This is a genomic window from Methanoculleus oceani, from assembly GCF_023702065.1.
GTDB lineage: Archaea > Halobacteriota > Methanomicrobia > Methanomicrobiales > Methanoculleaceae > Methanoculleus > Methanoculleus oceani.
Genome location: NZ_QFDM01000003.1, coordinates 222,982 through 336,631, shown reverse-complemented (window position 1 = coordinate 336,631; position 113,650 = coordinate 222,982). Strand labels below are relative to the sequence as shown.

The window sequence follows — 113,650 nt, the reverse complement described above, 5'->3', positions numbered from 1 at the left end:
GGCTGGTGTCGAGCATGTAAAGTTCCATCTCGACGAGCACCGGCGTCTCTTCCGAGTACCTGTCGGAGTAGATGTGGGTTGGTTTTGGAAGTTCCGACTCGTTCTGCCCCGGCATGATCGGAATCGGCTCGATGCGGCTTTTATAGATGGGATCGATCCGGTCGGCCGAGATGTTTAACATGGGAACGCCGTCGACGTTCTCGATCCTTACCGATATATCGCTGTCGAAGTTGCTGAAACTTGCCCGGGAGAGATCGACGGGCGTAACGTTCGTTCCGGTCTCCGGGTCGTACCGGGAAGGAAGGGGGATCAGGAGGACCGCGTCTTCGATGGGGCCCGTCGTCGAGATCGTCAGCTCGTAGTGATATGTCGACATGAAACTCTCCGCTGAGGACTGGCCGAGAATTACTGCGGTCAGCGCTATAAATACGAAGAGGATTGCAGCGATGATGCCTGCGACGATGAGCAGGTTCCTGAGAACTTTTGCGTGTTTCGCCATAACTCAGTATACCAGGATCAGCCCGGGGTTCGTCCCGGTGATGCACCTGCCGCCCCCGGGGGCGACCACGAAGGTGTTCTCGATCCCGACCATCCCGACGCCCCGGACTCCCTTCTTGGGTTCGAGGGCGATCACCATCCCCTCCTCGAGCGGCTCGTCGAAACCGCGGGCGATCACCGGCATCTCGTCCACCTGCAGGCCGACGCCGTGGCCCAGGAACTGCACTCGCCGCTTCCCGTAGCCCATGAAGTTCTCGAGGAATGCGGGCTCCAGACCGTCGATTATCGTCGCGTAGATCTCCGAGGGTGCGATCCCGGGCCGCAGCATGGACGCCGTCTCGTCCTGGACCTCAACGCACCGGCGATGCGCCTCGATCGCTTCTTCGGGGAGGGATCCCCTGAAGATATACGTCACCGTCTTGTCGGTGTGGTAACCCCGCACCCCGCATGCGCAGTCGACGAAGACCAGATCCCCTATTCCGAGCGTCCTGTCATGGCTGCCGAGCACCGGTGCGCCGGGAGCCGCTCCGAGGCACCCGCCCGGCCCGTCGAAACCGGTCGGGTAGATGGAACTCTCTCCAAAGCCGAGCTGCCCGAGTATCATCTCCGTCCCGAACATCCCGAACCGTGCAATCCCATGATGCCCTTCCCGGACCAGGCGTGAGAAGACCTCGCCCCCGAGTTCCGCCTCGCTCATCCCCTCGCGGAGCATCCCGGGAACGCAGTCCTCGAGCACGTGGCGGTGAATCTTCCCGGCTCTCTCCATGATCGAGAGTTCGTAGGTGCTTTTGACCGACCGGACCTTCGCCGCCTGCGTATCGAGCGACGCCGTTTCCGTAAAGGAGAAGTACTTCCGGAACCGCTCGAGCAGCGCGAGGGGCACCGCCTCTTTCTCCACATGGACCGTCGCCGGACACGTCCCCATTGCGCCCGCCGCATCCCGGTAACTCTTCATCGGCCGGATGTCGGGGAAGTGCGACTCGTCCTCTGCTCGTTCGAGGCTCCGGCGCACCCAGAGCACGGCTTCGCCGTTGCGGGGGATGAGGAGGACCCCGTCCTGCATCGTCCCGGTGAAGTAGAACTGGTTTGTCCGCCCGAAGATCGCTGCAAGCTCCCACGACGGGTTCTCCGCGTCCATACGGAGCCGGAACCGCTCCATGCGGTCCCGGAGCTCTGAGGCGGGGGTCTTATGCTCCATACGGATCATTGGGCGGTGGTGGTATTTAGCTCTGACGGGATACGGGTTCTGGCAGTTGGGGGCGCCCCGATCCCCTCCCGGTCATGGGGATGGTGGCCCCGTAACCCTTCTGCATAACCCCGGGCTCGGCACGGACACAATCTCGCGACGATGGAAGCAATTCCGACCGTATGGGTTATAGAGCCGCACGACGCATTATCCTGTCATGGAAACCCCTTTCATTTTTACCATGCACGAGGGCCTGCCCCGCCAGGGGCCGGGGAGCAACGAGTGCACCCGGAAGGCCTTCTCGATGCTCGACGATCTTCCCACCCAACCTGAGATCCTGGATATCGGGTGCGGGGCAGGGATGCAGACGGTCGAACTTGCCCGGACCTGCTCCGGCTGCCGTATCACCGCCGTCGACGTCCACCAGCCGTTCCTCGACGACCTCGCCCGGAGCGCGGCATCGGCCGGGGTGGGCGAGCGGATAACCACCGTCCGCGCCTCCATGGACGACCTGCCGTTCCCCGACGCATCGTTCGACGCCCTCTGGGCGGAGGGCTCGATCTTCATCGTGGGATTTCGGGAGGGGCTCGTCTCGTGGAGGCGGCTGCTACGGCCAGGGGGCTATCTCTGCCTCACCGAGGCCGCCTGGTTCACCGAAAATCCCTCGCCGGAGGCGGCGGCGTTCTGGAACGACTGCTACCCGGCTATAACGACGGTCCCGGCAAACCGCGCGATCGCCGAGAGTGCCGGCTACGAGGTCATCGCGACCTTTCCGCTCCCGAAGTCCGTGTGGTGGGAGAATTACTATGTACCGGTCCTCAAGCGGATAGAAGACCTGCGGCCGAAAGTCGCCGGCAATCCCGAGGCGGAGGCTCAGATTGAGTTCGCCGAGCGGGAGACCGCCGTCTACCGGGAGCATGCCGACGAGTACGGCTACGAGTTCTTCATTCTGCAAAAGAAGGGGTGAGCCACCCCGCCCCGCGGATGGCTGTTTTCACCTCCCCTTTGTCTTCCCGATATCCCTCTGGAGCTTCCCGATCGGTTTCCAGCGCTTCTTCTCGAGCCGGACAAGCCCGATCTCCGCTTTGTCCTGTTCGAACGCGAGCTCCTGCACGAGCCTCTGAAAACTCTCCAGCCGTGCCGCAGAGAGGGTTCCGGCTGCGACGGCCGCCCGGACCGCGCAGCCCGGCTCCTCTTCGTGCCTGCAGTCCGAGAACCTGCAGTTCTCCGCCAGTTCGAGAATGTCGGGGAATGTACCGGCGATACCGGCGGATGCCGTACCGATGCCGACCTCCCGCAGGCCGGGGTTGTCGATCATGAGCGCCCCGCCGGCGAGGACGAAGAGCTGGCGGACGGTCGTGGTGTGCCGCCCTTTATCGTCGTAGTCCCGGGTATGCGAGGTATCCTGCACCGGACTGCCCATGAGCCGGTTGATCAGGGTGGATTTGCCGACACCCGACGAGCCGATGAGGGCGATCGTCGTTCCCGCCGACAGATACGGGTCGAGCCGGTCGACTCCCTCACCGCTCACGGCGCTGATCGGAATCACCGGTATGCCGGGGGAGACTGAAGCGATCTCGTCGGCGAGCGTTGCAGGGTCGTCCGCCAGATCGGACTTGTTGATGACGATGACCGGGCGGGCGCCGGACGCATGGGTGATCGCGAGAAAGCGTTCGATCCGGCGGGCGTTGAGGTCACGGCCGGCGGCGGTCACGATAAAGACCGTATCGATATTCGCCGCAATCACCTGGTCGGCGCCTTCGTGTCCCGGTGTTCCCCGCGCAAAGCGGGTCTTCTGTGGGAGGATATCAACGATCGTCGAGGCGCCGGCTTCCGGCTGGTCGAGTAATACGACGAAATCCCCCACAGCGGGAAAGCGGCCGAGTTTTCGCAGTGTTCCGGAGATCCCGGCCGTGACCGATCCGCCGCTGATGAGCACGTCCCATACGGTCTTCTGCCGGCAGGCCACGCGGCCGGGGAGATACGGGCCGGTGTACTTCGAGAATGCCGCATCGTGCTCTTCCGTCCACCCGAGGTCTTCGAGCGTACAGGGCTGCTGGTGTCCGCATCGGGAAGTGGACTGGCTCATATGATGATCAAACTCCGTAAAATGGGTGGCATGCGAAGCGCCAAGTGCTTTGCGGTCGCGGTTGCCGACCGCATGCCGCAAGCCCCGTTCAGCAGGGGAAGGGGCACGAGGAAGAGAAGTCAGTTCCGGCGGCACGGGGTCCGGGCAGATCTTTATATGGGCGGACGATCCCGTCTCCGGGCGGTGATGCGAATGACCGAGAGAGAAACTCCGGCGGAAACGACTGCCCGGTGGGAGCCCACGGTGCGCAAACCCGGACCCGAAACCGAGGCGCTTGCCCGGTTTCATCCGAACGGAACCTGGACGGGCACGGTGCAGGCGGACGGCATGGGTCCCGGGTCGCCCGAGATGGAGGCCAGAGGCAGGGCGGACTGCGAGTGGATCATAAACGGCCTCTGGCGTTCCTGCAGGTTCGAGCAGGACCAGTTCGTCGCAGGAGAGAAGGTGGTCACCTGGAAGGCTCACTGGATTGCGGGATGGGATGCGAGGACGAAGGAGTACCGGGGCATGGCCGTCGACAGCAACGGCATCTCCATGATGTTTCGAGGGAGGCTCGAGGGTGACCGGCTCATCATGGAGTCCATGGAGCCGGCGGTCTCCTTACGCTTCATCTGGGATGCGGCCGATCCGCGTGCAATCATCTGGATGAACGAGATCATGACGGAGGACGGGTCCTGGAGGCTCATCGAAGAGTATGTCATCCGGCCGCAGGAGCCGGTTCGTCTGTCTGGGCCCGGGGTATGACGGGGTGTGAGGACGGTGCCGCGTGCGGGAGATATGCCCTCGAGGATGGACAGCGGGAACGTCCCCGCACATGCCTGCGGTCAGCCTTCCTCGACGCTCTCCTGCCCCCGGCACGGATTATCCGTCGGGTCCGGGCCGGGCTCTCCCCCTGCAATCGGCCGCCACGCCCGGGGAGGAATAAGGATCTCGAACCGGGCCCCCTTGCCTGCTGTCCCGGTCTCGCGTATCCCGATATCGGTTACCGACAGGATATCCCGGGAGAACGTCAGCCCGAAACCGGTGTTCTTCCCGTAACCGTAGCCGAAGATCTTCCCCTTCTCCTCATCGCGGACTCCCGTGCCGTTGTCCTCGAATGCCAGAGCGAGCGTCCCATCAGCCTGCTCTGTGGTCGTTATACGGATCGCGGTGACTTCTCCCCCGTGTCGGAGTGCGTTCTCGAGCAGGTTGTACATGGCTTTCGGTGAAAGCGGGTCGGCATAGATCTCCGCCGGGATTACCCGGGTGGAGATCGCAACTCCAGAGTTGGGGATGGTGCTGGCGGCATGGGCGATCATCGCCTCGAGCGGCTGCCAGACCGGCTGATACACGCCGATCATCTGGTAATCGCGGGAGAACAGGAGATGCTTCTTGATCTTCTCTACGGCCTCGACCGACCGCGAGAGGTGCACGTCGGCATCGGGATGCATTCTGTCCTCCGAAAGGAGGTGCAGGTACCAGGAGAGGCCCGTGACATCGTTGCCGATATCGTGGCAGGTCAACTGGGATAAGAGGGATAACTTCTGGTTGGCCGTCCGGAGTGCCGTTTCCGCCGCTTTCCGGGCGGTGATGTCCCTGATGATCAGGACGATGCCGGCAGGCTCCCTATCCGGGTCCCTTACAAGTGCTCCGGCGATACTGACGACACTGCCTTCCCTGCCGTCGGGTGCCGCCTCCATGTCCGAAAACGTTCCCTGCTCCATGACGGCGGTCCTGATCGAGGCATATGCCGCTTCGGGGATGAACCTCCCGACTGACTGCCCGGGAAGATCCGTTTCGGTCACGCCGAAGACCTCCGCGGCCGATGCATTCGCCGCGATGATCCTGCCGTCCATGTCGGCAAGGACCAGACCGTCGGGCATCGTCCTGATGATATCCGGGACCGCTGTCTGGGGGCTCAGGGTAAACAGCCCGTGCCGGTGGACGGCGTAGGCGATGAGGAGACAGAAAACGACGATCCCGATGAAGACGAAGTTGACGGTGTAGATTCCGAGTGCCGGGAGAACCAGTCCGGAGAGAGTTCCGAAACCGACGACAGTCACGATGCCGATACAGAAGAGCCGGTTCTGGTGCCGGACTCTTCCCGGAGGCGCTCTCTGCCAGGACGAGATGCCGGCGTATACCGCCCAGACTATTACCAGGACGCAGTAAGCCCTCTCAGCCAGGTAGACGGGGTTTACGGATGCCGGCAGGTAGACATACCCCATTCCGGACCGGAACGTAACTACGTAGATCAGGTCGGTGAAGAGCCCGATCAGGGCAAAGAGGAGGGCCGGCAGGTATAGGGCGGCGAAGATGATGCCGTGCTTTTTCTCCTGTGCGAGGGGGTGATCGGTGAAGGCAAGCGTGAAATGGACCGTGAGCGCGAAGACAAGGGGCCAGAACGAACTGGCCTTCAGCCAGAACAGGCAGCCGTCGTAACCGGCCGAATACCAGATGAAGAATTCGCCCAGGGCCCAGTAGGTTGCCGAGAGCGTTACCGCGAGGAAGAGGCGGTTGACTGCCGATGAGGGGTTCTGTGCAAAAACATATGTCCCGAGACCGTAGGTGATGAGTGCCGAGATGACGCAGGAACCGACCAGTATTGGAAAGAGATTCGTGAAGATATCAGACACGGTCGCTCACACCATTGCATCGTCCGGTTTTTCCTGGCCTGCCCGCTCTGTTCCCTGTTCCCGCGAGACCTCGTTACAGGGCTGTTGCGTCTATATTTACATTATCCTCATTAAGGAGTTTTGCATTCCGTCTTGTCCGGAAGACTTCATATGGACGGAATCGGAGCAGATTACGCTCGTCTTGAAGATATGGGTCCGCTCAAGGGCCCTGCCCCGACCTGCGGCCTGCGCTGCCGGGAAGGGCTCGGTGGCCCGGGCTCAGGGCTACCCGGTCATCGCAGGTGTCCTTAATACCGGACTCATGCTATAGATCTGCGGGAACCAGATGAGCGGCAAGTATGTCCACGGCTACACAGAGCGGGAAGCGGAGCGGTTGAGCGACCAGGCACAGACCCTGACCGGGCTCCTCCACGACGACACCCGGTATCCGGCGGGCTCAAGGGTGCTCGAGGCCGGTTGCGGCACCGGCGCCCAGACGGTCATCCTGGCACGCAACAGTCCGGAGGCGCTGATCACGTCGGTCGACATCTCCGAAGTCTCGCTTGAGGAGGCAAAAGTGCGCGTGCGGGACGAAGGCATCACGAACGTCACGTTCGAGGCCGGCGATATCTTCGATCTCTGCTACGAGCCGGGGAGCTTCGACCACATCTTCCTCTGTTTCGTCCTCGAACACCTCTCAGAGCCCCGCCGTGCGCTCGAACGCCTTCGCCCGCTGCTTCGGGAGGGGGGGACGATCACGGTGATCGAGGGGGACCACGGCTCGGCCTACTTCCACCCGGACAGCGCCCATGCCCGCCGTGCGATCGGGTGCCTCGTCGACCTCCAGCGGGAGATGGGCGGCAATGCCCTGATCGGGAGAGAACTCTACCCGCTCGTCGCCGGTGCCGGGTACCGCGACGTCCGCGTCTCTCCGCGGATGGTCTACGTGGATGCGACCCGGCCGGACCTTGTTCGAGGGTTCACGAGACTGACCTTCACCGCCATGGTCGAGGGCGTCGGGGAAGACGCGGTGAGCCGGGGCATGATGAGCCGGGAGGACTGGGAGCAGGGGATACGCGACCTCTACCGCACTTCCCGGCCGGACGGGGTCTTCTGCTACACGTTTTTCAAGGCGACGGGAAGGAAGTGACCGGGCGGGGACCCCGCTCACCGCTTCTTCGTAAACGGCGCCATGAGGTATCCCCCGAATGCCGTGAGCCAGAGCAGTGCGGGGTACACGATCATTCTCTCCGACCCGCCGTGGCCGATAGGGCCGTAAAGGCTCATGATGCCGAAATCGCTCGCGGCATGGGTCACGAGAAAGACGAGGCCGATAGCACCGGCGATGATCGAGATCGCCTTTAAGGGCCCCCGGACCAGGGCGGCACCTGCGATGGCCTGGATATTGAAGAAGATAAAAGCCAGAAGCGCAAAGAGACCGTGGATTCCGGGGATGTCCAGCGTAAAGGTTGCGGCACCCAGTGCTCCGATACCCGCGAGGACGAAGACGGGGAGAATCCAGCCTTTGCCGTAGGTACGGTAGAGGAAGTAGCCGCCGATGCTGTTTAAGAGGCCTGCGATGAACAGGGAGGAGTTGAAGAGCCATGCCGTCGCGTCGATCACGCCGAGATCGCTGATCGCGTTTGCGCTGATGCTGTACCCGGGTGCTATGGCCGCGCCGACCATGAGGGCGGTCATGAACTGAACCGGGAGCAGGAAGAGCAGCACTCCTGCAATCGTCCGGCTGCTGATCGTGAGATCTATTCTGCGCATGCTGGATAGATGGAGTCTCCTCCTTCATAGTTCCCACACACGCCCGATCATGCCGGTCGTCGGGGAGTGTCCGGATCCCTGTTAACGGGCGCAGGACGGAAGAGCAGTCCGGGCACCTATTTTGTCGCCATCGCCTGCAGGATCGACATGATCCCGGGTTTTGCCTTCCTCCGGGACCGCGAACCGAACCCGCCCATCTCCATATCCGGAGAACCGTACATCTCGTTATTCAGCCGGTCGGTGATCTCGTCGAATATCCGCTTGTACGCGATACAATGGGGATCGACGCCCCGGATCTCGCCGTTCGTGGGCGCTATCGCGTTGTAGGGGCATCCGCCACGGCAGTACTTGATATGGGGGCATTCTCCGCACTCGCGATCGACGTAATCCTTGAACGCGTGCATGAGTTTCCAGGCGTCCGACCGGGCGAGGTCTTCCGCTGTGGGACGGTCGTAGACGTTGCCCATAATGTACTCCGGCATCCCGACAAAGCGGTAGCAGGGGTAGATGCTCCCGTCCGGCCCGATGGCAAGGGTGTTTCCCATGCAGTCCACGAACGTGCAGACGGTGCCGTGTCGGGTAAAGATGCACTTGCAGAGGTCGTTGATGTTCATGATCTCGACCTTCCCCAGGTTCTCGAGGTACTTGTCGAGGAGATACACCAGCAGCTCCCCGTACGCCTCCGGTTCAAGCGCCCATTCTTTCGGGTCCTCGCTCCGGAGAGACGGCAGCGCCGGGTGGAGTTTGAGAGGGAACCCGCTCTGCAGGAAGAAGTTGAAGATCTCCTCCTTATGCTCGACCGACCGGCAGGTGAACGTGCAGATGAACCTGACCTCAAGCCCGTTCTCCGTCGCGATCTCATAGCCCCGCATGGTCTTTTCAAAGTAGCCCTTCCCTCTCTGCAGGTCGTTGATCTCCTCGGGGCCGTCGATGCTGGAACCGATGGGAATATGGTATTCTGCAAATATCCGGGCCATCTCCGGGGTGAGCCTCCAGAGGTTGCTCTGCAGGGCGAACGTCGGTGCAAGATGGGCGAGCCCCTCGGAGAGGATCGGCAGGGCCTGCCGGTAAAAATTCGCGCCTGCAAGGAGCGGCTCTCCTCCGTGGAAGGTGATGGTGACCTGGTCGGACCGGTAGTCTTTGAGCCAGTCCGTTACCGCCCGGACCGTTTCGATACTCATCTTCGGAGACCCTTCATCAGAACTCCAGCAGTAATGGCATTTTGACGGACAACCGAGCGTGGGTATGATCATGATATGGAAAGGGCTCTTCATTCGTACCGAGCTTCTCTTCGAAGATGTTAAAACCTATTCATACCGGCCCGGACCCGGGGCTCTGGCGGGGGTCCGTCTGGATAAGCAAAGCCTTCCTGCAAAGTTAGGGGATCGACGTGGCCTATCCGGAAAAGAATCGATCGCGCTGTCGACCGCGAGACCTCTTCGGGCGGCGGCGATCTCCCGGGTGATCCCCGCCGCGAGAAGGGTGAATGAACCTCCCGGCAACGGGGAAGGCGACGATGGGATTTTACCGGTCGATCACTCTGAGTGCCCCAGATCGATGCCCACCATCCCGACGATGGTGCCGGTCGAATCCTTCACGGGAGCATACCCGGAGATGATGGTCGCTGTGGCGTTGCCCCACTGTTCGGTGTAATACTCAGGTTCGGCCGAGGGTTCAACAAACCCGGCGAGGAAATCGGTGTCCAGGTCCGTAGGATAGTAGACCTCGCCTATCGCGACTCCGTCGTCGATACCGTAGTCTGCATCCACGATGTACTCGGTGGCATTCCCTACTTTGCGCATCGTATAGATGTAGAGGATCTCGGGGTTGGAGGCCCGGAAGGCATTGAGCTGGTCGCGAATGGCGATGAACTCCGGGGTAGCTTCATCTCCCGGCTGGAGTTCTGCGAGGGCGTCACCGTCGATCCGGGCCGCAATACTCGCTGCAAGGGCCTTCAACTCGTCCTGCGTGGTCCCTTCCGTGACAAATCCGTTTCCTCCGGACGAATATACAAAAACAAGGCCTGCTATTACGAGGATCAGGGCGATGGTACTGGCCGCTAGTTTGATCAGAACGTATTGCTCCGTCAAAAAACACAACTCCGTTCGAGACTATAATTGAAAGAAAATTTAAATGTTTCTAAATGTGTGGAAACTTTTTACACTCTAATTGGTGTTTTACTGCATAATTTTTTACTCGTTGCGAAAATCCGTTTCTTTTCTGGCTTTTCCAGCACCCCGAAAACTGCCTTCGGAAGAGTTCTCCTATCTTTTGCAGTACCGGAACCAACTCCGGCGGCCCGTCAATCCTGTCGCGGATAAAGCCCGCTACCCCACAACCCCGGGTCCCTGGAAGGAGAGCGGGCTTGTCCGGGGCAGCGCGGAGGTGCACGGCGAGGAGTTCATCGGGTGCGTCTCGATGATGGCGCAGTACGTCTACGACCGGTTCGGCAAGTTCCCGGGCACCGCACCCTCGGTCGTCCTGCTCACGCACCTGCAGGCCCATCACCTCGATCTCGAGTTCTACGACCGGTTCTTCACGGAGGGGGCCTACCTGCGCACCCACGCGGAGCATATGGCGCGCTGGCATGGGGAGAACGCAAAAACCGGGACCTGACGTCAACCGTGCTGTATTTAAGGCAACGGGGAGAACGTGGTCAGAAAGGAGGCTTCAAGTGCTCATATCCGTCGTACTCGCACACCCCCACCGGGGAAGTTTCAACCATGCGATAACGGAGACGATCATCGCCGCCCTCGAGGAATGCGGGCATGTCGTTGCATTCCATGACCTCTATGCCGAGAATTTCGACCCCCTGCTGCCGTACGACGAGATACCCCGTGACGCACCGCTCCCCCCCTCCGTTGCCGCGCACTGCGTAGAGATTGCTGCCGCCGACGGTCTTGTGGTGATTCACCCGGACTGGTGGGGGATGCCCCCCGCGATCCTGAAAGGCTGGATCGACCGGGTCCTGCGCCCGGGCGTCGCATACCGGTTTTTGGAAGGAGACGCCGGGGAAGGCGTTCCGGTGGGCCTGCTCAGGGCGAAAGCGGCGCTCGTCTTCAATACCTCGAACACGCCCCAAGAGAGGGAACTCGAGGTCTTCGGCGATCCCCTCGAACGGCTCTGGAAGGACTGTATCTGCGCGTTCTGCGGGATCCCGGTCGTTCACCGCCGGATGTTCTCTGTTGTGGTCACGAGCACCGACGGGCAGCGCAGGGCCTGGCTCGACGAGGCGCGGAGGCTGGCCCGTGAGGTATTCCCGTCCGATTCCGCCTGAGGCGGCCCGGAAACATTTTTTACTTCCTCTCCGTATTGATGGATGAGGAAGGAAAATGGACTTTTCCGGCTGCGTGAAATTCGCAAACGAAAACCCCGTGACCTACATCGCGACAATGGACGGCGACCAGCCCCGGGTCCGGGCGTTTGCCATGTGGTTTGCCGATTCGACCGGGTTCTACTACCATACCGGAACCCCGAAGGCCGTCTGGCAGCAGCTCGTAAAGAACCCGAAGGTCGAGCTCTGCTTCTACAATCCCGGGGGTAAAGGCATGATGATGCGGGTCGCGGGAGCGGTCGAGTTCGTCGAGGATGCGGCCTTGAAAGAGCGGCTCGTCAAAGAGCGGCCGTGGCTTCTCCAGATCGGGGTCTCCGGGCCGAACGACCCGCATCTCGCCGTATTCCGCGTGGCCCACGGCGAGGCGTACTTCTGGACGCTGGAACAGAACATGCGGGAAGCCGAAGCGCCGCGGGTCAGGTTCTAGGTACCCTGGACCAGGAGGAACACTCCCGTCCTTTATGGGATGCCGGGAGCGCGAAGATCAGTCCATCGTTCTCCCGCAGGCGGAACACGTCCGCCGGTAGGGGTCGATGCACCCCCCGCACGACGGGCACGTGTAATCGGCCTGCACCTGCCGTCCCCACTCTTCGGGCCCGAGAGCGGTGAGTCTCCTGATATTCTCCGTAAGGTCGATCCGGTATCGGCCACGATAGAGTTTATCGAGAGACCCCCGGGTCGGGCAGGGGAACTCCGGGCATTCGCCGCAGTGGTTGAGTTGCCGCTCCAGGACGCATCTCCGGATCCGGCACTTCCACTTTGAGGTGCGCTTCTGGCGAGGGTCTTCGGAACGGCAGCCGCGGCACCTCCCGTTCCGGAGACAGGGGGTGAGAGCGCAGTTCACGCCGCACATCCCGACTGAGTCCGGGTAGACTGTCTGGACCATCTTCATCACCCGGGATGACTTACCAGTCCTTCTTCATCGCCTCGGCCTTCAGGCCCTTCGGCATCAACTCGATGGCATACCGCAAAGCCGTCCGGGGCATGACTCTCTTGTTCGCCATGACGTAGGAGAAGACCTCGTCCGTGTGCTTCCGGCTCGCCTCTTTTAAGAGCCACCCGTAGCCTTTCTGGACCATGTCGTCCGTATCGGTCAGGAGGAGATCGGCGATCTCAAGCGCCTCGTCGAGGAACTCCCCGCGTTTCGCCGGCACGACCAGCGAGACCGCCGCCGCACGCCGCATCCAGCGGTTCTCCGACTGCGTCCAGCGTTTCAGCTCCGCAACCTGCTCCGGGAACCGGAGAATATAGTCCCCGACGGCGTGGTTGCAGAGGCCGTCGCAGGTGGCCCAGTTGGTGATATAGGTCCCGATCCAGTGCCGGAAGACAATGATGTCGCCGGGTTCGTAGCGGTCGGCGAGTTGCTGGGCCCACTGGGAGACCACGAACGCCTCCTCCATCATCCCCGACGAATAGAGTTCCTCGCAGAGAGCGAAGATCTCCTTTTTCTCACGGGTTTTGACCTCCTTCCAGTATTTCTTTGCGATCGAGACTGCGGTTGCCGTCTTCATCCCGTAGCACCGGACCTCCTCCTTGAAGAACCGCTGGCCTTTCTCGCAGATCTCGGGGTCTGCGTGCGCCGCGAACTCCTGCCGTATCGCTTCGACGACTGGATCCATGGGGAGATCTAGGAAGGGGTGACGGATAAACGATCAGGATCGGGGGCGTCCCGGCGCGGGTCAGAGGCCTACCTCTCTGCTCCTCCGCTCGAGAAGCAGCACGTCCCGCCATCTGCCGTCCTTCATCCGGCCCGGACGTTCGCGGCGGCCGATGACGCAAAAACCGTGCTTCGCATGGAGGGCGAGGCTCGCTTCGTTCTCCGGAAAGATGCCCGCCTGGAGCGTCCAGAACCCTTCCTGCTCCGATGCGGCGATGAGTGCGGCAAGGAGCGCGCTCCCGACCCCCAGCCCCCGGACGTCGTTCTCGACGTAGATGCTGACCTCGGCGACACCGGCGTAGGCCGGGCGCCCGGAAGAGGGACTGAGCGCCGCCCAGCCGAAGATCCTCTCGCCGTTGGCCGCAACGAGGCGGCAGGACCTGACGTGGCCCGTGTCCCAGCGCTCCCATGAAGGTGCCTCCGACTCAAACGTCGCGTTGCCGGTGGCGATCCCCTCGAGGTAGATCCGGCGGACGTCTTCCCGGTCGGCGGCGGTCATCTCCCGTATGATAAACTCCATTCCTATGAGCCTCGCCTATCGTATCCATACCTCCGCGGGGGTGAGCGATAAGCGATCCGCTACCGTGCCCGGCGGCCCGGCAACCCCTGTCTCCCGAGATACCGTTCGACATGTGTCTTTTTTATCCCCATCCCGAGCAGGCGCTCAAGGACCTCCTCCCGCTCTTCGATCGCGATCTCCTGTTTCGCCCTCCGCAGCGCCTCGACTTCGTCAGGATACGGGAGCGGGCCGCGCCCTTCCATCAGATTCCGGAGGAGGGCCGGGTCGCACCCGGCCGCAACGATCCCCTCCTCCGGGCGCATGGTGATCCGGCATGCCCCGGCAACGAATTCGATCCGCCGCCATCCCTTCTCCCAGTCGATAACCGCCCAGGAGGCCGGGGAGCAGTCGAGGGCGACATACGCCTTCCCGGCGACCACGGCCGTCATCATGCCGTAGTGGCCGGTGACGATGCACGCCGCCGGGAGGTCAAAGAGCCAGACCCGGTTCGCGAGAGGTGCGTGGGCCACCACGATATCGACCGGCCCTTCGGCCGACCGGGCCATCCTCTTCTCCTTCCCGGTGGGAACACCGAGGAAGCGTATGCCGCAGACCTCCCGCGCCTCCCCAGAGATCTCGTGGATGTAAGGGTTCGCCTCTGCCGCGTCCCGGACCCGGCCGTAGGTGCCCATCGTGTCGTCGTTGTTCCCCTCGACGACGATGCAGCGCCTTCCCGCCGATGCAATCCCTCCGAGGAGGCCGAGGAAGAGTTCCGTCTCGTCGAGCCCTGAGCGCGAGCACCGGTCGTAGGCGGCGTCGCCGGCGAAGACGACGATATCCGGGTCGGTTTCCTCGACCGGTCGGAGGAATGAGGTTTTGTCGACCTTCCGGCCGCCGGTTGAGTCCCGCTCCCTCGTCCCCCAGGAGAGATCGCTGAATGCGAGTACCCTCGTCGCGGGCATGGGACCGGCGTTGGGCGCCGGGGATGATAGGCCTCGCGGTCGGACAGGGTGCGGCGCCGTCAGGCCTCGCCCGATACCCGCAGCACGACGACCGTGATATCGTCGAATTGCGGGGCTTCGCCGGCAAACGCGGCGAATCATGGAATTGTTGCACGAACCACCGGTCTCCTGCACGAGTTCTTTGCGTCTCTCGACGCCGCCCCTGTACAGAAGATCTTACGGAAGATACCCGTCCACGTACTCGAGGAACCGCTCCACGACAGCCGTCGAGTAGGGTCCTTCCTCGTAGGCCGTGGCGATGGTCAGGCAGTCGCGGAACGTGGAGACGATCACCAGAAACCCGTACGGCCAGCAGACGCAGGGGAGGTACCGGACGTCCAGGAGGCCGAGCTCGGTGCCGTCCTTTCCGGGGACCGGAAGGTAATCGCCGGGGTCGAAGACCCCGAGGTTCGAGAAGACCGGGTTTTTCATGCCGGATGTCCGGTACCGCTCGATCATGTCGTCGAAGAACGCCCGCACCGCCGGCATCCCGCCCGTCATGATCTCTTCGTAGAAGAGGATGGCCGCGAGGCCGAGGCTCCCTGCCTTTTTGCGGGCTGTTATTGCCGTCACCCGGGCGATGATATCCTCTAACTGCGCCCCCTCCCCGGCGAAGAGGGTGACCTCGTAGGCGATGGAGAGGTTCGTGAGCGGGCAGTCCTCGTAGAGGCCGGGATACCTCCTCCGCAGATCGGCCGAGGTCAGGAACGAGCGGGGCTCCTCCCGGTCGGAGGGGTCGTTCCGGATCTTCTGGAACGCAAGGAAGAACGCACCGATGAGGACGTCGTTCACCGTGGCCCCGTGCTCTCTCCCGAACGCCTTTATGCGCCCGAGCCTCCCGGGAGAGAGCGTCCGGGAGGCCGCCCGGGGCGTGCCCCTCCCGGTCCGCTTGATGGGGAAGCGCCACCGGTCGACGAAGGGCTCCTCCTCCGCGAGCGCCTGCTGCCGCTCTTCTTCGGAGTGGAGCGCGAGGACCCTGTCCGTGCTCCGGTCGTAAGGGGCGCGGGGGACCGGCCGGAAGTCCGGGTCGTCCACGATCCCCCGGTAGGCCGCAAAGAGGTCCCGGGCAAGGGTGAGGGCGCCGGTGGCGTCGCAGAAGCCGTGGTGGCAGTTGACGGTCACGATATCCCCCTCCCTCCTCCGGTAGAGGCTGACCCGCACCTGCGGCCCGGAGCGGACGTCGAGCGGCGGCGGGAGCAGGTTCTCAGCCTCCCCGGCCGGGGCGAGGACGAACGCTCCCTCCCACAGTTCCTCCGGGATCTCCTCCCAGACGGGCCGGCCGTCAACCTCCGCGTACTTCGACCGGAGGTAGGGGTCGGACTCGATCAGCCTCTTCGTCGCCTCCCTCATGGCCCCTACGTCGACTTCGCCGTCGAGTGTAAAGACGACGTGCATCGTCGGATCGTAGATGCGCTCAAAATAGACGTTGAAGACGTCGAAGGCGGGTGCGGGATGGCGGATTGGGGAGGGGCGCATTACACTAACTGTCTCTCTGTTCCGGGATAACTGCTTTCGTCCCGGATACCCGGGGCCGTCAACGGAACGGAAGACGTCAGGCGAAGTTCCCGGAATGGGACCTCTCCAGTATCGGGCTCCTGAAAGAGGTCTGATTGGCCTGATAACCGATCTGTATGCTTATAAGTGGTGATCTCGGGTGATATGCTCAATAGCCTGTGTTGCTGCTGCCGCGCCCTCTTATCCGGATGAAGGGTGCGGCGGGCTGCCGCTCACCCCCGGGCTGCAAACGTTTTTGGGCGGTAAGCGGTTAGAAGATAGATGCGGGAGGTCCCGGATGAAGCGAAAGATCATCGAGATCGACGAGGAAAAATGCACCGGGTGCGGGCTCTGCATACCGGACTGCCCGGAAGGAGCGCTCCAGATCATCGACGGGAAGGCAAGGCTCGTGAGCGATCTCTTCTGCGACGGGCTCGGCGCCTGCATCGGGACGTGCCCGGAGGGGGCGATCTGCGTCGTCGAGCGGGAGGCCGGGCCGTATGACGAGAAGGCCGTGATGGCGAAGATCGCACCGCAAGGAGAAGCGGTCGTCAGGGCGCACCTCGAGCACCTCCTCGGCCATGGGGAGGAGGACCTGTACCGCGAGGCAATCGAGTACCTGACCGCGAACGGCATTCCGGTCCCCCAACACGACACCGCGGCAGATCGTGCTGCGTGCCCGGGTTCCGCCGCGGTGAGCCTTCCGCGAGGGGAGACTGCGGCGAGAGAGCGTGCCGGCCGGATAGAGTCGGAACTGAGGCAGTGGCCGATCCAGTTGAAGCTCCTGAACCCCGCAGCCTCATACTTCGACGACGCAGATCTTCTCATCTCCGGGGACTGTGTTCCTTTTGCATACGCGGATTTCCACCGTGACTTTCTGCGCGATAAGATCGTGATCCTGTTCTGCCCGAAACTGGATGCGGATGTCGAGGGGTACGTCACGAAGCTTGCGGAGATATTCTCGCAGCACGCGATCCGGTCGATCACGGTCCTGCATATGGAAGTGCCCTGCTGCAGCGGGGTGCGATATGTCGTGGACGAGGCCCTGAAACGCTCGGAAAAGGAGATCCCGGTGAAGGAGCACACCATACTGATCAGCGGGCGGGTTGCGGAGGAGGGGGAGAGGACGATCGGGCGACGGGGGTCCGGGATGGGTCACGGGTCCGACCTCACCGCCGCGAGACGTACCGGCTCCCCTTCAGGTAAAACCGGAGGGGGAGGTCCGCCGCCTTCGTGATCCCGATCCGGGTCGTCTGCACGATCTCCCCGGGGAATCCTTCAGGGCGGCGGCCGGGCAGGCTGTCTGGCGATCCGACCTGGAGAGGACCGTTGTACAGGGAGGTCCCGTTCAGGTCCATGGTGATGTCGAGCGCCTGCGTCAGCTTGCCCGGGCCGCTCGCGAGCGAGACCGGGTCGTTCATCCCCCGCCTCTCCTGTATCAGGTCGAGCCCAATGGCCGGCTCGAGAGCCCGGATCAGGACCGCCTCCCCCGCGCCCTCCGATCCGGTCACGATGTTGACGCAGGTGTGCAGACCGTAGATCAGGTAGACGTAAGCATGGCCCGGCGGGCCGAACATGACGCTGTTCCTCTTCGTCTCTCCCCGGTACGAGTGGGCCGCCGGGTCCCCCCTGAGGTAGGCCTCGACCTCGACGATCCATCCCATCGTCGTTGTCTCCTCCCGGTGCACGAGCAGGCACCCCAGCAGGTCCTTTGCAACGGTCACGGTATCGCGTTCGTAGAACGAGGGTGGAAGGATCATGGCGACTCCTGTCTTCTCTTCCCTGCAAGGTCTCTTCCGCCTGCCCATCAAGGTTCCGGACGGGAGAGGCCGCTCCCTGAATGGGTGCCTCCGGGCCGGTATCCCTGCGGCCTCCACAACCCTGATGCACACGCGCGCAAGTCCGCGTCGGGCTCCCTGTCCGTGAGATCGTGCCGCCGGTCACAGCGGCCGGGGTCGGATATCCTTTATCCTCACGCCGTATGCCAGAACCGACTTGCATATATCTCCTCTGAGCAAACAAGTCATTGCCGGCCTTGCTACAGCGGCCGGAACGACTCTCGTGAGGTAACTACATGCCTGAATTTGCACAACCGTTTGCCGGAAACAATATCGACCGGATGATGAGCCACAACGAACTCATCCGCGCCGTGCGCTACACGATCGCCGCCGAGTTCGAAGCCATTCAGCTCTACAACCAGATGGCCGACGCAACCGACAATGAACTGGCCCGCGAGGTTCTGCGGGATATCGCCGATGAGGAGAAGGTGCACGTCGGCGAGTTCTATCGCCTGCTTATCGAACTGGACCCCCGTGAGAAGGAGTTCTACCAGAGGGGTGCGGAAGAGGTCGAAGAGGAGATCGAGAAACTCCGGGCAAAGGCATAGATACCCAGCGGGCACCGTGATCGTCGGGTGATCCGCGTATCCCTTCAACCTTTTTCCTGCGTATTCTGTTGCCGTATCCTATGATCCGGGTCAACGGGATCTCCGATGTGCGGATGAAATTATGATGCCCGCCCGTCGTCCCGGTTCCCGGGTTCATCGAGGTCTTCATCCGGATCATCGCCGTCGGCGTCGCATAGGGAGGAGCCTGCGTTGCCCGCCGGGAATCGCCCTCGGGGCAATTCATCCCCGGCTTCCCTGCAGTGACCTAAAGGATAAATACTTGCGGCGCTTCACATTGAAACGTTAACACTACCCGGTAATCAGCCCCAATCACAGGTAGGTTTTGGATATGAAGAAAGGATTTGTAGCAGATATCGAGACTGAGACGGTAAAGAACACCGATTTCCGCAGAGTCCTCTATACGGGGAAGTTCAGCCAGCTCGTGCTGATGAGCCTGAAGCCCGGCGAGGAGATCGGCGAGGAGGTGCACGACGATGTCGACCAGTTCTTCCGGTTCGAGGAAGGAGAAGGAGCTGTCGTGATCGACGATGTGAAGCACGCCGTCAAGGACGGCAGCGCCGTGGTCGTGCCGAGCGGCGCGAAACACAACGTCCTGAACACGTCAAAGACCGCCAATCTCAAGCTCTATACGATCTACTCGCCGCCCGAGCACCAGGACAAGGTCGTGCGAAAGACCCGCGAGGAGGCCATGGCCCGGGAAGAGCACTACGACGGAAAGCCGACGGAGTAACTTTTCCTCGCACCGCTCAAAAACAATCTTTTTTTTCGGCCGCTGCTTTCGGGGTCGTGTCGCCCGGGTTCTCCTTCCGACCATCGGGCAGTCGCCGCAGGCATCTCCCCGAACGGTGAAACCTCCTCAGCTCCGTTCGATCTCGCCGCCCGCCTCGCGGATCGTCGTCTCGATATGCTCCAGCAGACCGGTGTCGTGGGTGGCAAAGTCCAGCATCGAAAATCCCCCCACGAGGGGAATGGGCTTGAAGATCACGAGCGGCGATTTTCCGCCTTTTTCCGGGTTCTCGCCCGGGGCGGTGACGGCGGTCGTTCCATCCCCCCAGACGGCGAGGTTCCCGTAGCCCTGTGCATCCCATAGTTTCTGGATGATCTCACGTGTATGCAGCATTTTCTGTTCCCGGAAGAAAAGGTGTGAAGAGGGGACATCAACCTTCCGGCACGGTAGTGCCGCAACGTATGCGCGGGCCGCTTTCTTACCTCACCGGCGGGGCCTCGGCTTCCCTGCCCTCCGCCGGGGGCGTTTGTTCTCCCGTAAAGAGGTGGTCGACGCCCAGAATTGTGTTCACCCAGGCCCAGTCGTCGCTGAACTGGAGGATCATCAGGACGATGAGGGTGAGCGGAACGGCGAAGATCATCCCGGCAACGCCGAGAGCCCATCCCCAGAAGATGACCGAAAGAATGACCACGAGGGCGGGGATATCGAAGCGCCTCGATGCGAAGTGTGCGAAGATAGGGTTCTCCACCAGCGCGTTCAGGACTGCGACGGCTGCAATCACCGCGATCGCGCCCCAGAGCCCGAACTGGAGCCAGGCAAAGAAGATCGCCGGGAGTGCCGCGACGATAAGGCCGATGTAGGGGATGTAAGCAAGCAGAAACGTCAGCACTCCCCAGAGTGCGGCTGCGTGCACCCCCGTGACCCAGAGGAACGCGCCGAAGAGGAAACCGTGGACGAGGTTTGCCTCGGTCCTGACGATGACGAAGTCGATCAGGAACCTGCTCATGCGGGAGAATCCCTCGACACTCTCCGGTCTGTTCGTCACCCTCCGTATGCGCTCGGGCATTCGCGGTGCCTCGATGAGCGTGAAGATTGTCGTTACCGCTATGAAGAAGAGGTAGAGGAGAAGGTCCGCGATACTTATGGCGGACGAAGAGAGAAATCCGGCAAATCCCTGCAGGTTAACCGAAGAAGGGGAGAACGAGCCCGTATCGATCCCGTACCTGTCCAGGAGTGTGAGGATCTCGGATAGCCTGGCGGTCAATTCCCGCTGGTAGAGAGGGAGGGCCGATATCAGGTTTTCAAATGAGAAGAAGACGAGATAGCAGATCAGCAGGACTGCAACGCAGGCGATGACGGTGACCGCACCGACGGCGGCGATCTCCGGCAGACCCCTCGACCGGAGCGCTTTCGTCGCGGGATAGACGATCATGGCGAGGATCAACGATACGACGATGATGGTGATGATATATGCGAGCGCCTGGATTCCGATGATGAGGAATACTGCTGCCGTCAGCAGGAGTATGGTGCCCGCGGACCGGGGGAGAATTGGAGTGTCTGCCATCCTGAGTGACGTGTTTTAGCGATAACTATATTAATGCCGCGAAATGCAACGGAGGTTGCCGGACCGACAGCTCCGGCAGTTGACGCATTTATCTGCGTCGTCGTCCCCGATGCCGGGACGACGTCCGTCGCCGGCGGACTTCGGCACCCGTCCTCTCGATTGCTCACGCCGGGTTCTGCCGGGACGCCGGCACGGATCGAGGGGACATCCCCGCCACCGTCGAAGGGCTGCGGGCGGTGCTGTTGCCGATGAGGTCTCGCAGGGCCGGCAGCGGAAAGTCTCCGCCCGAATGATTGGAGGATCAGTATTAAAGTGCCGCAAGCGTGATTCGTATTCATAGATGATACTCACCCTCGAACTCCTGCTTGTCGGCATAGCGTTGCTCTTCCTGATAAGTATCGTTGCAAACAAGTTCTCGGAGCGGCTCGGCGTTCCCGCACTCCTCATCTTTCTCATCGTCGGGATGCTGGCGGGCTCGGAAGGTCCGGGCGGCATCCCGTTCGACGATCCGGCGCTTGCGCAGATCATCGGGATCATTGCCCTTGCATACATCCTCTTCTCCGGCGGTCTTGATACCCGGTGGGAGCAGATCCAGCCCGTTCTCTGGCCGGGTATCGCCCTCTCCACGCTCGGCGTTGTCCTGACCTCAATTCTGCTCGGCGCATTTGCCGTCCTGGTCCTCGGGTTCCCCCCGCTTGCGGGCTTTCTCCTCGGCGCGGTCGTTTCGTCCACCGATGCGGCGGCGGTCTTCTCGGTCCTGAGAACGGCAAGAGCGCGCCTTCAGGGAAACCTGCGGCCGTTCCTCGAGCTTGAGTCGGGCAGCAACGACCCCATGGCGATCCTCCTCACCACCGGTATCATCGGCCTGATCCTCATCCCGGGCTCATCGTTCTTCACTCTCATCCCGATGTTCGTGCAGCAGATGGCAGTCGGCGGCCTTCTCGGCTACGGGATAGGACAGGCCATCGTCTGGCTCCTCAACCGTCTCAAACTGGAGTCCGAGGGACTCTACCCGGTGCTCACCCTCACGATGGTGTTGCTGACCTACGGGCTGACCGCCACCGTCGGAGGAAATGGGTTCATTGCGGTCTATATCGCCGGGCTTGTCATGGGCAACAGCATCGTCGTTCATAAAAAGAGCCTGATCCGGTTTCACGACGGGATCGCGTGGCTGATGCAGATCCTGATGTTCCTTGCGCTCGGCCTCCTTGTCTTCCCCTCGGAGCTCCTACCGGCGATCGTTCCCGGCCTTCTCGCCGCCATCTTCCTGATCCTGGTTGCACGGCCGGTTGCCGTCCTGATCACGCTGCTCCCCTGGAAGATGCCGATGAACGAGAAGGCCCTGGTCTCCTGGGTGGGGCTGCGGGGTGCCGTCCCGATCATCCTCGCGACCTATCCGCTTGTTGCGGGCGTGCCGAACGCGGAGACGATCTTCAATATCGTCTTCTTCATCGTCCTCGTCTCGGCGCTTGTTCACGGGACGTCGATCCCCTCCGTCGCCCGCTGGCTCGGTCTCGCCGCCCCGCTTGAGGAGACGCGGAGACTCTCCCGGGAATTCGAGGTGGACCCCGACACGCCGAGCGAGCTGCTCGAGCTGGTCATCCCTCCCGACGCCCCGGCGGTGGGAAAGCAGGTCGTCGACCTCGGGTTGCCGAAAGGCGCCCTCATCATCCTGATGCAGAAAGGGGACGAACGCTTTGTCCCGGGCGGCAGCACGATCATCGAAGCCGGGGACACGCTCCTCCTCCTGACGACGGACGACCTGGCGGAGATGGTCCGCGTCAGACTCATCAGCGGTGAGGGGCCGGCGGACGTCTCCGCCCCCGAAGCGTGATGCACGAACCTGGCGCCTTCCGGTGTCCGCACGAGACAAAACCCCTCTCCTGCGCCGCACCGTTTCCGCAGCGGAATCCCACTGAGGGCACGGTCGGGGCGCCCCTATCGCCGTAGCTCTACGAGGGTACCTCCGGAGCGATCCGGCCTGCCACCGGCGTTTTTCGACTTAGAGTTGCCCGGGATCTTCACCGGGATCCGCCCGGGTGCGACCGGGTATGCCTCACTTTTATAATAATGTTTATATATTATGTTGAGTTTACCCCCCTCGGGAATTGTATGAGAAAACCCCGATTACCTGTAACCTATCTGGTAGTTTTCATTGTAGCGGTCATCTCGATTGCCGTGATCGCCACTGCAGCTCCTCAGGCTGGAACCTTGACCAGCGGCGAGCCGGGCATGCCCGGTCTCACCAGAGCACTTGAAGTTTTCCCGAATAACCTTTCACATGCAGATATATCCGGCAATCGGATCGTCTATAGCGACTATAGGAACGGAAACTGGGACATCTTCCTGTTCAACCATACTTCGGGCAGGGAGTACCAGCTCACGAACGACTCCTACGACCAGATGAACCCCACGATATCCTGCGACCTGGTTGCCTGGTATGACAACTCCACCGGGTCGTGGGACCTCGTTCTCCTCAAACTCCACGGTGACGATGCAGCCTACCAGGTCTGCACGGGCCCCGACGAGGGGCGGCCGGGCTGTCCCGCGGGAGTGGTCTGTCCGCCGACCTCCACTCCGACCTCCACTCAGGCACCCACTCCGACGCCCGGGCCCGGCAACTGCTCCTGCAGGGCGAACTTCACCTGGAACCCGGAGAGCCCTGCCGTCAACAACACGGTTAATTTCACCGGCAATACCACGGTCTCGGGAGACTGCAATGTCCGGACATGGGCCTGGGACTTCGGCGACGGGGCAACCGGCGACGGTGAGACCGTCAGTCACGCTTACACCGCGGAAGGAGCCTACACGGTCAGACTGAACGTGACCCTCGACGACGGAACGAGATGCAGTGCGTCCGAAAACGTCAGTGTCTCACCGCTTCCCGTCGACAACTGCTCCTGCACGGCAGACTTCACCTGGAGCCCGCAGAGCCCCGGCGTCAACGACACGGTCGACTTCACCGACCAGACATCGGTCGACGGGGACTGCGCCATCCAGGCATGGGTGTGGAGTTTCGGCGATGGGGCGACCGGTGAGGGCGAGACCCCCGGTCACGCTTACACCGCGGAGGGAACCTACACGGTCAGGCTGAACGTGACCCTCGATGACGGCACAGCATGCAACACGTCTCGCGACGTCACCGTCTCGCCGCCACCGGAGGAGAACTGCTCCTGCACGGCAAGCATCGCGAAAGACCGCGAACAGGCCGACCCCGAGCAACCGGTTGCCTTTACGGGCTCGGCTACGGTCGACGGGGACTGCAACGTCCAGACGTGGGCCTGGGACTTCGGCGACGGAGCGACCGGTGAGGGCGAGACCGCCAGTCACGCCTACGCAGCGGAAGGAACCTACACGGTTACGCTGGTGGCGACGCTTGACGACGGCACCACCTGCCAGGCAACGACGGATGTCACGGTGGTTCCTCCTCCGGAGCCCTGCTCCTGCTCGGCAAGCATCACGACAGACGGGAATTCGTTCCGCGGCAACGTCGATATCCAGGGTGACTGCAACGTCCAGACGTGGGCCTGGGACTTCGGCGACGGAACGACCGGCAGCGGCCAGGACGTCACCCACGATTACACGTCGGAAGGGACCTATACGGTCACGCTGGTCGTGACGCTCGACGACGGGAACACGTGCCAGGCGACAAGCCAGGCCTTCGTGGTCTTCTAAATTCGTAAAAAAGCGGCGGGGAGAAGAACCTCCCCGCCCTCTTCTGAAGGCGCCCGGATTCGTCCCGGTTTCCGATATACACGGGGCGGGGGTCACGCCCCGACGGCCGCAGCCCCGAAGGTCTCCTCTTCGAGGTTGTCGGCGTGAACCTCGTCGCGGCTTAAGATGGCGAGGACGACGACGGCAAGCGAGACCGCAAAGACGGCGACGAAGACAAAATCGAACCCCGTCGAAAGCACTTCTATCCTGATCTCGGCCGGAGAGGACGCCGTGACGTGGCGATGCGACGCGACCGTGAGCATCGCCTGGACAAAAAGCATGCTGATGAAGGAGATGCCGAGGGTTATCGGGCCGGTGCGCTCCACGGAGATGAGGCTCGAGATCATGCCCTGCCGGTCGCGGGGAGCCATGTTCATCACCATGTTCGTGCCCGGCGAGAGCATGAGGCCGAGACCGAACCCCACGGCGGCGAGTGCGCCGCTGATGTAGTATATCGTGCTCTCTGCCGAGAAGAAGTGGAACATCAGGTACCCGGCGGAGACTGCGAGCGCGCCGGCAATACAGAGCCTCCTGTTCCCGATGCTGTTTATGAGCATGCCGGAGAGGAAGCCGCTTGCCATCATGGCGAACGAGAGCGCGGTGAGGACGAGCCCGGAGGTCGACGGGTCAAAGCCCTTTACCAGTTCGAGGAAGAACGGGAGGAGGTAGTTGACGCCGCCGAAGAGGAAGTAGGAGAGGGCGAGCATGAGGTTGACGTAGAGGAAGTTCCGGTTCCCAAAGAGCCGGAAGTCGAGCAGCGGGTCGGCCGTCTTCTGCTCGTGAAGGACGAGGTACCCGAGCGCGGCGCCTGCAGCCGCGAGTGCCGCAAGAATCGTCGGGTCGGTCCAGCCGAGCGCGGACCCTTCGCTGACGGCGTAGATGAGGGATCCGAGCCCGACGAAGATCAGGACCGCACCGAGCCGGTCGAACGGCGAGGGCGTGCCGGTTGCCGTCCGGCCTGCCGGTATCGCGTATGAGCCGAGCAGGATGGCCGCGATCCCGACCGGGACGTTGATGAAAAAGATCCAGTTCCAGGAGAGGTACTGCGTCAGGATTCCACCGAGGATCGGGCCGGCCGCGGTCCCGAACGCTGCAAACGTCGTCACGACTCCCATCGCCTTCCCTTTCATCTTCATCGGGAGAAACGCCGCGACCAGGGCCGGTGCGATGGCGGCGATCATCGCTCCACCGATTGCCTGGAGCACTCTTGCCCCGATCAGCACCCCAAACGAGTCGAAGGCCTCCGGGAAGAAACCGCAGAAGAACGAGCCTGCTGTGAAGACACCGAATCCGGCGAGAAATACGGTCTTGAAACCGATCCTGTCGGCAACCTTGCCAAAGACGAGGATTGAGCCCGTCAGCACCAGCAGGTACGTCGTTGCAACCCAGCTGACCGTTGTTGAAGGGAGGTCGAAGATCGTCGATATCGTTGGGAGGGCGATGTTCACGATCGTCCCGTCAAGCGACGTCATGAACATCGCAAGGGCGATCGAGACCATGAGCAGCGTGTACCGCTGCTGTGAGGCGTTGCCGTCCGTCTGATGCATACTGAATGTGTTTGCTGTTTGGATTAAGATATTTTGGAAAGGATCTCTCCCCCGATTCCCGAATGGGGTCGAGAAGATTGTGCACGCAGGGATTTCACGACCGCATGGGGCTAAAAATCCGTCGGTCTCTACGGATCACTCCTTCGGCCGCAACGGGCAGCAGGCGTTGTCGCATCCCGGGCAGACGCGGCGAAGGATCAGGAAGATGCCCGTGCCGGCAAGCACCCAGAAGAGTGCGAACAGTTGGATCTGCGAGAGCAGCCAGTACTGGGGAACTGCGGCGATAAGGAGGAGTGCAACCGAGACTGCGGCGATCTCGACGGCCGTATACTTCCCCCGCCGGGCCGGAAGGAGGGCTGCAACTCTGCCGGGAAAGAAGTGGATGCACCCCTCCCCCCGCATCGGGCATTTCGTGCAGAAGACTGCGATGACCGCCCCGGAGAGGAGGGCGGCGACGGCGAGGTACGCCGGAGCGTACAGCGGAGAGACGAAGCTTATTGCGACCGTTCCGATGATGACCGCCCCTGCAAGCAGCGTGAGGGCAAAGACGCCGACGGCGACGGTTTTCATGCACAGGGTATCAGCGGTGAAGGTGATTGGTTTTCCTCGCGGGCGACGGCACCCTTGCGCTCACGAACCTGAGTCCCGGTCCCGCTCCGCCCGCTTGAGCGTGAACCGGAACGCCGCCCCGTCCTCCGGACGGTCGGGCACGCAGTCCTCGATCCAGATCCTCCCTCCGTAGCGCTCGATGACCGTCCTGCATATGTAGAGCCCGAGCCCGTCGCCCTTCCCCCGGGCTTTCCCACGCTCGAACCGGTGGAAGAGTTTCTCCTTCACATCGTCGGGCACGCCGGGTCCGTCGTCTTCCACCGAGACCAGCACCTCGCCGTCCCGCTCCTCCGCCCGGACGACGATCTCCACGTCAGGGCCGCCGAACTTGACGCTGTTGCCGATGAGGTTCGTAAAGACTGTGGAGAGAAGGTTGTCCGCCAGGACCTCGAGCGTCGGGACCTCCTGCCGAATCGATGCTCCGCGGAAATTTCCGATCTCTCCATCGATGATCGCGTTGAGGCTTACAGGCGCAAATTCCGCCGATTCCGTGTGGATCCGCCGGAACGCCGCCACGTTCATGAGGATCTCTGTGCTCCGCGCGATGCCGTCGTGGAGTTTTTGAGCGTAGGCCCTCTCGGCCCCCTCGAGCAGGTCGAGCATGAGGTCGGCGTAGATGCCGGAGACGTTGTTTGCGTTCCGGATATCGTGCGTCATGATGTCGAGGTAGAGGTTTGCCTCCCGGTGCGCCTCCTCGAGGCTGGCGATCAGCCTGTTGCGCTCCTCCTCGGCCCGCTTTCGGTCGGTGATGTCGCGTGCGTTCACGATGAACCCCCGGGTGCTCCCCTCCCGGAGCAGGTTTGCACCCGTAACGTCGAGGAATATCCACCGCCCGGCAGAGTCCCTGACCCTGATCTCGAAGGTGAGTCTCGCCGAAGGCTGGGCCGTCCCGGTCCTCATCGCTTCCGCTACCTTCAGCGTGTCATCGGGATGTACGAGGTCGAGTACATTCATGCTGATGAGGCCATCGGGGTCGTAGCCCCCGAGCCGCTTCACGGAAGGACTCGCGTAGGTGATGCGCCCTTTTGTATCGAGGAGGAGGATGATGTCGGACGCGTTCTCGATGAGAGAACGGAAATGCACTTCGCTCTCCTGCAGGGCCCGGTTGAGACGGACCAGTTCGTCCCCTTTTTGCCGGAGCTGCTCGGTGGTGTACTGCAGTTCTTCGTTCTGGACCTCCAGTTCTTCGGCGGACTGCTGCAGCTGTTCCAGGAGTTCCTGCTTCTGTGCTTCCGCCCGCTTCAGCTCCGTAATCTCCGTTCCGACGGCGATGGCTCCGGTGACGTCGCCCCGTGCATCCCGCAGGGGGGTCTTTGTGGAGTAAAAGATCCGGTCGCCGCCCTCTTCTTCGAAGGTCCCGGTTATCCCGGTCTCCATCACGCGCTGTTCGTTGGCAACGAAAGGTCCGCCGACTTCCTCGCCGACGAGTTCGATTGCCGATCTGCCGAGCACTTCGCTGGCCGGCCGGCCCATCATCCGAAGCACGGCAGGGTTGCACATCACAAAACGGCTCTGTCGGTCTACAGCGTAGATAGGGGCTGGCGTGTTCTCGGTGATGGCGTTAAGGAGGGCGTTGGCTTTGCGCAGTTCGTCGGTGCGTTCGATCACGCGCTCCTCGAGCGTCTCGTTTAACTTCTGCAACGCTTCCTCGGCCCGTTTGCGCTTGGTGATGTCGATGCCCACCTCCAGAATGTGGAGTGAACCGTCCGCTTCGATGAAGGGGAAGTCGAAGATGTCGTAATCGCGGTTGTCCGGGCCGGTCCACTCCCAGTGGTGGGGCGCCTTCGTCTTCATGACGCGGTAGGACTCGCAGTTCTCGCAGGGCTCCGTGAGTCCAAAGAGGTACTCGAAGCAGCGCCGGCCGCCGGAATCGCCGAATCGCTCCCGGAAGAAGCGGTTCGCGAAAGGCACGTGATAGTCCGGCGAGTGCAGTATCACGTACGTCGGCAGCGTTTCCAGGACATCATAGAGACGTTGCCGCTCTGTCTGCACCGCCTCCTGCGCCCGGGCGCGCTCGGCGACCTCGGCCTCCAGGGCCTCGTTCGCCTCCCGGAGTTTGAGGGTGCGTTCCAGAACGCGCCTTTCCAGTTCGTCGTTCGCTCTCTGCAGCGCCTCTTCGGCCCGCTTGCGCTCGGTGATGTCCTGGCCCTGGGCGATGACCGATGAGACCGTTGCCAGATCGCTCCCGTATATGGCGGCGGAGTTCCACAGGACGGTCCTGATACTGCCGTCCGCCGTGAGTATGGGGATCTCGACGGTCTCCCACCGATCCCCGGCCGTCGTCTTCCTGATGAGGTCCATCAGTTCTTCCCGCCGGGCTTCGGGGAAGAGCATTGCCGGGGACCGACCGACGACTTCGCCCGCGGTTCGACCCGTCAGCCGCTTGAAGGCGTTGTTGAACCTGGTGATCCTGAGGCCTGCGTCCCAGACGATGATGGGGGCGTTCGCGTATGTGATCAGGTTCTCCAGGTACTGGGTCGTTTCGCGCAGCGAATGTTCGTTCCTTCCCAGTTGGTCCAGGTTCTGTCGCAGTTCCTCCTCTACCGTCGTCAGGTCCTCGTAGGCATCGTTGAGCTCCCTGTTCTTGCGGGTCAGCTCCTGTTCGATGCGGTTTCGCTCCTGCGCGTAGCGTATCGACCGCACGAGCGACGGACCCGTCAGCCGGCCCTTCACGAGATAGTCCTGCGCTCCTTTCTGGAGTGCAGCAAGGCCTGTCTCTTCGTCGTCAAGCCCGGTCAGGACCACGGTGGGGATGCCCGGCGCATTTCCCCTCACGGTCCCGACCGTTCCGATACCCTGGCTGTCCGGGAGATGGAGGTCGAGAAGGATGAGATCGATCCCTCCCTCGTGCAGGATGGAGAGCGCGGACGAGAGGTATTGTGCGGATTCGATCTCAAGATCAAGCCCGGGGGAATCCGCGAGCAGTTCCCGTATCAATTCCAGATCTGCGGGGCTATCCTCGACCACCAGGATCTTCATGCTCACTCTCCACACCGGGGCGGCAGCGTCACGATAGAGAACCAGAAATCTTCGATCGACTGGACGATCTTGATGAACTCTTCGAAGTTCAACGGTTTTCGGATGTAGCAGTTTGCATGGAGCCGGTACGATTCGCAGATATCTCGCTCGTCCTGCGAAATGGTCATGACCACGACCGGTATGGAACTCAATCTCTCGTTCGCTTTGATCTCCGCGAGGACCTCACGCCCGCTTTTCCTGGGCAGGTTCAGGTCGAGGAGGATGAGATCCGGTTTCGGTGCGGCCGCGTACCTGCCATGTTTCTGCAGGAACGCCATGGCCTCCTCCCCGTCCGTGACCACGTGCAGGTTGTTCGTGAGCTTGCTGTCCAGCAGCGCTTCCTGCGTGAGGGCGATGTCGGCGGGGCTGTCTTCAACGAGCAGTATCTCAATCACTTTTGGGGTTTCCTGGTTCTTGTCGGGCTTGTTCATGGTGTGACCTCCGAATGGGACGGGATGGAGAAGGAGAACGTCGATCCCGCCCCGGGCTCCGACCGGACGGTGATCTCGCCGCCGTGTCGTTCGACGATCCTCTTGCAGATGGTAAGGCCGATGCCCGTACCATCGTACTCGCCTTTTGCATGCAGGCGCTGGAAGAGCCTGAAGATACGGTCGATGTGCGCAGGATCGATGCCGATCCCGTTGTCCGTCACCGAGAATACCCAGGCATCTCCATCCCGGGAAGCGGAGATGTGGATCTCCGGGACCGTCTCCGGCTTATGGAACTTCAATGCGTTGCCTATGAGGTTCTGAAAGACCTGGGTGATCTGGATGTTGTCGGCGAGGATCTCCGGGAGCGGGTCCTTCGTGATGACGGCGTGCGTATCCCTGATCGACGCGTGCAGATTCAGGAGCGCCTGGTCGAGCGATCGGTTCGTGTCGATGAGGTCGAATTCATGGGCTCTGGTCTGTACCCGGGAATACGAGAGAAGATCCTGGATGATCTGCTGCATCTGTCTGGTGCCGTCGACGATGAAATGGATGTATTTATCCGCTCGTTCATCGATCTGACCTTTATACCGTCTCTCGAGCAGCTCCGCAAAGCCGGAGATTGCCCTGAGCGGCTCCTGGAGGTCGTGAGAGGAGATATAGGCGAACCACTCCAGGTCCTGGTTGCTCCGTTTGAGGTCTTCGGCATACTTTTTCAGTTCTCCTTCGGCGAGCTTTCTATCGGTGATGTCCTGCCCCTGGGCGATGGTGGCAATGACGGTGATCCCGTCCTCGTCGTGAATATTGGCCGAGTTCCACAGCACCGTGCGCACCGACCCGCTCTTTCTCCGGATAGGGATCTCCACGGCGTTCCAGTACTCCCCCGACGAGGTCCGGTTGATATGTGCGAGGGATCTCTGCTTGCCTTCCTCGGGGAAGAGAAGTTCGAGGGGTCTCCCCAGCACATCGCGTGCCGCATAGCCCGTCAACCGTTCGAAGGCGTGGTTGAACCGGGTGATCCTCCTCGACGTGTCCCAGACGACGATGGGTGCGTTGGCATGGTCTATCAGGCTCTCCAGGTAATCGCTCGTCTCCCGGAAGGCCTCCTCGGCCCGCCTGCGCTCGGCAAAGAGCGTGGCGTTCTCAAGAGAGATGGCCGCCTGGGAGACCAGCAGTTCCACCATATCCGTCTTTCCGGGTGTGAATACCCCCTCCGACAGGCGATTCTCCAGGTACAGCACCCCGATCATCTTCGACTGCTTGATCACCGGAAGACAGAGCACCGAGCGGAGGTGCATCTCCTGGATTTCCGGGTTGTCGATGAACGGCCCTTCCTTCCCGGCGTTCCTCAGGATCAGCGTCTCCCCGGTCCGGTGCACGTAGCGGACGATCGCCTTGCAGATCCCGGACGACTCTTCCAGTCTTTTATTGGCAGTCTTCACAGCTTCCCTGTCGGTGACATGGCTCTCTGCGCGGATGAACAGGTTGCCGTTCTCTTCCATCAGGAGATACCCTGCCTCCGCCCCCGAACTCTCGATGACCACGTTCATGATCTTCTCAAGCAGGGCTTTCTGCTCGATCTCGGCGGAGATGGCGAGCGAGGACTTCATGAGGTATTCGACGTCGAGATCGGGAAGAGTGCGGGCAGAATGATCCGGATCGAGGTGCGGGTACGAAGCGACCCCGTCCTCAAAGTATTCAGGATAGCGTTCGACAAGATTGACCGCTTTTCGCTCTGCGCGGCATTTCCTGTACAGACGCCCTGCCTCGGTGATAAACGCCCTTCCGGAGCCCCCTCCGGCCTGCCCGAGAAGTTCCCCGAGGCATTCGTTGAGGTGCCCTGCGAGGAACGTGTAGTTCTCCCTGTGTGCGGCGTCTATCGCATCGAGGTAAAGGCTTCTCGCCTCCCGGTAATCGCCGGTGACTCTCGCGAGTTCGGCATGCACAAAGGCAAGATAGGGTCGCAGCAGAGGCCCGAGACTCGCCCACGTCTCAAGGTTCGCGATGATCGGCCGGATCTCCGCGAGCAGGTCCTCTTCACGCTCAAACCCTAGTCCCATCTCGTGCAGTTTCAGGGCATTCAAGACCCTGAAGACGTACCACTCCCTCTTCAGCACGTTGTCGGTCAGGCCCGAGAGATACTTCCGGACACCGGCGAGGTATCGCCCGGCCTCTTCGTGCTCTCCCAGGTAGTAATGCGCGAGAGCCCTGTGGACGAAATAACTCCCGGCAGAGGCGATGTGGTTCTCCTGCTCCCACTGCGCCAATTTTTGGTCCATGGGCGCCGGTTGGGAGCCCTTCTTCATGGGCTCGATCCAGCCCGCCTGCATCGCTTCGGCGAGTCCGACGGAGAAGGAGAGGTGGTACCGGTTGGAGAATTGAAGGCATTCGATGGCATACTCTTCGATAACGGAGAAGTCCGCTCCCTGGACCTGCAGGTTCCACATCAGGGGCCCGTAGGAGAGGCCTGCATTGTAGAGGTCGCCGCAGTTCTTCCCGCTCTGGATCGCTTTGAGACAGTAATCCACGATCTCCTGTGGATGACTTCTCGAATGCATGTTGCACCAGACGATCCCGTTCATGCCGCGCGTGGCGCCGAAGGTATTGGGATATTTTGCCGAGAGGTCGCGAGCAAGGTCCTCGTACCTGAACGCCGACGCAAAATCCTCCTGTTCCCCGAGCATGAGCCCCATGATGCTGAAGGAATAGATGACGGACTCGTCCATACCCCCCGAGAGGCAGTGCCGGGTCGACTGCGCAGCCGAGAGGTAGAGTTGCGGCACGAGCCCCGACATGTAGAGGTCGGGGATCAGTTCGCTGTAATAGGCGAGTTCTATCTTACTCTTCCTGTCCGTGGTAAACGGCATCTTCCGGATGGCATCCCATACGTCGACCTCCATCGAGGCGATCTCGCCCATCACAGCCTCTCGTCTCCTCTCCGCTTCGTCCGGATCGTCCGGGATGGATCTGCCGAAGTAGGCGAGGCCCCGGTTCGCGGTCTCGATAGCCTTGTTGAAGTTGCCTATGGACGAGAGCGACGTGGTCTGCTCCGCGAGACACTCCGCCCGGTCGAGATCCGTCCCGGCATGGTCGAGGAGGTGGTTGAGCAGCCTCTCGGAGTCCCCGTAATTCCCGCACATGAGCTCCGTCTTTGCCGCTCTCTGGAATATCCTGAACGTGCGCTCATAGTGGCTCTCCTCCCAGCAGTCGTCGGGCAGGAGTTCCCTGCTCCGGTTGAAGTAATCGTTGGCTGCCTGTGTGGCGAGGGAGTCGAGTGCCTTGTTGCCGGCATGGTAGTTGATATCCGAGAGGAAATACGCCTTCTTCGGGTCAGGTTCCTCTTCCAGACCCAGGTTGAGGTGGGAGGCGATGGTGAAGAGGTTTTCGAGCTTCTCCATCCCCATAAGCGCCTCCTCCGGGACGGCACGGAGGAGGTGGTTGCCCACCTGCCAGTGGATCTGCCGGCGCCTCTCTGCCGGTATGGCGGATAGCGCCGCTTCCTGGACTTTATCGTGGATGAACTGCAACTGGTTCTTGCTCTCGACGAGCAGTCCCTGCCCGAGAGCCGGTTTCAGCACCTCGAACGTCTCGAGCAGGGTCATCCCCCGGATCTGCGAGACCTCGGCAGGCGAGAAGGTGTTGCCCATGCAGGCACAGTATTCGAGCAGGGTGATCAGGTCCCGAGGGAGGTTCTGGATCTTCGAGGCGAAGAGGGCGACGATGGTGGTCGGCATGCGGGACCTCTGGATCCTCTCGAGGTCCCACCGCCATTGGCGGTCGTCGTCGAGATACAGCAGGTCTTCGTTGTGCAGGTAGGAAAGGCTCTCGCTGACAAAGAGCGGGTTTCCTTCGGTCAGCGCAAAAATAAACTCAGAAAGGGCCTCTGTCTGCACAAGGGGAGAGTCGAGTATGTACGAGACCATCTCGTGGCAGTGTTCGGGTTTCAAGGGCTCGAGCCGGATCTCCTTCAACGGTCGGCCGTTCTCCTTCGCATTGCGGATGAGCCTTGAGAGGGGATGGCTCTGGTCGACCTCGTTATGGCGGTAGGCCCCGATCAGGAAGAGGTAGGGGTGATCCCCGGAGCTTGCGAAGATGTTCTCCAGGAAGTCGAAGGAGGCCCCGTCGCACCACTGGAGGTCGTCGATGAAGAGGGTCAGCGGGTTCTCCTCGCTTGCGAGACAGCCCAGAAACCGGCCGAAGACGTCATGGAACCGGTTCAGTGACTCGACCGGAGGGAGAGGCCTGACCCCGGGCTGCGGACCGATCAGGATCTCCAGTTCCGGGATGACATCGGTCAGGACCTTCCCGTTCTGGCCCACGGCCTCCGTGATTCTCTCCCTCCAGAGAAGGACCCGCTCGTTGCTCTCGGTCAGGAAGGTCCGCAGCAGATTTCGTATCGCTTGAATCAGGGAACTGTAGGGTATGTTTCTCTGGTAGACATCGAACTTTCCCGATGTGAAGTAGCCCGCGTGCCGCACGATCGGCTTTTGCAGTTCCTGTATCAGGCGGGTCTTTCCTATGCCGGAGAGCCCGGAGATGAAGAGCGCACGGAACTCGCCCCGGGCAACCTCTTCGTATTCGCCGAGGATGGTCCCGGCCTCCCTGTCCCGGCCGACCATCTTCGATACGAATGTTGCCCTGTGAGTCTGAACGTACCGCTCCAGGGGGAATTCACGGACGGTCCGGATTGCCGCAAACTCGTCGCGGCACTGCGTGAGGTCGGCAAGGAGTCCGCTGCAGCTCCGGTAGCGCTTCTCGGGCTCTTTCTGCATCAACCTGGCGACGATCCTCGATACGACGACGGGGACTTCGGGGTTCACTTCGTGGGCCGCTACCGCTTCCCGTGCAAGGTGGGAATGTATCAATTCAAGGGGATCATCGGATATGAAGGGGAGACGGCCGGTCAGCATCTCGTAGAAGACGACCCCGAGCGAGTACAGATCTGAGGCGACGGTCACCTGGTGGCTGATGCGGCCGGTCTGTTCCGGGGAAGTATAGGCCAGCGTCCCCCTGACGAAAGAACGGTCGTAGATGAAATGGCTGACATCCCTCACATCGACGGCACTGACGAAGTCGATCAGCCGCACGGCGAGCGTCCCGTCGACGAGGATGTTGTTGGGTTTGATGCCCCCGTGGATGATCCCCGCTTCATGCACTTTCTCAAGCGTCGACGTGAGCGCACAGGCTACGGTGAGGAAGTCGGAGAGAGAAAGCGGCGAGCGCGCTTCCATCAGCGAACTGAGGGTGATTCCGCCGAAGTACTCCTGGGTGAGAAAGCAGGTTCCGTCGAGATCACTGAACGATAGGGGCGTAATCAACCGGGGGTCATCCAGGACCCTGAGGTGCTCGACCTTCTGCCTGAACCGGGTCAACTTGTATTCGGAGAGGCCGTTCTCCTTCAGGACCTTGAGGGTCAGCAGTTTATCCGGGTTTCTCTTGTTATACGCTTTGAAAACGGTAGCATGAGGTGTTTCGGCCAGTCTCTCGAGTAACTCATAATTGGATATCAGCATCCCGTTTCTCCTTTAGAAGATGCGTCGTCGAGCGGACGGGTGTCCCCGGGAGTCCGCACCAATCTCCCGGTACGTTTCGTCAGTTATCTTTCTCATCGATCCTGCCGGCGTAACCCCGGTCTTTGCCCCTTCACGGGGCGCCGTGAGGGTTCGCTCTCCCGACAGGCAGATCTTTCTGCCGGATAATGAGTATTCTCATGCAGGCCATCTTGATTCCCGACCACGATCCTAATATCTCACCCAGTTGACAAGTATGAATCTTCGGATAATTGCTAATAACATTTGGCCTTGGGGCTATCCCAAAACTCCTGCAGGGATAGATCCCGTTGCACCTGGATGTTCAAACGCCGGATGTTCCGACCGGCGTTCTCCTGTGCGAGTTGCGACCGGTCGGAAGTGCGAACGCAGGAGTCTGGAATTCCTTGAGCCTCCGAAGGCCCGAAAAAATCTTATTTGAGGTATTGGGTCAATGACGACTCGCATTATCGACACTGCGAATGAGGGCGAACCGATCGGTTGAATCTTCAACGTTCCGGATAAATTTGGGACGCGTGCCTGGTGCAGCCGGGTGGGGACTACCGGAAGCACGCACCCGAGCCGTTTTCGGCTCTCCCCCTCACGCTCCGGACGTGCCGCCCGGGCATACCCGCGGCTGCTCCACGAGGGCTATCCGCAGGATGGAAAATCCTCATTCCTGCTTCGGGGAACCGAACCGTTTGCGGACCAGCAGGTAATCGGCAGCGATCAGCACCGCGACCAGGGCCAGGGCAAGCGTTATCGCGCCGGGGTTCGGCCGGGCCAGCGCCGCCGGATCGATGTTCTGGAGCACCCCGAGCGTTCCCATGAGGTTCTGGAAGACGATCGTCGAGTAGACCTCCCTGACTGCAAAGTAAAAGATGCTCGTCGCAAGGCCCGGGAGCATCAGGAAGACGATCATCATCGGGGTATTAAACGGCGGGCTGTGGGCGATATGGTAGACCCCGAAGAAGACCGTTGCCGTCACGATCCCGGTGACGAGCGCGAGATATTTTCCCGCCGGCTGCGCCAGGGATTCGCTCACCATGCCGATGGCCGTCCAGCAGACGAAGACCTCGGCGACGGATGTCGGGAAGACCTGGGCGAACCCGTTGAGAAAGACGACCGGGTCCGATGTCGGGAACCCGGACAGGGCGTAGATGAGCGCCCCGACGATCCCCGCAAGGAGAACCGCACCGACCGCATACGGGACCGGGCGGAATCCAGTCCTGTCCGGGGAGAGTATGCCGGCCGAGAGGAAAGCGCGGATGGCGACGAGGGTGATCAGGGTCCCGATGACGATGTTCGCCACGACGGCGTAGATCAGCCTTCCCGTCGGGTCCGGGTTCTGCAGCAGGAGGATCCTGCCCTCGAGCAGCCATGTGGCGAAGACCCAGACCAGGTAGAGCGCGACCGCGATGCCGAAGGCCTTCCCCCTGGAGAGCCCGGTGCTGCCGGGGGCGGTTTCGACCGATGCCATGCGGATCAGGTATCCCGGAAATGGTAGATAACCCTTTTCGCTGCCGTCTTTCTTCCGGCAGGCCAGCCTGAAACAGGCGTGATACGCGATCCCCTTGAACCGCTCCAGATGGGGCTGCATCTGCAGACCCTGCGGGATTCGGCCTTCCGGCGGCGGACGTTCGAGGTCATGGTCACCAGAACGGATAGGCGGCGTAAGGCATGGCTTGACGAGGTGCGGATCCCGGCCCGCGAAGTATTCCTGCCGGATTCTGCCTGTTCTCTCCTGCAGACACTTTGATCATCGCTGCAACTGGCAGCGAAAGTGAATCCGTTCTGAAAAATCTTTCCGAAATCAGCGGCAGACAATTCGCCATCCTTTTAAACCCGTTTTGTCTCTTTTCTTTATGCGAAAGCGTGTCGGTATAACTGTTTTCTTACGCAGCGGCCTCTGCCTGTTCGTTGCATTCCTGCTCCTGTCGGCGAATGCAGCGGCATGCACCGTCTTTGCAGTGACGCCCGGTGCATCCGAAGACGGGTCGATGTATGTCGGGCATACGAACGACGGCGTCGGGAAAGACTGGAGAAACGTCGACGACATAAGCCTTCTTTACGTCCCCGCGGCCGACCATGCGCCCGGAGAGCAAAGACCGGTCTTTTTCGACCCGGACAGCGGTTCGGATGCGGCGGGAGGCGAGGACAGCGGTGATTCGCGCCTGGTTCTCGGGCATATCGACCAGGTGCCGCACACCTACGCCTACTACACCGGGTCGTACGGCATGATGAACGAACACCAGCTCCTCTCCGCCGAATGCACCGAATACGCGAAGGTCGAGCTCAATGCAGTTGAAGGAAAGCGGATCTTTTACTCCTCGGAGCTCTCGAACATAGCGCTTGAGCGGTGCACGAAAGCGCGGGAAGCGGTCGAACTGGTCGGCGGCCTGATCGACACCTACGGCTATTACGGAACCGGCGAGACGCTCATCTTCGCCGACCCGGAGGAGGCGTGGGTCATCGAGATCTGCTCGAGCCTCGATGAGGCGGACGGCGGAGGCCTCTGGGTCGCACAGAAAATCCCCGACGGGGAGGTCTTTGTAGCGGCAAACGAGTTCAGGATCCGCGAGGTCGTTCCCGGAAACCCCGACCAGATCTACTCGAACGATCTCTTCGGCAGGCTTGAAGAGGCCGGTGTGTGGTCCCCTGCCGACGGCCCCCTCGACTGGCTCAAGATCGTCAGCTACGGCGAGTACTCGCATCCCTACTACTCGTTGATGCGGGTCTGGCGCATCCAGGACCGCCTCGCCCCGTCGCTCAACCTGAGTCCGTACGTCGAGAACTCGTACACGAAGGCGTACCCGTTCACCGTTGCGCCCGACGAGAAGGTCAACCTCACCGGGGCGTTCTCGCTCTTCCGGGACCACTACGAGGGAACCGATTTCGACCTCTCTGCAGGCACGGCTGCCGGACCGTTCGGGAACCCGTACCGGTACTTAGGACCCGACGATGCCCACACGGACTTCCAGAACGAGTCGTACATGGAGGTCCGTCCCGGGGCGAACCCGCGGCCGGTCTCGGCGGTCTTCTGCAGTTACAGTTACGTCGCCCAGGCACGGTCGTCTCTCCCCGACCCGGTAGGAGGCGTGCTCTGGTTCGGTCCGGCGGTCACGTACGAGACGGTTTATGCGCCGATCTACGCGGGTTCAACGAACGTGTCCGTCGCGTACACGACCGGCGACCGGTCGGAGTACGACTACGACACCGCGTACTGGACGTTCGACCTCCTGACGAACTGGGCCATGCTCCGCTACGACGCGATGATCGACGTCATCACTGCAAAGCAGGGCGAGCTCGAGGCTGAGTCGATAGCGCTCGTGCAGGAGACCGACAGACAGGCGGTCGACCTCATCGCTGCCGGCGACGATGAAGGGGCGGCACGTCTCCTCACGAACTTCACCGTTGCACGGGGCGATGCGATCATCGATGAGTGGCACGATCTGTCGGGCACACTGATCGTCACGTACTCAAACGGCCTCATCACCGACCCCGTGACGGGGGCGGTCGAGGAGCCCGGGTATCCGTCACGGTGGCTGAACGAGACCGGGTACCAGTACGGGCCGCGGATCTACCCGCTTGAAGACCTCCGCGCTGCCGGCGGGCTGAACTACACCGGCAATACCGTCTGGGTCCCGAAGGATGCGACGTTTGCGGAGATCCGGGAACTCATCTGATCACCTCTTTTTTCTACCGGGCGTGCCGGCCGGGCGACACCGTTATATGATGTGAGCAGGATTGGGGTGCACCCTGGAACGGGGGGAAACCTATGAGAAGTGTGATCCTGCTTGCAGCGGTTGTATCCCTGCTCCTCCTCGTCGGCAGTGTGGGCGCTGCCGACGTGGGCACTGCCGGGATGCGGAACGGAACGACGGTGAACATCCAGAGCGGCGGCCAGAATTATCCGGCCTACATCACGACGCCCGAAGACACCGGGCCGTACCCGGCCGTGGTGCTGCTCCTCTCCTTCAACGGCCTGGAAGTCGGCTACCAGGATATGATCGACCGCCTGGCCACAGAGGGATTCGTCGTCATCGCCCCCGAGTGGCAGACCTTCGAAGAGTCGCCGGATGACAACGTCACGGAGGCGCTGGTCAGGGATACGGTCGCCTACCTCGGGACCCGTCCCGAGGTTAACTCAAGCAGCATCGGCCTGACGGGGTTCTGCGCGGGCGGGCGCTACACGATGCTCTTCCTGCCCCGGATAGAGGAGTTCAGTTCGGGTGTCGCCTGGTACGGCTTCCCCTACTCCGGCGGGCAGGCGAACGGGACTCCCCCGGCGGAGTTCATCGACAACATCACCGACCCGATGCTGATCATCCACGGCACGGCGGACGAGGCAAGTCCGGTGGCCGATATCTACCGGTATGCGACCGATCTCGATACCGCCGGGAAGTACTTCGAGCTCAAGGTCTACCAGGGCGAACCGCACGGGTTCATGATCGGCGAGGACGGGGAGCTGGTGGAGAGTCCTGTCGCAGAGAGCGCGTATCAGGAGATGGCAATCTTTTTCAACCGGACGCTCGGGTGATCTCCACTACCCGGTCATTTTTTAGGTGAATACAGTCTGTCGCTCCGCTCGATCTTCTTCATCACCTTCCCCCACGACTCCGTGATGAGGAAACTCTCCTCCATGAAACCGATCACCTTCTCAAACTTCTTCATGGGGAAGGCCATCGTCAGGACGTCCAGCGGGACGCAGGGCCGTGCCGAGGGGTCGAACATCCCGAGCACCGCTCTTGGATTCTCGTTCTGCTGCTCGAGCCAGGGGAAGTAAAAGACCGAGCTGCACCCGGCGCCGAACGGGCAGACAACCCCGTTCGGGTCGGCCCGGTCGAAATTTGCAAGCGTGAATAGGCCGGAGAGCACCTCCGGCCGGGCGAAGAAGACGACGGCGTCCGGCTTGTCCGCGTCCGTGAGGTTGTCCCAGCGCTTGAATACGATCTCTTTTCCCTTCGTCGGTATCCGGGTGGTTCCCCGGTCGAGTTCGTCCACGATCTCCGGCGTCTGCTTGTAGCGCTCCCCCTCCATCTCGCCGGGTTTTCCGTAGGAGAGGAAGTAGCGGAAGTCGGGGAACCGCTCGGCGTCGTAGCCGAGGTAGAACCTCCCTCCGCGGCACCCGATCGACTCTTCGGAAAAGACGAGGCTTTTGCCGTTTCTCACCTTTGTAAGGTCGCAGACGAAGCACCTCCAGCCCTTCGGGGCGGGGGCCTTCTCCACCCCATCCGTCGCGCCCCCGACCTCGAAGGCGATCGGGAGGTCCGTCCCGGGGAAGTACTTCTCGTGGAGCCTGATGTAAGCGTCGCGCAGTGCTGTGTCCATATGACCCTGTTTTAGGGCGGCGGGGATTAATATTCTGATCCGCTTGTTGGCGTGGCGCGTCCGGCCTCAGCAGGAACCCGGCGGAGTACCGAGCTGACGGACTATCACCGTCCTTACTGAAAAGGAAGATCTCGACGGGGGAGAGCCGGCTGCCGGGAACCGCACACGAGCCGGATCGGCAGGAAATATCGAAATGTATATATTGTCAACCTGTGATTGTTGACGCATGCCACTCCCCCTGAACGACAGGCAGTTTGCGTTCTGGAAGCTCCGCCGCACCGGTCTTGCGAACGTCCATATCGCGGACCGCTTCCGCATATCCCGCCAGGCGGTCTCGAAGGCGCTGCTTGCCATGGACCGGAAGGTCGAGGAGACGCTTCTAGAGATGGCGCAGGCGAACCAGATCGAGGTCGAGCGCCTGAACGCAGAGATTGGAGTCCTCTTCGGCCGCTCGGTCCCCTTCAATGCAGCGGCCATCGTCTTCGTCTCGGCCAACCACGGCGTGCAGGTCTGGTACGAGCACGAGGGCGACTGCGGCGCATGTCCCCGGTACGCCCGGTGCATCGAACTCCTCTGGGGCTACGCAGACGAACTGGGGATTGCGCTTGAAAAGACCGACGACCCGACCCGTCTGGCCGACGAACTCTTTGCGAAACTCCGGGAGATGGTATGATGCCTCTCATGGAGACAATCCGGGCGTACCTGGGCTGGTGCCCCCTGCAGGCGTCGATGCGGGCGGATCTCGCGGTGCGGCCGGTGACGGCCGCAGCGGCGGGGGGGAGGGACTGCGTCCCCCGGACCGAACCCGGGTGGTGGCACCGCTACCACAACCAGCTGCTGGTCGCAGCAATAGCCTTCTCCGCGGCGACAGCGGCGCTCTTTATCCTGGTCGAGGATGCTCCGGGGTACCTGACCATGTGGACAGGCCTCGCCATCGGGGCAGGAGCGGCCCTCGGCTTCCTGCTCAGTTACCAGAAACAGTATGCACGGGTTGCCGCCGGGGAGTTTACCCGGGCCAACATGACCCGGAGACAGCGTATCATCAGGTATCTGAGTCTGCCGGTGGCCGCTGTTCTTCTCGTCGCCTGTATGGTGTACCTTGTGCAGGACGGCACGTTCGACCGGATTCTCGGGCTCGTGCTGGGCCTGAGTCTCATCTTCTGGACGTGGTACGGCGTTACAATCGTCTGGGAGCGGCAGCACCAGGCGACCCTGATCGCAGAGATTGGGTCGACGTATGTTCTAGGTACGGTGGCGCAGGAGGAGACCATATGCCGATGAGATTCCCCCGGGCGATACAGAGGCTGATGGGCTGGTGCCCGAACGCAGCGGCGGCTGGCACCATCCGCCGGTATACTGCGCTGGACGGTGAGATCGGGACGGCGGCGGACGGCAGCCGGGATGTGGTGGAGGGTGCACTGGTTGACTACGGCCCGATCGGCACTCCGGCGATGTACCTCATTCTGATTGTTGCCGGCGCTCTGCTCATCGGCTGCCTCGCTGTGACAGCCCCTGCAGGGCGCTTTATCCTGCTGGCTATCCTGCTGGCTTTCTCCGGTGTGGAGTTATACGGGGTTCTGAGAAGAGCCCGCGTCGAGATCTCTTCGGAGACGATCACCATCAGACGGCCGCTTTTCCGGCCGATTGTCATCCCGAAGGATGCCATCGTGAAGGCGGAGGTGGGAGAGAACAGATTCCCTGTCCCTTTCTGGCTCCTTGCGACGACACTGGCGGCGCTTCTCGTATCGGCGGCCGGCGGTATATACTATGGATGGGATAATCCGACCTCCATGCGGTTTATCTTCGGGCTTGGCGGCGCGTTCTTCTTCCCCGTGATCTTCTACCGCGCCTGCGTGCGGACACGTTACCCGCGAACCCTGACGATAACGACGGAAAAGAGGATCGCCGCAATCTACACCGACGACCCTGAACGGATAGCCCGAACGCTGGGGGTGGCCTGATGACGGTGTTTCTGGAGTATATCAGGAAGAAGCTCGGCTGGTGCCCGAACGCCGACGCCGTCAGGCCCGTCCGGCGCACGAGCGCGGAAGCGGGCTACGGGGATGCGTGGCAGAGAGCGAAGCCGGAGCCAGACCCCGGCCCGGAACCGGCCGGCACCGCAGGCGGCGAACGGAGTGGCTACCAGGACAACATGCTGCTGATCCTCATTGCCCTGGCCTGGCTCCTCCCGGTCGTGTATGACCGTGAGTTCCTCCCGCTCCTCGTCGTCCTCTCCGCCGTCGCCGTGTATTATGACGCGCAGAGTATCCGTGCCGGGGACAACTTCGAGAAGGAGACGCTGCTAGGCGATGTCGTCACCTGGCAGCCGCTGACCTGGGGGGCGGCGACGCTTGTGGGCGGGATCATCATCATGATAATTTACCTCTTCCACCGGAAAGAGATCTACCGCGCAAACCTCGGCGGGGAGGCAGCCGCATGACGATGAAACTCTCCGAGACAATACGCCGGTGGATGGGGTGGTGCCCGAATGCGGCAGCTGCCGGCGCCTGCCGACGGCGGTACGCCGCGCCGGGCGATGAGATCGGGCTCGGGACGGCGGCGGACGGCAGCCGGGAGGTGGTGGAGGACGTGTTCGTGGAGTACACCAGTCCTCGCTTCTTTGTGCTGATGCCGTTTGCCGTCCTCGTTTTCCTCCTCCTCTTCGTGATATCCGTCCTGATCCCCTCCCTGTGGCCGGGGCTCATCTTTACTTTCATGGCTGTTTCCCTTCTGGCATGGACTGCATGGCGCATCTACTTCGATCCCTACCGAACCATGATAGAATTCTCCGGGAACTCCGTCATTGTCCGGAGATCGCATATCCGGCCCCTCGTCTTTGGAAAGGATACGGTAAGGTCGGTCGAGGTGAAACGACCCTACCTCTCCATACCCCGCTGGTTGTCCGCGCTCCTCCTGATAATCATGACTGCAGCGATATTCTTTGCCGGCGTAGGGAACTGGTTGATGCGCTATTTCGGCGACCAGGCCTTCAACCCCTATTTCGGCTTTCAGGTTCTCCTGGCGGTCGGCTGGATGGCATTTATGCTGGAGTTGCTCTATCGTGGCCTGGTCAGTCTGCGGTATCCCGGCCGCGTCTGGGTGAGGCTGGAACCCGCCGGGTTCCTCCACGTCTACGCGGACGACCCGGAGAGGGTTGCCGCGCTGCTCGGTTCCCCGCGATGACTGAGCGTACCTTTTGAGGAGAACCGTCTAACATACACAACGGCGACATCCGATGGAATCCCCGTACCGAATACACTCCCCTAAACCCTGCCCGACGGAGCGGCCGGCATGACTGACGGCACCGCCGCCGCTCACCCGTCCTCCCCGCTGGTCGAGTTTAAAAACGTCAGCGTGGTCCGGAACGGGAGAATTCTCCTCGACTCAGTATCGCTCACGATCCGGGAGGGAGAGCATATTGCCATCCTCGGGCCGAACGGTGCCGGAAAATCGTCGCTCATCAGGACGATCACCCGCGAGTACTACCCCTCCCGCCAGCGGCAGGACGTCACCTTCAGGTTCCGGGGGCGGGATACGTGGGATGCCTTCGACCTTCGGTCCCACCTCGGGCTTGTCTCCGGCGACCTCCAGCAGACCTTCACCCGGAGCATATCGGGCCGCGAGGTCGTGCTCTCGGGGTTCTTCTCGAGCATCGGGCTCTTCCTCTCCCACGAGGTGACGGACGCGATGGAGCGAAAGGCGGACAAGATCCTCGAGTTCCTCGAGGTCGCCCACCTCGCCGACCGCCCGATGACGGAGATATCCTCGGGCGAGGCACGCAGGCTCCTGATCGGGAGGGCGCTGGTACACGACCCGGGTACCCTCCTCCTCGACGAGCCCACGAACAGCCTCGATCTCCACGCGCTCCACACCTTCAGAAAGACGCTCCGAAAGATTGCCCGGTCGGGCACCGGCGTCATCCTCGTGACCCACAATCTCCACGACATCATCCCCGAGATCTCCCGTGTCGTCCTGATGCGGGACGGCGCCGTCCGGATGGACGGCCCAAAGGCGGAAGTCCTGACCGACGGGGCCGTCGGCGACCTCTTCCGCGTCCCGGTCCGCGTCCGGGAAGAGGACGGCTACTATTACGCGACGGGCTACTGAACGGGAGGTGCCCTTTTCCCGAAGTACCACCCGGCAACCGCACCGACTGCGGTGCCCGCAACCGCGCCGGGCAGCCCGGCGAGCATCAGTCCCGCGATCATCCCGAGCGCCGCTCCGACTCCGGCATATCCGCCTGCAAAATCTGCCATACCTATCCGGTGTGCCCCTCCGCCGTAAGTAGCCGCCGGGGCAACACTTAAGAACCCGATGCAGCATCCCGGGAAACGGGATGACAGGAGACGCAAATACCACAATCGTCCGGGACCTCATGGCGGAGTTCGCCGGCCTGACCGGGCTAGACCCCCCTCGCGCCCGCCCGCGGCGCTACCTCTGGACGGACGCCTACGCGGTCTGCAACTACCTCGAACTCTTCCGCCGGACGGGTGACGGGACCTACCGCGATCTCGCCCTCCGCCTCGTCGACCAGGTGCACCACACCCTCGGCCGGCACCGCGACGACGACTCTCGCACGGGCTGGATCAGCGGTTTACCCGAAGAGGAGGGTGAGGCGCACCCGACCCGGGGCGGTCTCCGGATAGGAAAACCGCTTCCCGAACGAAAGCCCGGGGAACCGTTCGACGAGCGGCTGGAGTGGGAGCGGGACGGGCAGTACTACCATTACCTGACAAAGTGGATGCACGCGCTCAGCCGGGTGAGCCGGGTCACCGGAGACCCGGTCTACGTGCAGTGGGCGGTGGAGCTTGCAAAGGCCGCCCATGCCGCGTTCACCCACGTCCCCTCCTCCGGCGGCAGAAAGAGGACGTACTGGAAGATGAGCATCGATCTCGCCCGGCCGCTCGTCCCCGCGATGGGCCAGCATGACCCGCTCGACGGGTTCGTCACCTACAGCGAGCTCCGGGCGGCGGGAGGAAGGATCGATCTCACGCCCGAGATCGCCGACATGGCCGGGATCTGCCGGGGAGGAAGCCTTGCCACCGATGACCCGCTCGGCATCGGCGGTCTCCTCTTTGATGCCGGAAGGATCGTGCAGATCCTGGAGGGTTCCGGAAGGATAGCGCAGCTTGCCGGCCGGGAAGGATTCGCACATGAAAATCTGCTGGCTTCCGTCCTCGATGCGGCCCTCTCCGGCCTCGCACGCTTTTCCGGGGGCGGGACCCTTCGCTACCCCGCGGACTACCGTCTCGCCTTCCGGGAGTTCGGGCTCTCGATCGGGATCCGGGGGGTCGGCCCCCTCGCGGAACGGGTGCGTGAGAACCCGCCCCTCTCACGGCAGGCGGACGCTCTCATGCGGTACGTGCCGCTTGCCGACGAGATCGAGCGCTTCTGGACGGATCCAAAGAACCGGGAAGCCGGCACCTGGATGCAAAACCGGGAGATCAACACGGTGATGCTCGCCACCAGCCTTGCTCCCCGGGAGTTTCTGACAGTCTGAGGCTGCGACTCCTGCAGCCCTCCTTCCCGGGGACACCGTCACCCATACTATTTTAAGGAGAGACGATAATGCCGGGTTTAATCGGAGGAAAGAATCATGGCATCCGGACTGATGGATTACTTCAACAAACAGCCGAGGATCGGCCTTCTCAGCACCGCAAGCAAGGAGGGAAAAGTCGATGCGGCAATCTTCGGCTCGCCGATGATGCTCGACGAGAAGACCGTCGTCATGGGGCTCGGGAAGAACCGTACGTTTGAGTACCTGCAGGAGAACCCGAACGCCGTCTACACGATCGTGGAACAGGGAGAGACGATCATGGACTGGAAAGGGCTCCGGGTCTACCTGAAGATGAAGGAGTACGCGACCTCCGGAGAGACGCTGGACAACTACCGGAAGCAGATCGCACAAGTCGCCGGCGAGGACGCGGCGGCGATGATCCACGCCTCGGTGACGTTCGAGGTCAGTGAAATACGGCCCCTCATCGATATGGGGCAGGGCTGGGAGAAGTCCATCTGATTTTTTGGGAGGACACGCGTGGACGGGCTTTCCCGCCCTCCCCCTACTCCGAGAGGAACGGGAATATCCGCCGTAATTTCTCGTCGAGCGGTTTCTTCTTCTGCCAGGTATCTTCGAACGGGGTGCACGCGAGGTCTCCGCCGACCTCTCCCACCATGCACCCGCTCCGCCCCTCCGTCAGTGCCTCGACGGCGGCGACACCGAGGAGGCTCCCGAGCACCCGGTCGCGCAGCGTCGGGGGCCCGCCCCGCTGGAGGTGCCCGAGGACGACGACGCGGGATTCGAAGTTGAGGCGCTCGCTGACCTCCCGGGCAATCTCAAAGGAGACTCCCGGCGTCTTCCCCTCCGCCACCACCACGATCGCGCTCTTCTTCCCGATGGTGAACCCTTCCCGTATGCGCTCGCTGATCCGGGCGATCGAGACCTCTTCTTCCGGGATGACCAGTTCCTCGGCGCCGCCGGCGATGCCGCTCTCGAGCGCCAGGAATCCGGCCGTCCGCCCCATCACCTCGATGAAGAAGAGGCGTTCGTGCGACCGGGCCGTGTCGCGGATGCGGTCGATCGCCTCGACCGCACAGTTCGCCGCCGTATCGAACCCGATGCAGTAGTCGGTCCCGTAGACGTCGTTGTCGATGCTCCCCGGCACCCCCACGAGCGCCGCCGTATCCGCATCGGCGGCAAGCAGGCTTGCGCCGTGGAACGTCCCCTCGCCCCCGATCAGGACGATGCCGTCGAGCCCCATCCGCTCGATGGACGCTGCCGCCCTGAGCCTCCCTTCCCTGGTGTAGAAGTCCGGGTTCCGGGAGGTCTCGAGGATGGTGCCGCCCAGGTGAATGGTGTTTCGGATCGCTCTTCGGTCGAGCGGCACCGCGTCGCCGGCGATCAGCCCGGTATACCCCCGGCGTATCCCGATGACGGCAAGGTCGTTTGCGAGCGCGGTCCGAACCGCCGCCCGGATGCAGGCGTTCATGCCCGGGGCGTCACCGCCGCTCGTCAGGATGCCGATGCGCCTCATGGAGTCCCTGCATCGTCGAGCGCCGTGACGCCGGGGAGCGGCTTTCCCGCAAGCATCGTCAGCGCGGCTCCGCCGCCCGTCGAGACGTGGGTCATCTGGTCGGCAAGCCCGAACCGCACCACCGCATCCGTGGTCGAACCGCCGCCGATGACCGTGGTGCCGCGGAGATTGGCGAGAGCCGCGGCGACCCGGCGCGTCCCTTCTGCAAACTCCGGGATCTCGAAGACCCCCATCGGCCCGTTCCAGACAACGGTTCGCGAACCGGCAAGCTCCCGGGAGAACTCGTCGGCAGCCCCGGGCCCGATATCGGCGATGATACGGCCGTCCGGGATCTCCGCGGCAGGCACTACCCGGGTCGGGACACCCGCCTCGAGCCTCTCCGCGACGACGACGTCCCCGGGCAGGAGGAGGCGGACGCCGCGTTCAGTCGCCCTTTCCTCAAGTCTTCTGACGGCATCCAGGCGGTCGGTCTCGACGTATGACGCGCCGGCCCCGTACCCACGGCTCGCAAGGAACGTCGCCGCCATGCCTCCCCCGATAATGAGCGTGTCCACCCGGGAGATGATGTTATCGAGGACCTCCAGTTTGTCGCTCACCTTGGCCCCGCCGATCACGGCGGCAAACGGCCTCTCAGGGTCCTCCAGGATGCGCGCAAACGTTCCGATCTCCTTCTCCAGCAGGAGACCGGCCACCGCCGGCAGGTGCTCCGGGACGCCAACGACCGACGCATGGGCCCGGTGGGAGGCTCCAAAGGCATCGTTGACGTAGATCTCAGCGAGGCGGGCGAGTCTCTCCGCAAAGGCGGGGTCGTCTTTCTTCTCCTCCGGGTGGAACCGGAGGTTCTCGAGGAGAACGACATCCCCGCCGTTCATCGCCGCGACCGCGCTCTCCACCTCCGGCCCGATGCAGTCCCGGAGCGCGACGACCGGTTGGTCGAGGAGCACGGAGAGCCGGTTTGCCACGAGGACCAGGCGTAACCGCTCTTCCACCACGCCTTTCGGCCGGCCCAGGTGGGAGCAGAGGATGACCCGTGCGTCCCGTTCGCAGAGGTAGCGTATCGTCGGCAGGCTGGCCCGGATGCGGGTATCGTCGGCAATGGCACCGTCTTCGTCGAGCGGCACGTTGAAGTCGGCACGGACGAGCACCCGCTTGCCCCTCACATCGATCTCCCGGACGGTCTTCTTCCGTCTTGATATCACATTCTGCATACCGGCATACCCCCGGAGCAGCGGAGAACGGCACAGAGTGCCGGGACCCGGGTACGTGAAGAAGCCCCCTCCCTATCCGGCTTCCTGCTCCCTTCCGACCGCTCCCCGCTGAATTACGGTGTCGCAGTGCATGCGTGCATTGACATATATAGTGTTCGTCGCAGCTGCCCGGGGCAACAGTTCTTCAAAAATTGTCACCGGGCACGGTTCCGCACGCGGTTCCGTGGCCGGTTCGATTCCTGCTCTTGCAGCGGGCTCACCGCTCCAGGCGGCGCTCCCAGTAGGGTGTGTAGCCGTAGTGGCTGTACATGCCGGTGAGCCACTCGCGCTGGGCGGTCGTCGGCCAGTTATCCTTGTCAAAGCCCGGCGCGTTCTCCAGCCGCTCTTTGGGCACGTCCAGAACGAAGGAGTCGTCGGTCGCGTTGTACTGAAGAGCCTCCCAGGGGATGGCGAAGAGTTTGTCGCCGAGTCCCATGATACCCCCGAACGAGAGGGCGGCGTAGGCGATGCAGCCTTCATTGGTATCGATCACGACGTCCTTGATGCTCCCGAGGTCCTCGCCCCGCGGGTTTCTGACCGCATAGTCCGCAAGATCCTTTCCCCTTATAATATTCCGTGTCCCCACCTGCGTGGTAGCTCCTCTCATCTGAATCACATCTCCAGGATTGTGGAACATGCTGTTCCACGGCAAGAGAGTCAATACAGGGCGAGCAGTATTTAATTCTTATGGCAATATAACAAATTCGGCATAAAAATGGGATCGCTCTCCGGGATAGCAGCCGGAGGCGGCGTTGCCCGGAGCAGAACCTACTGTTTCGCCTCTTGCTTCCTCCGCCACTCACCGCCCGGCCCCTTCTCGTAGACCCGCTCCACCGCCGCCCAGGCGACCTTGTGGGCAACCTCCTCACGAGACTCCCGGGGGTTTCGCTGCTCCGAGGGGTCGGCATACTGCTCCCAGGCACTGTTGAAAGCCTCACGGTAGATCTCCCGGCCGTGCTCGGGAAGGAGTTCCCTCACCGGTCGGGGCAGGTCTTCGTTACTTGCATAATACGGCATACTCTCACCCGTTTCCAGTGCGACCGGGTGTGCCCTGCCCGGTATAAAAATGTTTCAGGCGTCCGTGGACGAACCGGGCCGGCACGAAATACCCTCGGCCGAACCGGACCCGGAGGGCGCGACCTGCAACCGGGCGTCGTCTCCCAGGTCATAGTGCTTCCTCAGGAATTGCCTGACGCTCAGCGATGCGACGTACTCCCTGTCCAGTTCCATGACGACCCCTTCGATACTCCGTGCCTGTTCGGAGATCTTCCGGGCAGCCTCGCCGTCCTGCAGGTCGGCAAGACCGACGATGACGGCGAGCGGGTTCTTGATGCGATCGCCAAGGCATGCGAGTTGCTCAATGTTCCGGTCGAGCTGCGAAGCGACCTCCTGCCGAAGGTGATCGTCGATCTTCCGATGCGCAACCGCGATGATCCCGGTGGGACTCCCCTCACTGTCGCCGATCGGTGAAAACCCGAAGATCACGGCAACCGGTTGATCCTGCGCGTCTATGAGGGTCGTCTCCATCCAGCGCACTGATACGGCCGGATCGGAGCACCCTGTCGATCCTCTGGAGACGCGATCCAGGAAGCAGGCTTTCTGGAACTCTGCAATAGAATCCCGGGCCATTATGGAAGAGAGGTGTTTTCCTGCCAGATCTTCCGGGTTATGCCCGAGGAGCCCCTTCACCGAGGGGCTCACCAACGTTATCGTGAGGCCTGGATCGAGGGATATGATCAGGTCGGAAGAGAAGGCAGTCAGGAAGTCATATCGTTGCCGGTACTCTTTGAGGCCCGTCTCCGCCCGGCTGGAATCCTGGCTGACGTGGTAGGTGTCCAGGCGCGCGCCCCGGGCCGGGCCGCCGGGGATCACGATGCTTGAATATTCCACACAGACTCCTCCTGCCAGAGTACGGGATGTGCAGTATCTCCTTGCCGGAATATTTTCGCAGAAGAAACAGGAGCCGATGAAATCCGCTTTTAAATTCTCGCCGTCCAGGAGGTTTGGGGAGATGCAGAGGGAGATGAATTCCACGGCATTCATGCCGATCGTTTCGTACCTGCTCACTTTGAAGAGCCCCTCCATGGCTTCGTTCATCCAGGCGATGGTCTGATCCGGGGCGACCAGCACGATTCCATCCTCCCAGCGGTCAACCAGCAGTACCAGAAGATCCCGGGCGGATACCGCAGCGCGCGACGCGTCCTGTGCGGAGCAACTGCTACGGTAAAGCAGCATCTCGGCTATCTGCTCTCTTTCTGATTTCTGCTTTCCGGTTCTGTGACAGTTCGTACTCGCCGCCCCGGAGTAATGCATTCGATCCCCGGAATATACATTAAAAATAACCGGTATAAATGGCTTTCTTACGGTTTCGCCGAAAGAATACAAGCCCTTTGTGAAATTACAACATGATTGGAACTTTACAATGGTACTGTACAATTTCGGTCAGAATGTAATATTTTCCTCTCCTCAATTGTGTACATTATGGAAGCACAGCATCTTATCATCTCGATACTTGTGGTTACGCTTTCGGGAGCCCTCAAACTGCAATTCGCGTATGGTTTCCTCGGCAACCACGTACCGATCACCGAATTTGCCGCCGCGGCGCTCATCGCATATGCAGCCTATGCATTCGATCGGGGTGTGGAGAATAAGGAGGATGAGAAACGAGGTGACCGGTTCAGGCAAACACTCCTGGGAACGGCGCTCATCGCCACAATCGGCGCATTCGTCCTCTACCCGAACCCCGCCCTTCTCGTGCCGTTCCTTGTCGCATACCTGTATGCGAAGGGCATCCGGGGGTACAGGCTGAAGGGGAGCAGGGGAATGAAAAACTGCATCGTCGCTCTCACCTGGTCGCTTGGCATCCTTATATTCCTCGGCACCTTCAGCCTGCCGGTCATGCTGGTCTGTCTTTTCTTCTTCTGTAAAAGCTTTGTCAATACCGTCATCTATGACGTTCGCGATGTCGATAAGGACAGAACGGCAGGTATCCTGACGATCCCGACAGTCCTCTCCCGGATGCAGGTCACTACCCTGCTGCTCGGTCTCAGCCTGATCGCCCACGTGGCGGTCTTCGGCGCATATTTCTCGGGCGTTATCGCCGGTATCGACGTTCTGCTCATCAGTTCGGTTCACAGCACCTTCTACATCGTCGCCTACTGCAACCGGTTCGAGATGTTTCGGAACACACTCGTCGATGGAGAATGGATCCTCTATACGGGCTATACGATTCTCCGGGATTGTGTTCTATAATGGTGAATGAGGTCTTTTCCAAATTTTATCGCTTCGGGGGACGTTGCGATGAGGTCCCGCGTGAAGTCATAACTTCCCGATTTGTAGAAGAACCCGATCGAGAGGAAGGTGTTCGTGACGGTGGCAGCGATCCGGGGGGCTTCCGGAGCGAGGTAGATCTCAAGATTGCCGTAATCACCGATCGGGTAGCCCGAGATGATATCCAAGACCTCCTGCGTGACCACGAGAGAGATCGTATCGACGCTCTCCGCCAGGCCCTTGAAGAACTCGGGGTAATCGGGGAAGAGAATCGGGGAGACGCCGTAAATCTCCCGGGTATTTCTCAGATAGTCGGTAAATACGCGATGCGGTTTTAAGATGTCGGATGGCTCGGAGGCGATGACCCTGGCATCGCGGATCTCACAGAGACGGAGAGCGAACTCATCCGGGAACGTAATGACATGGTCCGGAAAGGCTTCATAGAGCATCCGGAGGGTCTCAATGCTCTCTTTGAACCGTTCGAAGATGATGAGGTTTGCATGTCCCCTATCGGTCAGCAGGACCTCGCCGTCAGCTTCCCTGACAAAACCCACTTTCTTGAGGTAATTGACAGTAAAAGCGTAGGTCGAAGAGGGGATATGTTGTTTAATCTCATCTTTGGACTCTTGTCGCAGGAGTGCGTCCAGAACCTCTATCCGGCGCTCACTCGAAAAGATCTTCATGAAATCGGTGATTTTCATGTACCTTCTAATAGTTCGTCGGCGGCGTCACATTAATCTTCTTCTTTGAAGAGACGGTATATCGAATGCTCCGGGGAGTCGAACGTTCCCCGGTTCCGCTGAACGGCCAATACAGGGACTGCTCCTGCCGGCCCTCCTCTCTCGACGGGACGGCAGACGAGGATCTTCGTTACACCCATGAACGTCAACTGGCGAGCCATATCCCAGGCGAACAACACTCTCGCCGCCCTCTACGCGGCCTGCGAGGGCTCCGGGTACCACCTTGAGATCACCGGCGAACCGCGCACCGACGTCACCATCTACAGCCTGAACTCCATCAACGAACGCTTCTATCGTGACGAGATCGCGGGGGCGGATTGTATAACGATCGCCGGGGGCCCCCATGCTTCCGCCTGCTACCGCGAGGTGGCGGAGTATGCCGACTACGTCGTCGTCGGGGAAGGCGAGTACACGCTCCCGGCGCTTCTATCCGCCATCGAAGAGGGCAGGGACCCGCCTCCCGGCGTCGCCACTGCCGCCGGCTACACGCCTGCCCGCCACACCGTCCTCCTCGACGGTTACCCACCCTTCTCGCAGTTCAAGGGGTTCGTCGAGATCACCCGTGGATGCCCGTTCTCCTGCGGATACTGCCAGACGCCGCGTCTCTTCGGGCGGTGCATGCGCCACCGCTCCGTCGACGAGATCGCTCGCTATGCATCGCGCTACCGGGATATCAGGTTCGTCACCCCGAACGCGTTCGCCTACGGCTCGGACGGCATCCATCTCCGGCTTGATCGAGTGGAGCGGCTCCTCCGGAGCCTCGACGGGCGGATCTATTTCGGCACCTTCCCCGGTGAGGTGCGCCCGGAGTGCGTCTCGCGGCAGTCCGTCGAGCTCGTCCTCGACCACTGCGCCAACACCCGCCTGCACTTCGGGGCCCAATCGGGGAGCGATGCGGTGCTCCGCCGTCTGCACCGGGGGCATACCGTGGAGGACGTCGTCCGTGCCATCGATCTCTGCCGTGAGCACGGGCTCTTCCCGATCGTCGATTTCATTCTCGGGCTGCCGTTCGAGAGCGACGACGACCAGCGCGCAACGCTCGACCTCGTGAAACTGGTCGCCCGGGAGGGGAAGGCACACATCCACTATTTTATGCCGCTGCCCGGGACCCCGCTCCGAAACAGCCGCCCACGCCGGCTTCTTCCGGAGACGGAAAAGGTTCTTGGCAAACTGGCACTCAGCGGCAGGATAACCGGCTCATGGATGGATCATGAGATAAGGTTTTTTAGACGCACTTCTCACCTATAGTGCATGACGGATGTGCTACTCTTAGCAGATCTGCACGGTAACTACGGAAAGCTTGATGCTTTTCTCAGCTACGACTACGATGCAGTCATCATTGCAGGCGACATCACCAACTTTGGTCCACTTGAGCCTGTAGATTCGGTACTCTCCAACTTTGAAGTACCGTGTTTCGCAATCCCCGGCAACTGTGATCCCCGCGAGATCATCGACGTGCTTGAGCGCTCGGATGCGGTCTGTCTGCACAACTCGTGGATCGCCCTTGGCAAGATAACGCTCGCCGGTCTCGGGGGTTCGAACAAGACCCCCTTCAATACGCCGTTTGAGCTGACGGAAGAAGAGATTGACAGAGAACTCACCCGGATCGCCAACCACATGGACAAAAATGTCCACAACGTCCTGCTCAGCCATGCCCCGCCGTACGAGGCACTGGATTCCGTCAGCGAGGATCACGTCGGGAGCCGGAGCATCAGGAAGCACATGACCCGGTTCGACCTGGTCTGCTGTGCCCACATCCACGAGGCACGGGGTATAACCGAGGTCGACGGCGTCACCGTCGTCAATCCCGGACCCGCCTCAGAAGGCTACGGCGCTATCATCCACTTCGGGAAGGAGCCGAAAGATATCCATATCGACCTTATTGCTGTCTAGACAGCAGCATCTCCAGATACGAGGTGTAGATCGGTGGACCGTCTACACCCAATTCTTTTGCAATCACTCCGATCCGGTCGGCAGCGTCCTCTTTATCGTCTTCTGTCAGTATCTCGATCTCGATGAACGTCCCGAGCCCCTCGACGTCGTCGAGCGTGACCGTCACGTCCCCCATCTCGTAGAACTCCCGCATTTTTGAGACCGTGGCGGCAAGCCGGAAACCGAGACGGGAGAGGATCCCCTCGAGGGTTTCCCCCGAGGCTACCTTCAGGTTGAACTCCTCGCGGGCCTTTGCGCTCCCGACCCGGACCCTTGGCCCTTTGTAGGTCACGGTAAACCCGGTATCGTCGTACCTGACCCGCAACGCCTCGTCGGTCTGCCCGAAATCACGGTGGGGGGCGTTGTAGTAGACATCGCGTTCCCGCTGCCGCCGGGCCATCTGCACTCCCTTTCTGTCGAGCCGGACCCTGACGTCCTCCGGGTCTCTGACCCCAAACTTTGCTTCCACTTCGAGCATGCCAGTCGCACCAGATCGTCTCTCGCGAGCGACGATAAACCCTCACTGCACGGCCCGGGCCGGACCGGAGACCTTCTGCCGGATCAGGTCTCTCTGCTGCCGTGCGGCGGCGAGGAGAGCGTCATCCCCGAGACGCTCTGCAGAGACGATCGCGCGCTCGGTCAGCACCAGGGCCGTATCGTAATCCTCGCGATGGTAGAACCGGACCCCGAGTTCCAGGCTCAGGTCCGCCGCCTTTCCGTGCTCCCGCGCGTGGAAGAAGTGGCAGGCAAGCGAGAGAAGGACGTGCAGCCTGCCGGAGAGGCGGTGCATGGAACGTTCGAAGCAGTCTGCCGCACGGGCGTTAAGCGCAACTCTTGCGTCTGCAGAGAGCCCGTGCCTGCAGTGCTCCTGCAGGAGGGGGTGTGCGAAGGCGTACTCCCCGCCCGGGAGCCTCCGGAATATGCCGCTCTCCTGCATCCTGTCGGTCATCAGCGTCACATCCGCCCCCTGGAGATCGAGCATGCAGGCCATGACCTGCACCGGGAGCGGGGGGTTTAAGACGCAGAGATTCTCCGCCCACGCCCTCCCCGACTCGGGGAGCGTGGCAAAGGCGAGTCCTGCCGGGTCCTCCGCCCCGGCGAGCACGTCCGCGATGGTTGCCCGGGACGGTGCAAGACCCCGGTGGCGCAGGGCGTTGAAGCAGGCCATGAGGCTGAACGGGTCGCCCGAGGTCTCCTCGAGGAGGCCGGCGGCTGCGTCGTCGATGGAGAGATCAAACCGCTTCTCCCCCATCTCCCGGATCTCGTGCCGCTGCATCCCGGAGAGCGGCACTTCCGGTATCCCGGAACCTCGAAGTTCCTCCCGCATCGTTGCGTATCCGGAGCCGCCCCCATCTTCCGTCCGGCAGGTGAAGGCGAGGAGGATGCCGGGCGGGAGGTCGTGCATGACATCCCGGAGGAGGCGGCGATCGAGGCTCGAGGCGAGATGGACATCGTCGAGCAGGACCGCCGCAACACGGCCGGTCCCGACCATCAGTCTCCCGAGTTCCCCGAGCAGCTCCTCGAACGCCTGGTGTACCCGGTCGTACCCTACCCCGGGCGACCGGGCGAAGATACCGATGATCTCTTCGCCGGTCCTCGAGAGCAGACCGACCGGCTCCACCGTGGCGGCATACTTCTCGAAGACGTCGTCGGCATACCGGATCGCCTCTTTCATGCCTTCGGCATCGAGGGTGTCCCCGAATCTTGCGGATGCGGCAGAGCGCTGCAGGTCTTTCAACAGTTCCCGAAATGCAGAGAAGATCATTCCCGGGAGGTCGAAGACCTCACCCCTGAGGACGGGAGACTGCAGCCCGCCGGGGCGTTCCTGCACCTCGTATGCGAGCCGGTTTAAGAGAGAACTCTTTCCGATACCGGGCGGGCCGGAGATCATCACCGCCTGCCCGTGTTCTCCTGCACGCGAGAGAACGGCCGAAAGCCGTTCACGCTCCTCCTGTCTGCCGCAGAACTCCTCCGGGGGAGAGGGGGCATACGATACACCCCAGGCCCGCTGCTGCACCTCAACCATGATCCTGCCCGCCGGGGTGTTCCGGTGGACAGTATAAATACCATTCCATCCAAATAAAGTGGGACAACGAGATGCAGGCATGCGGCGGGCCGGTACGGAAGGCGTACCGGAGCCATAATGCGTCTGCTATCCAGGGTGAATGGAATGGCACTTCAGGAAGGAGATTTTATCAGGCTCAGATACACCGGCCGCGTCGGTGAGAATATCTTCGATACCACGGATGAGGAGAACGCAAAGGAAGAAGGGATCTACAACCCGCGAGCGGAGTACGGTCCGGTCACCGTTCGCCTGGGGAGCCACCACGTCATCATCGGCCTTGAGGACGAACTGATAGGCAAGGATGTCGGCGCCGAGGGAGAGGTCGACGTCCCGCCCGAGAAGGCGTTCGGGGCACACGAGGAAGATGGTGTCCGGTCCGTCCCGGTCACGCAGTTCCGCGAGAAACCCAAGCGTGGAACCCGGATCGAGGTCGAAGGCCGCGAGGGCGTCGTCGTCGACGTCATCGGAAGGCGTGCGGTCGTCGACTTCAACCACCCGCTTGCCGGGAAGACCCTGAACTACTCTTATGCAATCCTCGAGAAGGTCGAGGACCCGGTAGAACAGATCAAGGGTCTCATCAAGCTCTTCTCGGGCCGGACCGACATCGAGATCAGCATCGCCGACGGAGTGGCCGAACTGGCGCTTCCTCCCGCGATCGCATACGACAGGCGCTGGATGGTCTGGCGGGGCACCCTCGTCCGCGAGATATTTGAAAACTATCCCGATATCAACGACGTCGTCATGAAGGAGACGGTCTCCCGCCCGGCGACGCCGGAGACGGCGCCCGAGATTACCGAGATCGAAGAGACGGAAGAGTCCGAGGAGTAATCCCCCTCCCTCTCACGTTTTGCTTTTTTGAAGAGCGTTTCCGCCGGCAGTACCCTTCTTTAGGTACCGGGCCGAATGTATTCTGGAACCAATGGCGACACTACAGGGAATGAGCGGGGTCGATCTTCGGGCACTGGTGGCGGAGGCCGCCGATCGCCTCCCGCTCTGGGTCGGCAAGATCTACCAGTTCGACGCGAAGACCCTCGGTATCAGGCTGAACGGGGAAGACCGGGCAAAGTATCTGTTCCTCGTCGAGACGGGACGGCGTGCCCACTTCACCGCGGAGTTCCCCACACCCCCGAAGAATCCGCCGAGTTTCGCGATGCTGCTCAGGAAGCACCTCGAAGGCGGAAAGGTGCTCGGCATCCGCCAGCTCGGGCTCGAGCGCACCGTGAGCATCGACGTCGGAAAGAGGGACACGACCTATCACCTCATCTTCGAACTCTTCGACGAGGGGAACGCGGTCCTCTGCGACGAAGGGTATACGATAATAAAGCCCCTCTGGCACCACCGGTTCAAGACCCGGGAGGTGGTCCCCGGCGCGGTCTACGCCTTCGAGGGGTCCGACTGCTCGACGCTCCCTCCTGTTGAGTTCCGGACAATGCTTGCCGGGTCCGACCGCGACATCGTCCGGACGCTCGCCGTCGGGTGCATGCTCGGCGGCGCGTATGCCGAAGAAGTCTGCAGGACGGCGGGCGTCGAGAAGAGCGCCGCAGCCGCGGAAGTGAACGCGGAGGCGGTCCGGGAAGCGTTCGATCGCCTGATGACCGATGTTGCGAGACGCAACGAGCCGGTGATAACGCCGTCCGGGTGCTGGCCGGTGGTGCTTGCCGGCGAGGAGGTTCGCGAGCGGTTTGCGACCTTCAGCGAGGCTCTGGATGCATTCTACCCGAAGGTGGCGGGCGAGAAGGAGGAGGCCGGAGCCGAGAAACCTCGCCTCTCCCAGGCGGAGGTGATCCGTCGGCGCCAGGCGGAGGCTATTAAGGGGTTTGAGAAGAAGATCGAGCGGTACGAACGAGTCGTGGAGGTGCTCTACGAGAACTACACCGCAGTCACCGGGATCATAACGACGCTCGACGAAGCAAGCAGAGATCGCTCGTGGCAGGAGATCGAGCAGGTCCTCAAGTCGAACAGCGGGAATGCGGCGGCAAAGATGGTCCGTGCGGTCCACCCTGCCGAGGCGGCGGTGGAACTCGGTCTTGAAGAGGAGCGGGTGAAGGTCTACGTCCACGAGACGATGGAGCAGAACCTCGGCCGCTACTACGATTTCATCAAGAAGTTCAAGAAGAAGAAGACGGGCGCACTCGCGGCGATGGAGCGGATGGTCCCCGAGAAGCCCCGGCATAAACAGAACCTTGCCCTCTTGAAGAAGCGGTGGTACCACCGGTTCCGCTGGTTCACTACCACCGACGGCACTCTCGTCATCGGCGGCCGGGACGCCTCCCAGAACGAGGAACTCGTCAAGAAGTACATGGAGGGGGGTGACCTCTTCGTTCACGCCGACGTCCACGGCGGGAGCGTCGTCATCGTGAAGGGCGCGACCGAACGCCTGGACGAGGCCGTGCAGTTTGCCGCATCCTACTCCAACGCCTGGAAGGCCGGGCACTTCACGGCGGACGTCTACGCCGCCCGCCCCGACCAGGTGAGCAAGACGCCTGAGTCCGGAGAGTACGTGGCGAGGGGCGCTTTCATCGTCCGCGGAGAGCGGCAGTACTTCCGGAACGTCCCCCTCGGCGTGGCGATCGGTCTTGCGATGGCGCCCGAGGTCGCCGTCATCGGCGGCCCCCCCGGTGCCGTCAGCGGGCGGACGAAGGTGAGTGTGGAACTCCGTCCCGGGCAGTTCGAACCGAACGACACCGCAAAGAAGGTAGTCCGGGCACTCAGGGATAAACTCTCGGAAGACGAGTGGAAAGGGCTCAAGAACGCCCTGAACACCGAGGCGGTCGCCGCATTCGTCCCGCCGGGGGGCTCCGATATCGTGGAACCATGAAGGCTGAAGTTCGGGAGATGAAGAAGCGGTTCGGCGAGATACGTCTCTTCCCGGAGACGCTCGACGACATCTGGCACCTCTCCCACCTGGTCGGGCCGGGAGATCTCGTCTTTGCGACGACCTTCCGGAGCGTGGAGGCGGCAACCGACAAACTCCGGCCGGAGAAGGCCGAGAAGCGGCCGGTCCGGCTCGGGATCCGGGTCGAGAAGGTGGAGTTCCACCAGCACACGAACCGCCTCCGCATCGGCGGCACCATCGAAAGCGGGGTGGACGTCACTGCACACCACACCTTAAACGTCGAGATCGGGTTCGAGATCTCGGTCGTCAAACAGTGGCGGCCCGTCGACTGCGAGCGGATCCGGCGGGCTGTCGATGCTTCCGCGTACGGCGTTGTTCACGTCGTGAGCGTCGAGGAGGGGGAAGCGCAGGTCTACCGCCTGCGCCAGTTCGGCCCGGAGTGGGTGACCACTGTTACGGTCGGGAGCAGCAAGGGTGCCGATGCCGGCACCCGGTCGGTGCTCTTCGAGAAGACGCTTGAGGCGCTTGCCGCGGTCACCGGCCCCCTGGTCGTCGCGGGCCCGGGATTCGTGAAGGACGAGTTCGCGAATTACGTGAAAGCCCGTGCTCCCGACCTCGCGGAACGGATGGTCGCGGTCGAGACACGACGCATCGGGCGAGGCGCCGTGCAGGAGGTCATCGGGCAGGGAATCCTCGAGCGGTTGCTCGGCGACCTCCACCTTGCGCGGGAGGTCAGGATGATGGACGAAGTCCTGCACCGGATCGCGACCGAAGGCGCCGTCGCCTACGGCATCGACGAGGTCAGGAAGGCGATTGCCTACGGTGCGGCGGAGACGGTGCTGGTCTCCGACACCCTGCTCCGGGACGAAGAGGCTATGGGTGTCATCGAACAGGCCGAGCAGGTCAACGCAACGGTCGTGGTGATGAGCACCGAGTTCGAGCCGGGAGAGCGCCTCGCGGCCCTCGGCGGTGCTGCGGCGCTCCTGCGGTACAGGATCGAGTGAGGCCGCTCGCCGGAAGTTGCCTACCTTTATAACCGGAGAACACCCTATTATGTAGTAATTCCGTCAATCCGGGGAGTGGCCGGGAGCCTGTTTTCTCCGCCGGGCCACCGTCCCGAAGAGACTTCCCTTTCCGGAATGGCGTAACACTGGTGTCACGATGAGCGAGAATGCGGTAGCAGAAGAGGTTGAGAAGACACGGCCGCGGACCCGTGCCGAGAAACAGGTCGAGCACAGAAATCGGATAAAGCGGACGCTTATAGCCTGTTTCATGGGCATCCTGACCGGAGGACTCTCGTTCTACCTCTCCGGCACCCCGGACCCGGTCACCGGCCTCCAGGCGAACGCCATCATAGGCCTTCTGCTCCTGATGGCGGGCGTCGTCTTCCAGAAGCACATCTTCATGCTCCTTGGGGTCGACTACATGGAACTGACCGGCAAGGACTGGTTCTACCAGAGTTTCATGACGTTCGCGCTCTGGTTCATGACCTGGACGATCCTCTTGACCACTACCGTCCTGTGATCTCCCATGCGTATTGCTGTTGTACACCGTGATCGGTGCCACCCCGCCAAGTGCGGCACCGAGTGCATCCTCTACTGCCCGCGTGTCCGGACCGGCGACGAGACCGTCGTCATCGGCGAAGACCAGAAAGCCGTCATATCCGAGGAACTCTGTGTCGGATGCGGCATCTGCGTGAAGAAGTGCCCGTTCGAGGCCCTCGACATCGTCAACCTTCCCGAACAGCTCGACCGGCCGATCCACCGCTACGGCCAGAACGGTTTCGTCCTCTACGGCCTTCCGATCCCCGTCGAGGGGAAGGTCACCGGCATTCTGGGTCCGAACGGTATCGGCAAGAGCACGTCGGTGAAGATCCTCTCGGGCACGCTCGTCCCGAACCTGGGGAGGACCGACACCGAGGTCTCGTGGAAGGAAGTCCTCGACCTCTACCAGGGAACCGAGCTCTTCGACTACCTCCAGTTGCTCTCGCAGAAGAACGTGAAGGTCGCCGTGAAGCCGCAGTATATCGACCAGATCCCGAAGGTCTTTACCGGGTCGGTGCGCGACCTCCTCGCGACCACCGACGAGCGCGGCAAACTCGACTACTACATCGACCGGTTATCGCTTGCGGCGGTCATCGACCGGCCAATAGCGACCCTCTCCGGCGGCGAGCTGCAGCGGGTGGCGATCACCGCCTGTCTTTCGCGTGACGCCGACTTCTACTTCCTCGATGAGATCACGCCGTACCTCGACGTCTACCAGCGGATGGCCGCCGCGAACCTCATCCGGGAACTCGCCCTGGAGCGGCCGGTCGTGATCGTCGAGCACGACCTTGCCATCCTCGATATGCTTGCCGATACCGTGCACATCGCCTACGGAGAACCGGCGGTCTTCGGCGTCATCACCCACCCGAAAGGCGTCCGGGTGGGGATCAACCAGTACCTGGAGGGCTTCCTCCCGGAGGAGAACGTCAGGTTCAGGACGTATGCGGTGACGTTCGATACCCGGGCCCACGCTTCCGAGTCGGACCGGGAGGTGCTTCTTGCGTTCCCGTCGATGACGAAGCGTTTCGAGCAGTTCTCGCTCACCGTCGACGGCGGGGAGATCCGGAGCGGGGAAGTCCTCGGGGTGCTCGGGGCGAACGGCATCGGGAAGAGCACGTTCGCCCAGCTCCTTGCCGGGGTGCTCGAACCCGACACCGGGTCGATGGATACCCGGGTGCGGATCTCCTACAAGCCGCAGTACCTCAAAGGGGACTCGGAGGCGACCGTCGAGGAGATCCTCCGGCAGACGACGACGAAGTTCGACACCTCGTTCTACCAGCACGAGATCTTAGAGCCCCTCTCGCTCTCGCAGCTCCTCCAGGCGCCGGTGAACACGCTCTCCGGCGGCGAACTCCAGCGGGTGGCCATCGCGGTCTGCCTCTCGCGCGACGCCGACCTCTACATCTTAGACGAGCCGAGCGCTCACCTCGACGTGGAGCAGCGGGTGAAGATCTCCCGGATGATCAGGAAACACGCAGAAGGGCGGGATGCGAGCACGCTCGTGATCGACCACGACATCTACGTCATCGACATGATCAGCGACCGGATCCTGGTCTTCGAGGGCGAGCCGGGTCTGCACGGCAAGGCCGCCGGGCCGTTCGATATGGCGCCGGGCATGAACCGGTTCCTCGAGGCGCTCGGGATCACCTTCCGGCGGGACAAGAGCGGGCGGCCGCGGATCAACAAGCCGGGTTCGTTCCTGGACCGCGAACAGGTCGCCGCCGGGGAATACTACTACGCGGAGATCTCGAAGTCGTGAAGTGGCACGACCACTCTCTTTTGACGAGATGCTGGAACATTAGCGGTGCGAAAAAAGCCCGATACACTGGAGCGTCAGCCCCTCGCACCTAACGGTGCTCGTGCTCCTGCCCTTCGGCCAGTCGCACTCCCCCAATGGCGATATCCCCTGGGAATCCGTGTCCGGGAGCGTCGATGAACCGGACTCAGTTTCCGACAAAACCTTCGTGGGCCCGGGAACCGTGACATCAAGAAAGTCGGAGGTAGATCCCTCCCTGGCCCGCGCTCTCAAACCCCGCTCACCCGGGGATCACCGCGCCGATCCACCCTTCAAAAAAAGCCCATACTCCATCGAGCAGCCCGGCGGGCTCTCCGGGCGTCTCCTCCGGCGCCGGGGCACTGCCGGAGACAGTCCCGGCGACCTCCGGCGTCTGCACCGGGACGGCGGAGAGATCGAGGGTGGCGGAGTCCGTCATCGGCGGGATGTAGCCCACGTTCCCGGGAACGACGAACCAGCACCGTCCGTCTGCATCGATGAAGAGCTTCTTGACAAAGTTCGAGCGAAGGCCGTCCCCCGACATGATATGCAGGGCGACACCCGATGAGTTCCACCCGTATATCCCGTTGTCGGACGCAATAAGCAGCATCCCCTCCGGTGTTGCCGCGACATCGTTGATCGTGACCGGGAACGTGCTCAGGTCCCCGGCGCCGAGGACCGGGGTAACTCCCCCGTCAGGGGTATACCGGAGGACCGTGGTGCGGTTGAAGAGGTACACGCCCCCGAACGGGTCGACCCGCACCTCGGAGATCCCGCGAAGCGGATCGTCGCGGTAGGTGACCTGCTCGAAGCGAACCTCCCCGGTCCTGTTCCCGAGCACCCGGATCCCGTCGTTCTCGGACCCGATGACGAGCGCATCGCTCGCGGCATCGACCGCCATGCTCACAACGGTATGGCACCCGAGACCTTCGGGCCCGAGCGGCTTATACCACGTCCAGTCATCGCCATGGTATCGGTGGAGGCCCGCCCGACCGGTGGCAATCCACATCTCGTCCCCCCACCGTATCATGCAGTTGATGTTGCGGTTCTTGAGGAACTGCAGGTCCGTGATGGTCCGATAGCCCGTCCCGTCTCCGATCTGCAGCCCGCCCGGATACCCTATCCAGAGGTGGCCTTCCGCGTCGAGGGCGACCGCGGTCACCATGGTTTCGAGGGGCGCGAGCCGGCCGTAGACCGTCTCTCCCGGATGCCTCGCATTGACCGAATACCAGGTGCCGTTTGCCGTATGCACGGAGATGCCGCTGTCGGTCGCAAAGATGACGTCCCCGTACCGGCCATTGATCGCCTCCTTCACGCCGGCGGATGCGATGCCTGAATTATAATCGGGTACTTCGATGTAAATCGCTGATGAGAGAGGGAATAAGAGGGATGCCGCGGCCACAAAGAGTATCAGAGCGCGATGCATGTTCCGTCCGCCCTCTTGATGATGAGGCGACCCTTCTTCTCCGGCCAGTAGTACACGGATCGCCCAACCTTTCCGCCGATCTCCTCGTACTCGATCCGGATGCCCTGTTCCTGCAGCAGGTCCTTCACCACGGCAGCGTTTCGCTCGCCGATATTTAAGGAGTCGGCCGAGAACTGAAACATCTTCGCACCCCCGACGACGATTGCGGCGATCGAGAACTTCGTGCTTCCGAACTTCTCCATCTCCTCGAGGAGGACGCTTATGGCGGTATCGGCAAACTTACCGGGCCGGTCGGTGTTCCCGTGGCTTTCGGGGAGCATGATATGGGCGAGCCCCGCAAGAGACCTCCGCTGGTCGTGCAGGATGAGCGCGATGCAGGAGCCGAGCCCGATTGTCCCCATCGGGCACGTCCCGACCCTGAGTTCACCCATACCAAGGATTACTGCCGTCTCTTCACCAAAAAAATTGTTCTCCATGGTATATCCCGAAGGCTGGTTATGGGAGTGGTTCCATCAGGCGTTTCAGCATGAGGAATAACTGTTGCATGAGTTCGGCGTTCGGCAGCAGGTAGATGCCTCCGTAGACGGGCGGCGCCTCGCTCGTGAGCTCGGTGTTGAAGATCAGGACGTCGTTCACGTCGCCGGCCATCTGCGCGATGATGGATTCAAAGGCAGCATGCGCCATATCGATGGCCAGCGCCGGGGGAGACGGCAGCATGACGATATCCAGCAGTTCGGCGGTCGCATCGAGAAACGCGGATATCATGATGTTCCCGATCTCGATTGCGGCGCTCTGGTCCATCTCGTTGATCTCGCGATCGGCATCCGTGGTGCCGAGCATCCGGTTCGTCAGCTGGATGACGGTCTCCCGGGGCATGCTGACGACGATATACCCTCCATCCGCGACCTCTCCCTGGATCTGGAAGACGACCACGGCCGATATCTCGTTGCTGATATAGTTGTGCAGTTCGGCGATATCGACGGCCTGCACCTCCGGCACCGTCATCTCAATCGGGCTCATCAACATCTGCGATAGAGTCGTCGCCGCATGTGCCGCACCGATATTCCCAAACTCTGCCAGCGCGTCTTTCTGAATGGCATCTAGTTCCATGAAAACTCCCTCCTAAATCATTGTATTCACGTCGAGTACCGGGACGACATCGCCGTCTCCGGGGATGGTGATCCCGCTGATCCCCCGACAGTTGCCTGCAATCCTGGAGAGCGGTTTCACCACCACCTCCTGCTGGCCATCCACGGTATCGACGGCAATGCAGCATCTCCTGCCGTTATTCTGCAGCACGACCAGCGTGTCGCTCCTCTGTGCCCGGCCGAACATATCCTCCAGGCGGTGCATGGGGAGGGTCTGGTCCCGGAGCAGGATCGCCTCGCTGTTGCCGATCCGGTGGATTGCCTCCGCCCTCGTCTGCGCCACCTCGACGACGTTGCTGATCGGGATTGCACACCGCATCCCGTTGATATGCACCATCATGACGTCGATGATCGCCATCGTCGGGGGCAGCACCAGCTCGAATTTCGTCCCCGTGCCTACGTTGGTCTCGACCTTGATCGTTCCTTTCAGCGATGCGATCGTCTTTTTGACCACATCGAGCCCGACACCCCTGCCGCTGATGTCGGTGATCGTATCGGCCGTGCTGAACCCGGGCTCGAAGAGCAGGTTGACGAGGTCGTCTTTCGTTGCGATCGCCGCAGCCTCGGGTGTCATGAGACCTTTCTCAATGGCCTTCTTCCGGAGCCTCTCGGAATCGATGCCGGCACCGTCGTCCTCGATCTCGATGATGACGTTGTCCTTATCCCTCCTTGCCGTCAGCCGGAGCGACCCTTTCGGCGGTTTTCCACAGGCTTCACGGATCTCCGGGGTCTCGATGCCGTGGTTCACCGCGTTCCTGATGATGTGGAGGAGCGGGTCGGAGAGCCCGTCCATCATGCTCCTGTCAAGCTCGGTCTCGCCGCCCTCGATGAAGAGTTCGACCTCCTTCCCGTCGTGGTTTGCGACGTCCCGCACGACCCGGGGAAGACGGTTGAAGATGCGCTCGAGCGGCATCATCCGGATTCCCATCATGAGGTTCTGGAGGTCGGAAACCGAACGGCCGACCATGGAGAGCGCCTCGTCGAACTCCTTGATGCCGTGTTTCTTCGCGATCAGTTCCAGCCGTCCGCGGTTGATCACCAGGTCCTCCACCAGGTTCATCATCCGGTCGAGCCGCTGGATATCTACGCGGATGTTCTTGATCTCCCGGGTCTTCTCGTTCTTGGCTCCTCTCTGCGCCTGTGGCGACGGCAGGTCGGCCTGCGGCTCCGGGGCCGGTTCGGATCCCCGGCTTCCCTCGGTCGCCCCCGAGGAAACTGCCGGCCGCGATTGCGAGGAGGAGAGAGCAAGAAGGGAGATCTCGGTGCCGGAAGCGACGGTCCTGAGTGCATCCTCCCCTGCTCCGGTTTCGATGAGGATCTCGAACGGTCCGTCGAATTTCCCATCCTCGAGGAGTTCCTGCGAGGGAGTGGTCGAGAGAATCGTCCCGATCTCCTGGAGATTCTGCAGGAGCAGCATGGCCCGGATATCCTTCATGGTGCTGGACGGGTCGACAGCGACCGTTAACGTGTAGAGCGGACAGCCGTCGGCCTCTCCTGCCGGTTCGGGGGAAGCCGCATCGGAAGACGCTTTCGGCTCAACCGGGGCCTCTTCTTCGGTAAATGCCCGGAGTTCCTGCACCAGGCTCCCAGACTGCTCGCCGGACGGAGTTCCTCCTGCCTCGATGGCATCCAGCATCCCCTCGATCGTGTCGGTGCAGGTGAGCAGAAGGTCCGTGAGGGTTGCGGTCACCTCCCGCTGGCCGCTCCTGATGAGCGAGAAGACGTCTTCCATCGAGTGACAGAGGTGCTCCATCGCATCAAAGCCCATCGATGCGGACATCCCCTTGAGCGTATGTGCCGATCTGAAGATCTCATCGATGGCTGTCTGCTGGTCTTCCCCGTTCTCGAGAGCAAGGAGATTGTTCACGATGTTCTCGTGGTTCTCCCGCGACTCCTCAACGAACAGCTTCCGGTATCCCTCTTCATCAAACATAATTCACCTCAAGCCGACTGACTGCTCTCGCTATCTCATGCGCAAGACTCCCGAGCGGAGCCACCTGGTCGACGCAATTCCTGGCAAGGGCGGATCGCGCCATCCCGTATACGAGACAGTCTTCTTCAGCGCATATCATCGTGGTACCGCCCGCGGTCTTCACCGCGAGAGTTCCCTCGCCGCCGTCGTTCCCCATCCCCGAGAGGAGCACGGAGACGGTACGCGGACCGAAGACGTGCGCTGCGGAGGTGAAGGTCGCATCAACGGCAGGCCGGACCGCATGCATGCGGGGGGCGGTCGAGTGGACGACCCGTCCATGGTTTCTCCCGGCACCCGAAACAACCCGCGAGATGACGGAGTGGAACCCGGCCTTTGAGACCAGAACCGTTCCTGTCTGCAGGGTGTCTCCGTTGGCGGTCTCTTTCACCTGCAGTGGCGAGATCCTGCTCAGCCGCTCGGCGAGCGATGCGGTGAACCCCTCGGGCATATGCTGGGTGACGACGACCGCTGCAGGCAGATCCGGCGGGAGCGCGGAGAGGAGCGCGTCAAGCATCGGCGGTCCTCCGGCCGAAGAGCCTATCAGCACCACTATATCCGCCTCGCTCAGGCGGACCGCGGGGGGTCTTACAATCGTCGGGAGCGCGACAAGGTTTCTGATCTTCTGGACGAGTTCCCTCTCGATGCCCCTGACGTTCGGGACATCCCTCGGTTTGAGCATGAAGTCGTCTGCCCCGAGCCGAAGTGCCCGGTGGGTCATATCGGCCTGCTTTGATGTCAGCGTGCTCAGGACGATCACCTTCGGCTTCGCTCTCACCTCCCTGAGCGCTTCAAGCACCTCAAGACCGCCCATCCGGGGCATCTCGATGTCGAGGGTGACGACGTCGGGCTTCAGCTCAGATATCTTCCCGAGGGCGTCGATGCCGTTGACCGCCGTCCCGACGACCTCTATATCCGGGCTATCTTTGAGCAGATCCCGGAGAATCGTCCGGATAAAGAGCGAGTCGTCGACGATCAGAACCCGTATCATGGTTACGCACTGAGGACGTTTTTGACTTCTTCAAGGACTTTTGGAGCCTGGAACGGTTTGACGATGTAGCCCCTCGCACCGCTCTTGACGGCGAGTTTGACCATCTGCTCCTGGCCGACTGCCGTGCACATGATGACCTTTGCTGCCGGGTCGGCGGCCTTGATGGCCTTGAGTGCCTCGATCCCGTTCACGTTGGGCATGACAACGTCCATCGTGACGAGGTCGGGCTTGAGTTCCCGGTATCTGGCAAGGGCCTCCGCCCCGTCTGCTGCCTCACCGACGATGTCGTGCCCGCCGGAAAAGAGGATGTTCTTCAGCAGCGTTCTCATAAACATTGTATCATCGACGATCAGAATTCTCCCCATCGAACACCACTTACTGTTTATTTGGAAAAAACGTTATATATGCTTTCTTATTTTGAAGAAATAATACATTTAATCCAATGGTGATTTTACTGTTTCTGAGATGTATCTGACACCTTTTGCGGTTAATTGTACTTCCTTTCTTATGTAGAGTACTTCGGCAAGCCCCATGCCGAGGAGCTTCTCGTAGATGGCGTCGAGATCTTTGTGCGAGAGTTTGAGCATGTTCTCGATGGCGCTCGAATCCATCCCGCTGTAGACCAGCATGGCCACCTGCCCGGTCAGGGGGTCGATCTCCTCGCTGACCTCGGTCCCGTGCGTCGCCTCTTTGAGGAAGTTGTAGAGGACCTGGAGCGTCGTCATCGGGCAGAGGACGAAAGTCGTCACGACCTCGTTCTCGCTGAGGTGATCGATCTTCACGACGTCGAGATTCTTCTCCTGGATCTCGCGGGAGGTGAGTTCGATGCCGGTTACATCCTCAAGGGGGATGCAGACCTGGGTATCCTGGCTGACGAACCAGATGCCGGTCTTCATGACGGCGATCGCGCCTTTCTCCCACCGGGCATCCTGGATGAGCACCCCACCGCGGATTGCGGGCGACATGAAGAACGCGTTCAACCGGTAGGCGCTGGCCTGCATGATGATAAACTTCTTTAAGACCGTGAGAACCTTCTCGACCGATGCGATACGGTAGACCGACTCTCCCTCGGCACCCGCGGTGATCACCACCTGGTTCTTCTTCCTCTCGAGATCGACCACGGATTTGTATACGATCTCCCTCTCGAGAGGAGCCTCGATGCGGAAACGATCCTCACCGATGCCCATCGTCGTCGGGACCCACCTGCCTTCGTGCTCGACCTTTACCGGAACCGATTTCATCTCCGCCTCCGTCACTCCTCTATACTGTTATTCCGCAGGATACCATCATCGTTGTGCTTTCATCGCCGCGAGGACATCCTCGAGTTCCACTACAAGGTCTTTTGCCTGGTATTTTTCTCCCTTCAGGTCGCGGACCAGGCTGATGTCCTCCACAAACTTCTTTTTCTTGGTGTCGGACTTGAGTTCGGTGATCAGGTCGTCGTCGACCGCGCCGCCGGACGCAAAGGAGACCATGTCGAAATCTTCTTTCGTCTCCCCTTCGAGTTCCTCAAGGATTCCCTCGTCCCTGACGGGCTCTTCCTCGTCAACCTCTTCTTCCTCCTCGCCCTCGATCGTGATCTCGTCCTTGATCTCGTCGAGGTCCAGGTCGTCGAGCGCGGAGAGTTCCTCATTCAGCGCGCTCATATCCGGCATGCCGTCGTCTCCGGGCAGTTCCGGGATCTCCGCGCCGATCGGTGGAAGGGCAGCGCCGGATTCGCCGGTATCTCCGGCGAGATCCATGTCGGATGTGAGTTCGAGGTCGTCGAGGTCGCTCTGGTGTGTCTTGAGAATCTCCGATATGGCGTCCGCATCTTCCCCGGAGAGGAGAGAGATCTGCTCGGACTCAAACCTTGTCCCGGGACCGGACCCTTCGCCGTCGAGGTCGATGCCCTCGAGCGCGTCGAGGTCAAGATCCGCAAGCGAGGCAAGGGGGTCGGCAGCGCCCCTGCCGGCTTTCGGCGGGACCGGGGTTATGGACGGTTCGGGGACCGTGCCCTCGACCGCCTGGTCGAGCATGGCATCGAGTTCCGCGAACTGGTTCTTCTTCTCACCTTCAGGGGCACTGGCGTGGGCGATCGTCTCCCGAACCGATGCCGCGAAGGTCCGGAGCATGCCGGAGAGGTCGATCCCGGCGAAGGGGCGTTTCCGGACGAGGGCCGGTTTTTCCGCCGTTTTCTCCGGTTTCTTCGTTTCCGAAGCTGCCTGCTGCTTTTTCTTCTCCTTTCGCTCCGCGAGCGCGGACCGCAGCCTCGACGGTTTCAGTTCTGCAACGTCGAGCGCCCCGGTGACGACGAGCGCGAGAAACCCCGCGAGTACGGTGCCTGCGACGATGACCTCAAGGGGGGCGTCGACGAGGATGATCAGGGAGCCTGTACCGACGGTGATCAGGAACAGAAGCGGACGACGTAGGTTATCTCTCACATTACACCTCCATAAATGCTGGAATGGTAAAGAATGCGTTCACGACGATCGGTGCGATGATGTAAATGACGCCGGTTGTCACGGCAAGCAGGCTTGCGAAGAAGTAGTACAGGTATCGGTCGCCGCCCATGACAATCTTTCCTGCAAGCATGTTGGCAACGGTCAGCATTAAGAGGATCGTCACCACGTAGGTCCGCATCGTGTCTTCCGGGAAGTTTACGAAGATGTTCAGGGATGTCCCCATGGAACCGCCGATCGAAGACGTTCCTCCCGAGAGCGCCGCCGAGGTCGCCTCGAAGTGGGCCATCACCTCCGTCACGGCACGGGACATGGCGAGGAGGATCTCGAAGAGGAAGACGAAGATGGCGATCATCGCCCCGTGCATCGGCACGAGCAGGACGACAAACCCCTTCACCATCATGTCGCGCTTCCTCCGGAGCAGCACCTGCTCGAGCATCGACGAACCGACGATCTTTCCTATCTCGTCGGGAGACCCGCCGAGGGCCACCGCGTCCCGGAAGATGTTCATGTACTTGTAGATCAGGTAACTGCCGCTCTCCCCGATGAACTTCCTCCAGCTCCCGGCTTCATCGAGTCCGAGGTTCAGCTTCGACGAGACCGAGTTGATGAACGGCTCCAGGTGGATCAGCGACCTCCTGTCCACCTCCTGGAGCGCATCGCCGGTGGTGATGCCCTTCCCGCCCATGATCGACCCGAGGCTCCGGATGAACGTGGAGAAGTCGTTGTCCCGGTTGATGACATTGGCATCGTCGATGTAGCCGATGACCCCGAGCGGCATCAGGAGCAGACCGACGAGCAGGAAGATGATGCCGGCGTTGGCGCCGACGAGGATGAGCAGCAGTGCGATCATGGCGACGACCAGCGCGACCGGGCGCTCCAGTCTCCTGATGATAGCCTGCTCCTTGGAGCAGGCCCCGGGGAGCCCGTGCGTGCGGGGGTCGTCGGGAACGGCCCGGTACATGATCACGAGGCCGAAGACCGATATTGCGAGGATGATCATGTAGGAGGAGTTCAGCGCCGATTCGATCCCGTCGGGGGCGTAGATGGCCACCGATATCATGATGATGATCGCGACGAGCGCCCCGGAAAGGAGCATCGCGATGTAGGCGTCGCCCCACTTCTTGAGGAGTTCGATCCCCTGCTCGAACGTGTTCCGGTAGATGCTCCGGATACTCGATAACTCCGTGGCGATGAAGTCGTCGTCCGGGACACCGGAGTCGATGGAGTTTGCGTAGCGGTTGAGCATGCTCTGGAGGGTTCTGTTCCGGCACCGCTCGGCGACCGCCCGGAGCCCCCCGGCGTAACTCTGGCCCCACCCCGCGACCAGACGCTGCACCTTTGCGATGTAGCGCGACGGGATGTACTCGAACCGTTCGGAGGTGTATTGGAAGATCTCGGGCCGGGTCACGGCCGACGTGGTGATCGCGGCCATGTAGGTGTACATGAGGAGCAGATCCTGCTCCATCTTCTTGTTCTCGAGGATGGATAGCCGGAGGTCGTCGAGCGATGCAGCCTGCTCCTCAAACGGAATCTTCCCCTGGTTCGCCTCTCGCACCCGGTCGGCTACATCCTCGAACACGTCACACCTCGATGGTGAGCAGTCCCTGTTTCTTGATCTTCGTGGTCATGTGGAAGAGGTCCCAGAACTGGGTGTACCCGGCCTTGTGGAGCCGCTCGAGAATTTTGGCGCGCTTGTCGACTTCGTCGTAGATGTCGGCCCGTCGGTTCTCGGGGATGCCGAGCATCATTGCGATCTTGTTCTCGAGGAGGTAACTGCTCCCTTTCCCGGTGAAGGTGAAGGTGTCGGTCGCAGGGTCCCAGACGAACGCCGCCATGAAGGAGAACCCCTGGGTCTCGGGGTCGTAGCCCACGAGTTCGTTGATGCTGAGCATCCGCCGTACCGTCCCGCCCTGAGGGAGTTTTACGGCGCTCTGGATGATGACCAGGTTTAAGTTGTCGACGTAGGTCTTCGGGATGTTGATCGGGTCTCCGCAGAGACGCTGGATCAATTTTTCGACCGATGCGGCGTGGAACGTGCTCATCACGGGGTGGCCGGTCTGCATGGCGGAGAAGGCGACGGACCCTTCCACTCCACGGATCTCACCGACCAGGATCTGGTTCGGGCGCTGACGGAGGGCGGCTTTCAGGAGGTCGAACATCGTGATCTCCGAGCCTTCTCCTTCACCCTTCCCCTTGGCTTTCGCGACCTCGCGGGTCCAGTTCCTGTGGGGGACCGTCAGTTCCGGGGTATCCTCGATGGTGACGATCTTGTTCTCGGGCGAGAGGAAGGTCGTGAGGGCGTTTAAGGTCGTCGTCTTGCCGCTTGCTGTCTCGCCGGAGACGAACATCGACATCCCGTACTCGAGGCAGATCCAGAGATAGGCGGCCATCATGTAGTTGCACGCCCCGCTCTCGATAACCTGCAGGATGCTCAGGGGGACCTCGTTCACCTTACGGATGGTGAAGTTGCTCCCGTGCTTGCTGATCTCGGTCCCGTAAACGATGTTGATACGCGAGCCGTCGGGGAGGGTCGCGTCCACGATGGGGCTCCTGTAGGTCAGCGGCCGTTTGATCCGCTCGGCGAGTTTGATGACGAAGTTGTCGAGCTCTTTTGAGTCCTGGAACCCGACGACCGACTTTAAGCCCTTGAAGATCTTGTGCTCGATGAAGATCGGTCCGACGCCGTCGCAGGTGATATCTTCGATATACTGGTCGGAGAGGAACGGTTTGAGGGTCCCCATCTCGATCTTGTCGCGGATGATCATGTACTCGAGCGCCTTGTATTCCTGCTGCGAGAGGATGAGCCGCCCGTCGGCGAGCGCGGGGTGCTCTGACGCCTGCGGTTTTGCCGACGCACCGATCTCCGAGGTGAGGAAGGCTTTGATCCGGACCTTGAGGTCTTTTGACGAGGAGCCGGCGAGCAGGGACTCATCGATCACCTCGCCCGGCTTCTGGACGTATACCAGTTGCCGGATGAAGTTTCTGAGCACCTCGATACGCGCCTGCTCGGTCACCGGCTCCTCGTCGAGGGCGTCGATCATATCGATCAGTTTCTCCTCGATCGCCGGAAGGATCTCTTTTACGGAGTGGAGGAACGCCGGCTCGATCGGGATGTACCAGTTCCGGACGTCGTTTGGGTCCGGAAAGATATGGACGAACGTCGTCTCGTTCACCGGGTAGATGATGTTCGGGTTCTCCATCGATTTTAAGTCCCGCTTCAGTTCCGAGAGGAAGAGCGGGATGCCGACGGTGTTGACCGGCAGGATATGGAGGTATTCGAGGAGGTGGGGGCTCGCCTTGACGTAGTCCCGGGCGTTTGCCGGGAGCATACGGTAGAGGGCGCAGGACTCTACGTTGTTGTAGCAGTCGTTCCCTTCATCGATGAACTCGGGCTCGAAGGGGAGGGTCACCGTTGCTTCCAGCGCCGATCCCATTGCTCTCACACCTTCGCGACAGAGACCGGGATGATCTTGATGCCGTACCCGGGGTGGACCTCGAAACTGATGATGTTGCCCGTAGTCTTTCGTGCGCCGCGGACCTTGACGACCTCGAGCATCATCACGTATTTGCCGCCGACGAGCGCCTTCTTCATGAAGAGATGGGCGTCGCAGATCGAGCGGATACGGACAAGGGAATCCTCGACGAAGGCGTAGGTGTGCAGGGTGATCAGGATGGTCTTGCCGTGGTCGACGAGGTTCTTGCAGTTCGTGAAGAACGTGAGGACCGTGTCCTGCTTCGCGTACTCGGTGAAGAGGGTGAGCGAGTCGATGACGATCACGTCCGCTTTGCTCTGCTCTATATAGTGGATCATCCGCTCGAGCGTCCCCTGCATCTTCTCTTTCGTCCACTCGAACCCGACGACGTGCATCGGAAAGACTCTGAGGTAACCCCAGGCGAAGTAGTCGGAGATATCGAGGCTCATCGACTCCATCTGGGAGATGAAACTCTTGCTCGTGTTCTCGGTCGAGAAGAGGTCGACGTTGAACCCCTGCTTCAGGGCACCCCAGACGATCTGCTGGGTGAGCACGCTCTTTCCGGTGTCGTTCTCACCCTCGATGAGGGTGAGCGACTGGAGCGGGAGGCCGTCGGCGATCTTCTTGTCGAGCTCGGAGTTCCCGGTCGAGAGGATCGACTGATCAGGCATCCCATGAATACTGCTGTCTGCGCCTTCGCCCGTGGCCATTTGTTATTCACCCTTGATGTATGCTGAACTGGAGACCCCATTAGGGGTGACGACCTGAATCCACGTGGGGTCGACGTCCTGGTACGTGACGGAGAGGTTGAGGGTCTCGCCCGGGTCGAGCTCGCCGGGGTGGACCTCGTCCGGGGTTATGTTCACCCGGTCCCAGTGGTTCACACCGGCTCCAAAGGGGATGTAGACTGGAACGCCCTCACTCTGGAGGTAGACGTCGATGGACGAGATCTCGACGACCGGCTCGCTTCCGGTGTTCTTCACCTCGACGTAGAGGGTCGGGTCGGCGATCGTCGTGTTCTGGATCGCGATCGCCGTCCGCATCCGGGCTTCCTGGTAGGTGGCGAGGTTGCTCTGCGCTTCGACCATCACTTCCGTGGTGGCGAGGGTGCCGCCGATCAGGACATAGGCGGTGATGACCAGGAGGAGGATGCCTACTCCGGAAGCGACGAGGGGCCCTGCACTCATGGCTAGTCACCCGCGGTGAAGGTGGTCGACCGGGAGAGTCCTGTAGGGAGAACGAACTGGAAGTAGACGATCTCTTCCCTGGCGGGGATCTTCGCGGTCTGTGCCTCGATGCAGAGGGTCTCGCCGGGGTCCCAATTGTTGTTGGTGTCCTCGAGGATCTCGTAAGTCCAGGTTCCGTCGGCGAGCACCGTAGCTCGCGTTAACCGGATGAAGTCGCCCTGCGCCCCGAGGAAGACGTCGGCCTTCTGTATGTCGGCATCGGCGATCCTGCCGGCGCCGATGTTTTTTAACCAGATCCGGGCGGTGTTGCTCCCGCCGCTGGCGTACGTCGTGACGATCTTCACGTCCGTGCTCAACCGTTCGTCCACCTTGTGGGAGGATGACGAGATCGTACCCGAGAGGGTGTAGATCACCGGGAAGACTGCATTAATGAGGACGCCGGCCGATATGATGGCGGCGATAAGGAACATTGCTGTGGTGAAGGTTTCGCTCGACATCCATCATATCCTGTCCAGCAACTCAATCCAGGTATCACCGGCATCCTGTTCCTGTGGTGATGTCTTCTCTGCGCTACGGTCCCCGGGGCGACGGGGGGCGAGCATCAGCACCTCGATCATGTCCCGATCGAGCGTCGCATCGTCGGGGTCGAGGATCCGGTTTAAGACGTAAAGTTCGGAGACGAACTCGTTCGGGCCGATCTCCTGGACGTCGCCCGGGGTCTCGGGGGCCATTCTCATGACATCACGGATCTGGTCGGAGACACCCTCGTTGATGTAGCCCATGGACTGGTAGGCGTCGACCATGATCGCCATGTGCTCGTGCCCGTACTTCCTGCACCCCTGGTGCACCCACTCGAAGAGCCGGTGGACTTTCTGCAGTTTGAGTTTTCCTGCGGGTTTTGCCTGGACGAGAGGGAGCGTGTCGCCCGGTGGGAGCTGAACGCCCGGGAGGACCTGAGCGCCCGGGGAGAACTGAGCCGTCGCGAGGTCGGCCGGGAAGAGACCGCTGTCCGGCCGGTGGCTCTCCTGGCCTGCATTTTTCTGCTGAGCGGTCATACCGGCGGGTGCACCGTCCAGCACGGGCTCTTCGTTGTCCTCATCCTTACTCTCCCCGGCAATATCCTGCTGCCCGGACCTGTTTCCAGAGTAAGATGCGGCGGCGCTGGTGAACGGGTTGTCCAGTTCGTTCATCCGCTCACGGAGATCGATGAGCAGCCGCTTGATCGAAGTCTTGACGAAGTCCAGCTCCTTCTCGAGCGTCTCGAGACGGGCCCCCGGGTCCTCGGAGGACGCGCCGGAGAGTATTTTGTCGATTTGAGCCTGATCTACCCCCACCATAATATTAAATCATATCAATGTCAAGGTTAATAAAAGTTGCTCGTGCCGATACTGGTTTTCCGGACGCCTTCCCGTCTTCTAAACGTTGTGCCAGATTTGTTAGAGATACAGGCCGCTGATATCTACGGTAGTGGCTGGATGGTGCGGCAACATCGTTGCACCGGCCCGCTCCGACCAACTGTAACCGGTGATTCTCTTCTTCAACTGGTAACCTGCAGGAGGTCGTCCTGACTGATTCGGATAGGGCTCGCCTCCGAACATTCATACGCATCAAAGCGATGCCAACCTGACAAACCCTGGCCCGGCAGGGGTAGGGGCGTTAACTGTCGGTGTATGTCTATCTGCAGCGACCGCGCAAGGCAGGCCTCTCGAAACTTCTTTAATGCGGAGAGGATTGCCTGTTCTGCAAGTGCCGGGAAGATATCGCCGGTCGAACCGGCCGCGAGCGTTTCAACGCTCAAAAAAAGGGGTTAGTTGAGTACGTTGTACGTCTCAATGGCGGGCGGAACCGTCTTGTGGATTGGGTAGACGGCGCCGGCAGCCGGCTGCAGGTTCACCGTGAACGGAGTGTTCGGGCCCGGAGTCGCAACGTGAACCTGGAGTTCGAACTGCTCGCCGGGTTCGAGGAGCAGGTTTGCTACCCCCTGTTCGTTGTAAACTTCTAGGACATTCCAGCAGTTGGTCGTATTGGCATTACCGGTCGCATTGTAAGGCACTACGACGTGGTGAGTTTCATCCACGTACGTGACAACCATCTGGTGTACATCGAGCGACGTCCCGCCGGCGGTGTTCGCAACAATGAACCGGACGGAGGTCAGAACGTTACTGGTAGTGTTTCCTTCCCCATAGACGTTGCCGACGATCTCCATGCTGGAGCTTGCCTGCTGCACACCGGTGTGGACGACTTCCTGGCTCTTCTGTGTCGTGAAGAAGCCGGCGCCGAGCACCACGTACGAGAAGACCGCGGCCACGACGATGAACGCGATGAGCACGATCGCCGCCTCAAGCCCGGTGAATGCATTATCATTGAATTGTTTCTTCATCTACATCACCCTCCTCAGTAGACCTCATAGAACTTGCCTGCTGCCAGGCTCGGCGGAGCGTTCCGCTCGAGCGGGTAGGCCGCACCCTGGTCGGGCCGGATCTCGACAACGAACTTGTCGTTAGGACCGATGGTCGGCAGACTGGCGATGGTCACCTTTACGAATTCGAACTTCTCGAGGAGATTGTTTGCCCCGGTCTCTACAATGCCGTCCTTATACCAGATCATGGTGACCGTGGCGTTAGTATAGGTCTTCAGATCATCCTTGGTAGAAACAGCGTAGGTCGTCTTGTTCATGTCGATCGGCGATCCGCCGGCCGCCAGCTGAAGGTAGAACGTAACGTTTGCTACCGAGTTCGCAGCCCCCGCTATGACGACGGGTCCTGACACTTCCAGGTTCGAGCTCGCCTGGGCCACACCGGTGTGGACGACCTCCTGGCTCTTCTGTGTCGTGAAGAAGCCGGCGCCGAGCACCACGTAAGAAAACACCGCAGCCACGACGATGAACGCGATCAGGACGATCGCCGCCTCAAGCCCGGTGAATGCATTTTCGTTTTTCACCAATTTACTCATAAAACGTTTCCTCCTGTTACCGGAGTCCGGATGAGCGCCTCATTCAGACTAATTCGGTTCTTTGGAGTATATGCGTAAACCGGTATAAAAGGTTATTCAATTGAAGGGGGATGTGAGACGTGCCTGTTAGGGTAACAGGTTCGTCTAATCATCCTTTTATCGGCCGCTATCGCTTTCAGGCAAGTATTTGTAGCCGGAGGTGCAACGATACCTATAGCCGAAATACTGTGCGGTAAGCTGCCCATTTGTGGAAATAACGTTTCCCCGCGGGAAAAATTCTGTATTTTTCCGTTGCCGGAGGACGAGGGGCCGGAGGTGCCGCACAGGCGGGTTTCAAGGGAAAGGAACAGGGTATGACGAAGAAACAGGATTTCATCTATGTCGTTCTGGCAATCGCGGTCGTCCTCGTGTTGGCCCTGGTCATCAAGCCGGCAGCGACCGGCGAGCCGGCGGGGTTATGGGGGTCGGAAGAGCCGGCGATAACCCCGGCATGGACGCCATCGATGCCCCCCGCAACCACGGTGCCGACGCCCACCCCGGCGCCCACCTGGAACGGGAAGCCGAAGGAGATCGGGTTCGTCGACCCGGCGACCTACCATATCTCAACCGAAGAGAACCGCCTGAATATGACCGTTCTTTCGGCCGGGACCGCACCCGGCACCACCCGGTGGGTGACCTACGCGACGATCGACGGGCAATGGTCGGGAACCACCGGGATCGTCCGGGTCCCGTCTCCTCTCTGGCGTCTCGACTACTCGGATATCACGACCACGAACGACGAGATCCCGTTCTTCAACTGCCAGGTCATGGACGCCGAAGACCCGAACCGGTTCGTCCGGATCGTCACGCTCAACTTCCGCGACTTTCTGGCGATGAAGGACAGGCCCGAACTCAGGAAGGACCGGTGGGTGAGCACCTTCTACGAGGGTTACCACGATTACTACTTCGTCATCAACACCCGGCGCATCGGCTCCTACCACTTGAAGATCCAGGTGCCCGAGGGGTATGTAAACTGACCGGACGGATGCGGTTGAGGAGTCGCCGGAAGCCGGTGCGGATGGATGCGTGAAAGAATATACGCCCCGGATGTATTACCCGGCAACCCAATGCCGGGCGATGAACTCCCGCACGACCTGCGCCGCCACCGCCGCCGTCTGCCCGGAATCGAACGGAGCCACTTCCACGTAATCGAAACCCGCAGCATGCGGTGCGAGGGTCCGTACGACCTCCCTGATATCGAGCGGCGTCATCCCGAACGGTTCGGGCGTCCCGAGGCCCGGAGTGAGGCAGCAGTCGATCGCGTCGGCGTCGATCGAGAGGTAAACCCTTTTTCCGCCGATATGTTCCCGTATTTCCCGGAGAACGGCGCCGATACCTGACTCACGCACCGTATCGGCGGAGTAGAGCCGGGTCCTCTCCGCGGCAACCTCGAACTGCTCGCGGTCGCCGCTCCGGGCGCCTATGATAACGACGTCGTCCACCCCCTGGTCAAGGACGCGCCGGGTGACGCACCCGTGGCTGTAGGGCGTCCCGTCGAGCTCGTCCCGCAGGTCCAGGTGCGCGTCGCAGACGACGTAGACATCCGGCTGTACGGCCCTGACCGCGCCGACTGTGGCGGTGTGCTCGCCGCCGAGCATCACCGGCACCTTTCCGTCCCGTACGATATCGCCCGCGATGTCGGCCACCTGGTCGACGACCTCCTCCGGCAGCCGGGAGATCACGAGGTCGCCGAGATCCGCGACCGGGATGTCGAAGAAGTCGATCCCGGTCGAAGGATCGTAGGATTCGAAGTTGAACGAGACCTCCCGGATCGCCCGGGGGCCGAACCGTGTTCCCGGTTTGAACGACGTCGTGCCGTCGTAGGGTACGCCGAAGATTGCGTAGCGGGCATCCTCATACGCTGCGTCCGCATCCGCAAAATGGAGGTGGGCGAGCTCGTGCATGCCCGTCTTCGAGAGCCAGAAATGGTCACTCAAGTTTCTTCTTGCCCAGGGATGATATGTACGGGATCTCCTGGCCGGGTTCGAGACTGCCGGCCCGGTCTTCGCCAACGGTGAGCTCGAACATCTCAAAGTCCTTGACGTCCATGAGCTGGAGGGTTGCGCCGGCGATCGAGATTACCTGTGCCATCTTCCGCTCCACGACCGGGACGTAGGTCTTCGCCGAAACCGGCTGGACGATCGAGCGCTTGACGCCGTCGAAGAGGCCGATGCAGTCGATCCGGGACTTTGCCGCCCCGTGCTTCCCGGGCTTGGAGGTAGCGATGGAGACAATCTTGCAAGGCTCATCTTCAACGACGACGTAACGTCCCTCTTTCAGCTTCCCAACTTCTGTCTGTTCCTTCATATTGTCTCACTCGGTAAACGCGTGATTAATGTATCTGGATTACAGTACATAAATACACCGTAGAATGAGGGCAGGCACGAGGAGAATTGATGGAGTTCATCCGGGCATGTGACGATGTGGCGAGGGCTGTTTCCGATGCTATAGCCGGCATGGTCGGAACGCCGGAAGCAGGGGCGTACGTTAAGATGGGTGCGGACGGGACGCCCACCAAAAAGATAGACCTGGTCGCAGAAGATATCGTCGTAGACTACTTCGCGCGCCACCCGTTCTGCCGGCGCCTGATCAGCGAGGAACTCGGGTGCGCCGAGATGGGCGGGGAGAAGGGTACCATCTTCCTCGACCCGGTCGACGGCACCTACAACGCGGTGGTCGGGATCCCCTTCTACGCCCTCTCCATCGCGTATGCAGAAGAGGGGATCGTTCTGGCGGGATACGTCCGGAACCTCGCCACAGGCGAGACGTTCCACGCCATACGGGGGCAGGGGGCCTATCTCAACGGGCATCCTATCCGTGTCTCGGGGGTATCGCTCCTCGAAGAGAGCGCCATGAGCGTCTACGGCCGAAAGTTCGACCCGACCAGGGTTCAGGAGATCGGCAGGAAGATCCGGCGGTGGCGCCTCCTCGGCGCATCGGCGCTCGAGCTCTGCTATGTCGGGTGCGGCCGTATCGACGGCTTCATAGACGTGCGGGGAACGCTCCGCGTCACCGACGCGGCGGCGGGGATGCTGGTGTGCGAGGAGGCCGGCGGGATGGTTTCCGATCTCGAAGGGGACACCCTCACATTCCCCGACGAGGTCTCCGTCGGGCGGAGCCTCGTTGCCACGAACGGCATCGTGCATAACAAGGTCATCGAGTACCTGAGGTGAACCGCACATGAGAATTGTCCTGGTATCGCGTATCGACGATGCGGGTGCGCTCCGCTATACCGCATCGCTCGCCCGGGAACTCGAAGATCTGGGGCACGACATCGCTCTCGAAGAGGGTACGGCAAGGCACTTCGGGAATGAGGGCATCCCGTTTGAGAAGATCGACGGCGATCTGGTCGTGGTCGTCGGCGGCGACGGGTCGGTCCTCCTCACCGTCCACCAGATGAAGAAGCAGGTCCCGGTCCTCGGGATCAACTGGGGCGAGGTGGGGTTCCTCGCGGACCTCGAACCCGACGAAGCACGCGCGTTCTTCGCCGCCCATGAGAGTGGATTCCAGGTCGAACGGCGGTTGCGCGTCAACCTCTCCGTCAACGGGAAACCGCTCGGGGACGCCCTCAACGAGGGGCTCGTCGTCACCGACCGCCCGGCGAAGATGCTCCGGTTCGGCGTCTACGTCGACGGGACACCCGCAGAGCGGTTCCGGGCCGACGGCCTGCTCATATCGACCCCGACCGGGTCGACCGCCTACGCCATGAGCGCAGGAGGACCGATCGTCGACCCGCAGATCGAAGGGTTCCTCCTCGTGCCCCTCGCGCCCTACATGCTCTCGTCTCGTCCTCACCTCATCAGCACCGGGAGGAACCTCGAGATCACCCTTGAGACCGAGAAGCCGGCGCACCTCGTCATCGACGGGCAGAGCACGTTCGAACTGGAGAAAGAGGCAACCATAACTGTTAAGATGTCCGAACAGCCTGCCCTCTTTGTCTATACGGGCAAACCTTTCTTTGAGAAGGTGAACCACAAACTGCGCAACCTCTGACCCTGCCGATACCCCAAACAGAGATTTTATGAGTGACCACGGGGACTAACACCACAGAGGAGTGAGCAGATTATGGAAGACCAGATGCGCACGGAGATCCCCTACGCGGAGATCGCAGAGACGCTCAAGACTGCCCTCGACCTGCGAGGCTCACCTGTCGCGGTCAAACTCGCAAAGAGCCCCGAAGGCATCCCCGAAGGAGTCGGGCCGATCGAGGAGACGGTCCGTCACTGCCAGATGATCAGCAGGGCCCGACTGAACGGCGAGATCTTCTACGCGACCGGCGACAGGCACGTCTGCATGGGAGGCGGCTGGGCCCTCGGGCTGAAAGAACTCACGCAGAGCCTCCGCTCAGGAGAGTTCTACTACAAACTCGGCAAGTTCGAGAGCTGGGCCGCCTGCATGCGGACCATCCGGCAGGTGCCGCACGTCCCGGAGCTCGAGACGTATGCGACGGTCTACGCGCCGCTCGAGAAGACGCCGTTTGACCCGCACGTCGTCGTCATCATCGCCGAGCCCAGGGCGATGCTGAAACTCGCGCAGACCGCGCTCTACCTGCTCGGCGGAAGGATAGAGTCCACGATGTCGGGGATCCAGTCGGTCTGTGCGGACGCGACCGCGCAGCCCTACCTCACCGGCAGGATCAACTACTCCCTCGGGTGCGACGGCTCGCGCCGGTTCTCGGGGATCGAGGATAACGAGCTCGTCATGGGCATCCCCGCCGAGCTCCTCCCGGAGTTTGCCCGGTCCCTCACGATCGTCACCGGTGCGCCCGGGTCGGTGCGGTAAGCCGCCGTCCCTCTCTATTTTTACGGCGTGCTTCCCGTCGCCGGGTCCGTTCCGGGGTAAAAGGCTTATCTCTCCGGCAGGTCAACTATTCAGCAGGTGGTTTTTTGCAGGTATCCATGAAGCTCGAGATGAAGGACCGGCCCGGACAGCTGGTCGCGGCCCTCCAGCCGATCTCGGCCGTCGGGGGAAACATCATCGTGGTTATTCACCAGAGAGAGACCTCAACGGCAGCGGAGACGCTGGACGTCCAGATCGTGCTGGAACTCCCCGAAGGGCGCCTTCCCAGTCTCCTCGAACTTCTCCGGGAGCAGGGCGTCAGCGTCGTGCGCATCGGCGAGGAGCGGCTCCTCTATGAATGCACGCTGATCGTGATCGGGCACCTGATGCACACGGACCTCTCCGACACCGTCGACCGGATCGACAGGACCGGCTCGGCCGAGGTGACGGGCCTCTCCCTCGCCATGCCGGCGATCAACTCTCCCTCTTCCGCCCGCATCACCATCCGTTCGACCACCCGAACGGAGATGAAGAAGGCTATCGGGATCCTGCGCGGCGTCGCTGAACAGAAGGAACTCCTCATCATCGAACCCCTGGAGGGTGCATGATGATGCGGATCGCCATACTCGGGTTCGGTTCGGTCGGCCAGGGCATCGCCCGGGCGATCCTTGCAAAAAACCTCAATATCACCGTCACCGGCCTTGCCGACTCGCGGAGCGGTGTCATCGATGCCGGCGGGATCGATCTTGCGGCGGCGCTTGCCCGGAAGGGGAACGGCGATCCCTGCGGCACCCCGGGCGTCAGCCCGGCAGACGTGGTGGCGAAGGCGGATTACGACGTCCTTGTCGAGGTGACCCCGACGAACGTGGAGACCGCCGAGCCGGCACTGGGCCACATCCGCGGAGCCCTCCGGCGCCATAAGCACGTCGTCACCTCGAACAAAGGTCCTATAGCCCTTGCCTACCCCGAACTCCGGTCTCTTGCGGAGGCAAACGGCGTCGTCCTGAAGTACGAGGCGACGGTCTGCGGCGCGATTCCGCTCATCCATGCGATAAAGGAGGGGCTCGCCGGAAACGCCATCTCCCGGCTCTACGGGGTCTTCAACGGCACCTGCAACTACATCCTCACCCGGATGGCCGCAGAAGGCCTCACCTACGAGCAGGCGCTTGCCGAGGCCCGGGAACTCGGATATGCCGAGGCGGACCCCACCTACGACGTCGAGGGGATCGATGCGGCGATCAAACTGGTCATCCTCGCGAATACCATCCTTAATATGCAGACCACGCTCGACGACGTGGAGAGAACGGGGATCACCCTCCTGACACCCGACGCCCTGCGGCTTGCGGAGGACCAGGACTGCACCATCCGGCTGATCGGCGAGATCGTCCCGAAGGCCGGGGTGCTCCGTGTCTCACCAAGGATCGTCGGGAAGGCGCACCCGCTCGTCGTCGAAGGAACACTCAACGCCGTCACCGTGGAGACCGACCTCGCCGGGGACCTCACGTTCATCGGGAAGGGCGCGGGCTCCATGGAGACCGCCAGCGCCGTGATCGGCGATCTCCTCTACATCCATGACAGGTACGTCCAGGGTTCTTGAACGGAGAAAACAGTATCTCCGGCTGATGCGTCAGGAGACGCTTGAGAGAGGCTCCTTTACGGTGGCCGATATCGCGGAGGCCACCGATACCCCCCGGAGCACCGTCCAGGACTGGGTGAACCGTCTCATCGAGGAGGGGTGCGTCCTTCTCACGGAAGAGCAGCGGGGACGCCACGCGGCCCGCTATGCGGCGAGCAGCGTGATGCCGGAGAGCGCCTGCCGGCGGGTCTTCACCACCATCGACGGAGATCAGGTCGAGATCTACCACGAGTGCATGAGCGGGGGGTGCGCCGCATTCTGCGAGTTTCATCACGCCCGCGCCGGCGGCGCCCTGCAGTCGGTCCGCCGGGACGGGACGCTGCTCCGGGAGCGGGCGAGCCTCGGGCGGCGGGACGTCGCCGTCGGGCTCGACCCCTCGCCGGCGGTCGGGATCGTCGGCGTCTTTCACGACAACGGCTACATCCGCCAGCAGATCCGGTGCATCGGGGGTCCGGCCTACTCGCTCACCGATATGATGTCCCTCGCCGAAGGCGTCTGCGGCGTTACCGTCCACCGTGAAGGGCCGGTGGTCGAGGGGGAGGTGATCACCCGGGCGCTCGCCTACGTCGCCATCGGGATCGACGACACCGATACCGGGACCGAGGGCGCGACGTTCGCCCTCGCCCTCGCCCTCCTCCAGCACCTCGCGAAACTCGACGGCGTCATGCCGATCGGCCACCGGGTGGCGATGTTAAATCCCCGGCTCAAGGAACGGACCGCCGGGAACTCCTGCAGTTACATCGAGCTCGCGGTGGAGCCCGGTCAGGTCTCGCAGATCGAGGAATCCGCCGTACGGTTCGTTGCCGGCGAAGCGGCGTCTCCCGATTGGGGGATCGCCGTCCGGCAGGGGTTCCGGATACCGGGAGACCTCCGGGCGTACGGCAGGAGCGCGCGAGAGGCGGTGCTCACCCGGGGAGCGGCCGAGGCGACCGCCGAACGGTTCGGTGCCCGCCTCCACGGCGGCCGGGGCGTCATCGGGGCGCTCGCGGCTATCTCGCTCGCGGGACTCCCGCACGACGTGCTGCTCGACCCGCAACGTGACGTCTGCACCGACTGGGAGCCGGCGGGGTGAGAGCGCTAGGCGGGTTTGAGATGCCCTGGGTCTGGGTGAGTTTTTCGCTCACGTTGGTCGTCTTTGAGTTCCGCTTATAGGAAGTTCTTTTTTGAAGTATTGTCGCTTCTAGATATACCCGCCATACAGTCTGTCACGCACCGAAACGTCGCAAAACCGTGCACGGATTTCCACTGGATATCGCCACGACTGCCCCCGCCCCTGTGGGGCGGGGGAGGAGGCCGAAGGCCGGGCGGGGTGGGGGTTACAGAGATCCATTATAACGTGGAGACAGGGGAGGGGGATGCTCCCCCTCCCCGTCAGCCCCACCCCCTATGGCGATTTCCCCACGGTCCACTGCATCGGGCTTTTCCTCGCACTTCCCGTTTCGCGAATTGCATTGAGCATGCTCATATGCCCCGTTAGTTCTATCGCCTGCAATGGTTTCTGCCAATCCTCACTCACCACCCCCGCCGGAACCCCATCTCCCTCGCGCTACCTATAAATACCCGGATACGGCAGATACCCCTCATTGAGGCGAAGCGCAGTGAGAAGCGAACTTGAGGAAGAGGTTGGGAGGCTCTCCTCCCTCGCCCGGGAGCGCGGTGCGGAGGCACGGCGGATAGCGGCCCACGACGTCGTCGTTGCGGAATGGGTGCGGTTCAAGTGCCGGTTCGGGTGCAAGGGCTACGGGAAACACATGTCCTGCCCGCCGTATGCCCCCGCCCCCGCAGACACCCGGCGGCTGCTCGCCGAGTACAGCACCGCTATCCTCCTCCGGTTCGAGGGCATCCCCGGACACCCCGACCTCAAACCCGGGGAGATACCGCTCGACTTCCATCCGTTCTTCCGCGACCTCATCCTCTGGGTGAACTCGACGGTGCACCTCCTCGAAAAGACGGCGTTTTACGATGATTTCCCCAAGGCCTTCGGGTTCGGGGGATACCCCTGCATCTACTGCGAGCACCTGCACTGCGTCGCCGAGGAGCACGAGGGAGTCGTCGACGAGAGCATCCGCAGGCTGTGTCGGCACATGGACCTCGTCCGCCCGACGATGGAGGGCGCCGGGATCGACGTCTTTTCCACCGCCCGGAAGGCCGGGTGGGACCTGCACGTCATCCCCTGCAGGGACCTCGAGTACGGGAAGATCGAGCACGGCAACATCACCTCGATAGGGCTCGTCCTCATCGAGTGACCTGCCGGCCTTCAGTCGCGCCGTAAGCCCCGGATGAACTCCTCGGTCATGCGATAAGCGTCGTCGTCCCTGATCTGCACCGGGGGGTGCTTCATAAAATAGGCGGACGGGGATATGAGCGCACCGCCGATGCCCCTATCAAGGGCGACCCGGCAGCATCGGACGGCGTCGATGACGATCCCGGCGGAGTTGGGCGAGTCCTCGACGGAGAGGCGGAGGTCGATGTGCATGGGGACGTCCCCGAAGAGCCTTCCTTCCATCCTGAGGAAACAGACCTTGTTGTCCTTCTGCCAGCAGACGTAATCGCTCGGGCCGATGTGAATGTCGTCGTCGTCGAGGGGTTCTTCGAGGACCGATTGCACCGCTTCTGTCTTCGATGTCCTCTTTGAGGCGAGGCGGTCGCGGTTGAGCATATTCAGAAAATCCGTGTTGCCGCCGGTGTTCAACTGGTAGGTCCGGTCCAGTCTCACCCCCCGCTGCCGGAAGAGGCTGGCGAGGACCCGGTGCGTGATCGTCGCACCGAGCTGGGCCTTGACGTCGTCGCCGATGACCGGAAGACCGCGTTCGCGAAACCTCGCCGCCCAGGCCGGGTCGCTCGCGATGAAGACCGGGATGTTGTTGATGAGACCGACGCCCGCCTCCAGCGCACACCCGGCATAGAACCGTGCGGCTTCCTCCGAGCCCACGGGGAGGTAGTTGAGCAGCATCTCGGCACCCGAGTCCTCGAGCGCCCGGACGACGTCCTCGCGCGACGCTTCCTCCTCGTCGGCGAGTACGAACCTGCACTCCTCCTTGTAGCCCCGCATGTGCTCGGGAAAACCGTCCAGCACCCGCCCCATCCGGACGGTCACGCCGGTTCCCGGCATCTCCGGGCAGAAAGTCGTGGTACAGTTCGGGGGGGAGAATATCGCTTCGGAGACGTCCTTTCCGACTTTCCTCGCATCGATGTCGAACGCTGCGGCCACTTCTATGTCGGATGGCCGGTAGCCGCCGAGGTCCCAGTGCATCAGCCCGGTTGCATCCTCCTCGCTCCTCCCCCGGTAGTATTCGATCCCCTGAAGCAGCGAACTGGCACAGTTCCCGACGCCCACAATTGCGATCCTGATCGAGTCCACGACAGCCCCCCAATAGATCCGGTATGCCGCCTGACGCGCCCTTCTCCCGGCGGATGCGCCTGGCACTGGTTGAGACGACGCAACTCTCTCCAAGTTGCGTTTTCGACTATAATACGGAGCGGGAAATATAAGGGTATGGTTCGATAAGCGCCGGGGGGTTCATGCCCGGCAGCACAAGGTCGGGGTGCCCGGACCCCCATCTCCAGGCCCGCAGGGATGGCGGGGCACCTCACCGTAAGCGTATCTCCGGGGATAAACGCCCCTCATCCGCGAGAGGGTGGTCACTGTAAGAGAAACGACGGAAAAAGAACACACCAAACATGGTGGACCGATGCGCCGACCGGGACTCGAACCCGGGTTTAGGCGTTGGCAACGCCTAGTGATAACCACTACACTATCGGCGCACGCCTGTGCTTTCGCACTGTGTGCCTTACAACATGAGATTTTCAGGCTAATAAGCCTATCGAATCGCGGCCCGGATCGGGTGGTGCCGTCCCCGCAGGCTCTCGTGTCCGGGGGGATTCCGCGAGAATGACTGTCCCGCGGGACGGCGATCGCACCGCCGCCGCGCACCTACCGTCTCCCGTAGTCGAGCGCGCTCCTGATGTTGCGGTTTGCCAGTATCCAGAGCCCCGGCGTCAGGACCAGGATGAAGACGGCCATGGCGTATGCGACTATCTCGGCGGAGAAGAGCAGGAAGTTGAAGATACCGTGCAGCACCATCCCGAGAGCAAGCCCCCGGAGGACGATCCCCGAACGCTCTTCGGGAGCCGCGAACTTGGCCCGGCCGAGGGCGTAGCCCCAGACACCGGCAAAGAGCGCATGCCCGGGGACCGAGAAGATCGCACGGACGACGATCGTGCTGAGGGCGAGCGCCGGCGACGTCACGTATGCCGCAAAGACGTAGAGGACGTTTTCGAGCGATGCGAGTCCGAGAGCGGCGGATGCGGCGTAGACGATACCGTCCATCGGTTCGTCGAACTCGGTGTCCCGGTAGGCGAACCGGCGCACGACAGCGAACTTGCCGTACTCCTCGACGATGGGCGCGACAACAGTGCCCATGATCAGCGGGGATACGATGAAGAGGCCGAAGAATCCCTCGACAAAGGCCACGGGAAACGTGACGAGGACGCCGAGGAGGAAGAGCTTCACGATCAGAGCCGCCGGCTCGGGATTGAATTTATCCCTGCGGTAGAAGTACCACGCCCAGAAGACTCCCGGCCCCAGAGCCAGGGCAAGGATCACCAGCGGCTCGCCGTCAACCATATTGATCGTGGTTCATGGTTTCATAATGGAAGAGTCTTTCCGTCATATGGGGCCCGGCCGGCAAGGAGATCCCGGTCTGGCCCGAGATAGGGGAGCTGTGGTCGGGGAGGGCCGCGTATCGGCACGGGGCTCCCGAGGAGGGCATCTCCTTCCGAAAAAAAAGTTATTCAGGGAGGAGGCGATACTCCGGGGCGAGCCCCTCCAGCACCAGCAGCCCGTAGTACCGGAAGAACGTGACGAACGGTACGGCGATCAGGAGCGCGACCGGGATGGCGATGACGAGGTAGGGGATGAGGAGGACCAGGAGCAGCACATAGTTCGCCTGGACTGCGGCGAGGAGCACGATCCCGATAAGCACGAACGGTATCGCGATGACAACCAGTGCAAGGATGACCAGGATCGCCTGCACGATTCCGGCAATCAGGCCAAGCACGAGCCTGGTGACGACGTAGACGACGATCTGCCAGAAGTTGGCCGATATCAACCCGATAAGCCGCTGCCAGCCCTCGATGACCCCGCAGTCCTCATGGATCATGATCGGGACGACGAAGTCGGTGGTCAGGAGGAAGACGATCCCGAAGAGGAGGGCTGCGACCAGGATGATCGGAATGAACGCAAGGATCATGAGCGGCGCGGCAACACCGACGCCCGGCCCCCCGAAGCCGACGACCATGGCGATGAGCGCCACCATGGCGAGGACCAGGACCAGCGTGAGGACGACCTGGAAGAGGAAGAGCCGCACTCCTTTTCCAAACCGCTCACCGAGAAAACGTCTGATATGGATGTCACCTGTCCGGAGCATATCGACGAAGACGAACTGCATCGCCGCGCCGACGAGCCACCAGAGGAGGGCGAGCACCAGGACGACGAGGATGAGCACCACGACGACTGTCGCGATCCCCGGGAGGGCCCCCTCAAAGCCGGGCGGAAGGTCGCCCTCTCCGAAGTCGTACCCGGAGGTGTTCGGGAAACTCACGCCCCCTCCCACAAAGAGCGCGATCAGGGCCAGGCGGAGCCAGACGCCCCAATTTATGGGCCAGAGCAGGCTTTTGGTGCGCTGGAGGGCACCATCCAGCCTGCTGAATGCATACATCTCTTCAGCCATATCAGTCATGAAGAAAAGGATCTTCCTGCCATTAAAACCTTCTTTGGGCGAACCGGTTCCAGTATCCCGGCCCCGGAACATATGTCAGCGGGTTTTAAGGGAAACCGGTTTTTCAACACCTTAATGTAGTCCGTTCACCACACTATAGAACGAATGATCCCTCTCATGCTTGACCTGACGGGCAGGAGGGTGCTCATCTTCGGCGGAGGCGATGTCGGTGCCCGGAAGGCTGCGTACTTTGAGCATGAGGCGGAAGTGACGGTGATCAGCCGTTCTTTCTCGCCGGGCCTTGAGGGACTCGCGATCCGGCGGCAGGAGGCCGATCTCTCGGCACTCCCGGACGAGGCGCTCCGGAGCCTCCTGCAGGGCGTGTTCCTCGCGGTAGCAGCGACGCCGGACCCGGCACTCAACGACCGTATCGGAAGAGTATGCGCCGGGACCGGCGTCCTCTTCAACAACGCCGCAGGCGAGCCCGGCGACGTCATCGTTCCTTCGGTCGTCCGGGGCAGCCGTTACCTGGTCGCGATCAGCACCCGCGGAAAGAGCCCTGCCGTATCGCGGTACCTCCGCATGAGGCTCGAGGCGGAGTACGCGGATCTCGACCGGATGATCGATCTGCAGGACGAGATACGCTCGATGCTCCGGGAGACCGAACCGGTGCAGGCAGAGCGGTCCCGCATCCTCTGGAGCATCCTCTCGGACGATGAGGTCTGGGAAGCGCTTGCCTCCGACTACGGCCGGGCACGCGGACTGGCGATCGAGAGGTACCTGCATGCCTGAGTCAGTCACGACACCGCTCGCGCTCGCCGGGATGAACCACCACACCGCGGACATCGCCACGCTCGAAGCGTTCCGGTTCCCCGACGAGGCGGCGTTCCTCCGTGAGGCACGGGAGCGGTTCAGGGGCGTTCTCCTGCTCCAGACCTGCAACCGCGTCGAGGTGCTGGTGCAGGGCGATGCACGAAGCCTGGAAGCGTTCCTGCAGGAGCAGGGCAGACGCGATTTCATGGTCATCGAAGGGGAGGCCGTGCCCCGCCACCTCCTGGAGCTGGCCGCGGGCATCGACTCCCTGGTCGTCGGCGAGGACCAGATCCTCGGGCAGCTCAAAACGGCACTCGCGACTGCAGAGGAAGCAGGGGTCTGCAGCAGCGTTATCGGGCTCTGCATCACCAAGGCGGTGCACGTGGGTGTCAGGATCCGGCGGCAGACGCAGATCAACCGGGGGGCGGTCTCCGTCGGTTCTGCGGCCGTGACGCTTGCAGAGAAACTCCTCGGCACCCTGCGCGACCGGCACATCCTGGTCGTCGGGAGCGGTGAGATGGGACTGCTCGTGGCGCAGGCGCTCTCCGCCAGGGATCTCACGGCCATCTACGTCGCCAACAGGACCTACGAGCGCGCGGTGGTGCTTGCGGAGAAGATCGGGGGGCGTGCGGTCAACTTCAGCGACCTCTACCGCTACATCGCGCTCTCCGACGTCGTCATCTCCTGCACAGCCGCACCGCACCCGGTGATCCGCACCGAGGAGATCCGGGAGGTGATGGAGGAGCGCCTCTGGCCGCTCGACCGGCACCCCCGTCACCTGGTCCTCATCGATATCGCCCAGCCCCGCGACGTCGAGGACGGGGTGCGGTCGATCGAAGGCGTGCACCTCTTCACCATCGACGACCTCCGGAGCATCAACGACGCCGCCATGGACTCCCGGAGGTGCGAAGCGGACAGGGCGCGGGAGATCATCGACGAGGAGGTCGGTCACTTCATCCGGCTCCTCCGGCGGACCGCGGCCGACGAGACGCTCGCCCTCCTCTACACCTGGGCGGAGTCGATCCGGGCGCGCGAACGCGACCGTGCGCTCGCCCGCCTGGGAGAGACGGACGACCGCACGGCGGAGATCGTCGACGACCTGACGCGTGCGCTCACCAAAAAGCTCCTCTCCGACGTGACGACGGCCATCCGCGCGAGCGCGGAGTGCGGCGATATGACGACAGCAGAGGCCCTGATGAGGGCGATTACCCGGGGAGAACCATGTTCCCAGAAAGACGAATGAGACGGATGCGGCGGCGGATAGTCCAGCCGCTCCTCCGCGAGACTGAACTTCGAAAGACCGACCTGATTGCGCCGGTCTTCGTGGACGAATCGATCAACGCACCGCTTTCGATCACCTCGATGCCGGGGCAGTTCCGGCACCCGGTGGACGGTGTCACCGGCTACTGCGTGCGCCTGTGGAACGCCGGTATCCGGGCGGTGATCCTCTTCGGGGTCCCGGCTGCAAAAGACGGCGAGGCGACCGAAGCCTACGCGGCAGACGGCGTCGTCCAGCGGGCCGTCCGGAGCATCAAGGAGCGGTTGCCGCAGATGGTCGTCATGACCGACGTCTGCGCCTGCGAGTACACCGACCACGGCCACTGCGGCATTGTTGGAGAAACGGCCGACGGCCCTGACCTCTTGAACGATCCCTCGCTTACGCTGATGGCGCAAATAGCCGTCTCCCACGCAGAGAGCGGTGCCGATATCGTCGCGCCGTCGTGCATGCTCGACGGGATGGTGCGATCGATCCGGGAGGCTCTCGATGCCGCCGGGTACCAGGACGTCCCGATCATGTCCTACTCATCGAAGTTCGCGAGCGCCCTTTACGGGCCGTTCCGCGATGCTGCTGACTCGGGATTCAGTTTCGGCGACCGGACGACCTACCAGATCAACCCGGGCAACGCCCGGGAGGCGGTGATGGAGTCGGAACTCGACGCGGCCGAAGGAGCGGATATCCTGATGGTCAAGCCGGCCGGGCTCTATCTCGACATTCTCACCTCCATCAGAGAGTTCGGCCTGCCGGTGGCGGCCTACCAGGTCAGCGGGGAATACGCGATGATCAAGGCGGCCGCAGAGCGTGGGTGGCTGGATGAGCGGGCCGTCGCCCTCGAGAGCCTCACCGCCATCAAGCGCGCCGGGGCCGACCTGATCATCACCTACTTTGCAGAAGATGCGGCGGGGTGGCTCGATGAAGAGCAGTGATCTCTTCGCCCGCGCAAAAACCCTGATGCCTGGCGGCGTCAGCAGCCCCGTCCGGGCGATCAAGCCGTATCCGTTCTACACGGAACGCGCTGCAGGGTCGCACCTCGCAACCGTCGACGGTGCCGATCTCATCGACTGCTGCCTCGGCTACGGCCCCCTCATCCTCGGCCACGCCCATCCGGACATCCGGGAGGCGATCGAGCGCCAGCTCGAGAAGGGGTGGCTCTACGGCACGCCGACGCCGCTCGAACTCGATCTTGCGGGAGTCATCACCGCCGACCACCCTGCGGTCGATATGGTCCGGTTCGTCTCGTCGGGCTCGGAGGCTACGATGGCCGCGATCCGGCTCGCCCGCGGCTACACGGAAAAACAGGACATCATCAAGGTCGAAGGCGGGTTCCACGGCGCCCACGATGCTGTTCTCGTCAAGGCCGGGTCGGGGGCGACCACCCTCGGGGTTCCCGACTCCGCAGGCGTCCTCGTGGACCTCGTGGCGCATACCCGGCAGGTTCCCTACAACGACCCTGGGGCGCTTGAGACGCTGCTCGCCGAAAACGACGACGTCGCCGCGTTCATCCTCGAGCCGGTCATGGGCAACATCGGCCCGGTGCTCCCCGACGACGGCTACCTCACCGACGTCCGGGAGATCACCGCCGCTTACGACGTCCTCCTCATCCTCGACGAGGTGATCACCGGCTACCGGGTCGGGATCGGCGGCGCGGAGGTGCTTTACGGGGTGAAGCCGGATCTGGCCACGTTCGGCAAGATCATCGGCGGCGGCCTCCCCATCGGGGCGTTCGGGGGGCGGCGCGAGATCATGGAACTGATCGCTCCCGCCGGCCCGGTCTACCAGGCAGGCACGTTCAGCGGCAACCCGGCAAGCCTCGCGGCGGGGTATGCGACCCTCCGCCACCTTCACGAGCACCCGGAGGTCTACCGGCGGCTCGACGACGCCACGCGGGCGATCGGAGAGGTCGCCGCGGATGCGGGCAGAGGAACATTCGTCAGGATAGGATCGCTCTTCAAGCACTTCTTCAGGGACGAGCCGCCGCAGGACTACCGGGAGATCAAGGAATGCGACACGGAGGCGTTTTCGCGGTTCTGGAAGGGGATGCTTGACGCCGGGATCTTCCTCCCGCCGTCGCAGTTCGAGACGAACTTCCTCTCCGCCGCGCACACAGAGCAGGATATCGAACAGATAGCGGAAGCATACGGATCATGTCTCTTCGCATAGGCACACGGGGAAGCGCTCTCGCGCTTGCACAGACGAACAAGGTGGTCGGCATGCTCGCCGACCGGGGTATCGAGGCGGAGATTGTTACGATCACGACGGAGGGCGACACCGCGACCGGAGTCCCGCTCCACGCCATCGGTGGACAGGGAGTCTTCGTGCGGGCGCTCGACGACGCGATCCTCCGCGGCGATATCGACGCCGCGGTGCACAGCATGAAAGACATCCCCGCAGCCCGCCCGGCGGGGCTCACCTGCTGCGCGGTGCTCGAGCGGGACTCGCCGGCGGACTTCCTCGCGCACGAGTGCCCCCTCGATGCGGTCAGCGTTGTCGGGTCGTCGAGCACCCGGCGCCGCGCCCAGCTCCTCCGCGACGCCCCGGCGCTTGAGGTGAAACAGCTCCGGGGGAACGTCGATACGCGGATACGGAAACTTCGCGAGGGGCAGTACGACGCCGTCGTGCTCGCGGAGGCGGGCCTCGAGCGCCTCGGCCTCCGGCTGCCCGGAGAGCCGCTCCCCACGGACCGGTTCGTCCCGTCCCCAAACCAGGGCACCGTCGCGGTCGTCTGCCGGGACGACCCGGCCGTCGCCGGGACCTTCGCGCCCCTCGATCATGCGCCGACTCGCCTCGACGTGGAGATCGAGCGTGCCGTCATGGAGGAGGTCGGCGGCGGGTGCTTCACCCCGCAGGGAATCTACTGCCGGGACGGGAACCTGATCGCCGAGGTGCTCGCGCTCGACGGTTCCCGGTGGGAGCGGATCGAGCGGCACGTCGCGACCGTCGGCGAAGCCCGGGAGTGGGGGCGGGCGCTGCGTGTGCAGGCGGCCGCCCTGATCCGGGAGGCCTATACGGCCCTCGGGGTGAAACCATGACAGGAAAAGCATATCTTGTAGGTTCCGGGCCGGGCGGGCTCGGCCTCATGACGATACGGGCCCGCGAGGTGATCGACGCCGCGGACGTGATCCTCTACGACCAGCTCCCGGGCGAGGAGGTCCTTGCGACGCTCCCGAGGAACGCGGAACGGATCGACTGCGGGAAGTACGGCGGCAGCCACACCCTGGAGCAGCACGAGATCGAGGCGCTGATGGTCGAGCGGGTGAAGGCGGGCAAAACGGTCGTGCGCCTGAAAGGGGGCGACCCGTTCCTCTTCGGCCGCGGCGGCGAGGAGATTGAGACGCTCCGGGAGCACGGCATCAGGGTCGAGGTGGTGCCGGGGGTGACGAGCGCCATCGCCGTCCCGGAGATGGTCGGCATCCCGGTCACCCACCGGCGGTACGCGTCGCAGGTGACCTTCATCACCGGGCACGAGGACCCCACGAAGCCCGAGTCCGCCCTCGACTGGGAGGTCCTCGCCCGCCTGAAGGGGACCCTCGTGATCCTGATGGGGGTAAAGAACCTCCCGGCCATCGCAGAAGCCCTCACGGCGCACGGCAAGGACCCCGCAACCCCGGTGGCGATCATCGAGCGGGGTCTCCGGCCGGACCAGCGCGTGACGGTCGGGACGCTTGCCGACATCGCCGAAAAAGCCCGCGCCGCAGGCGTCTGCCCCCCGGCGGTGATCGTCATCGGCGGGGTGGTGGAGCTCTACGAGGGGTGAGGGGTGAAACGGATTCCATATCCTCCTCTTTTTTGCACAGTTTGAACGCTCAGTGAACAATGGATTTTTGCGCACCATCGCCACTCGGAAATGCTTCGTGTTCTCTTCTGCTTCTGCCCTTCGGCCAGTCGCATATCACCACGCACTGCCCCCGCCCCAAGGGGCGGGGAACGACTGCCGGGAGCGTAGCGGACGGCAGGAGTTTGAGCACCGAAGGTGCGGAGGAGGCCGGAGGCCGGGCGGGGTGCGACGGACGGGACGTCCGGAGCTTGAGAAGACCGTAGGTCTTCGGGTGGGGTTTACAGATATGCCCTATAAGGGGGAGACAGGGGAGGGGGGATGCTCCCCCCTCCCCACCTAACGGTGGTCGAGCTCCGTTCCTGGCGGAACGCCGCACTCCCCGTCAGCCCCTCCCCGCGTGGCGATACGCGACGTTCCGGCAGGAACGGAGCTGGAGCACCGAAGGTGCGATATCCACTGGGAAGCCGTGCACGAGTCTGGGCGGCCGCGAACAGGACGGGCGCAAGAAGAGACGTAAAAGCCATCACGACGCAACCCGAATGTCCGGACAAACCACCCCCATTCACCATGCAGGAAAACCTCCTTCTGCACCACACCCCGACAGCCGGAATACTCTTTTCTTTCCACGCGCGTATTCTCATACGAGGATTACCATGCGGAGTGAGACGGTTAAGAAAGGCTACCAGCGTGCTCCGAACCGGGCACTGCTCAGGTCGCTCGGCGTGACTGACCGTGAGATGGATCAGCCCTTCATCGGGATAGCAAACGCATACAACACGATCGTCCCCGGGCACACCCACCTCCGGTCCCTCTCGCAGAAGGTGCAGGAGGGCGTCGCGGCCGCGGGCGGCGTGGCGTTCGAGTTCGGGACCATCGGCATCTGCGACGGAATCGCGATGGGCCACGAGGGGATGCGCTACTCCCTTCCCTCGCGGGAGAACATCGCCGACGCCGTCGAGCTGATGGTCGAGGCGCACCGGTTCGACGGTCTCGTCTGTGTCGGCACCTGCGACAAGATCGTCCCCGGCATGCTCATGGCGGCGGTGCGGTGCAACGTCCCGACGATCGTCGTCACCGGCGGCCCGATGCTCCCCGGCTACGCGGCGGGCAGGGAACTCTCCCTGATCGACGTCTTCGAGGGCGTGGGCCGCGTCGCCGCCGGCACGATGAGCGAGGAGGAACTCGGGGAGCTCGAGTGCGCGGCGATGCCCGGGTGCGGCAGCTGCCAGGGGCTCTACACCGCAAACACCATGGCGTGCGTGACCGAGGCGCTGGGCCTCTCCCTTCCGGGTTGCGCGGCAATCCCCGCCGTCGACGCCGCAAAACTCCGCATAGCCCGTGAGAGCGGGGAGCGGGCGGTCGATCTGGTCCGGGAGGGTGTCCGCCCGCGGGATATCGTCACCGAAGCAAGCCTCGCGAACGCAATCCGGGTGGACATGGCGCTCGGCGGGTCGTCGAACACGGTGCTCCACCTGATGGCCGTCGCCGGGGAGGCGGGTGTCCCCCTCGACCTTGAAACCTTCAACGCCGTCGCCGGGGCGACACCCCACGTCTGCCACATGCAGCCCGGCGGACCGCACTCCATGCTCGCCCTCCACCGGGCGGGAGGAATCCCCGCGGTCTTGAAGATGCTCGAGCGCTACCTCGAAGACGCCCCGACGGTCTCGGGCCGGTCGGTCCTCGAGATCGCGAAGAACGCCCGGGTCGCCGACCCGGACGTGATCCGGACGGCCGACGCCCCGGTCAGCCCCGCCGGCGGTCTGAAGATCGTGCGCGGGTCGCTCGCCCCCGACGGCGCCGTCGTCAAGTGCGCCGCCGTCCCGGAGGCGATGTGGCGGCACCAGGGGCCGGCACGGGTCTTTGACGGGGAAGATGCCGCGATGGAGGCGATCCTCCACCGCGAGATCGCGGAGGGCGATGTGATCGTGATCCGCTACGAGGGGCCGCGGGGAGGCCCCGGGATGCCGGAGATGCTCTCGCCGACCTCGGCGCTGATGGGCCTCGGCTACGCCCGGGTCGCCCTGGTGACGGACGGACGCTTCTCGGGCGGCACCCGGGGCCCGTGCATCGGGCACGTCGCCCCCGAGGCCGCGGTCGGCGGGCCGATCGGCCTCGTGGAGGACGGCGACGAGATCGCGGTCGACCTCTACGCAAAAAGCCTCGACCTCCTGGTCGATGCAGCGACCCTGGAAGAACGGCGCCGGGCCTGGAAGCCGCCGGCCCGCCGGCTTACGGGCGTGCTCGCCCGGTACGTGCGTACCGTCGAGCAGGCGAACCTCGGCGCCGTCCAGAGATAACCTCTTTTTTTGCCGGGAACCCATCGCAGTCACGAACGGTTCCGCAACTCCCCCCTCAAGGGAGCGCATACTCCTCTGCCGGTATTGCGACCCCGGCAGAGGATAGTTATTTAAACAACCTGGCTCTGTTAAGGGGTTTAGTCTTCTTCTCGCGGTATATCCGGTATCCTGCACCCCCGATCCGGGCATTCATGTACAGGGTTGTTCCAGCGTGTCAGGCCTCGTCCGGGGCCGGAACACCGTTTGTTTTCCCGGCTCATCTCCCCACAATACCCTGGCGTATACATTTTTAAATCCCGGGAGTAATCCCTCTTCGAGGCGCACTCGTCCGAGACGGTCGCCCATATCAGCCTTACGGAGTATACGGATGATAGAGAAATTTCTTGATGGTAACAAGCGATTTCTGGAAGAAGATTTCGCAAAAGATCCCGAACATTACGCTCCGCTTGCGTCAAGCCAGCACCCGGAGGTTCTCTGGATAGGATGCTCCGACTCAAGAGTGAATCCCGAGCGCATCACCGGCGCGAAAGCCGGGCAACTCTTCGTACAGCGGAACATCGGCAACATCGTCCCGATTCACGACTGGAACTTCGCGACCGTGCTCGAGTACGCAGTCAAGCACCTCAAGGTCGGGGATATCGTCATCTGCGGACACTCCGACTGCGGCGCCATAAAGGCGCTGGACCACGAGAGCAAGGACGCGTATGTCCCGCTCTGGCTGAATAACGCGATGGAGGCGAAAAACCGGGTCGATGCCAGAATCCCGGCGCCGAAGAATCCCGAAGAAGAGAAGAACCGGCTGCGTCTCATCGAGATCGAGAACGTCGCCCTGCAGCTTGAGCACCTCCGAACCTACCCGCCGGTCATGGCTGCGGAAAAAGAGGGACGGGTCAAACTTCACGGCCTGTACTTCGACCTTGCGACCGGAGAGTTGACGAAGATATTCTAGGACTCTTCAAGCGCATAATCAATCTCTTCTTTTATCAGATCGAGCGAGACCCTCCCGATCGACGTAAGCCTTCCGTTGACGAGAACGATCGGGATAGGAGGGTGGCGTTCCTCGATGATCTCCCTGATGTGGTCGGGCACCTCTTCGTCGATCAGCGTCGTCTTCACCTCGACCTTCTCGCCGTAGCCGGCGAGAAGTTCGTCGCGCAGAGCGCTGATGGCGTCCATCAGGCTATTGGACGGGTAGCAGGTCTCAAGGCCGCAGGATCTCGTCTCGTCGCAGGGAAACGGGCCGCATTCGGATTCCGCAAACCCGACAATCTCAACAGTCACTTCTGCCATGCATCATCGGTGGGGGACGGATGCTATATTATCCTTCGTCTCGGGGAGCAAGCAGCGCGCGTAACGCCGCCCGGACGTCGTCCTCAACCCCGCCGATCTTCTCCACGTCTCTCGCCCGGTCGAGGTCGCCGATCAGCACCGGCACGGCGGGACGGATGCCCAGGTTTCCCATGAATGCGTCGACCACCCCCGTTACGCAGACAAACGGCTCGGTTCCCCGCCGTCCCGCGACGGCGACGAGCAGGCCCCGGGCGCGCACCTCTCTCCCCAGTATCTTCTCCCGGGCGTGAAGCCACTGACAGCGGTCTATCACCGCCTTCAGCCCCGCGGGGACGGTGCCGGTGTAGACCGGGGTGCAGACGACGAGAACGGAAGCGGATTCCAGAGCCCGGATGATCTCCGGCATATCGTCGTCGACCGGGCAGTAGCCCTGGTCGTAGCAGACGTAGCAGCCGATGCATGAGCGGATCTCCATCTCCTGCAAAAAGAAGACCCGGGAGGAGAGGCCGGCCCGGGCGGCCTCGTCGTCGCACCACGACGCAACCTTCGCGGAGTTTCCGAACCGGCGTGGGCTCCCCTGCAGGATGACGACGTCGGCCGTGCCGGTGCCCGGGAGCGGGCGGGTGAAGACCCGCGGCCGGGTGTAGAGATGGGGGCGGGACGCCACGTCGTGCGCGAGCCGGGCGAAGACAATCTCGGCCGCCGCCCGGGTGTCGAAGAGGGAGCCCTGGCGTGCACTCTCGTAGGTGTTGATCGCGTAGGTGTAGACCGTCTCGGCGCCGCGGAGGACCTCGACGGTATACCGGATCATGCCCGGATAGATGCTCCCGAGGTCGTCGAGGACGAGCCTGAGAGTGAACGTCCCTTCTGGCGTCTCGATGGACTGGATCTTTTCTGCCGCGCTCTCGCTCATCGCATCTCACCTCACGCCCTGCCGCCTTCAATATTTCGGGTATCCGGGGGCCTGCGGTTTCGGGTTTCCGGCAGGGTTGCAGGGGCAGGCGTTCGATCAGTCATTACCGTTAATAAGGAATCTGATCCACATGATATGGTAATTCATGAAGGCGGTTCTGGGTCTTGAAGACGGAACATTTGTTGTAGGGGATGGTTTTGGCGTTGAGGGGGCATGTTCCGGCGAACTCGTCTTCACGACGCAGATGACCGGTTACATGGAGGCATTGACTGACCCCAGTTATGCCGGACAGATTTTGATGTTTACGTACCCCCTCATCGGGAACTACGGTGTTGATCAGCAGAATTTTGAGAGTCCGCTGGTTCACGCGCGCGGCTGTATCGCGCGTGAGATCGCCGCGATACCCACGACGCAACCCTCGGTTGCGGAATTTTTCGAAGAGAACGGTCTTTTTGGGATGTCGGGCGTCGACACCCGCAGCCTGACGATAAAGACCCGGACGGTCGGCACCCTCCGGGCATCCCTCATCGTCGGCAGCGATGACGGCGAAGAAGCGGTGCGGCGCGCCCGGGCTGTCTCCCCGATCAGCGAGGTCGACCTCATCGGGAGCGTCTCCTGCACTGAGCCCTACCGGGTCAGCGGCCCCGGAAAACGGATCGCCATCATCGACCTCGGGGTGAAGCGGCATATCCTTGAAAGTCTCAACTACCGTGGTGCCGACATCCACGTATTTCCGCACACAGCCGCACCGGACGAGGTGATGGCCGCAAAGCCCGACGCACTCTTCATCACCAACGGCCCCGGCGACCCGAGGAGGGCAACGCACGCCGTCCGGTGCGTCCGGGATCTGGCCGGGGAGTTGCCGGTCATCGGCATCTGCATGGGCATCCAGGTGGCCGCTCTCGCGCTCGGCGCCGAGACCTACAAGATGAAGTTCGGTCACCGGGGGACGAACCAGCCGGTGCGTTACCGGGACGGGAGCATCTACATCACCACGCAGAACCATGGGTTCGCGGTGGACGAGGAGACCCTGCCCGAGGGATGCGTCGTCTCTTACCGGAACGTGAACGACGGCACGGTCGAAGGGTTCGAGAACCCCGATCTCAACATCACCTGCGTCCAGTTCCACCCGGAGGCGCACGGCGGACCCCGGGATACGGAGATACACTTCTTTGACCGCATATACAGGGAGATTCCATAATGCCGAAGAAATCTCACATCAAGAAAGTTCTCATCATCGGTTCCGGCCCGATCCAGATCGGGCAGGCGGCCGAATTCGACTTTTCAGGGTCGCAGGCCTGCCGCGCGCTCCGGGAAGAGGGTGTCGAGGTCGTCCTCGTAAACTCGAACCCTGCGACGATCCAGACCGACCCCGATACGGCGGACGTCATCTACATCGAACCCCTGAAGGCCGAGATCATAGCGAAGATCATCAAAAAGGAGAAGCCCGACGGGATCCTGAGCGGCATGGGCGGCCAGACCGGCCTCAATATGACGGCGGAACTCGCGGAGATGGGTGCGCTCGAGGGCGTGGAGATCCTCGGCACACCGCTTGAGGCGATCTACCGGGGAGAGGACCGGGAACAGTTCCGGGACCTGATGAACGCCATCGGCGAGCCCGTCCCCCGGAGCATGATCCTCGAGAACATGAACCAGATCGACGAGGCGATCCGCGAGGTCGGTCTCCCGGCGATCATCAGGCCGGCATATACCCTGGGCGGCTCCGGCGGCGGTGTGGCGCACACACCCGAAGAGATGCGGCGGATCATCGAGATCGGGCTCTCCCGCTCCCGGATCCACCAGGTTCTGGTGGAAGAGAGCGTCGCCGGGTGGAAGGAGATCGAGTTCGAGGTGATGCGCGACGCGTCCGATACCTGCATCATCGTCTGCGGCATGGAGAACGTCGACCCGATGGGCATCCATACCGGCGAGAGCGTCGTCGTCGCGCCCATCCTCACCCTGCGGGACGACGAGTTCCAGACGCTCCGGACCGCCGCGATAAGGATCATCCGGGCGCTCGACGTCCAGGGCGGCTGCAACATCCAGTTCGCCTACAAAGAAGGCGACTACCGGATCATCGAGGTGAACCCCCGTGTCTCGCGATCGTCCGCGCTCGCGTCCAAGGCGACCGGCTACCCGATCGCCCGGGTGGCGGCAAAGATCGCCATTGGCCTCCGGCTCGACGAGATCATGAACACCGTGACCGGCGTCACCCCGGCATCGTTCGAACCTGCCGTCGACTACGTTGTGGTGAAGGTGCCGCGGTGGCCGTTTGACAAGTTCAAGTCCGCGGACCGGACGCTCACCACGGCGATGAAGAGCACCGGCGAGGTGATGGCGATCGGGCGGACGGTCGAGGAGGCGTTCAAGAAGGCGCTCCGGTCGCTCGACAACGATATGCAGCGGCACACGAGCCCAAGCGAGATCCGGATGATCCTTACGTCCCCGACGGACGAACGGTTCGGGTGCCTCTTCGATGCCTTCCGGGAGGGGTTCACGGTCGGAGAGGTTGCAGACCTCACCGCCATCACGCCGTTCTTTTTAGAGAAGATCAAGAACGTCGTGGATCTCGAACGAAAACTCCAGATCGCTTTTGCGCCGGGGGACGTCAGGGTCGCGAAGCGCTACGGCTTCTCGGACGAAGAACTGCAGGCGCTGACGAAAAAGACCGCCGACGAGATCGGACCCCTCACCGGAACGGTGACCTACAAGATGGTGGATACCTGCGCCGCCGAGTTCCCGGCCACCACGCCCTACTTCTACTCCACCTGGGAGGACGGGTGCGAGCTGACCCGGAACGGTGCCAGAAAGGTGCTGATCCTCGGCTCCGGGCCGATCCGGATCGGGCAGGGGATCGAGTTCGACTACTGCACCGTCCACGCGGTGATGGCGCTCCGCGAGGAAGAGGGGATCGAGGTCCATATCGTCAACAACAACCCCGAGACCGTTTCGACCGACGCCGACACCTCCGATAGGCTCTTCTTCGAGCCGATGCAACTTGAGGACGTCGTAAACATCCTCAAGAAGGACGACTACTACGGCGTCATGGTCCAGTTCGGCGGCCAGAACTCGGTGAACCTGGCCGTGCCGCTGGAAGCGGAGATCCGGCGCCTCGGCCTCAAAACAAAGATCCTCGGCACGTCGCCCGACGCCATGGACGTGGCGGAAGACCGTGACCGGTTCAGCCAGCTCCTCACCCGGCTCGGCATCCCGAGCCCCGCGAACAGTTCCGCCTACTCCGAGGAGGAGGCGCGGACGATGGCCGGGAAGATCGGCTACCCGGTGCTGGTCAGGCCGTCCTACGTCCTCGGCGGACGGGCGATGGAACTCGTCCACGACGAGGCCGAACTCGAGAGTTATATCAAAGAGGCCGTCCGGGTGAGCAGGAAGCACCCGGTGCTGATCGACTCGTTCCTCCAGGGTGCCGTCGAGATCGACGTCGACGCGGTCTGTGACGGGACGGATGTCCTGATCGGCGGCATCATGGAGCATATCGAGTGGGCCGGCGTCCACTCCGGCGACTCGGCCTGCGTCATCCCGTCGCAGTCCCTCTCGGCCTCGGTGATCGCGCGGGTGCGTGACTACACGAAGAACCTCGCCCTCAGCCTCGGTGTCGTCGGGCTGATCAACATCCAGTATGCCGTCCAGAACGACGTGGTCTATGTGCTCGAGGCGAACCCGCGTGCGAGCCGGACCGTGCCGTTCGTCGCGAAGGCGACGGGCATCGCTCTCGCGAAGCTCGCGGCGAAGGTGATGGTCGGCAGGAAACTCGCCGACATGGATGTCGCCGAGCGGGAGATCGAGCACGTAGCGGTGAAGGAGGTGCTCCTGCCCTTCAACAAACTCCCCGGCGTGGACACCGTGCTCGGGCCGGAGATGAAGAGCACCGGCGAGGTGATGGGGATCGACTACGACTTCGGCCGTGCCTACTACAAGGCATGCACCGCCGCGGACAACACCCTGCCGACGACCGGGAACGTCTTCATCTCAGTGACGGACGAGCAGAAGGAAGAACTCCTGCCCGTCGCGCGGAAACTCAGGGAACTCGGCCTCTCGCTCTACGGAACGAGCGGGACCGTCGACTTCCTCACCCAGAACGGCGTCGAGGCAAACCTTGTGCGCAAGGTCCAGGAAGGCTCCCCGAACGTCATCGATGCCATGCGTTCAGGCGGCATCCGGCTGATCATCAACACCCCGGCGGACAAGGCGTCCCGGCAGGACCACATCCAGATCATGCGGGCCGCCGTCGATTACGGCATCCCCTACATCACCACGCTCCAGGCGGCCCGGGCCGCGGCGATGGCGATCGATGCCATCAAGCGCGAGGAGATCACCCTCGAGCCGCTCGGGCACTACATCGGCTCGGCGTAATCCTCCGGGCGCCCCGCACAACCTTTTTTGTCCGATGGTTATCCTCTCGCCGCTCCGGGCCAACCCGTAGAGGATGCGGCATCCACGCTGCCCGGACTGAACGCGGTGATGAACGCCCGGAGCGCCGTGAAGCGGATACCCACGGGGTAATCTTGATTGATGTCGTGAAAAAAGAGAGGGATTATGCTGTCCCAAGCCAGGCATCGACCGTGTCGCGGTTGGCGTCGACCCATTTCCGCGCGGCCTCCTCTTCAGGCATGCCGCCCTCGATATCGGTCATGACCGAGGCGATATCCTCGGCGGTCCACTCGAACCGGGTCAGGATGCCGTGGGCCTCCGGATCGTCGGTTGCGAGATCCTGCCGCGCGAGGGTCACGATGTCCTCGGCTCCGCCGTAGACGCCTTTCGGGTCTTCGAGGAACTTGAGGTCGTAGCGGCCGAACTTCCAGTGCGGCGACCACCCGGTCACCACGACCCACTCCTCGTTGTTGATGGCGGTCCGCAGCTCCGTCGCCATGCCGGCACTGCTGCTTGCAACCAGCTCGTAGTTGAGGCCGTATTCATCAATGGCCTGCTCGGTCCGGGTCATGATGCCCGCGCCGGGCTCGATACCGACAATCCTGCCGCCGAACTGATCGGCGACGTCGTTCATCTCCTCGATCGAGTCGATGGTCACGTAGGCGGGTACGACGAGTCCGATGCGTGCCGCTCCGGGAATGTTTTCGTTGACGTAATCTATCTGGTCGCCGTACTGCTCCCAGTAATGTTCATGGGTGTGAGGGAGCCATCCGGTCGTCGTAAAGTCTACATCACCGCGGGCAAGCGCCTGAAAGAGCGGTCCTGCGTCGACCGCGACCAGGGTGACGTCGTATCCTGCCTCTTCAAAGACCTGCTTCATCACGTTGGTGCTCGCTATGGCGCAGTCCCAGGTGACGTATCCGATGCTGATCTCTTTTGCAGGCTCGGTTGTCTGCGTGCCGGTGCAGCCGGCGGAGAAGAGGAAGAGCACCAGGACAAAGCCCGTCAATGCGAGCAGGGATCCTTTCTTTTGAATCATATCTTCACCATGTAGTTTTCTCACCGCCGGAGGGCGGCAAGCTGGCATTCAGAACCCGGCTACGTGGGGTTCCGGGCTCTCACGAACTGTCCGGAACGACGATTCGCCGATGGTCCGGACATAGAGCAGAGGTGGCGGTACGTGCCACTCCTGGCGTGTTTGCACCCCAGGGCAAAAAGGCCAGATTTTGACCAGTTCAACTATGGTCCTAACCTTATATAGGTTTTACGGGTTCTGTTTGACGAACGGAGCCATTTTGAAACCTGATTTGAACGAATGTCCGGCCAGGAAACCATTCTCGAAGCGCCGACTGTCCGTCATCCGTTCGATCAATATGACAGATGATGCGGGGGGATGAGCAGGCCGCTCGTTCCTCTTGAAGAAAATATCGGGACGGGTCACCGCCCCTCGTGCTGCGGCGCAAGGCTCTGGGTGATCCGATCCAGAATGATCGCGATGATCACGATGGCAAGCCCTGCCTCGAACCCCATGCCGATATCCACCCGCTGGATACCCACGAGCACCTGGTAGCCGAGCCCTCCTGCCCCGATCATCGATGCGATGACGGTCATGGAGAGGGCGAGCATGATGCACTGGTTCACCCCTGCCATGATGGTGGGGAGCGCGACCGGAAGCTGCACCTTGAAGAGTTTCTGGCGGGGCGTGGTGCCGAAAGCATCCGCAACCTCGATCAACTCCCGGGGCACCTGCCGGATGCCGAGATTCGTGAGGCGGAGCGCCGGGGGCATCGCGAAGACAACCGTCGCGATGATGCCCGGGACGCTCCCGAGGCCGAAGAAGATCACCGCCGGGATGAGGTAGACGAACGAGGGCATGGTCTGCATGAGGTCGAGGACCGGCCGGAGGGCGGCATTCAGCGGGTCACTGCCTGCAGCCGCGATCCCGACCGGGATCGATATCGCGAGCGCAAGGACCGTCGAGACGATGACGAGTGCCAGGGTGAGCATCGCGAGATCCCAGAGCCCGAGGTTCCAGACCAGCAGCAGGCCGAGCGCGGTGAGGACCGCCAGCCTTGTACCGCGCCGGGTGACGAACCAGACAAGCACGCTTGAGAGGAGGATCAGGACAGGTGCCGGTATGAAGAGAAGGAGATCCTGAAACCCGCCCACGAGGAACCGCAGCCCTTCGCTGACGCCGTCAAGCAGCCAGCCGAAGTACTCATCGATCAGGTCTACGAGCGCCTCGACGCCTTCTCCAACGGGGAGTTTAGGCAGTTGCATGAATCTCATCCCCCTTTCGTGCCAGAGCGGCGAGTATGGCGCCGCGTGATATGACTCCCCTGAGCCTGCCCGTGTCGTCCGCCACTGCCACAGGGTAGGGGCTCTCGACGATCAGCGAGATGATGTCGGAAAGCGATGCATCAGGGGCCACAACGGGAATGTCGGTGATGAGGATATCCGTCATCTGTTTGCCCTTCTTGACGGCATCGGCGGCGTCGTCGAGCGTCACCCGCCCGCGGAGCAGGCGCTGGCGGGTAACCACGAATATCCCGGGAATATCATGCTCCTCCATGAGGTGCAGGGCCACCCTCGGCCCTGCGGTGCACTGGGCAACCGGCTCGGGGCGGCGCATCACGTCGCTTGCCGAGAGAACCCTGGTGAGGTCTACGTCGGCGACGAACTTCTCGACGTAGGCGTTCTCCGGGTTCGTCAGGATCTCCTCCGGTGTTCCGATCTGCACTATCGCACCGTCCTTCATCAGGGCGATGCGGTCGCCGAGTTTCAGGGCCTCATCGAGGTCGTGGGTGACGAAGATGATCGTCTTGCCGAGCCGCTGCTGGAGGTCCAGCAGTTCGTCCTGCATGTCTCTCCTGATGAGCGGGTCGAGAGCGCTGAACGCCTCGTCCATCAGGAGTATATCCGGGTCGCTGGTGAGCGCCCGGGCAAGCCCGACCCGCTGCTTCATGCCGCCGGAGAGTTCGCCGGGCATGCTCGCCCCGTAGCCGCCGAGCCCCACCATCTGGAGCACTTCTTCGGCTTTCCGGTGGCGTTCGTCTGCCGGGACGCCCTGGATCTCAAGGCCGAAGGCAACGTTGTCGAGAACCGTCCGATGCGGGAGGAGGGCAAAACTCTGGAAGATCATGCCCAGTTTGCGCCGCCGGGTCGCCCGGAGTTCATCCTGCCCCATCCCGACGATATTCTCGCCGTTGATCCGTATTTCCCCCTCGGTTGGGTCGATAAGCCGGTTGATGCAGCGTAGAAGCGTTGATTTCCCGCTCCCCGAGAGCCCCATCAGGACGAATGTTTCGCCCGGCATAACCTCGAACGAGACGTTATTGAGGGCCAGCGTCGAGCCGGTCTCGTCGTAGATCTCCTGTTTGGAGCGGCCCGACCTATGAAGTTCCAGCGCCTTCTCGGGATTCTGCCCGAATACCTTTGTCAGGCTCCTGACACTGATTATTGGTTGTAACGATGTTGTGTTCTCTATGGGTAACTTCTCAAAAATAACGGAACCCTCCTGCTTCACGATTTCTATTTAATCTGCCTTATAATTTCGGGTTTTGGAAAAAGGCCTGTATTAATTGGAATTTTAGTTTTTCCGAAATTTTGCGATGCATTTAAGGATAGATTAGAGTCATGTCCATTATCCTGCGATTTAATGGCAGTTTGCCGCTTATCCTTCGTATAAGGTCCATTCTTCCGGATCCCGATCCGCCGGGCGCACAGAAGGGCTCCACGGCCGCAGGTGCCGTCACGCAGGGTGCCTCCACACCTCCGCACCCCGGCTCTCAGGCATCACCCTGCATCCGGAAATACCGGGAACTGTTCGGGTTCCTGCCGGTGCGCCCGTCCATACCATTTCTTTTATTGGGTGAAAGGTCATATCAATGTAGATTACTCCAGACTGTCTGTTAGACAGAAACCAGGAACGCGGAGATCAGTAACCATGGAAAAGGGAAAAGTCGTCCTAGCATTTTCGGGGGGTCTCGACACCTCCATCTGTATCCCCCTCCTGCGCGAGCACTACGGGTTCGACGAGATCGTCACCGTTGCAGTCGACGTGGGCCAGCCCGAGGAGGAGATAACCCGGGCAACCGAGAAGGGCCGGATGCTTGCAGACAACCATTACACCATCGATGCCAGGGAGAAGTTTGTAGCGGACTGCATCTTCCCCTCGATCAAGGCGAACGGGTCGTACGAGGGCTACCCAATGGGCACGGCGCTCGCCCGGCCGCTGATCGCCGAAGAGATCGTGAAGGTCGCAGAGAAGGAAGGCGCGTCGAAGATCGCACACGGGTGCACCGGCAAAGGAAACGACCAGCTCCGGTTCGACTTCATCTTCCGGTCCGCCGGCTACGACATCATTGCGCCGATGCGGGAGATGAACCTGACCCGCGAGTGGGAGATCTGCTACGCGCAGGAGCACAACGTCCCGGTGACCGTGGCAAAGGACAAGCCCTACAGCATCGACGAGAACTTCTGGAGCCGGAGCATCGAGGGCGGCAACCTCGAGGACCCGGCCTTCCACCCGCCGGAGGAGATCTATGCCTGGACGGTCTCGCCGAAGGATGCCCCCGACGCCATGGAGGAGGTCCGGATCGAGTTCGAGAAGGGTGTCCCTGTCGCCCTCAACGAGAAGAGACTCCCCGGCATCGCCCTGATCCAGGAGTTGAACCGGATCGCCGGACGGAACGGGGTGGGCCGCAACGATATGATCGAGGACCGGATCCTCGGTCTGAAGGCCCGTGAGAACTACGAGCACCCGGCCGCAACCGTCCTCCTTGTCGCGCACCGCGACCTCGAGCACCTCGTCCTGACCCGCTCGGAACTCGCGTTCAAGCATATCGTCGACGATAAGTGGTCCGAGCTCGCCTACATGGGACTCGTGCACGAACCGCTCTTCTACGCGCTGAATGCGTTCATCGACACGACGCAGGAGCGGGTGAGCGGCACCGTGGATATCGGCCTCTATAAGGGCAGCGTGAAGGTGCTCGGCCGGAGCTCGGATGCCGCGCTCTACTCGGACGATCTCGTCTCCTTCGACTCGACGACGATCGACCAGAACCACGCCGTCGGGTTCTCGAATTACTTCGGATTGCAGGCGCGCCTGCTCAAAAATCTCAAGAAGTGTTGAGGGGGTGCTCAGGGCACCTTCTTCCCTGCCTCTTTTCCCGGCGTGCATTCGAAGACGTCGGTGATCTTGATGACGATGAGCGATTTCGCCGGGTATTTATGGCTCTTCGTCCTCACCTGGTCGCGGAACTTCTCGTAATCGGGGCCGGACGTCTTGATCTCTGTATCGCCCTTCACCTGGAAGCAGCGCTTGGTCTCCTGATCGTAGAAATAGAGGGCCACGACAGGGTTCTCTTTGAGGTTTTCAAGCGTCTTTACCATGTAATTGTCCATGATCCAGACGGTATCGTCGCCGACGAGCTGGATCGATGCCATCGGCGCCACGTTCGGGACGCCGCTCTTCGACGCAGTGGCCATCGGCATGACTTTGGTTTTAGTAAATATGTCCTTAATCTCACCTGAAAGCGCAACCATACGGTTCACCTCTCCCTGGAAGCGGAACGGGCGCGACGGAACGCCGCAACCAGTCCGGTAATGAGGTTATCCGTGCTATCGATATATAAGGGCTCTGCCGGAACCGGCCGAACCGACCGTTCGGCGATGACTGCTTCCGGCACTACTCCTTAACAGCACGCCTCAGCCATCAAACCCCGTCCGAATCAACAAACCCTGTCCGGAAGCTGGCATGCGGTCCCGGGAGCCGGCAGAAGAACTTCCCACGGGGTTTCGCCCCTCCTCCGGGTCCCGGTCACCGTATGACTGCATGGAAAGGTATAAAGTGGGAGACGCGGAAAAGACTACTATGTGTGCCCGCTTTTTGGAGCGCTTTTTCAAACCTACACCGCATATCGTCGAAAGCCCGCCTCCGCCGTCGCTCTCCCACGGACCGGGTGCGGGTGTTCCCGAGTACCGGGTGAAGCCCTATTTTATCGTGGCGTCTGTCGAGATGGGCAATACCACAACAAAGTGCATCCTGACCGGCACGAACCTTGAAACGGGCAGGTCCTATGTCATCAACAAGACCGTGACCATGAGCCGCGACGTCCGGCCGCCCAAACCGGGCGAGACGGTCTTCGGGGCAACCCTGGACGGAACGGAATTGACGCGGGAGTCGGTCACGGAACTGGTGCGCGACACCCTGGTCCAGTGCCACAACGAGGCTCACCTGAGCATCAAGGACGATCTCGACTTCGTCGTCAGGAGCACCGGCGTGGTGGCGGCGATGGACTCTCCCGACCAGGTCGGGGACTTCGTCATCGCTCTGGCGAACGGCTGCCTCGCCGCCGGGGTTCCCCCGAGGAAGATGACGCCGCCGATGTCGATCGACAACCTCCCGCCGAAACTCCGGCAGTTCTCGTTTGCCGACCGGGTGGTCTTCGTCGGTGCGGTGGCTGGCGTCGTGCCGCCGGTCGGGTGTACGGGCGTCGAGATGGTGGCAAACGAGATGGAAGGGGAACTTGCAATGGCGGGCATCAAAGAGGGCGCCAAGTGGACGCCGGTCGACTTCCGCAACCCCTGCATATCCATCGACTTCGGCACCACGCTCGACGGGCGGGTCACGAGCGATGTTGCACCCGATGAACCGAATCCGTTTGCGCAGACGACCGGGAACTTCTGCGGGCTTGCGGGTGCCATACCGGATGCGATCGTCCGGGGCACCGGGCTCGTGAAGAACCGGACGGGGACGGCCCTCGACCTCTTCGGCGACCACAGCATTAAAGGCGCGTTCGGGGGCAGGAAGCGTTCCGTCGTCGAGGGTTACGCCGACCGGTGCCACGAACACATCGATATCCGGATCGTCCCCCCCGACCGGACGAGGTTCGGGCGGGTCCCGGTCTGCGCCGAGGTGGCCGACAGGTCGGGTGTTGCCCTTATCGGGTGCGACTCGGGCGTCAACGGCAGCGAGATGCCGGATCTCGAGGCAATCGGGCACGAGATCTACGAGAAGCACGGCATGGGCATGTTGACCGAGGTCGTCGACCGGGTCTGTGCGAGGATGGCGCTCCGGCTCATCGACGTCGCCGTCGAGAGAGGGATGGTCCCGCCGAACTCGTCGATCGGGTTCACCGGGCGGGCGGCAATCTCGGGGAGGAAGCCCGAGTATATCCTCGAGGGCATCGCCGACCGGAACCTCTACGAGACCCCGAACGACCACCTGGTCTTCGTGGACGACGGCCTTGCCCGGGGAGCGGCACTGATGGGGCGGTGCATGAATTCCCTCGGGAAGCCGAAGGCCCCGCTTGGCGGCGTGCGGGGAGGGCCATGTATTATGTCCCGTCGGATCAAAATAGGAAAGTAGGATATGATAACCGATGGCTGAAGAAGAACTCTACGATATGCTTGTTCCCCCGGGCGTGCCACGCAGGATGATCTACGACGTCGTCGAGAAGTACGACGTGGAGGTGGTGCGGCGGTCGCAGAAGATGTCGTTTGCGAACATGGACGGAGACGCGAGAGAACTGATTGCGTTCCGCGGGAAGAGAGAGGTCGTCGAAGAGGTGCAGAAGTACCTTTTCGAGCAGCTCAAAGAGTTCATCGCGGAATAGATACACTTTTTTCTTATTTGCGCGCCGGGAACTCCCGCGTGAGGCATGACCCGGGCTGCACGGTGAAAACCGGG

Annotated in this window: 109 protein-coding genes and 1 tRNA gene (1 of these 110 cut by a window edge); 51 read left to right on the top strand and 59 right to left on the bottom strand. The window is 62.1% G+C overall.

Annotated elements, in window-relative coordinates; all coding sequences use genetic code 11:
• On the bottom strand, window positions 1–499 hold the 5' portion of the coding sequence (locus tag DIC75_RS11370) for a hypothetical protein (protein ID WP_250988154.1). It extends 344 nt beyond the left edge of the window; only the first 499 of its 843 coding nucleotides appear in the window; its start codon is at window positions 497–499; its stop codon lies off the left edge, out of view.
• Window positions 500–502: 3 nt separating this feature from the next.
• Complete coding sequence (locus tag DIC75_RS11365; protein WP_250988153.1) at window positions 503–1,696, bottom strand: M24 family metallopeptidase; 1,194 nt, start codon at window positions 1,694–1,696, stop codon at window positions 503–505.
• 229 nt (window positions 1,697–1,925) lie between these two features.
• On the opposite strand from DIC75_RS11365, the gene DIC75_RS11360 reads away from it, so the two are divergent.
• Complete coding sequence (locus tag DIC75_RS11360) at window positions 1,926–2,651, top strand: class I SAM-dependent methyltransferase (protein ID WP_250988152.1); 726 nt, start codon at window positions 1,926–1,928, stop codon at window positions 2,649–2,651.
• Window positions 2,652–2,678: 27 nt separating this feature from the next.
• Here DIC75_RS11360 and rsgA read toward each other — a convergent pair whose 3' ends face one another.
• Window positions 2,679–3,773: a ribosome small subunit-dependent GTPase A gene (gene rsgA, locus DIC75_RS11355; RefSeq protein WP_250988151.1), complete on the bottom strand. Its 1,095-nt coding sequence runs from the start codon at window positions 3,771–3,773 to the stop codon at window positions 2,679–2,681.
• Between the two features lie 192 nt (window positions 3,774–3,965).
• On the opposite strand from rsgA, the gene DIC75_RS11350 reads away from it, so the two are divergent.
• Window positions 3,966–4,517, top strand: a complete 552-nt coding sequence (locus DIC75_RS11350; protein ID WP_250988150.1) for a DUF1579 family protein — start codon at window positions 3,966–3,968, stop codon at window positions 4,515–4,517.
• 80 nt (window positions 4,518–4,597) lie between these two features.
• Here DIC75_RS11350 and DIC75_RS11345 read toward each other — a convergent pair whose 3' ends face one another.
• Window positions 4,598–6,388 (bottom strand): PAS domain-containing protein, encoded by a 1,791-nt coding sequence (locus DIC75_RS11345; protein ID WP_250988149.1) that lies wholly within the window; start codon window positions 6,386–6,388, stop codon window positions 4,598–4,600.
• A gap of 325 nt (window positions 6,389–6,713) precedes the next feature.
• Here DIC75_RS11345 and DIC75_RS11340 point away from each other — a divergent pair, with 325 nt between their 5' ends.
• A complete protein-coding gene (locus DIC75_RS11340; RefSeq protein WP_250988148.1) occupies window positions 6,714–7,517 on the top strand; it encodes a class I SAM-dependent methyltransferase in 804 nt (267 codons plus the stop codon).
• Window positions 7,518–7,534: 17 nt separating this feature from the next.
• Here the strand turns inward: DIC75_RS11340 and DIC75_RS11335 are convergent, their stop codons facing one another.
• The 3 genes from DIC75_RS11335 to DIC75_RS11325 form a co-directional block, all read right to left on the bottom strand.
• Complete coding sequence (locus DIC75_RS11335) at window positions 7,535–8,140, bottom strand: DUF998 domain-containing protein (RefSeq protein WP_250988147.1); 606 nt, start codon at window positions 8,138–8,140, stop codon at window positions 7,535–7,537.
• A 116-nt stretch (window positions 8,141–8,256) separates the two neighbouring features.
• A complete protein-coding gene (locus DIC75_RS11330; RefSeq protein ID WP_250988146.1) occupies window positions 8,257–9,414 on the bottom strand; it encodes a TIGR04083 family peptide-modifying radical SAM enzyme in 1,158 nt (385 codons plus the stop codon).
• Between the two features lie 261 nt (window positions 9,415–9,675).
• Window positions 9,676–10,230 carry a hypothetical protein gene (locus DIC75_RS11325; RefSeq protein ID WP_250988145.1) on the bottom strand — a complete coding sequence of 185 codons (555 nt, stop codon included), beginning with the start codon at window positions 10,228–10,230 and terminating at the stop codon, window positions 9,676–9,678.
• 181 nt (window positions 10,231–10,411) lie between these two features.
• Here DIC75_RS11325 and DIC75_RS11320 point away from each other — a divergent pair, with 181 nt between their 5' ends.
• The 3 genes from DIC75_RS11320 to DIC75_RS11310 are packed head-to-tail and all read left to right on the top strand — an operon-like array spanning window position 10,412 to window position 11,901.
• Window positions 10,412–10,756, top strand: coding sequence for a hypothetical protein (locus DIC75_RS11320; RefSeq protein WP_250988144.1), 345 nt, complete (start codon window positions 10,412–10,414; stop codon window positions 10,754–10,756).
• 58 nt (window positions 10,757–10,814) lie between these two features.
• Window positions 10,815–11,417: an NAD(P)H-dependent oxidoreductase gene (locus DIC75_RS11315; protein ID WP_250988143.1), complete on the top strand. Its 603-nt coding sequence runs from the start codon at window positions 10,815–10,817 to the stop codon at window positions 11,415–11,417.
• 55 nt (window positions 11,418–11,472) lie between these two features.
• Window positions 11,473–11,901, top strand: a complete 429-nt coding sequence (locus DIC75_RS11310) for a pyridoxamine 5'-phosphate oxidase family protein (RefSeq protein WP_250988142.1) — start codon at window positions 11,473–11,475, stop codon at window positions 11,899–11,901.
• Window positions 11,902–11,958: 57 nt separating this feature from the next.
• Here the strand turns inward: DIC75_RS11310 and DIC75_RS11305 are convergent, their stop codons facing one another.
• From DIC75_RS11305 to DIC75_RS11285, 5 genes are all read right to left on the bottom strand, one after another.
• Complete coding sequence (locus DIC75_RS11305; RefSeq protein ID WP_250988141.1) at window positions 11,959–12,360, bottom strand: DUF3795 domain-containing protein; 402 nt, start codon at window positions 12,358–12,360, stop codon at window positions 11,959–11,961.
• Window positions 12,361–12,379: 19 nt separating this feature from the next.
• Complete coding sequence (locus DIC75_RS11300; RefSeq protein WP_250988140.1) at window positions 12,380–13,093, bottom strand: DNA alkylation repair protein; 714 nt, start codon at window positions 13,091–13,093, stop codon at window positions 12,380–12,382.
• A 60-nt stretch (window positions 13,094–13,153) separates the two neighbouring features.
• On the bottom strand, window positions 13,154–13,651 hold the full coding sequence (locus tag DIC75_RS11295; RefSeq protein ID WP_250988139.1) for a GNAT family N-acetyltransferase: 498 nt from the start codon (window positions 13,649–13,651) through the stop codon (window positions 13,154–13,156).
• A gap of 59 nt (window positions 13,652–13,710) precedes the next feature.
• Window positions 13,711–14,592 (bottom strand): metallophosphoesterase family protein, encoded by an 882-nt coding sequence (locus DIC75_RS11290; RefSeq protein WP_250988138.1) that lies wholly within the window; start codon window positions 14,590–14,592, stop codon window positions 13,711–13,713.
• Window positions 14,593–14,808: 216 nt separating this feature from the next.
• Entirely contained in the window at window positions 14,809–16,107 is a 1,299-nt protein-coding gene (locus DIC75_RS11285) for a condensation domain-containing protein (protein WP_250988137.1), read from the bottom strand.
• A 316-nt stretch (window positions 16,108–16,423) separates the two neighbouring features.
• Between DIC75_RS11285 and DIC75_RS11280 the strand changes: the two genes are divergently transcribed.
• A complete protein-coding gene (locus tag DIC75_RS11280; RefSeq protein ID WP_250988136.1) occupies window positions 16,424–17,362 on the top strand; it encodes an ATP-binding protein in 939 nt (312 codons plus the stop codon).
• On the opposite strand, the gene DIC75_RS11275 is transcribed toward DIC75_RS11280, so the two are convergent.
• Window positions 17,295–17,885: a DNA-3-methyladenine glycosylase gene (locus DIC75_RS11275; RefSeq protein WP_250988135.1), complete on the bottom strand. Its 591-nt coding sequence runs from the start codon at window positions 17,883–17,885 to the stop codon at window positions 17,295–17,297. The genes DIC75_RS11280 and DIC75_RS11275 overlap by 68 nt on opposite strands.
• Window positions 17,886–18,199: 314 nt before the next feature.
• On the opposite strand from DIC75_RS11275, the gene DIC75_RS11270 reads away from it, so the two are divergent.
• Window positions 18,200–18,511, top strand: a complete 312-nt coding sequence (locus tag DIC75_RS11270; protein ID WP_250988134.1) for a ferritin family protein — start codon at window positions 18,200–18,202, stop codon at window positions 18,509–18,511.
• Window positions 18,512–18,860: 349 nt separating this feature from the next.
• On the top strand, window positions 18,861–19,262 hold the full coding sequence (locus DIC75_RS11265; RefSeq protein ID WP_250988133.1) for a cupin domain-containing protein: 402 nt from the start codon (window positions 18,861–18,863) through the stop codon (window positions 19,260–19,262).
• A gap of 126 nt (window positions 19,263–19,388) precedes the next feature.
• Here the strand turns inward: DIC75_RS11265 and DIC75_RS11260 are convergent, their stop codons facing one another.
• Window positions 19,389–19,652, bottom strand: coding sequence for a hypothetical protein (locus DIC75_RS11260; protein ID WP_250988132.1), 264 nt, complete (start codon window positions 19,650–19,652; stop codon window positions 19,389–19,391).
• Between the two features lie 85 nt (window positions 19,653–19,737).
• Window positions 19,738–20,823: an AI-2E family transporter gene (locus DIC75_RS11255; protein WP_250988131.1), complete on the bottom strand. Its 1,086-nt coding sequence runs from the start codon at window positions 20,821–20,823 to the stop codon at window positions 19,738–19,740.
• Between the two features lie 340 nt (window positions 20,824–21,163).
• On the opposite strand from DIC75_RS11255, the gene DIC75_RS11250 reads away from it, so the two are divergent.
• Both DIC75_RS11250 and DIC75_RS11245 read left to right on the top strand, forming a co-directional pair.
• Window positions 21,164–22,657: a potassium/proton antiporter gene (locus tag DIC75_RS11250; protein WP_250988130.1), complete on the top strand. Its 1,494-nt coding sequence runs from the start codon at window positions 21,164–21,166 to the stop codon at window positions 22,655–22,657.
• 278 nt (window positions 22,658–22,935) lie between these two features.
• Window positions 22,936–24,498, top strand: coding sequence for a PKD domain-containing protein (locus DIC75_RS11245; RefSeq protein ID WP_250988129.1), 1,563 nt, complete (start codon window positions 22,936–22,938; stop codon window positions 24,496–24,498).
• Window positions 24,499–24,590: 92 nt separating this feature from the next.
• On the opposite strand, the gene DIC75_RS11240 is transcribed toward DIC75_RS11245, so the two are convergent.
• The 6 genes from DIC75_RS11240 to DIC75_RS11215 form a co-directional block, all read right to left on the bottom strand.
• On the bottom strand, window positions 24,591–26,084 hold the full coding sequence (locus DIC75_RS11240) for a DHA2 family efflux MFS transporter permease subunit (protein WP_250988128.1): 1,494 nt from the start codon (window positions 26,082–26,084) through the stop codon (window positions 24,591–24,593).
• 135 nt (window positions 26,085–26,219) lie between these two features.
• The gene (locus DIC75_RS11235; protein ID WP_250988127.1) at window positions 26,220–26,654 is read right to left on the bottom strand and encodes a hypothetical protein; all 435 of its coding nucleotides are present in this window, start codon (window positions 26,652–26,654) and stop codon (window positions 26,220–26,222) included.
• A gap of 60 nt (window positions 26,655–26,714) precedes the next feature.
• Window positions 26,715–29,672, bottom strand: coding sequence for a PAS domain S-box protein (locus DIC75_RS11230; protein ID WP_250988126.1), 2,958 nt, complete (start codon window positions 29,670–29,672; stop codon window positions 26,715–26,717).
• 2 nt (window positions 29,673–29,674) lie between these two features.
• The gene (locus DIC75_RS11225) at window positions 29,675–30,106 is read right to left on the bottom strand and encodes a response regulator (protein ID WP_250988125.1); all 432 of its coding nucleotides are present in this window, start codon (window positions 30,104–30,106) and stop codon (window positions 29,675–29,677) included.
• Window positions 30,107–30,138: 32 nt separating this feature from the next.
• Window positions 30,139–35,652, bottom strand: a complete 5,514-nt coding sequence (locus DIC75_RS11220) for an AAA family ATPase (RefSeq protein WP_250988124.1) — start codon at window positions 35,650–35,652, stop codon at window positions 30,139–30,141.
• A 688-nt stretch (window positions 35,653–36,340) separates the two neighbouring features.
• Window positions 36,341–37,147: a hypothetical protein gene (locus DIC75_RS11215; protein ID WP_250988123.1), complete on the bottom strand. Its 807-nt coding sequence runs from the start codon at window positions 37,145–37,147 to the stop codon at window positions 36,341–36,343.
• A 78-nt stretch (window positions 37,148–37,225) separates the two neighbouring features.
• On the opposite strand from DIC75_RS11215, the gene DIC75_RS11210 reads away from it, so the two are divergent.
• The 3 genes from DIC75_RS11210 to DIC75_RS11200 all read left to right on the top strand — a co-directional run bounded on the left by DIC75_RS11210 (window position 37,226) and on the right by DIC75_RS11200 (window position 40,207).
• Window positions 37,226–37,426 carry a hypothetical protein gene (locus DIC75_RS11210; RefSeq protein WP_250988122.1) on the top strand — a complete coding sequence of 67 codons (201 nt, stop codon included), beginning with the start codon at window positions 37,226–37,228 and terminating at the stop codon, window positions 37,424–37,426.
• A gap of 106 nt (window positions 37,427–37,532) precedes the next feature.
• Window positions 37,533–39,353, top strand: coding sequence for a dipeptidase (locus DIC75_RS11205; protein ID WP_250988121.1), 1,821 nt, complete (start codon window positions 37,533–37,535; stop codon window positions 39,351–39,353).
• A 92-nt stretch (window positions 39,354–39,445) separates the two neighbouring features.
• Window positions 39,446–40,207 (top strand): dienelactone hydrolase family protein, encoded by a 762-nt coding sequence (locus DIC75_RS11200; protein WP_250988120.1) that lies wholly within the window; start codon window positions 39,446–39,448, stop codon window positions 40,205–40,207.
• 14 nt (window positions 40,208–40,221) lie between these two features.
• On the opposite strand, the gene DIC75_RS11195 is transcribed toward DIC75_RS11200, so the two are convergent.
• The gene (locus DIC75_RS11195) at window positions 40,222–40,998 is read right to left on the bottom strand and encodes a DUF169 domain-containing protein (protein ID WP_250988119.1); all 777 of its coding nucleotides are present in this window, start codon (window positions 40,996–40,998) and stop codon (window positions 40,222–40,224) included.
• A gap of 226 nt (window positions 40,999–41,224) precedes the next feature.
• Here DIC75_RS11195 and DIC75_RS11190 point away from each other — a divergent pair, with 226 nt between their 5' ends.
• The 6 genes from DIC75_RS11190 (at window position 41,225) to DIC75_RS11165 (ending at window position 45,105) form a co-directional block, all read left to right on the top strand.
• Window positions 41,225–41,671: a hypothetical protein gene (locus DIC75_RS11190; protein WP_250988118.1), complete on the top strand. Its 447-nt coding sequence runs from the start codon at window positions 41,225–41,227 to the stop codon at window positions 41,669–41,671.
• A complete protein-coding gene (locus tag DIC75_RS11185) occupies window positions 41,668–42,279 on the top strand; it encodes a DUF1673 family protein (protein ID WP_250988117.1) in 612 nt (203 codons plus the stop codon). Before DIC75_RS11190 ends, DIC75_RS11185 begins: the two co-directional genes overlap by 4 nt.
• Entirely contained in the window at window positions 42,270–42,959 is a 690-nt protein-coding gene (locus DIC75_RS11180; protein WP_250988116.1) for a DUF1673 domain-containing protein, read from the top strand. Before DIC75_RS11185 ends, DIC75_RS11180 begins: the two co-directional genes overlap by 10 nt.
• Complete coding sequence (locus tag DIC75_RS11175) at window positions 42,959–43,438, top strand: DUF1673 domain-containing protein (RefSeq protein ID WP_250988115.1); 480 nt, start codon at window positions 42,959–42,961, stop codon at window positions 43,436–43,438. The genes DIC75_RS11180 and DIC75_RS11175 overlap by 1 nt, the downstream gene beginning before the upstream one ends.
• A complete protein-coding gene (locus DIC75_RS11170; protein ID WP_250988114.1) occupies window positions 43,435–44,181 on the top strand; it encodes a DUF1673 family protein in 747 nt (248 codons plus the stop codon). The genes DIC75_RS11175 and DIC75_RS11170 overlap by 4 nt, the downstream gene beginning before the upstream one ends.
• 108 nt (window positions 44,182–44,289) lie before the next feature.
• Complete coding sequence (locus DIC75_RS11165; RefSeq protein WP_250988113.1) at window positions 44,290–45,105, top strand: ABC transporter ATP-binding protein; 816 nt, start codon at window positions 44,290–44,292, stop codon at window positions 45,103–45,105.
• On the opposite strand, the gene DIC75_RS11160 is transcribed toward DIC75_RS11165, so the two are convergent.
• Window positions 45,099–45,254 (bottom strand): hypothetical protein, encoded by a 156-nt coding sequence (locus DIC75_RS11160; protein WP_250988112.1) that lies wholly within the window; start codon window positions 45,252–45,254, stop codon window positions 45,099–45,101. The two genes, DIC75_RS11165 and DIC75_RS11160, sit on opposite strands and share 7 nt — an antisense overlap.
• Before the next feature lie 80 nt (window positions 45,255–45,334).
• On the opposite strand from DIC75_RS11160, the gene DIC75_RS11155 reads away from it, so the two are divergent.
• Window positions 45,335–46,498 carry a hypothetical protein gene (locus DIC75_RS11155; protein WP_250988111.1) on the top strand — a complete coding sequence of 388 codons (1,164 nt, stop codon included), beginning with the start codon at window positions 45,335–45,337 and terminating at the stop codon, window positions 46,496–46,498.
• A gap of 96 nt (window positions 46,499–46,594) precedes the next feature.
• Window positions 46,595–47,014: a pyridoxamine 5'-phosphate oxidase family protein gene (locus DIC75_RS11150; RefSeq protein ID WP_250988110.1), complete on the top strand. Its 420-nt coding sequence runs from the start codon at window positions 46,595–46,597 to the stop codon at window positions 47,012–47,014.
• Window positions 47,015–47,057: 43 nt separating this feature from the next.
• Here the strand turns inward: DIC75_RS11150 and pfkA are convergent, their stop codons facing one another.
• The 5 genes from pfkA to DIC75_RS11125 form a co-directional block, all read right to left on the bottom strand.
• Entirely contained in the window at window positions 47,058–48,029 is a 972-nt protein-coding gene (pfkA, locus tag DIC75_RS11145) for a 6-phosphofructokinase (protein WP_250988109.1), read from the bottom strand.
• Complete coding sequence (locus DIC75_RS11140; RefSeq protein ID WP_250988108.1) at window positions 48,026–49,237, bottom strand: phosphoglycerate kinase; 1,212 nt, start codon at window positions 49,235–49,237, stop codon at window positions 48,026–48,028. The genes pfkA and DIC75_RS11140 overlap by 4 nt, the downstream gene beginning before the upstream one ends.
• A 256-nt stretch (window positions 49,238–49,493) precedes the next feature.
• A complete protein-coding gene (locus DIC75_RS11135) occupies window positions 49,494–49,883 on the bottom strand; it encodes a PRC-barrel domain-containing protein (protein WP_250988107.1) in 390 nt (129 codons plus the stop codon).
• A gap of 161 nt (window positions 49,884–50,044) precedes the next feature.
• Window positions 50,045–50,293 carry a ChaB family protein gene (locus DIC75_RS11130; protein WP_250988106.1) on the bottom strand — a complete coding sequence of 83 codons (249 nt, stop codon included), beginning with the start codon at window positions 50,291–50,293 and terminating at the stop codon, window positions 50,045–50,047.
• A gap of 54 nt (window positions 50,294–50,347) precedes the next feature.
• On the bottom strand, window positions 50,348–51,511 hold the full coding sequence (locus DIC75_RS11125; protein WP_250988105.1) for a PAS domain-containing protein: 1,164 nt from the start codon (window positions 51,509–51,511) through the stop codon (window positions 50,348–50,350).
• A 246-nt stretch (window positions 51,512–51,757) separates the two neighbouring features.
• Here DIC75_RS11125 and DIC75_RS11120 point away from each other — a divergent pair, with 246 nt between their 5' ends.
• On the top strand, window positions 51,758–52,528 hold the full coding sequence (locus DIC75_RS11120) for a UbiA prenyltransferase family protein (RefSeq protein WP_250988104.1): 771 nt from the start codon (window positions 51,758–51,760) through the stop codon (window positions 52,526–52,528).
• On the opposite strand, the gene DIC75_RS11115 is transcribed toward DIC75_RS11120, so the two are convergent.
• Window positions 52,498–53,229: a helix-turn-helix transcriptional regulator gene (locus tag DIC75_RS11115; RefSeq protein WP_250988103.1), complete on the bottom strand. Its 732-nt coding sequence runs from the start codon at window positions 53,227–53,229 to the stop codon at window positions 52,498–52,500. The two genes, DIC75_RS11120 and DIC75_RS11115, sit on opposite strands and share 31 nt — an antisense overlap.
• Before the next feature lie 195 nt (window positions 53,230–53,424).
• Here DIC75_RS11115 and DIC75_RS11110 point away from each other — a divergent pair, with 195 nt between their 5' ends.
• Together DIC75_RS11110 and DIC75_RS11105 are read left to right on the top strand one after the other, a co-directional pair.
• On the top strand, window positions 53,425–54,534 hold the full coding sequence (locus DIC75_RS11110; RefSeq protein WP_250988102.1) for a TIGR04013 family B12-binding domain/radical SAM domain-containing protein: 1,110 nt from the start codon (window positions 53,425–53,427) through the stop codon (window positions 54,532–54,534).
• Between the two features lie 3 nt (window positions 54,535–54,537).
• On the top strand, window positions 54,538–55,179 hold the full coding sequence (locus tag DIC75_RS11105; RefSeq protein WP_250988101.1) for a metallophosphoesterase family protein: 642 nt from the start codon (window positions 54,538–54,540) through the stop codon (window positions 55,177–55,179).
• Here the strand turns inward: DIC75_RS11105 and cyaB are convergent.
• Window positions 55,166–55,696 carry a class IV adenylate cyclase gene (gene cyaB / locus DIC75_RS11100; protein ID WP_250988100.1) on the bottom strand — a complete coding sequence of 177 codons (531 nt, stop codon included), beginning with the start codon at window positions 55,694–55,696 and terminating at the stop codon, window positions 55,166–55,168. The two genes, DIC75_RS11105 and cyaB, sit on opposite strands and share 14 nt — an antisense overlap.
• A 42-nt stretch (window positions 55,697–55,738) precedes the next feature.
• Window positions 55,739–57,244, bottom strand: a complete 1,506-nt coding sequence (locus DIC75_RS11095) for an AAA family ATPase (RefSeq protein WP_250988099.1) — start codon at window positions 57,242–57,244, stop codon at window positions 55,739–55,741.
• A 144-nt stretch (window positions 57,245–57,388) separates the two neighbouring features.
• Between DIC75_RS11095 and DIC75_RS11090 the strand changes: the two genes are divergently transcribed.
• The 5 genes from DIC75_RS11090 (at window position 57,389) to DIC75_RS11070 (ending at window position 63,422) form a co-directional block, all read left to right on the top strand.
• On the top strand, window positions 57,389–58,111 hold the full coding sequence (locus DIC75_RS11090) for a peptidylprolyl isomerase (protein ID WP_250988098.1): 723 nt from the start codon (window positions 57,389–57,391) through the stop codon (window positions 58,109–58,111).
• Window positions 58,112–58,202: 91 nt separating this feature from the next.
• Window positions 58,203–60,101 carry a ribosome rescue protein RqcH gene (rqcH, locus tag DIC75_RS11085; RefSeq protein ID WP_250988097.1) on the top strand — a complete coding sequence of 633 codons (1,899 nt, stop codon included), beginning with the start codon at window positions 58,203–58,205 and terminating at the stop codon, window positions 60,099–60,101.
• Window positions 60,098–61,123, top strand: coding sequence for an mRNA surveillance protein pelota (locus DIC75_RS11080; protein WP_250988096.1), 1,026 nt, complete (start codon window positions 60,098–60,100; stop codon window positions 61,121–61,123). Before rqcH ends, DIC75_RS11080 begins: the two co-directional genes overlap by 4 nt.
• A 157-nt stretch (window positions 61,124–61,280) precedes the next feature.
• The gene (locus DIC75_RS11075; RefSeq protein WP_250988095.1) at window positions 61,281–61,643 is read left to right on the top strand and encodes an EMC6-like membrane protein; all 363 of its coding nucleotides are present in this window, start codon (window positions 61,281–61,283) and stop codon (window positions 61,641–61,643) included.
• A 6-nt stretch (window positions 61,644–61,649) separates the two neighbouring features.
• Window positions 61,650–63,422 (top strand): ribosome biogenesis/translation initiation ATPase RLI, encoded by a 1,773-nt coding sequence (locus DIC75_RS11070; protein ID WP_250988094.1) that lies wholly within the window; start codon window positions 61,650–61,652, stop codon window positions 63,420–63,422.
• 277 nt (window positions 63,423–63,699) lie between these two features.
• Here the strand turns inward: DIC75_RS11070 and DIC75_RS11065 are convergent, their stop codons facing one another.
• The 16 genes from DIC75_RS11065 to DIC75_RS10990 all read right to left on the bottom strand — a co-directional run bounded on the left by DIC75_RS11065 (window position 63,700) and on the right by DIC75_RS10990 (window position 79,027).
• Complete coding sequence (locus tag DIC75_RS11065; RefSeq protein ID WP_250988093.1) at window positions 63,700–64,752, bottom strand: ligand-binding sensor domain-containing protein; 1,053 nt, start codon at window positions 64,750–64,752, stop codon at window positions 63,700–63,702.
• Between the two features lie 95 nt (window positions 64,753–64,847).
• Window positions 64,848–65,294 carry a chemotaxis protein CheD gene (locus tag DIC75_RS11060; protein ID WP_352151789.1) on the bottom strand — a complete coding sequence of 149 codons (447 nt, stop codon included), beginning with the start codon at window positions 65,292–65,294 and terminating at the stop codon, window positions 64,848–64,850.
• Window positions 65,295–65,358: 64 nt separating this feature from the next.
• On the bottom strand, window positions 65,359–65,973 hold the full coding sequence (locus tag DIC75_RS11055; RefSeq protein WP_250988091.1) for a chemotaxis protein CheC: 615 nt from the start codon (window positions 65,971–65,973) through the stop codon (window positions 65,359–65,361).
• A gap of 12 nt (window positions 65,974–65,985) precedes the next feature.
• Complete coding sequence (locus DIC75_RS11050) at window positions 65,986–67,944, bottom strand: chemotaxis protein CheA (RefSeq protein ID WP_250988090.1); 1,959 nt, start codon at window positions 67,942–67,944, stop codon at window positions 65,986–65,988.
• Window positions 67,937–68,971 (bottom strand): chemotaxis-specific protein-glutamate methyltransferase CheB, encoded by a 1,035-nt coding sequence (gene cheB, locus DIC75_RS11045; RefSeq protein WP_250988089.1) that lies wholly within the window; start codon window positions 68,969–68,971, stop codon window positions 67,937–67,939. Before cheB ends, DIC75_RS11050 begins: the two co-directional genes overlap by 8 nt.
• Before the next feature lie 2 nt (window positions 68,972–68,973).
• Window positions 68,974–69,336, bottom strand: a complete 363-nt coding sequence (locus tag DIC75_RS11040; RefSeq protein ID WP_250988088.1) for a response regulator — start codon at window positions 69,334–69,336, stop codon at window positions 68,974–68,976.
• Between the two features lie 69 nt (window positions 69,337–69,405).
• The gene (locus DIC75_RS11035) at window positions 69,406–70,212 is read right to left on the bottom strand and encodes a DUF8579 domain-containing protein (protein ID WP_250988087.1); all 807 of its coding nucleotides are present in this window, start codon (window positions 70,210–70,212) and stop codon (window positions 69,406–69,408) included.
• A gap of 45 nt (window positions 70,213–70,257) precedes the next feature.
• Complete coding sequence (locus DIC75_RS11030; RefSeq protein ID WP_250988086.1) at window positions 70,258–71,394, bottom strand: hypothetical protein; 1,137 nt, start codon at window positions 71,392–71,394, stop codon at window positions 70,258–70,260.
• Between the two features lies 1 nt (window position 71,395).
• The gene (gene arlJ / locus DIC75_RS11025) at window positions 71,396–72,994 is read right to left on the bottom strand and encodes an archaellar assembly protein ArlJ/FlaJ (RefSeq protein ID WP_250988085.1); all 1,599 of its coding nucleotides are present in this window, start codon (window positions 72,992–72,994) and stop codon (window positions 71,396–71,398) included.
• A 1-nt stretch (window position 72,995) separates the two neighbouring features.
• A complete protein-coding gene (gene flaI / locus DIC75_RS11020; protein WP_250988084.1) occupies window positions 72,996–74,849 on the bottom strand; it encodes an archaellum flagellar ATPase motor FlaI in 1,854 nt (617 codons plus the stop codon).
• 5 nt (window positions 74,850–74,854) lie between these two features.
• Window positions 74,855–75,598 (bottom strand): archaellum protein ArlH, encoded by a 744-nt coding sequence (arlH, locus tag DIC75_RS11015; RefSeq protein ID WP_250988083.1) that lies wholly within the window; start codon window positions 75,596–75,598, stop codon window positions 74,855–74,857.
• 3 nt (window positions 75,599–75,601) lie between these two features.
• Complete coding sequence (locus DIC75_RS11010; RefSeq protein ID WP_250988082.1) at window positions 75,602–76,075, bottom strand: flagellar protein FlaF; 474 nt, start codon at window positions 76,073–76,075, stop codon at window positions 75,602–75,604.
• 2 nt (window positions 76,076–76,077) lie between these two features.
• A complete protein-coding gene (locus DIC75_RS11005) occupies window positions 76,078–76,572 on the bottom strand; it encodes a flagellin (protein WP_250988081.1) in 495 nt (164 codons plus the stop codon).
• A 3-nt stretch (window positions 76,573–76,575) separates the two neighbouring features.
• Window positions 76,576–77,412, bottom strand: a complete 837-nt coding sequence (locus DIC75_RS11000; protein WP_250988080.1) for a hypothetical protein — start codon at window positions 77,410–77,412, stop codon at window positions 76,576–76,578.
• 470 nt (window positions 77,413–77,882) lie between these two features.
• Entirely contained in the window at window positions 77,883–78,455 is a 573-nt protein-coding gene (locus DIC75_RS10995; protein ID WP_250988079.1) for a flagellin, read from the bottom strand.
• 14 nt (window positions 78,456–78,469) lie between these two features.
• A complete protein-coding gene (locus DIC75_RS10990) occupies window positions 78,470–79,027 on the bottom strand; it encodes a flagellin (protein ID WP_250988078.1) in 558 nt (185 codons plus the stop codon).
• A 353-nt stretch (window positions 79,028–79,380) separates the two neighbouring features.
• On the opposite strand from DIC75_RS10990, the gene DIC75_RS10985 reads away from it, so the two are divergent.
• Window positions 79,381–80,043, top strand: coding sequence for a hypothetical protein (locus DIC75_RS10985; RefSeq protein WP_250988077.1), 663 nt, complete (start codon window positions 79,381–79,383; stop codon window positions 80,041–80,043).
• Window positions 80,044–80,118: 75 nt separating this feature from the next.
• Here DIC75_RS10985 and speB read toward each other — a convergent pair whose 3' ends face one another.
• Both speB and DIC75_RS10975 read right to left on the bottom strand, forming a co-directional pair.
• A complete protein-coding gene (gene speB, locus DIC75_RS10980; RefSeq protein ID WP_352151786.1) occupies window positions 80,119–81,003 on the bottom strand; it encodes an agmatinase in 885 nt (294 codons plus the stop codon).
• The gene (locus DIC75_RS10975; protein WP_250988076.1) at window positions 80,996–81,373 is read right to left on the bottom strand and encodes a translation initiation factor IF-5A; all 378 of its coding nucleotides are present in this window, start codon (window positions 81,371–81,373) and stop codon (window positions 80,996–80,998) included. The genes speB and DIC75_RS10975 overlap by 8 nt, the downstream gene beginning before the upstream one ends.
• 89 nt (window positions 81,374–81,462) lie before the next feature.
• Between DIC75_RS10975 and DIC75_RS10970 the strand changes: the two genes are divergently transcribed.
• The 7 genes from DIC75_RS10970 to DIC75_RS10940 all read left to right on the top strand — a co-directional run bounded on the left by DIC75_RS10970 (window position 81,463) and on the right by DIC75_RS10940 (window position 87,727).
• Window positions 81,463–82,239, top strand: coding sequence for a bifunctional fructose-bisphosphatase/inositol-phosphate phosphatase (locus tag DIC75_RS10970; RefSeq protein WP_250988075.1), 777 nt, complete (start codon window positions 81,463–81,465; stop codon window positions 82,237–82,239).
• A 7-nt stretch (window positions 82,240–82,246) separates the two neighbouring features.
• Window positions 82,247–83,059: an NAD(+)/NADH kinase gene (locus DIC75_RS10965; RefSeq protein ID WP_250988074.1), complete on the top strand. Its 813-nt coding sequence runs from the start codon at window positions 82,247–82,249 to the stop codon at window positions 83,057–83,059.
• Between the two features lie 72 nt (window positions 83,060–83,131).
• Window positions 83,132–83,848, top strand: a complete 717-nt coding sequence (locus tag DIC75_RS10960) for a DUF169 domain-containing protein (RefSeq protein ID WP_250988073.1) — start codon at window positions 83,132–83,134, stop codon at window positions 83,846–83,848.
• Window positions 83,849–83,964: 116 nt separating this feature from the next.
• On the top strand, window positions 83,965–84,453 hold the full coding sequence (locus DIC75_RS10955) for an amino acid-binding protein (protein WP_250988072.1): 489 nt from the start codon (window positions 83,965–83,967) through the stop codon (window positions 84,451–84,453).
• Window positions 84,454–84,455: 2 nt separating this feature from the next.
• Window positions 84,456–85,442, top strand: coding sequence for a homoserine dehydrogenase (locus DIC75_RS10950; RefSeq protein ID WP_250988327.1), 987 nt, complete (start codon window positions 84,456–84,458; stop codon window positions 85,440–85,442).
• Window positions 85,443–85,467: 25 nt separating this feature from the next.
• Window positions 85,468–86,553: a helix-turn-helix domain-containing protein gene (locus tag DIC75_RS10945; RefSeq protein WP_250988071.1), complete on the top strand. Its 1,086-nt coding sequence runs from the start codon at window positions 85,468–85,470 to the stop codon at window positions 86,551–86,553.
• 511 nt (window positions 86,554–87,064) lie between these two features.
• Window positions 87,065–87,727 carry a DUF2284 domain-containing protein gene (locus tag DIC75_RS10940; RefSeq protein WP_250988070.1) on the top strand — a complete coding sequence of 221 codons (663 nt, stop codon included), beginning with the start codon at window positions 87,065–87,067 and terminating at the stop codon, window positions 87,725–87,727.
• Between the two features lie 11 nt (window positions 87,728–87,738).
• Here the strand turns inward: DIC75_RS10940 and DIC75_RS10935 are convergent, their stop codons facing one another.
• The 4 genes from DIC75_RS10935 to DIC75_RS10920 form a co-directional block, all read right to left on the bottom strand.
• Window positions 87,739–88,842 carry an inositol-3-phosphate synthase gene (locus DIC75_RS10935; RefSeq protein WP_250988069.1) on the bottom strand — a complete coding sequence of 368 codons (1,104 nt, stop codon included), beginning with the start codon at window positions 88,840–88,842 and terminating at the stop codon, window positions 87,739–87,741.
• A gap of 332 nt (window positions 88,843–89,174) precedes the next feature.
• Window positions 89,175–89,246 (bottom strand) — tRNA-Gly (locus DIC75_RS10930).
• Window positions 89,247–89,415: 169 nt separating this feature from the next.
• Window positions 89,416–90,108 carry a PrsW family intramembrane metalloprotease gene (locus tag DIC75_RS10925; protein WP_250988068.1) on the bottom strand — a complete coding sequence of 231 codons (693 nt, stop codon included), beginning with the start codon at window positions 90,106–90,108 and terminating at the stop codon, window positions 89,416–89,418.
• A gap of 163 nt (window positions 90,109–90,271) precedes the next feature.
• Window positions 90,272–91,222 (bottom strand): DUF7544 domain-containing protein, encoded by a 951-nt coding sequence (locus DIC75_RS10920; RefSeq protein WP_250988067.1) that lies wholly within the window; start codon window positions 91,220–91,222, stop codon window positions 90,272–90,274.
• A gap of 144 nt (window positions 91,223–91,366) precedes the next feature.
• Here DIC75_RS10920 and DIC75_RS10915 point away from each other — a divergent pair, with 144 nt between their 5' ends.
• From DIC75_RS10915 to DIC75_RS10880, 8 genes are all read left to right on the top strand, one after another.
• Window positions 91,367–91,993: a precorrin-2 dehydrogenase/sirohydrochlorin ferrochelatase family protein gene (locus tag DIC75_RS10915; RefSeq protein WP_250988066.1), complete on the top strand. Its 627-nt coding sequence runs from the start codon at window positions 91,367–91,369 to the stop codon at window positions 91,991–91,993.
• A complete protein-coding gene (gene hemA / locus DIC75_RS10910; protein ID WP_250988065.1) occupies window positions 91,986–93,257 on the top strand; it encodes a glutamyl-tRNA reductase in 1,272 nt (423 codons plus the stop codon). The genes DIC75_RS10915 and hemA overlap by 8 nt, the downstream gene beginning before the upstream one ends.
• Window positions 93,236–94,219 (top strand): porphobilinogen synthase, encoded by a 984-nt coding sequence (hemB, locus tag DIC75_RS10905; protein ID WP_250988064.1) that lies wholly within the window; start codon window positions 93,236–93,238, stop codon window positions 94,217–94,219. Before hemA ends, hemB begins: the two co-directional genes overlap by 22 nt.
• Complete coding sequence (gene hemL, locus DIC75_RS10900) at window positions 94,206–95,453, top strand: glutamate-1-semialdehyde 2,1-aminomutase (RefSeq protein ID WP_250988063.1); 1,248 nt, start codon at window positions 94,206–94,208, stop codon at window positions 95,451–95,453. The genes hemB and hemL overlap by 14 nt, the downstream gene beginning before the upstream one ends.
• Entirely contained in the window at window positions 95,438–96,322 is an 885-nt protein-coding gene (hemC, locus tag DIC75_RS10895; protein ID WP_250988062.1) for a hydroxymethylbilane synthase, read from the top strand. The genes hemL and hemC overlap by 16 nt, the downstream gene beginning before the upstream one ends.
• Complete coding sequence (gene cobA / locus DIC75_RS10890; RefSeq protein ID WP_250988061.1) at window positions 96,319–97,047, top strand: uroporphyrinogen-III C-methyltransferase; 729 nt, start codon at window positions 96,319–96,321, stop codon at window positions 97,045–97,047. The genes hemC and cobA overlap by 4 nt, the downstream gene beginning before the upstream one ends.
• A gap of 674 nt (window positions 97,048–97,721) precedes the next feature.
• Window positions 97,722–99,365: a dihydroxy-acid dehydratase gene (ilvD, locus tag DIC75_RS10885; RefSeq protein WP_250988060.1), complete on the top strand. Its 1,644-nt coding sequence runs from the start codon at window positions 97,722–97,724 to the stop codon at window positions 99,363–99,365.
• Between the two features lie 367 nt (window positions 99,366–99,732).
• The gene (locus tag DIC75_RS10880) at window positions 99,733–100,314 is read left to right on the top strand and encodes a carbonic anhydrase (RefSeq protein ID WP_250988059.1); all 582 of its coding nucleotides are present in this window, start codon (window positions 99,733–99,735) and stop codon (window positions 100,312–100,314) included.
• On the opposite strand, the gene DIC75_RS10875 is transcribed toward DIC75_RS10880, so the two are convergent.
• Together DIC75_RS10875 and DIC75_RS10870 are read right to left on the bottom strand one after the other, a co-directional pair.
• A complete protein-coding gene (locus DIC75_RS10875; protein WP_250988058.1) occupies window positions 100,311–100,655 on the bottom strand; it encodes a hypothetical protein in 345 nt (114 codons plus the stop codon). The genes DIC75_RS10880 and DIC75_RS10875 overlap by 4 nt on opposite strands.
• A gap of 28 nt (window positions 100,656–100,683) precedes the next feature.
• A complete protein-coding gene (locus DIC75_RS10870) occupies window positions 100,684–101,568 on the bottom strand; it encodes a flavodoxin family protein (RefSeq protein ID WP_250988057.1) in 885 nt (294 codons plus the stop codon).
• A 145-nt stretch (window positions 101,569–101,713) separates the two neighbouring features.
• Between DIC75_RS10870 and carA the strand changes: the two genes are divergently transcribed.
• Both carA and carB read left to right on the top strand, forming a co-directional pair.
• Window positions 101,714–102,769: a glutamine-hydrolyzing carbamoyl-phosphate synthase small subunit gene (carA, locus tag DIC75_RS10865; protein ID WP_250988056.1), complete on the top strand. Its 1,056-nt coding sequence runs from the start codon at window positions 101,714–101,716 to the stop codon at window positions 102,767–102,769.
• Entirely contained in the window at window positions 102,769–105,939 is a 3,171-nt protein-coding gene (gene carB / locus DIC75_RS10860; protein ID WP_250988055.1) for a carbamoyl-phosphate synthase large subunit, read from the top strand. The genes carA and carB overlap by 1 nt, the downstream gene beginning before the upstream one ends.
• A gap of 181 nt (window positions 105,940–106,120) precedes the next feature.
• On the opposite strand, the gene DIC75_RS10855 is transcribed toward carB, so the two are convergent.
• From DIC75_RS10855 to DIC75_RS10845, 3 genes are all read right to left on the bottom strand, one after another.
• Entirely contained in the window at window positions 106,121–106,996 is an 876-nt protein-coding gene (locus DIC75_RS10855; protein ID WP_250988054.1) for a glycine betaine ABC transporter substrate-binding protein, read from the bottom strand.
• Between the two features lie 398 nt (window positions 106,997–107,394).
• Window positions 107,395–108,237 (bottom strand): ABC transporter permease, encoded by an 843-nt coding sequence (locus DIC75_RS10850; RefSeq protein WP_250988053.1) that lies wholly within the window; start codon window positions 108,235–108,237, stop codon window positions 107,395–107,397.
• Window positions 108,224–109,483 carry a quaternary amine ABC transporter ATP-binding protein gene (locus tag DIC75_RS10845; RefSeq protein WP_250988052.1) on the bottom strand — a complete coding sequence of 420 codons (1,260 nt, stop codon included), beginning with the start codon at window positions 109,481–109,483 and terminating at the stop codon, window positions 108,224–108,226. The genes DIC75_RS10850 and DIC75_RS10845 overlap by 14 nt, the downstream gene beginning before the upstream one ends.
• 420 nt (window positions 109,484–109,903) lie before the next feature.
• Here DIC75_RS10845 and DIC75_RS10840 point away from each other — a divergent pair, with 420 nt between their 5' ends.
• Window positions 109,904–111,091, top strand: coding sequence for an argininosuccinate synthase (locus tag DIC75_RS10840; RefSeq protein ID WP_250988051.1), 1,188 nt, complete (start codon window positions 109,904–109,906; stop codon window positions 111,089–111,091).
• A gap of 8 nt (window positions 111,092–111,099) precedes the next feature.
• On the opposite strand, the gene DIC75_RS10835 is transcribed toward DIC75_RS10840, so the two are convergent.
• Complete coding sequence (locus DIC75_RS10835; RefSeq protein ID WP_250988050.1) at window positions 111,100–111,504, bottom strand: pyridoxamine 5'-phosphate oxidase family protein; 405 nt, start codon at window positions 111,502–111,504, stop codon at window positions 111,100–111,102.
• A gap of 328 nt (window positions 111,505–111,832) precedes the next feature.
• On the opposite strand from DIC75_RS10835, the gene DIC75_RS10830 reads away from it, so the two are divergent.
• Both DIC75_RS10830 and DIC75_RS10825 read left to right on the top strand, forming a co-directional pair.
• Entirely contained in the window at window positions 111,833–113,329 is a 1,497-nt protein-coding gene (locus DIC75_RS10830; RefSeq protein ID WP_250988049.1) for a methanogenesis marker 14 protein, read from the top strand.
• A gap of 13 nt (window positions 113,330–113,342) precedes the next feature.
• Window positions 113,343–113,576, top strand: a complete 234-nt coding sequence (locus DIC75_RS10825; protein WP_250988048.1) for a hypothetical protein — start codon at window positions 113,343–113,345, stop codon at window positions 113,574–113,576.
• The last annotated feature ends 74 nt before the right edge of the window (window positions 113,577–113,650 follow it).

Coding starts and splice junctions, on each gene's coding strand:
- DIC75_RS11365 (WP_250988153.1), bottom strand. CDS start 1,696: ATGGAGCATAAGACCCCCGCCTCAGAGCTCCGGGACCGCATGGAGCGG.
- DIC75_RS11360 (WP_250988152.1), top strand. CDS start 1,926: ATGCACGAGGGCCTGCCCCGCCAGGGGCCGGGGAGCAACGAGTGCACC.
- rsgA (WP_250988151.1), bottom strand. CDS start 3,773: ATGAGCCAGTCCACTTCCCGATGCGGACACCAGCAGCCCTGTACGCTC.
- DIC75_RS11350 (WP_250988150.1), top strand. CDS start 3,966: ATGACCGAGAGAGAAACTCCGGCGGAAACGACTGCCCGGTGGGAGCCC.
- DIC75_RS11340 (WP_250988148.1), top strand. CDS start 6,714: ATGAGCGGCAAGTATGTCCACGGCTACACAGAGCGGGAAGCGGAGCGG.
- DIC75_RS11335 (WP_250988147.1), bottom strand. CDS start 8,140: ATGCGCAGAATAGATCTCACGATCAGCAGCCGGACGATTGCAGGAGTG.
- DIC75_RS11330 (WP_250988146.1), bottom strand. CDS start 9,414: ATGAAGAGCCCTTTCCATATCATGATCATACCCACGCTCGGTTGTCCG.
- DIC75_RS11310 (WP_250988142.1), top strand. CDS start 11,473: ATGGACTTTTCCGGCTGCGTGAAATTCGCAAACGAAAACCCCGTGACC.
- DIC75_RS11305 (WP_250988141.1), bottom strand. CDS start 12,360: ATGGTCCAGACAGTCTACCCGGACTCAGTCGGGATGTGCGGCGTGAAC.
- DIC75_RS11300 (WP_250988140.1), bottom strand. CDS start 13,093: ATGGATCCAGTCGTCGAAGCGATACGGCAGGAGTTCGCGGCGCACGCA.
- DIC75_RS11295 (WP_250988139.1), bottom strand. CDS start 13,651: ATGGAGTTTATCATACGGGAGATGACCGCCGCCGACCGGGAAGACGTC.
- DIC75_RS11290 (WP_250988138.1), bottom strand. CDS start 14,592: ATGCCCGCGACGAGGGTACTCGCATTCAGCGATCTCTCCTGGGGGACG.
- DIC75_RS11285 (WP_250988137.1), bottom strand. CDS start 16,107: ATGCGCCCCTCCCCAATCCGCCATCCCGCACCCGCCTTCGACGTCTTC.
- DIC75_RS11280 (WP_250988136.1), top strand. CDS start 16,424: ATGAAGCGAAAGATCATCGAGATCGACGAGGAAAAATGCACCGGGTGC.
- DIC75_RS11275 (WP_250988135.1), bottom strand. CDS start 17,885: ATGATCCTTCCACCCTCGTTCTACGAACGCGATACCGTGACCGTTGCA.
- DIC75_RS11270 (WP_250988134.1), top strand. CDS start 18,200: ATGCCTGAATTTGCACAACCGTTTGCCGGAAACAATATCGACCGGATG.
- DIC75_RS11265 (WP_250988133.1), top strand. CDS start 18,861: ATGAAGAAAGGATTTGTAGCAGATATCGAGACTGAGACGGTAAAGAAC.
- DIC75_RS11260 (WP_250988132.1), bottom strand. CDS start 19,652: ATGCTGCATACACGTGAGATCATCCAGAAACTATGGGATGCACAGGGC.
- DIC75_RS11255 (WP_250988131.1), bottom strand. CDS start 20,823: ATGGCAGACACTCCAATTCTCCCCCGGTCCGCGGGCACCATACTCCTG.
- DIC75_RS11250 (WP_250988130.1), top strand. CDS start 21,164: ATGATACTCACCCTCGAACTCCTGCTTGTCGGCATAGCGTTGCTCTTC.
- DIC75_RS11245 (WP_250988129.1), top strand. CDS start 22,936: ATGAGAAAACCCCGATTACCTGTAACCTATCTGGTAGTTTTCATTGTA.
- DIC75_RS11240 (WP_250988128.1), bottom strand. CDS start 26,084: ATGCATCAGACGGACGGCAACGCCTCACAGCAGCGGTACACGCTGCTC.
- DIC75_RS11235 (WP_250988127.1), bottom strand. CDS start 26,654: ATGAAAACCGTCGCCGTCGGCGTCTTTGCCCTCACGCTGCTTGCAGGG.
- DIC75_RS11230 (WP_250988126.1), bottom strand. CDS start 29,672: ATGAAGATCCTGGTGGTCGAGGATAGCCCCGCAGATCTGGAATTGATA.
- DIC75_RS11220 (WP_250988124.1), bottom strand. CDS start 35,652: ATGCTGATATCCAATTATGAGTTACTCGAGAGACTGGCCGAAACACCT.
- DIC75_RS11215 (WP_250988123.1), bottom strand. CDS start 37,147: ATGGCATCGGTCGAAACCGCCCCCGGCAGCACCGGGCTCTCCAGGGGG.
- DIC75_RS11205 (WP_250988121.1), top strand. CDS start 37,533: ATGCGAAAGCGTGTCGGTATAACTGTTTTCTTACGCAGCGGCCTCTGC.
- DIC75_RS11200 (WP_250988120.1), top strand. CDS start 39,446: ATGAGAAGTGTGATCCTGCTTGCAGCGGTTGTATCCCTGCTCCTCCTC.
- DIC75_RS11195 (WP_250988119.1), bottom strand. CDS start 40,998: ATGGACACAGCACTGCGCGACGCTTACATCAGGCTCCACGAGAAGTAC.
- DIC75_RS11190 (WP_250988118.1), top strand. CDS start 41,225: ATGCCACTCCCCCTGAACGACAGGCAGTTTGCGTTCTGGAAGCTCCGC.
- DIC75_RS11185 (WP_250988117.1), top strand. CDS start 41,668: ATGATGCCTCTCATGGAGACAATCCGGGCGTACCTGGGCTGGTGCCCC.
- DIC75_RS11180 (WP_250988116.1), top strand. CDS start 42,270: ATGCCGATGAGATTCCCCCGGGCGATACAGAGGCTGATGGGCTGGTGC.
- DIC75_RS11175 (WP_250988115.1), top strand. CDS start 42,959: ATGACGGTGTTTCTGGAGTATATCAGGAAGAAGCTCGGCTGGTGCCCG.
- DIC75_RS11170 (WP_250988114.1), top strand. CDS start 43,435: ATGACGATGAAACTCTCCGAGACAATACGCCGGTGGATGGGGTGGTGC.
- DIC75_RS11165 (WP_250988113.1), top strand. CDS start 44,290: ATGACTGACGGCACCGCCGCCGCTCACCCGTCCTCCCCGCTGGTCGAG.
- DIC75_RS11160 (WP_250988112.1), bottom strand. CDS start 45,254: ATGGCAGATTTTGCAGGCGGATATGCCGGAGTCGGAGCGGCGCTCGGG.
- DIC75_RS11155 (WP_250988111.1), top strand. CDS start 45,335: ATGACAGGAGACGCAAATACCACAATCGTCCGGGACCTCATGGCGGAG.
- DIC75_RS11150 (WP_250988110.1), top strand. CDS start 46,595: ATGGCATCCGGACTGATGGATTACTTCAACAAACAGCCGAGGATCGGC.
- pfkA (WP_250988109.1), bottom strand. CDS start 48,029: ATGAGGCGCATCGGCATCCTGACGAGCGGCGGTGACGCCCCGGGCATG.
- DIC75_RS11140 (WP_250988108.1), bottom strand. CDS start 49,237: ATGCAGAATGTGATATCAAGACGGAAGAAGACCGTCCGGGAGATCGAT.
- DIC75_RS11135 (WP_250988107.1), bottom strand. CDS start 49,883: ATGAGAGGAGCTACCACGCAGGTGGGGACACGGAATATTATAAGGGGA.
- DIC75_RS11130 (WP_250988106.1), bottom strand. CDS start 50,293: ATGCCGTATTATGCAAGTAACGAAGACCTGCCCCGACCGGTGAGGGAA.
- DIC75_RS11125 (WP_250988105.1), bottom strand. CDS start 51,511: ATGCTGCTTTACCGTAGCAGTTGCTCCGCACAGGACGCGTCGCGCGCT.
- DIC75_RS11120 (WP_250988104.1), top strand. CDS start 51,758: ATGGAAGCACAGCATCTTATCATCTCGATACTTGTGGTTACGCTTTCG.
- DIC75_RS11115 (WP_250988103.1), bottom strand. CDS start 53,229: ATGAAGATCTTTTCGAGTGAGCGCCGGATAGAGGTTCTGGACGCACTC.
- DIC75_RS11110 (WP_250988102.1), top strand. CDS start 53,425: ATGAACGTCAACTGGCGAGCCATATCCCAGGCGAACAACACTCTCGCC.
- DIC75_RS11105 (WP_250988101.1), top strand. CDS start 54,538: ATGACGGATGTGCTACTCTTAGCAGATCTGCACGGTAACTACGGAAAG.
- cyaB (WP_250988100.1), bottom strand. CDS start 55,696: ATGCTCGAAGTGGAAGCAAAGTTTGGGGTCAGAGACCCGGAGGACGTC.
- DIC75_RS11095 (WP_250988099.1), bottom strand. CDS start 57,244: ATGGTTGAGGTGCAGCAGCGGGCCTGGGGTGTATCGTATGCCCCCTCT.
- DIC75_RS11090 (WP_250988098.1), top strand. CDS start 57,389: ATGGCACTTCAGGAAGGAGATTTTATCAGGCTCAGATACACCGGCCGC.
- rqcH (WP_250988097.1), top strand. CDS start 58,203: ATGGCGACACTACAGGGAATGAGCGGGGTCGATCTTCGGGCACTGGTG.
- DIC75_RS11080 (WP_250988096.1), top strand. CDS start 60,098: ATGAAGGCTGAAGTTCGGGAGATGAAGAAGCGGTTCGGCGAGATACGT.
- DIC75_RS11075 (WP_250988095.1), top strand. CDS start 61,281: ATGAGCGAGAATGCGGTAGCAGAAGAGGTTGAGAAGACACGGCCGCGG.
- DIC75_RS11070 (WP_250988094.1), top strand. CDS start 61,650: ATGCGTATTGCTGTTGTACACCGTGATCGGTGCCACCCCGCCAAGTGC.
- DIC75_RS11060 (WP_352151789.1), bottom strand. CDS start 65,294: ATGGGTGAACTCAGGGTCGGGACGTGCCCGATGGGGACAATCGGGCTC.
- DIC75_RS11055 (WP_250988091.1), bottom strand. CDS start 65,973: ATGGAACTAGATGCCATTCAGAAAGACGCGCTGGCAGAGTTTGGGAAT.
- DIC75_RS11050 (WP_250988090.1), bottom strand. CDS start 67,944: ATGTTTGATGAAGAGGGATACCGGAAGCTGTTCGTTGAGGAGTCGCGG.
- cheB (WP_250988089.1), bottom strand. CDS start 68,971: ATGATACGGGTTCTGATCGTCGACGACTCGCTCTTTATCCGGACGATT.
- DIC75_RS11040 (WP_250988088.1), bottom strand. CDS start 69,336: ATGGGGAGAATTCTGATCGTCGATGATACAATGTTTATGAGAACGCTG.
- DIC75_RS11035 (WP_250988087.1), bottom strand. CDS start 70,212: ATGAAATCGGTTCCGGTAAAGGTCGAGCACGAAGGCAGGTGGGTCCCG.
- flaI (WP_250988084.1), bottom strand. CDS start 74,849: ATGGGATCGGCGCTGGAAGCAACGGTGACCCTCCCCTTCGAGCCCGAG.
- arlH (WP_250988083.1), bottom strand. CDS start 75,598: ATGGCCACGGGCGAAGGCGCAGACAGCAGTATTCATGGGATGCCTGAT.
- DIC75_RS11010 (WP_250988082.1), bottom strand. CDS start 76,075: ATGAGTGCAGGGCCCCTCGTCGCTTCCGGAGTAGGCATCCTCCTCCTG.
- DIC75_RS11005 (WP_250988081.1), bottom strand. CDS start 76,572: ATGTCGAGCGAAACCTTCACCACAGCAATGTTCCTTATCGCCGCCATC.
- DIC75_RS11000 (WP_250988080.1), bottom strand. CDS start 77,412: ATGGTGGGGGTAGATCAGGCTCAAATCGACAAAATACTCTCCGGCGCG.
- DIC75_RS10995 (WP_250988079.1), bottom strand. CDS start 78,455: ATGAAGAAACAATTCAATGATAATGCATTCACCGGGCTTGAGGCGGCG.
- DIC75_RS10990 (WP_250988078.1), bottom strand. CDS start 79,027: ATGAGTAAATTGGTGAAAAACGAAAATGCATTCACCGGGCTTGAGGCG.
- DIC75_RS10985 (WP_250988077.1), top strand. CDS start 79,381: ATGACGAAGAAACAGGATTTCATCTATGTCGTTCTGGCAATCGCGGTC.
- DIC75_RS10975 (WP_250988076.1), bottom strand. CDS start 81,373: ATGAAGGAACAGACAGAAGTTGGGAAGCTGAAAGAGGGACGTTACGTC.
- DIC75_RS10970 (WP_250988075.1), top strand. CDS start 81,463: ATGGAGTTCATCCGGGCATGTGACGATGTGGCGAGGGCTGTTTCCGAT.
- DIC75_RS10965 (WP_250988074.1), top strand. CDS start 82,247: ATGAGAATTGTCCTGGTATCGCGTATCGACGATGCGGGTGCGCTCCGC.
- DIC75_RS10960 (WP_250988073.1), top strand. CDS start 83,132: ATGGAAGACCAGATGCGCACGGAGATCCCCTACGCGGAGATCGCAGAG.
- DIC75_RS10955 (WP_250988072.1), top strand. CDS start 83,965: ATGAAGCTCGAGATGAAGGACCGGCCCGGACAGCTGGTCGCGGCCCTC.
- DIC75_RS10950 (WP_250988327.1), top strand. CDS start 84,456: ATGCGGATCGCCATACTCGGGTTCGGTTCGGTCGGCCAGGGCATCGCC.
- DIC75_RS10945 (WP_250988071.1), top strand. CDS start 85,468: ATGCGTCAGGAGACGCTTGAGAGAGGCTCCTTTACGGTGGCCGATATC.
- DIC75_RS10925 (WP_250988068.1), bottom strand. CDS start 90,108: ATGGTTGACGGCGAGCCGCTGGTGATCCTTGCCCTGGCTCTGGGGCCG.
- DIC75_RS10920 (WP_250988067.1), bottom strand. CDS start 91,222: ATGACTGATATGGCTGAAGAGATGTATGCATTCAGCAGGCTGGATGGT.
- DIC75_RS10915 (WP_250988066.1), top strand. CDS start 91,367: ATGATCCCTCTCATGCTTGACCTGACGGGCAGGAGGGTGCTCATCTTC.
- hemA (WP_250988065.1), top strand. CDS start 91,986: ATGCCTGAGTCAGTCACGACACCGCTCGCGCTCGCCGGGATGAACCAC.
- hemB (WP_250988064.1), top strand. CDS start 93,236: ATGTTCCCAGAAAGACGAATGAGACGGATGCGGCGGCGGATAGTCCAG.
- hemL (WP_250988063.1), top strand. CDS start 94,206: ATGAAGAGCAGTGATCTCTTCGCCCGCGCAAAAACCCTGATGCCTGGC.
- hemC (WP_250988062.1), top strand. CDS start 95,438: ATGTCTCTTCGCATAGGCACACGGGGAAGCGCTCTCGCGCTTGCACAG.
- cobA (WP_250988061.1), top strand. CDS start 96,319: ATGACAGGAAAAGCATATCTTGTAGGTTCCGGGCCGGGCGGGCTCGGC.
- ilvD (WP_250988060.1), top strand. CDS start 97,722: ATGCGGAGTGAGACGGTTAAGAAAGGCTACCAGCGTGCTCCGAACCGG.
- DIC75_RS10880 (WP_250988059.1), top strand. CDS start 99,733: ATGATAGAGAAATTTCTTGATGGTAACAAGCGATTTCTGGAAGAAGAT.
- DIC75_RS10875 (WP_250988058.1), bottom strand. CDS start 100,655: ATGGCAGAAGTGACTGTTGAGATTGTCGGGTTTGCGGAATCCGAATGC.
- DIC75_RS10870 (WP_250988057.1), bottom strand. CDS start 101,568: ATGAGCGAGAGCGCGGCAGAAAAGATCCAGTCCATCGAGACGCCAGAA.
- carA (WP_250988056.1), top strand. CDS start 101,714: ATGAAGGCGGTTCTGGGTCTTGAAGACGGAACATTTGTTGTAGGGGAT.
- carB (WP_250988055.1), top strand. CDS start 102,769: ATGCCGAAGAAATCTCACATCAAGAAAGTTCTCATCATCGGTTCCGGC.
- DIC75_RS10855 (WP_250988054.1), bottom strand. CDS start 106,996: ATGATTCAAAAGAAAGGATCCCTGCTCGCATTGACGGGCTTTGTCCTG.
- DIC75_RS10850 (WP_250988053.1), bottom strand. CDS start 108,237: ATGCAACTGCCTAAACTCCCCGTTGGAGAAGGCGTCGAGGCGCTCGTA.
- DIC75_RS10840 (WP_250988051.1), top strand. CDS start 109,904: ATGGAAAAGGGAAAAGTCGTCCTAGCATTTTCGGGGGGTCTCGACACC.
- DIC75_RS10835 (WP_250988050.1), bottom strand. CDS start 111,504: ATGGTTGCGCTTTCAGGTGAGATTAAGGACATATTTACTAAAACCAAA.
- DIC75_RS10830 (WP_250988049.1), top strand. CDS start 111,833: ATGTGTGCCCGCTTTTTGGAGCGCTTTTTCAAACCTACACCGCATATC.
- DIC75_RS10825 (WP_250988048.1), top strand. CDS start 113,343: ATGGCTGAAGAAGAACTCTACGATATGCTTGTTCCCCCGGGCGTGCCA.